This is a genomic window from Thiobacillus denitrificans DSM 12475 (assembly GCF_000376425.1).
Classification (GTDB): Bacteria; Pseudomonadota; Gammaproteobacteria; order Burkholderiales; family Thiobacillaceae; genus Thiobacillus; species Thiobacillus denitrificans.
This window is the reverse complement of the sequence record NZ_AQWL01000012.1, coordinates 1-89,547: the sequence shown is the minus strand read 5'-3', so window position 1 is coordinate 89,547 and position 89,547 is coordinate 1. Positions and strand designations below refer to the sequence as shown.

The following is an 89,547-nucleotide window of genomic DNA, read 5'->3' as shown; positions in this document are numbered from 1 at the left end:
GCCAGTCGGTCATCACGGTGACGATCGGGGTGAAGGTGGTGTCAGCGCCGGCGAAGGCAGAACCGGCAACCAGCAGGGCGGGAACAGCAACAACAACGACTTTTGCAAGCTTTTTCATTTGGATTACTCCTTTATTGACACAGAGATTGAGGATTTCACCTCGGCCCTGCGGTTTGCGGCCCGCCCTGCCTTGGTCTTGTTTGACTCTGCGTAACAGCATTTGCCGCTTACAGAGCCAATCTGAATAAGAGACGGTTCAACCCCGGCTCTCAACAGATACGTTTTGACTGCCTCGGCGCGTTTGCGCGCGAGACGGTCGTTGATCTTTTTGCCACCCACTGCGTCCGTGTAACCGGAAATGCGGATGTCCTGTCCTTCCTTGTGCTGGCCCATGACGAGATCTGCCAGGGTGGATTTTGCGTAGTGGTCGAGCACCGCGCTCCCAAAATCAAAGCGCACGCTGACGTCGATGTCCTTCGCAGGCGCGGCTTTCGTTTCTTCAGCCAGCGCGTCCTTCGCCGCCTTGTCGGCGTTTTCTTCGTGCTTTTCGGTGACGGCTGGCGCCGTTGCGGCCGGCTGGGCCTGAACCACCAGCACAGGCTCCTCATGGCGGTTGTCCAAGGTCTTGATGGTGGCTTCAGCGCACGGGATGGCGCCGCCGCAGATGATGAAACGCGGACGCTTGGTCAGCGAGCGAGCCGGAACGGTGCTTTCCTGGGTTACGCCTTCCGGCTTGCCCATGGTCTGTACCGGAACAAGTTCAGCGTGCGCTTGCAGTGCGAGGCACATGGTTAGCAGCCCGGTAAATTTTCCACGCATACTTGTTTCGCTTCCCTTCAGACTTGGCGTTGTAAGCGCCAATCGCCTTCCAATTCCATCCGTGAGCCCGCACGTTCTGAGCTAGAACCCACGCTCCTATTTGGATCGAGGTACAGGCATCCCAAAGATGCTCGCGCTCGATGCCGTACTTTCTTAGTGTCGGAAGCCAACCGGTATTGATCTGCATCAACCCGATGTCTGCCGATCCATTCGTGTTGACGTTGTATGCCCGTGGGTTGTAGTCACTTTCCACCTTGGCCACCGACCAGAGAAGCCACTCCGGGACTCCGTAACGGTCTGAGGCCGCCTTGAAACACCCCCCCAAATCCGAGGCATTCGACGCCGTTGAAAAACATAATACAGATGCACATACCCATAACGAATACCAAAAAAAAATTTCGCGCCTTGCTTTGGTGTCGCCCTTGTACGGCAGGTTTGGAGACCGGTTTACCATGTGGTTTATGTTATACAAGGGCATAGGTTGGTCAGAAGGGCCAAAACAGAAATTCAGTAATTTTCTAGGTCGGTGTCCCTCAATCCTTAGGTGCAACGTCAAAGCCATCCCGTCGGATGGCGCGTATGCAAGGAGCAGTAACCATGCAAATCATTCAGCACGAGCAACGCAGCCAGCAATGGCTGGACTGGCGTCAAGGCGGCATTGGTGCGTCTGAGGCGGCCGCCACCGTTGGGAAGTCACCTTGGGAAACGTCACAGGAGCTTTGGGAGCGGAAAATGGGTCTGCGTGCAGGCCCCAAAATGAACGCCGCCATGCAACGTGGTGTTGACTTCGAGGACGAGGCACGGGTCTATTTCGAGGAGCGCATCGGGGAGGCATTTACCCCTATGTGTGCCGAGCACGATGAAGCCGGGTTCATCCGCGCCAGTTTTGACGGCGTTCAGATGGATTTCACTTCCGGTCTCGAAATCAAGGTGCCTGGACTCAAGGTGTATCAGATGGCCCTGTCAGGCAAACTGCCCGACTACTACGAAATCCAGATAAATCACCAGATGTTGGTCGGTGAAATGGACTATTTGTGGTACGGAGCCTACTCGCCAGAACTCAAACAGGGGGCCTACTTCAAGGTCTATCGGAATGAGGACTTGATCGAGGAAATCTGGGAAGCCGAGCATGATTTCTGGCAGCACGTCATGGAACGTCGCCCGATGTACAGCCCGGAGTGGGGAGAGGCCGCCGCGATGTGGTTATTGTCGGAGGTTGATCTCGCCGATGCCAAGAAAGCCAAGGAATTGGCTTCCGAACGTATCCGCGCACTCATGCCTCAGGGGTTGAACAAGTTCAAGGCAGCAGGCGTCACCGCTTCTGTCTGGGACAAGTTCACGGGCTATGACTGGACCGCCATCGCCACCGCTCTCGAGTTAGAGAATGTGGAAGCCTTGGACAAGTACCGCCCCATGGTTCCAGGTGCCTACGACGAACAGAAGGTTGCCGAAGCCCTCGGAGTTGACCTCGACGAGTTGTCGAGCAAGTACGGCATGCGCTCCGGCGAGATCTTCACGGTCAAAGCCTCCACCAGGAAGAAAACCGGCGATTAAGCCAAGCTTCTGATTACCTGCTGACAAAGTCAGCCCACAGCCCAGTTCGCCTTTGTGCGTCTGGGCTTTTTTCTTGCCGTCAGCCCGCACCTTGATTTTCAGTATTCGTGCGCAAGGGGTCGATCTGGATAATGGATCGAATGGTTCCTCGCCTCAAAATCCTCTTTGCCGTCCTTGTCACCTGTGTTTGCTTGCCCGCGCACGCCGTCCCTAGCATGCAATACCCGGAACCTGCGGACAATGCCCGGTCGACGCTGCCTTGCTCAACATCAATGGGCATCGTTGGCCTGGGTGCGATTCTTGCCCTCGGTGCTGCCGCCCTGGTGTCATTCCGCGTGGTTCGCCTGAATCACCTCCTGGCCACCGAGATCGAGCAGAGGCAGAAGCTCTATTCGGAGCTGGAAAGCATCGCCAAGACCGACCATCTCACGGGTTTGCCTAACCGCCGTACCTTCATGGACGCGCTGGACAAGGAAATGCATCGCAGTAGCCGCAACAAACGTGACACATGCCTCGCTCTGATTGACCTCGATTTCTTCAAGAGCGTCAACGATCGCTATGGCCATGTCGGTGGCGACGAAGTGCTCACGGTCGTCGCAGATACCGTGAAGGACATGCTGCGCGAACAGGACACACCAGGACGCATCGGCGGCGAGGAGTTTGCCGTATGCCTCCCGGAGACCGATGCCGACCAGGCCTTCCTCGTTGCAGAGCGCATTCGCACAGCGGTTGAGCAAACCCAGATCGAGTTCGACTCCAAGGCCTTCACCGTCACAGCATCAATTGGCGTCGCGCACATGATGCCCGGAGAAACCCGGGACAAATTTATCCACCGGGCAGATACAGCCCTTTATCGAGCGAAGCACGAAGGCCGCAACCGTGTTTGCCTCGCCCCTGAAAGCCTTGCCTGAGATGAACGAGACATCCCCAAATACTGCCATATCCTATGCGGCCTGGTACATATCCAGAAAACGCGACAGCGACCATGAACAACTTCTCAAGCGGTCATTGCGCGACTTTCCAATGAGTTCGGATGACTCGTCGTCTCGAAGCCAGACACTCGAGATCGCCTGTGAAATCTTGGCGCTTCGCGGGTACATCGAAATCGAGAAAGGAGCGCAATCGAGGCGCTATTTCGCGACAGATTCCCTGCCCCCCCCGCCAAAACGCGAAGACGAACACTCGACGATAAACGCCACCCCGTTTCGAAGCCGCTCGGCCGTAAAGGCCATGCCATTCATGGCTGTGGCTGCGATGACGGCGGCCTGCAGCTTCCTCCCGACCCAAACGAACCAAGACTTCCACCAGGAGCCGCCGAAGTTCCGCAAGCTGACGCTGATTGAGCAACTCCAGCCGCCAGTTCCCCACTACATGGAACAGTCTCACCAAACCCAACGCCCAACCACTTGGGTTCGCCTTGGCGGTGAAACTGGCAGTACATTGGAAACGATAAAGCCGCGAGTGGTTGCAACGCCGACCCCGGCACCAGTGCCCGTCATTCACCTCGGGCAGATCGCGGCCGCGGAAGTCCCTGCACCGCAACAAAACGTGCCGGTGGTCGAAAGGCCCGTCGTTGCCGAAGTACCCATCACCAAAAAGACACCATATATCGATGGACCGAACTATTTTGCAAACGCCGTTCCGGTTATCCAGCCAAAGGTAATTGCAAGCCCCCTGAAGCCTGTCCCCACTCTTAATGCCGTTCCTCTTCCAGAATTGGCAAAAGAGCAGGTCTCTCAGGAAAAACCGTCCGACAAACCCGCAAGCGCCCAAACAGTGGTTGAACCTGGCAAACACCATGAATCTGCCAAAGCCATCGCCACAGCTGTCGCGAATGGTGGGATGGACGAAGCTGTCGAGGCCGCGGCCGCCGCAGCGGCAAAGGCGATCATCGACTCACCGCCAGCAGCAGGCAAAGCAGATGAAGCAGGGGCACCTGCAGCACCGAACGTGCGTGACCAAACAACTGAGCCTGTCGTTAAAAGCGCTGCGCCGACGGCAGAACAGGAGCATGTGGCTGATCAGTTTGAGCTGACCGATAAGGACCAGATCGAGGTATTTCTCAAACAATGGGCCAAGGACTGGATTGCTAAGGACGTCAACGCCTCTTTCGCGCACTATGCCAAGAGCTTCGTGCCAGATGGCATGTCCCGGTTGGAATGGGAAGTTTGGCGCCGCAAAGCGCTGGCTCGTGATGGCAACATCGAGCTGACCTACGTCATCAGGAACGTCGACGTGAAGGGTGACCGCGCCACGGTATTGATTTGGCAGTCCTACCTTTCGCCTTACTTTAAATCTCGTATCGGCAAGGAATTCGTCCTTTCCAAGCAAGACGGAAATTGGCTGATTCACCGAGAAATCGTCAGGGAAAGCGCGAGGCTGCACCACGCCTAATATCCCGTAAGCCTCGGTCTTTTGTGGGTCGCATTTGACCGCAAGAAACGGGTCTGGCACGACAACTAGCTGGCACCGTCGTAGTTTGGGAGCGCGGTCCAGTACCAGTCCGCTTTGTCTCTTAGAACGGACTTTTTAGGCAACGCTTCCTGGCGTTTCTCTGAAGTCTCCCGGCATCAATCGCAAGTCGCGGAAGAGCGTAAAGCTGGCGCCGCTCTGGTCTTCTGATTCCGAGGAAAGGTCTCCGAAGCCACGCAACTCCATGTCCATCTCGGCCAAGCGAAAGCCATCGTTGGTCTTTTCAAGCAGTTGCAACCGTTCCATTGTCTCCTCGTCCACCTCGTCCGGCGCGTAGAGGAAGCACCAGCCTTCGCCGCCATGCCGAACGAGGCGACCACGCATCTGATGTAGGGTAGACACGCCGTAGCGCTCCGCGTGGATGACGATCAACAGCTTGAGGTCGCTGATCGTGACCCCGATCTCTATGATCGAGCTGGCGATCAGGATGCGCTTTTCACCTGACTTCACCGAGGCCATGACCCGTTTTTTCTCGTCAGAGGACATCTTCCCGTGCAGGATGGCCACCTGGCCGGGATAAATCCGTTCCCAGTTTGCGCCAGCTTCCTCGACACTGTGCTTGTCGCCTTCCTCCTTTCCGAAAACGCGCGGATAGATGAGCGCAACCTGGCCACCGGCGGCCACAACTTCCTTCACCTTGCCCATCATGCCCTGCTTGTGTGACGCATCCACGACCTGCGTGTGGATGGTCTGCTTGGCGTGTCGCACGCCAACCTGAAGCAGTTCCTTGCCGCCATGGGTGATGAGTGCAACCGTCCGGGGGAGGGCAGTTGCGGTGCATTCAAGGAAGTTCGTGTTCGGGCCGCGCAACTGGTCACGCTGTTTGAGTGAGGTCTTCTGCTGTTCATCCGTAACGAGGAAATCCGGAATCCAGCCTGCCGCCTTGGCGATCGCGAAAACGCCTGTCGTGCCGACCAGGATGGGATTCATGTCCCAATCGATGTCCTTGGCCTTCGTTCCTTCAGTCACCGCAACGACCGGAACGTAAGGGTAGATCTGGGCAAATTCATTGCTCACCTGCTCGACGAGCAGGGAGTTTGGAATCAGGATGCCCACCTTCTTGCCGAGAGCTTGGGCTGCGACGGCCGGGACCATATACAGGACCGTTTTCCCAACACCGACATCGGCGGAAAGCAAAACATCAATGGGGTAGGGCTCCGCCAATGAATGGAAGATGGCCCTGATGGCGCTCTCTTGGGAATTCTTGCCCGTGGTGAGTTGGAAGGGCAGGGCGCGCACCAATCCGTTGACGAGCGCGTCATCGACGCGGATCACGGAACTTGCACGGAACGGGCGGGCGGCGGATTTCTCTGCCTGGTACTGGACATGCGCCACGGCAATGCGGCGGGCGGTCTTTATGCCCCAGGTGGCTTCAGCACTCGTGACTGGCGTGTGAATTGCTCGTAGCACGGCCTCCAGAGTGCCGTCCGTGCCGACTCGACGCATGATTTCCTCTTCCGGCATGCCATCAAACCCCTGACGGATCGACAGGATTGCATCATTGAAACTGTAGGGAGCGGCTATCGCTTCGTGCACGGCGCCGGCGACAGAATCGGCAGACACCCGCCCACTGATGCCGCGATAAACAGGCACGACCTTGCCCCAATGCCGGTACTCGACCAATTCCGGCGAGCTGAGTTGCGGCACGCCGTTGAATTCGGTGATCTTTGCGTAGACCCGTACCGTGTCGCCGACATTCACGTTCTTCCATGGCGACCAGCGCAATGCGCCGAACACCATCATCCGATGAATGGAATTGCCCTCCTTGGCATCCACGATGAAGCGGGTGTGTGATCCATCCTTTCGGGGAGCCTTGAGGATGGCGAGATCCACGCATACCTTCTCGCCGATGTGCAGGCCCCAGCGTTCGCTGGGCACGACACGGGTGTAGTCGAGGTGGCGCCGCGGCATCCACAGCAGCATTTCATGAGGTGCGTGGACTCCAGCCTTGGCCAGCCGGCTCATGGTCGATTCATCCTTCCTCTTGTTGGAGGCTGCCTGAGTCATTTGCGGGACCTTCTTTTCTTCGCGGCGACTTTCAGTGCGTAATCAATCGCGCCCATCTTGGTCGGGATACTCTGCGACACCATGATCCAGCCCAGATTCTCCGCGCCTTCAGGGGAAAGCATGCCGCCAATGGCCACCCCGCCTTCGCGCGCGCGCCGTTCGCGGCTGGTCCGCTGCCGTTCCTTGTCGGGCGTTCGTGGCTTCGCTTTGGCTTCGGGCTTGGAACGTGCATTCATTGGAAATGCCCTGAAAGTGCGTCAAATTCTCCAGCGTGACAAGTCACATTCTATAACTGTGACAAGTCACTTGCAACACCAAATTGACCGTACTTGTAATTCTGTGACGGTGTCTTTCAACTCTATAGGCAAGGTTTTAAGCAGCCCATTCCGGGGTGCGGCCTCTGCAAGGAGACTCAAACATGTCTGACACAGCAAACCCTTCTCCAGATCAAGTTCAGTCGCCTTGCGTCAACGTATGCAAGGTCAGCGAGTCCGGGGTATGCAGCGGCTGTTTCCGCACGCTCGCCGAAATCGCTTCGTGGCGGGATTGGAGTGATGTGGAACGTCAGGCCTGCCTGGATCGAATTTTTGACGGAGTGTTAAACCATGGAACTCAACAAAAAAGTCTTGAGCTTGGACGAGAAGATCAGCATCAAGGGCAAACTGGCGACGCGAGGCGTACTGCCGAGCATACTGGTGAGACTGGATGCCAAAGCCGCCCTGTTTAGCTGGAACCTGTGCTTTCGTCGCTCGATAGCCGGCTACTACAAGATTTCATAAGGAGGAACCTATGTGCTGCACGAATTGTTCAAGGTGTGGTCAGGAATGGCATGAAGACTATGTACCCAAAGTTGTCGTCGAGGCCGGAACACCATCGGAACGGAAGATCGAGGCCTGCGATATCTGTGATACAGATGAGCAACTGGTCGATATCGTTCGCCCTGTGACCATGGAATCCTAGAGTTTCCCCCCGCCCCATGTTGCCGTGTGCAACTGGGGCATTTTTATCATCTGCACACCGAACTTCAGGATGTCATCTGGAAATCCACGCGCGCCGCGTTGCGGAAACTATCATCGAGACGTAAGTAGACCGCGGGCAGACGTCAGCCGCTTACCCGGCCATCCGACCGCCGCCGACCGTCCATGTACTCATACCATTCATCTGGTATTTCCGGGGGATTCCCGCACTCCCCGTACTATGAATACGATGGTTGTGAGAATTGTGCGTCGTGGATACACTGTAACCACTATTTGCTTGCAATATTCGTAAATGGTAATTACAGTGTAATCACGCTTACAACGATGAAACTAAGGCGCATAGGAAATTCTTTGGGGACCACCTTCAGTAAGGAGGTGCTCAATACGGCCGGCTTCAGCGAAGTCGACGAACTGAGTCTGCAGGCGACCCCAGGCGAGATCCGCATCAAGCACGACAGCGGCAAGCTGGTCGTGGATCTGACGGTTAGCGAAGCCAAGGCCTTGGCCGCCGGAAACCTGGAGTCGAAGGCGGGAGCTTCGGCGCTGGCTAAGGTAAAGAGGTTGTTGGAGAACAAATAACGACGGGAGGGTAATGCCATGCGTTTGACTGACTCTCAACGCACGACATTGTTTGACATGATCGAGCACGGGCACGAATTGCCTAGTCTTTGCCTCGAGCCTGGCAACGGTCGTGCAGCCCAATGAACTTTCTTCTTGCCACAATCGGGACCAGCGGTGACGTATACCCGTTCATTGCGATCGGCCAGGAGCTCCAGCGCCGCGGCCACCGCGCCACGCTTGTCGCCAATGAATATTTTGAGCCAGCAGCACAACAGGCTGGACTCCATTTCATCTCCCTCGCCAATCGGCAACGCTATCTGGACACTTTGCAAAAGCCAGAACTTTGGGATCCCAAGAAGGGTGTCCAGGTTCTCGCGGATGCCGTGTTCGCGTCCATGGAGGACACCTACCGGATCATTTCAGAGGCAGACCATCGGGATACGCGAGTGATTGCTTCGGGTCTCATGTTCGGCGCACGAATTGCCCAGGAACGGCTTGGCATTCCCCTTACCACTGTCCATCTCCAGCCTGCCATGCTTTGGAGCTACGAGGCTCCACCCGTAATGGCCGCGTTGCCTTTCCCAAGATGGTTTCCAGCTGTCGCCAAGCGGCCGATTCTGAAACTCGTGGATCGTGCCGTGCTGGACAAGGTGCTTGGCCCCAGGACGAATGCGTTCCGCGCACAACTGGGTCTTCAACCCGTGCGTAGTTTATATAGTCGCTGGTTGCGGTCCCCAGAGCGCGTCATCGGGATCTTCCCGGACTGGTTTGCCGAGCCGCAGAGTGATTGGCCCGCCCAAACCAGCTTGACGGGATTTATCCGGGGGCCTGTCTCCCACCAATCCAACACGCTGCCGGCGGACCTTGAAAGCTTTCTGTCCGACGGGGAAGCGCCTGTCGTGTTCACGGCAGGCACCGGGATGCTCCACGCCAAGGAGTTTTTCGTCGAGTCCATCAAGGCATGCGAACTGGCAGGCCTGCGCGGGGTTCTTGTCACCCCATTCGGTGAACAGCTCCCGAATGATCTACCCAAGTTCATGCACCATTGTGAGCACGCTGCATTCGGAGAACTGTTCCCGCGAGCGGCCGCTGTGGTGCATCACGGTGGCATAGGGACGATCGCGGAAGCCATTGCTGCGGGGAAACCGCAATTGATCAGGCCAACGTCGCACGATCAGCCAGACAACGCAGCCAGACTCGAAAAGCTTGGGTTGTCGGCCACAATTCCGGCGCCGCAATATCAGGCTCAGCACGCGGCGCGTGCGTTGTCTGCACTGTTAGCTGATGCGACCCTTGGCGAACGCTGTCGGCTCTATTCCGGCCGCGTCGATTTTGATCATTCGCTTGCGTCGGTCTGCGATTTGCTCGTGGCAGGATAAAAGGGACAACGCGACTGCCATGCAACCAAAGCGTATCTTTGATACATATCTAAGCGACAGCTGGATGTCGTCGATTTGGTGCGCGCTACAGCTTTTTCTACTATCCGGGGTGGCCGTATTTGCCCTGCTTGCCTTGCCCAATACTGTCCGAGCGGAGAACGATAGTGTCGTAGTCATTGCGAATCGGGCGGCCGCGGTATCACACCTTGATGCCGCTGAGTTACGTACGATTTTCTCCCTCAGACGAAAATACTGGAGCAACGGGGTCCGTATCCAAGCTGTCATTGTTACTTCGAGCACCGACAACATCCATGCATTGTTTTGTCGAGAGGACCTCGAAGTATTTCCCTACATGCTGGACCGGATGTGGTTGCGTCAGATTTCATCCGGCGAAGCGTCAAACGGTATTACCAAATCTAGTGAAAAGGAGGCTATCGATTTCATCGCAAAGACTCCTGGGGCGATCGGCTATGCAAGGGCCGGCACACCCCTCCCCAACAATGTTACGGTCGTGGAGGCGGCGCCTTGAAAGCAATAATTAATCGGCTATGCAGGGCAGCCTGCTGTCTCGCGGTCCTGGCGACGCCAGCGGTCGTTTTCGCGGCCAACGACGCGACCGTAAACACCTCCGTCCTGGACAAGTTCGGTATCTACGGCTTCCTCTCGCAGGGATACTTGCTAAGCGACCACAACAACTACTTCGGCAAAAGCAGCTCAAATCATGGGACATTTGATTTCCGCGAAATAGGGGTTGGCGCTGCAGGCAACGTCACGGATAACCTGCGCCTTTCCGGGCTTCTGCTTTCACGCAAAGCGGGGGAGACCGACAATGGCGACCCGCGAATAGACCACCTGATTTTTGACTATTCGCTTCTGCGGTCAGAGAACAACAACTTGGGCATAGTAGGCGGACGCTTCAAACTTCAGTTCGGATTCTACAACGACACACGCGACGTGCCGGCAGCGCGTCCTAGCATTCTGCTTCCCCAGGCGTTCTACTATGACAATGCCAGGAAGTTTCTTGCGACAGCGGACGGGCTAAGGCTGTATGACGAGCACTATGGAGGAGACAGCGTAACGAAGTATTCGCTCGACATAGGCCGCACAACCTTTATCGACAACCCTGAAACCCGTCTCTTCCTGTTGGGGTCACCCATTTTCAAGGGGCACCTCAACAACGACATCTCGTATGCGGGAAGGATTTATCACTCGATCAATGGCGGCAAAACGCAGTTCGTTGGCGTTCTTTCCAATCAACGTGTTGACTACGAGCCAACCTCTACCGACATCCTGCCAGCGGGCTCGATCTATCTGACCACCCTCTGGCTTTCTGCCCAACAGGAGCTTGGAGAGTTCACGTTTACGAGCGAAGTGTTCATGCCGAAGGCCGACTATCGTGGTTTCGGACCGATCATCAAAGACAAAACGGTTTACCCGCTTGGCTACTACGTTCAAGCAACCTACACCCCCAGCCCCAAGTGGGAAGCGTTTGTGCGCTATGACGTGGCCTATACGGACAAACATGACCGCGATGGCGTCAAGCTCTCGGCATCGAGCGGACGACCGCCCTATGCGTTCTACGCCAAGGACTTCACCTTTGGCGCGCGTTATCGGTTCACGAAGAACCTTGATTTGTCGGGTGAGTTCCACACGATCAAGGGAACCGCGTGGCTGCCTATTGCCGACAACCCATCCGACGCCGACACGGTTCGCGACTGGCACCTCCTGGCACTGCAAATCACCTATCATTTCTAAAGCTTACCGGCGCTGTGCAGATACTGCGCTGGATCGAGCCGCCATTCTTCATGGGGAAACCGTGCGATCGACATCGAGGGACTTGCCCAGGTTGCCAACGGAAAACCTCTTGATGAGTCGAGCTGCTTCAACTGGCGCCACGGCATTCTATTTTTCTCGGCCAATCTGGAGAGGGCCAAGGAGCTCGCCGACGAGGTGTGCGACAAGTTTGTTGTCTTTTCCCCGAACGAGTCGTCTGTATCGGACGGTGCCCGAGGAGTCGGGGTCTGTGAACTTGCCGGTCTCGACCGGTCAAGATGCCCGCTGGCTCTTGGCAAGCCTGGCTGAAGCCCATTTCGGTTAGCGCGAACTGACCCACCCAACCCCAGTTGCCGTGTGCAATGGGGTTTTTTCTTGCCCCGCGTCCGTAAATCCTTCCTGCAAGGTTTTAGATTTCCGCTTTGGAAGTCGCCTATGTGCAGGAGAAACAGTATGTTAACGGCAATTATTTGGTCTGATCCGCAAGTTCAGGCCGCCTTTATCAGCATGTTGGGGTCCGTCATGGGCACCATCATCGCTGCAATTGTTGCGACCATGATCGGCCGCCGCTTCTCCAACCAGAAGAAGCTGCAGCACGAACTCTCAGTCGCTCATCAGGACATTGCATTCCTGCTGGCGGTCGAGCAGATCCATGGCGAAATCCACCAGAAAGATGGCGGAAGCAGCCTCAAACGTGTCGCACGCACCAAAGCGCGCGACATGGGCCACACCTGGTCGGGCATGTTCACACCTGGCCGTGTTGCCAGAAAGATTGCCGAGCAAGGTCCGGCTCAGGGCGAGATCGTCAAGCTCGACGACTTCAAGCTCTAGTTTGGTGAACGCGCTCATTCCGAGTGACGGCCATTTCGAAGGAGGCACTATGTCTTACGATGACGAAGAAGACGATTTTGTCATGGGGGATATCCCATCCACCCTGCAGATCGTGTTTGCAGCTGACCAGGCAGTCAGGGAATCTGCGAGCCTCTGTGCAGTAGTCGAGGAACCTCAAGAAGATCTCTGGATTGCAGCAGAAGACCATTCCCACGAGGATGAGGGGATTCACGACTGGGTTCGGTCATACGAAGCCAGTGAACGAACCTTTGCCCTCGCGTGATGGATCAATCCAACCCATAAGCCCAGCTCGCCTTTGTGCGTCTGGGCTTTTTTCTTGGGCGGCAATAAAAAGGGGTCTGCTCCTTAGGCGTCCCTGCAAGTCATAGGCCTTCGTCTCAGCCAGCCCGTTGCCCCAGGCCTGGGATTTGACCAGGCCATCGGCGCGGTAAGTCCGGCCGGTGAAGACCGTGCTTCCATTGCTGGTGACGGCAGTGATCCGCCCGACTGCGTCCCGTGTGTAGGCCACGGTGCGGCCGGACGGATAGGTGATGCTGGCGAGGTCGTCACCCGGAGTCCAGGTGTAGGCGGGGGCGGTTGAGCCGATAGCCAAAGATGGCGGCAAGAACGCGCTGATCAGAATCGTGATGAAGAAGACGTAGCGATGCATCAAACGCTTCAACTTATAAAGGTGTCCAGTTGCCGAAGCGCGGCGCGCCAAGGGCACACCACCGCCACCTCAGAAATAGGCATCGGTAATCACTTTCGCTATCTCGGAAATAGAACCAGCACATTCGACAAGGGCAACAAGATCCTCGTAATCGTTGCTAGCCTTCCATTCTTGGCCCTGTCTCAGGACGCCGAGAACTCGCCCTCGTACCTCCTCAATAGACATTCGCGTTTGCTCTTCTAGCTCCAAATTAACTTTGATGCGCTGATTAAGAAAAAAGCTGTACCCCCAAAATGGTCCAACGCCGTGGAGCTTTTTAGCTTGTTTGACGAGCATAACTTTGCCCGTCGAATCAACGAGGATCTGCCCAGAAAAAAAGCCCTTTTTCAACGCAACCTTCGAACAGTTAGTAATGTCATCTGCGTTTTTCGCGGCGAACATCATGCCACGGGAAAATCGAAGAACGGGGTACTTTAATTTTGTGAGAGTGATTTCATTTATCACCCCTTTCTCAGCGCTCATTGGTCATTCCTCATTGAATTGACACCTTTTCCTAAACTGTCCGTGACAAGTAACTTCGTCCAGTCCGGCGTTCCATACCAGATACGCTCCGCAGCGTTGAAAGCATCTGGTCCCCAACCATGGACGGAGTCATGAAACGCTCGGCTTTCCATCGGCATCAGATTCCATGGCTGATTCTTAATCCAAGTGGGAGTTTTCTTGCCGAGCCAACTATTCTGTTCAATCAACCAATGGTGAACTGGCGTTCTTTTGGGTAAATTGCGCGTTTTTCCATACCATGCTCTGACACTTCCCCAAGCGGTACTTCCCCCTTTCCAAGCACCCTTGCAGATCGCTTTTCCAGTTGAACCAATGAGAAACACGTCAGAAACCGCTAGGGCGCCATTTATAGTCCCCCAAACGTAGCGCCCACTTTGAAAATCGCTGATTGCTTCTCTTCCAGAACCCCAAATTGGTATAAGGCTTTCTCCGAACCCTGGAGCGCCGACGTCCAATCCCAAAGGATCTACCCATCGCAATGGGTTACTAAGCGTATACGCATAAGTATTGACCCCACCCGCCAGCCCGATCGGATCGCTCTCCAGATATCTTCCAAGCCCAGTGTGATACGTCCGGTTCCAGTTCTGATGCAGCCCTGTCTCGGCGTCGTAATACTGACCAGGGAGGCGCAGGTTGACTGTGACTGAACCTGTCGGTTGGCTCGTGCCAAAGGCGTCACTGTCCCAGGCCCAAACCTGTGCGCCTGCACTGTTCGTCCCGAGACGCGGCGTCCCCAACTGGTCCACATGCAGGTACGTGATGACGCCTGCTTCAATCTGCGCCACCGGCGCCACGCCATCCCAGACATACTCGCGCAGGGTAACGCCGGCAGTGTCCGTTTCAGCAATCAGCCAGCCGTCGAGGTCATAGTGGAAGAAGGTGGTGATGCCGTTGACGGTTTTGCTCGATCGCAGCCCGTCGTGGCGGTAGGTGTAGGACGCTATTTGCCCGCTGGCAATGGCGGAGACCAGTTTGCCGACCTGGTTGTACGTGTAGGACTGTCCGGCGTAGGCGAGAGTGTTCCCCGCCGCATCAAGCGTTACAGACCCCGGCGGCCCGGTCGCCATCCGGTTCGACGCCGGGGTGTAACTGTAGGGGCCTGTGCCGTCCAGGAGCCGGTTGCTGTTGGCGTCATAGGCAAGGATCTGCGACGGTTCTCCAATCAGCCGGTCCAGAGGGTCGTACTGGAAGCTGTTGCTGTCCTTCTGGATCTGGTTCCCGTTTGCATCGTAGGCAAAGGTGCGGTTCAGCAGCGTGCCAACCGTCCACCCCGTCAACCTGCCCTGCAGGTCGTAGCCCTTGGTTTCCGCCAGCCCGTTGCCCCATGTCTGGGCCTTGACCAGGCCGTCAGCACGGTACGTCCGGCCGGAGAGAAGGCTGGATCCGTTGGAGGAAACCGCCGTCACGCGACCGATGGCATCACGTGTGTACGCCACGGTGCGTCCGGAGGGGTAGGTGATGCTGGCGAGATCATCGCCCGGGGTCCAGGTGTAGGACGTGGTCTTGCTCACGCCCCCCCGAACCCAGGTCTCAGAAATCACCCGCCCGAACCCGTCATACGCCCAGCTCCGCGTACCAGACTGATCCGTCACGCTGCAAAGCAGGCCTGCCTGGCAGGTGTCGTAAACCAAGACCACGTTCTCGGCCGCGTTCGGGTAGGAAACCGACGCCACCCGATTCAGCGCATCATAAGTGAACGTGGCGGTGACGCCGCGCGCATCCGTCCGGGTCAGGACGTTGCCAACATTGTCATGGGTGTAGGTGGTGATGCCTCGATCCGGGCTGGTTTCTTTGAGCACGTTGCCCAGATCGTCGACCTCGTAGGTCGTGTTGGCGCCATTGGGCGTGGCCACGTTGTTTGGCTGGCTGGTGACGTCATAGCCGATCGTGGTGATACCGCTCAGTGCATCAATGGTTTGGGTCAGCCGCTTCAGCGCGTCGTACTGGTGGCCAGTTGCGTTCCCGTTCGGATTGGTTTCCTGGGTGAGATTTTCTGCGGCGTCGTACACCAGCTGGGTGATGGATCCGGCTGCGTTAATCTGGCTAAGTTCATCCCGTGCATTGAACACCCGGTCCACCTGCCGCACCACCGTCCCATTCGGGTCTTTGCTGACATCCTGAATCCGGTTATCTCGAGTGTCGTAAGCATAGGTGACTTGATTCCCAAGGCTGTCGGTGACGCTGGTCAGCCGGTCCGCCGCATCGTACGTGTAGGTCAGGGTCCCGGAAAACGATCGCTCTGTATTGCCCCATACAGAGAAAGACAGGACAAGCAAAAGTATGCCGAGAAAAGGCATTTCAAATTATTGTCGAGTTCTTCTCAACACCTGCAACTCGTAATGTGTGTGCCTGCATATGGTGCTGCTGCATGTAGCGCTCCGGCCTCTTCGGAAATTCGATCGAGAAAAGGCGCCCCTTGTGAAGAAATACTTTTGCTTGAAGAGTCTTAAATCCATCAGGCGATTGCAACAAGACTGTTGCCACATGTAAATCCGGATCAGTGGCCTGGAACAACGGTACGTCAAGGCTTTTGCGAAAATAGAAACAGACCTTTGCACCGGCAGCCTGACGCTGTACAAACCGGGCAGCATCAAGTTGAGTGTCGAGTATGAGTCTGCTTTTTTCTGGAATCGACGCTCTCCATCCATCTAGTACGAGACGCTCATAGGGCAGCAATTTCTTATTCGCAAACAAAGAATTCCAGACTTGCGCTATTCTATTGAGGACGAACTCAATCATTGTTGTTCCTTTCTACTGTTTATCTCCAGACTTGCGGCCCCAGCAAGGCCGCCCAAAGCGCCCCCTTTGTAAACATTCGGAATCCGGTCAAGCTGTTGCAACCAAGCTGGCCACTTCGGCCCAAGGTCACGCCACCCTCGTGGATAACGGAACGGATCGTGGTAGTAGTGTCTGGCGGACGTTACGAAGTTGCCATTCCAGTTTGAACGCGGGCCACCCATGCGATTTGGAATCCAGTGTGAAAACTCCTTGCCAGAGCTTTTAACCCCCACCAGCCTCCAGCCGACTGCTCCACCAAGGACGATGCTTTGGCCAATTCCTGCCCATTCGCCTGCGCTATAACTCCTGGAGCACTTATCTACCGCACCGTTGGTGCCCATTTGATTGCGTACCCAGTTGGTTGCGCCAAAAGATAGCGTATCCCCAAATCCAGCCGAGAAGTCCACAATGCCTTGCGGCAGAGGATCGCCCCAGGCCCACAGTCCGTAAGGATCAACGAACCTGAGCGGATTCCCCTCTACATACCCGAAGGTGTTGATGCCGCCAGCCAATCCGATCGGATCCGACTCCAGATACCGCCCTCTGGCCGGATCGAATGTCCGATTCCAGTTCTGATGCAGCCCCGTCTCGGCATCGAAGTATTGGCCGGGGAAGCGAAGGTTGACCGTGACACTGCCCGTAGGCTGGGTGGTGCCGAAGGCATCCGAATCCCAAGCCCAAACCTGAGCGCCGGCGCTGTTCGTCCCGAGCCGCGGCGTGCCAAGCTGGTCGGTGTGAAAGTAGGTGATGACACCAGCCTGAATCTGTGCCACCGGCACAGCGTCATCCCAGACGTACTCACGCAGCGTCGCACCGGCAGCATCGGTTTCAGCGATCAGCCGACCGTCGAGGTCGTAGTGAAAGAAAGTGGTGACGCCGTTGACGGTCTTACTGGCCCGCAAGCCGTCGTGGCGGTAGGTGTAGCTGGCATTGCCGTTGGCGGTGACTAGCCGCCCGGCCTGGTTGTACGTGAAGCTCTTGCCGGCGTAGGCGAGGGTATTTCCGGCCGCATCGAGCACAACGCTCCCCGGCGGACCAGTCGCCATCCGGTTCGATGCCTGGGTGTAGCTGTAGGGCCCGGCGCCATCCGTCAGCCGGTTGCCGTTGCCGTCGTAGGCAAGGATCTGCGACGGTTCCCCGATCAGCCGATCCAGCGGGTCGTACTGAAACTGGCTCGCGTCCTTCTGGATCTGATTCCCGTTGGCATCGTATGCGAACGTGCGATTGAGGACGCTGGCAACTTGCCAGGTGTTGAGCCGGCCCTGCAGGTCATACGCGCGGGTTTCGCTGACGCCGTTGGCCCATGTCTGTGCCTTGACCAGGCCATCGGCGCGGTAAGTCCGGCCGGTGAGCAGGTTCGAGCCATTGGTCGAAACCGCCGTCACGCGACCGGTGGCATCCCGTGTGTAGGCCACGGTGCGCCCGGAAGGATAGGCCACGCTGGCAAGGTCATCGCCCGGGGTCCAGGTATAGGACATGGTCTGGTTCTGGCCGTTATGGCTCCAAGCTTCTGACGCCACCCGCCCTAACCCGTCATAGCTCCAGCTGCGCGTGCCGTTGGCATCCGTCACCGAGCACATCCGGCCGACGCCGCCCGCGCAGGTGTCGTAGCCGAAGATGATGTTCTCACTGGAGTCCGGGTAGGACACCGAAATCACCCGGTTCAGGGCATCATAGGTGAAGCCGGCGGTGATGCCGCGGGCGTCGGTGCGGGTGAGGACATTGCCAACCGCATCGAAGGTTTTGACGACAACCCCGCGATCCGGACTGGATTCCTTGACCTGATTGCCCAGATCGTCCACCTCGTAGGTCGTGGTGGCACTGTTCGGCGTCGTGACGCTGTCCAGGTTTCCGCCGGCGTCGTAATTCCGTTCGGTTGCTCCGCCAATGGCGTCGATCGTACTGGTCAGACGATCAAGCGCATCCACCTGGTGCTGGGTGACGTTGCCGTTCGGATCAGTGTCCTGGGTCAGATTCCCCACGGCGTCGTAGGCCAGCTGGGTGATCGAAGTAGCCGCCGAGATCTGTGAGAGTTCATCCCGTGCATTGAACACCCGATCCACCTGCCGCACCACCGTCCCATTCGGGTCTTTGCTGACATCCTGCGTCCGGTTATCCCGGGTATCGTAAGCGTAGGTGACCTGGTTTCCGAGGCTGTCGGTGACGCTGGTCAGCCGATCTCCATTGTCGTACCCAAAGGTCAGCGTGCCATGGCCGGGCAGGGTGGCTGACGTCATCCGCTCCGCCTTGTCGTAGACGTAGGTCGTTGTCCGTGCCGTCCCTGTCGCCGGTGTTTCGGTGAGGGTCAGGACGTTGCCGCGCGGGTTGTAGGTGTAGGTGGTGATCAGCCCATTCGGCGCGGTTTTCTGGAGCAGGCGGCCGTTGGTGTCGTACTGGTTGAATGTGGTGACGTGCCCCGCGGCATTCGTCAGGCTGGCGAGCTGGCCACAACCAGCTCCGCTTGTGCAGTTGTTGTAGGCAAGCTGAACGCTGTGCCCGTTGGAGTCGGTGACCGATGCAACCTGTCCGCTGGTCCCGTAGGTGAGATCGACTTGTCGGGAGACGGGATCGCCTGAGACCGCATATCCGGTGACCTTCACCTGAGTAACGCGATTCTGGGGGTCATAACTGTACAGAGTCGTTTTGTTGGCACCGGCATGGACGCTTGCGACGGTCTGGGAGGCCAGCTGGCGGCTGTCCGAATCGCGGTAAGCGTAGGCGGTGGCGTGCTCGATCGCCGTCCCGTAGGCCTCGACCTTCTGGGTCAGCCGATTCATCGAATCCCATGAGAACGAAGTGACGTTGCCGAGCTCGTCGGTGCGGGCAATCAGGTTGTTATTGTCATCGAAGGCCTGCTGGAAGGTGGTGTTGTCGCTGGCATGGGTGATCTGGGTGACCAGATTGGCGCCATTGCGCCTTACCATCGTAAAGGCGTCGGTATTTCCGGCGCCATCCGTGACAGCGGCGGTACCGCTTCCATAAGTCACATCGAAGCGGCCCGAGTTATTGAGATGCGTGGTCAAGTTGGCCAGCCCTGCGCCGTCGTAACCAAAGGTAGCGTAGGCGATGCCGAGTTCGTTTGTGATGCCCGTCAGGAGCCCGTTGGAATAGCTGTAGACGCGTGCCGCGGAGCCGCTGGCTACCGGATAACTGGCCTGGGTCAGGTGCTTGCTGCTGTCGTAGGTGAGGTAAATGCGACTCCCGTTGGGCTCGGTCACATAGTTCACGCGATAGGGATCGGCGGTGAGGTAGGTAAACGAAAGCACATGGCCATAAGGCCCGGTCACGGAAGCCAGGCGTCCGCTGGCGTTGTAGCTGAAGCCGGTGGTGCGCCCCAGCGTGTCCGTCTGTGAAAGCGGCCAGCCGGCGGCACTGTAATTCTCGACACGCCCATCCGGCCAGGTCAGTGTGAATCCGATACCGACTTCTTCCACCAGGCTGAACGGAACATCTGCGTCGCCAACATAGACACCATTCGTCTTACGGAGGATCCAGTATTTGCCATCCGGGCGCTGGGCATAGACCACTCCTTCCGCGGGGAACTCGAGGCGGTTCGAATAACTGTGCGACCAGCCGATGCCGATCCCGACATCGTTGCCGATGATGCTGTTGTAGTACCGGATGAACGAAGGAACCCCATCGCCACCAGAGAAATCGGGTTCCACCTGGAATTTGTTGCCATTGGACGCGACGACCGGGTTGCCCCTGTATCCATGCTCTACGCACATCAAGGGGGCCTGTCCAGGCGCATCCTCGGCGCCGCACCCCGGCAGGCCTGCGCTATGCCCGAGGAAATCTGCGTCCCTGACGTTGATGTCTGTCGAAGGTCCGTTGGTCGAGCTGAAATCGAAAGCCACGCAGGAAATTCCCATCGGCCCGACAAAAGTCATACCGCTCGGGCATGAGGTAGCCGGATACCGGAAGAAATAACTCGTGTTGCTGTCCCAGTAGTTGCAGGAAGTCAGCGTCCCGCCCTGGTTCGTGTAGACGTTCTCATTCGACTTGCAGGTCAACACCCCGGGCCCAGCCGTCCCGGTGCACGTGCTGTTGCACTGCCGGTAGGTCATCTGGCCCAGGGTTGTGCAATCACTCGCCGGAGGCGAGTAGTTCATCGAGACGCAGGCAGTGTAGGCTGTCGCCTGATCCGGAAAATCGTAGTAGACGGTGTTGTAGGTGGTGGCAAATGCTGACGCCGATAGCAAGGACATCAGCGCAGACAGGAAATTGACGAGGTTTCGGATCATTTTTGGCTTTGTCGGTGGCTAGGAAACTTGAGTTACTCAATTACTCAAATCACTCCCTTTCACTAGCTTAACAATTCGGCCACTTATTCCGATGCCTGAAAAATGGATGCTCAGGCGACTATTGCTTGATTCCCTTGAGAAGCTCACGCAACTCAGCCGCCGGCATCAACTGCTCAAGCTGATTTCGCAACATCTCGATCAAGCCTTGTTGCTCCTGATGGCGAGTCTCGGAGTCTTTTTTAAGACGGGTGGTGTCTGCCTGGGCGGTTTCCAGACGTGCTGCAAGCTCACCGTTTTTCCGTGACAACACGGTGATCTTGTCGTTTAGCTCGTTCTGCTGCCTGTAGAGTGAGCGCTCGTTGTCTTGCGCCGCGGCAAGTGCCTTTTCGGCCTTCTGAGTAGCCTCTCGAAGTTCAATGGCACGGGTCCGCATGGCATCCATCTCAACCATGTTCTGCTTGCGCATCTCGTTGTATTGGAATTCAGCATCCTTCAGCGATTGCCGCATTGCATCAAGCTGTTTTGTGAAATCAGCGCGTGCTTCCGACAATTCCTTGGCATGCAGGCCGCGCAGCCGTTCCATCTCTACGTTGGTCGCTTCGGCTTTCTGGCGCCATTCCTCCTGACCGGCCAAAGCGGAATCCTTGGCAGCACGCTCGACCGCAAGCGCCTGTTCCGCGCCCTCGCGCAGTTTGGTGGCTTCTTCCGCGGCCTGCTTTTGACGAAGTGCTTCGTCCTCGGCCGCCTGAGCGCGGTCCTCGGCGACCGACACCAGGGTTGTTGCTTGCTGGCGCTGGTCCTCCAGGGAAGCGTTGGCACGCGCCATGCACTCCTCCCACATGGCACCCAGGAGCCTGCCTGCCATGTCGTTGAGGTCCTGCGGCACGGTGGGATTGTTGATCCTCACCATATCCCGCTCTCGCAAGGCGTCCCACCACTTGTTCAATTCGTCGTGGATGGTGGCCATGGAACCCTGACCTGCGTACTGCAGCACCTTTTGCGGGCTCGGCTTCTCGCCGTACTGCCAGAGGAGGGTAGCGATCGCATTGGCCAGCAAGCGTGTGTCCGTATGGACCGATTGCAGCCGTCCTGCCTCGGCATGAAAACTCGCCGGTAGCTTTTTCGCGGCCATGGATCAGGTTTCCTTTCCGGAAAGATTGCTCGCCACCATGCCTTTTTCGAGGAGGCACCCCTTCTTGGCCCGGTGGATCCGGTAGCGCTCCAGGCTTTCTCCTGAGAGCTTGAGGCTGCCGCCGCGCTTGCCCTTGGCGGCTCCTTCCGCAATAAGTGTCTGTCCGTCAAACACGGCGAGTGCGGTCATCCTCTCGTCATCGTCGAGCTTGATCAGCTGCACGCCCTTGCCGCCACTGCCTTCCTTCACCTCCTCGATGGCAAAGACAAGCGCCTTGCCGCTGGAGGCAGCAACCGCAACCCAACCGCCCGTGGTTGGCGCCGGGGGGAGGGGGGTATGGCCATCATCGACCGTAAGGAAAGCCTTGCCGGCGCGCTGCCGCGAAACCATGTCAGCACACTTGGCGATGAACCCATAGCCGACCGTCGTGGACACCAGCCATCGTGATTCAGCGGACGCGGATAGGGCGAAGACCAGCTTTGCCCCCTTGGCCAGTTCGACAAGACTCGTGAAAGGCACGCCATCGCCGCGCCCCGAGGGCAGGTCGGTGATTCGAAGCGTGTAGGTGCGCCCAGCGCTGTCGAGCAGGACAAGCGGGTTTACCGTCCGTGTTTCGATCACGGCCATTTCGCTGTCGCCGGTCTTGTACTGGATGGAAGTCCTGTCGATTCCGTGGCCTTGCCTGGTGCGCAGCCAGCCGTTGCGGGACACGATCACCGTCACCGGCTCGTCGACGATGGATTCCTCGCTTGCAGCAGAGGCGGTGATGGACTGGGATTCCTCGATCAGGGTGCGTCGATCGTCGCCGTACTTCTTCATGTCGGCCCGGATTTCCTCGATCACGAGGGACGTCAGCGCATCCGGGTCGCCCAGGATCTGGTTGAGGTCTTTCCCCTCCGCTTTGAGCTCCTTGAGCTCCTTTTCGATCTTGATGCCTTCGAGCCGGGCCAGCTGGCGCAGACGGATCTCCAGAATATCCTCGGCCTGCACCTCCGTGAGACTGAAGGCGGCCATCAGGTCGGCCTTGGGGTCGTCCGATTCCCGGATCACCCGGATCACCTCGTCAATGTTCAGGAAGACGATCATGCGGCCTTCCAGAATGTGGATACGCCGGTTCACGAGTTCGAGCCGGTACTGGCTGCGCCGGCGCACCGTGTAGACCCGGAAGCCCGCCCATTCGGCAACAAGCGCTACCAGCCCTTTCTGGCCTGGACGGCCGTCGCGTCCGATCACCGTGAGGTTGACCGGCACATTCGTTTCCAGCCCGGTCTGAGCGAGGAAGAAGCGCATGAATGCTTCAGGGTCCTGGTTGCGGGAGTTCGGCTCCATGACCAGGCGCACCGGGTTTTGCTCATCCGATTCGTCGCGCGTGTTTTCCAGCAGCGCAAGGGTCGCCTGCTTGAGGTTCTTCTGTTCCGGCGACAGATCCTTCTTGCCCGCCTTGGGCTGCGGGTTGGCCAGCGCCTCGATCTGGGTCAGCACCTGGGCCGTGGATACCGCCGGCGGCAGTTCGGTGACGACGATTCGCCACTGGCCACGGGCGAGCTGTTCCACCGTCCAGCGCGCACGAACACGCACGCTCCCGCGTCCGGACTCATAGATGGCGCGCAGGTCGGCTGCCGACGTGATGATCTGTCCGCCGCCCGGGAAATCGGGGCCGGGCACATGGGCCAGCACCCCATCCAGTGAAATGCTCGGCTTCTTGAGGATGGCGATCGCGGCCGACCCCAGTTCCCGGAGGTTGTGGGGCGGGACCTCGGTGGCCATCCCCACGGCAATGCCTGATGCGCCGTTCGCCAGCAGCATCGGCAGCCGCGCCGGGAGCAGGGCAGGCTCCTTAAAGGCACCGTCGTAATTGGGCACGAAATCGACCGTGCCCATATCGATTTCGGACAAAAGCAGTTCGGCGATCGGGGTGAGGCGGCTTTCCGTGTAGCGCATGGCCGCCGCACCGTCTCCGTCGCGCGACCCGAAATTGCCCTGGCCATCGATCAAGGGATAGCGCAGAGTGAATCCTTGTGCCATCCGGACCATGGCGTCGTAGACCGACTGGTCGCCGTGGGGATGCAGCTTGCCGATCACATCGCCCACTACCCGGGCAGACTTCACGTGCTTGGTGTTCGAGCCCAGGCCCATCTCGCGCATGGCGTACAGAATCCGGCGCTGCACAGGCTTCATGCCGTCCTCGACATTGGGCAGCGCACGGCCCTTCACCACGCTCATGGCGTAGGCGAGGTAGCAGCGTTCCGCATAGGCCCCCAGGGGGAGGCTGTCCCCTCCACCGAAACCGCCGTCATTCGCTGACGGCGGGGCAGGGGGCTGCCCTGCGCTGTCGTCAGAATCCCCGAAAAGGTCCAGCGTGATCATGTCCTCAGCCTGGATCATTGCCCCTGACCTCCAATCTCGTAACGCACTTTCAGTGCGGAATAGAGCCTGTCCCGGTAGCCATCGCTGACATCGACAATCTCGTCGATCACCTCGACCAGGTGCTCGTTGTCTTCGCGCCCGTCATGCCAGTGCTTGCGGTAGCTTCCGGTCTTGTAGCCGTGGTCCTGCCGGAAGAAATTGAGCACGTTCTTGCCGATGTACTGGCGGTAGAGCTCGTTCCAGTCCATCGAGCAGTCTTCGAGGATGGCGTTGAAAAGCGGGATGCTGATCTTGCGGAACACCGAGAAGCCGATCATGAGTTCCAGCTTGTCGATAAGGCCCAGGCTGTCGAGGCGGTATTCCTTGTCAAAGATCCAAGCCTTGCGGCCGTCTGGACCGTCCAGGGCGGCGATGCGCTTGTCCACCCATTCCGTTGCAGCTTCGATATCCCCACGCGACTCGATGAGGATGGCCGATAGCAGAAAATGCCACGTATCCACCAATTCCATCTGGACCTGGGGCAAATCGGTTTCCTGATGTTTCCACCATTTCCAACCCTGGTGTTCCATGGCCTCGCCGCCTTCTACCACCACGGCGCGCAAGTAGGGATAGCCTGCTTCCAGCCAGGCGCTGTTGACCTTGGCGTTCATCCCGGACTGCAATTCCAGCATGGAAGTAATTTGTTCTCGACTGATTCTCATTGTGTTGAGCCTTTTCTTCGACTGATAGTGGAGCCGGCCAGTGCCTACCGGCGGCTTACGGTTGCTGCCCACATTTTCCGTTCGGTTTCGGTTGCCTTGTCAGGAAGTCCCTGTCTCTGGCGGACCTTGACGATGCGTTTCGTCTGTTCCGGCCCCCACATCGTTTCATCGGGATGAAATCCGAAGGCGACCGGCATGATCTTTCCTTGCGCTTCCTGCAGCAGCGTCAGCGTGCCGTACTTCTTTTCGTGCATTTCGGCATCGCCGTCGGCCAGCGTCTTCCGAATCATTTCAGTAATGGCGTCGCTGATCTCGACGAGTTCGCTCTGGGAAAAATCGATCGATGGCATATTGCTGTTGTCCATTTCAGTTAGTGTGTTGTGCGGGTGGCGCCAATTTGCCTGCCTAAATCCCCGGTCATATGTCAGCCTCGACGAGGTTGCCCTTGGCTTCCATCCACTCGCGGCGCTCACTGGCTGCACCCTTGCCCATCAGCATGTCGAAGAGCTTCAGCGCCTCGCGCATTTCGTCCGGCGTGGCCAGCACGGGCAGCACGCGGCGGGTCGCGGGGTCCATGGCGGTTTCCCGCAATTGAGGCGGGTTCATCTCACCCAAACCCTTGAAGCGACCGACCTCGAGGGCTTCTGGCTTGAATCCGTCCAGCGAGAGACGATCCTTGATCGCAACCAGCTCTCCATCATCGAGTGCGTAGAGCCGTCGAGCCGGTTTTTTGCCCTTCGCCGGCACGTCCACCCGATACAGCGGCGGTTGCGCGACATGGATATGGCCAAGCTCCACGAGTTTCGGGAAGTGCCGGAAGAAGAGCGTGAGCAGCAGGGTGGAGATGTGCGCACCGTCCACGTCTGCATCGGTCATGATCACGACCTTGTGGTAGCGCAGGCCTGAGAGGTCTGGGTTGCTGTCCAGCCCATGCCGTTCCACACCGAGGGCCACCGCGATGTCGTGGATTTCCTTGTTGGCGTAGAGCGCATTGGGGTCGGTTTCCCAGGAATTCATTACCTTGCCGCGCAAGGGCAGGATGGCCTGGGTCTCCCTGTCGCGCGCCTGCTTGGCGCTGCCGCCGGCGGAGTCGCCTTCCACGAGGAACAGCTCGCGGATCGTTGGGTCGTCCGTGGCGGCGTCGGACAGCTTGCCCGGGAGCACGGCCACGCCGGAAGTCTTTTTCTTCTCGGTTTTCTGGGCAGATTTGAGTCGTGCTGCAGCCGCCTTGGCCGCCATCTCTGCTATGGTCCTACCATGCTCGACGTGGGCATTGAGCCAAACCTCGAAGGGGTCTCGGCACATGGTCGACACCAGCTTCACGGCCTCGCGCGAATTCAGCTTCTCCTTCACCTGGCCCTGAAACTGGGGGTCGAGTAGGCGTGCGGAGAGCACGAAGGACATGCGTCCCGTCACATCCTCCTGGCGCAGCTGAACGCCGCGGGGCAACAGGGCGTGATGCTCGGCGAAGGATTTGACCGCCTCGAACACGCCGGCGCGCAGGCCCGCCTCGTGAGTTCCGCCTTGCAGGGTAGGGATCAGGTTCACATAGGACTCAGAAAAAGTGGCGGAATCCGACCAGGTCACCGCCCACGCCGCGCCTTCGCCTTTTGCAAATCCGTTGTTGCCGTCGGCGTAGGCCTCGCCCGCGTACACGGGCACGACGGCATCATCCGGAGGCACCTGCTCCGCCAGGTAGTCGGACAGCCCACCCTGGTAGCAGAAAACCCGCTCGTCGACGCTGTCATGGCGCTCGATTTCCAGCCTGAAAGTCACCCCGGGCAGAAGAACGGCCTTGGCGCGGAGCAGGCGCGCAAGCTCCCGCTCTGGGATCTTGGCTGACTCGAAGAAAGCGGGGTCGGGCCAGACGCGGATCGTCGTGCCGGTTTCCTTCTTGGCGCATTTGCCGATCACCGAGAGCTTTTTGCCAATCTTGCCGCCGTCAACGAACTCGACCTCGTTGATGTGGCCGTCACGCTTGACCGTCACGGCAAGACGAGAGGCGAGGGCATTGGTCACTGACACGCCAACGCCATGCAGGCCGCCAGAGAATGCGTAGGCCCCTTCGCCGGTGGTTTTGTCGAACTTGCCGCCGGCGTGCAGACGGGTCAGCACCACGACAACAGTGGGTTCTTTTTCCTGGGGGTGAGGTTCGACGGGAATGCCGCGGCCATCATCGCTGACGGTGACGGAGCCATCCAGCCACAACCGGACGCCAATTTGCGAAGCGTGCCCAGCGAGGGCTTCGTCCGCCGAGTTGTCGATGACCTCCTGGATGACGTGGAGGGGGTTGTCGGTCCGGGTGTACATGCCGGGCCGGGCCCGGACCGGTTCAAGGCCTTTGAGCACCTTGATCGAGGCTGCGCTGTAGTCCTTTGCCATTTGCTCGCTGTCCTTCCGCTCAATCGTGTTCTTTGTTTGGTGCCAATTTCAATCCGCCAAGTCGCCTGTCATTCCACTCGCTAGCACAGTACCGCCGCTTGCGCGATCATGTATCCCACTCCGGCGATCTTGTGTTGGTGTTTCGGGCCAAATGATTGCAGGTGCGCCCGTACGGTCCGGTTGAGTGCCTCAGGTTCGAAACCGGCTTTCATGTCGATCTGGCACGTAGGCAAGTCCCACCCGAAGAAGATCGCCTCTGCCAGTTTCGTGTAGAGGTTGCCGGTGCGGAATTCAGGTGGGATGTCTTCCCAGACCGGGAGCAGACGATCAGTGCTGAATGCCAATTCCACGTCGGTGATCGACGACATGTCTTCAGGGGTTACTGTGTAGGGCAAAACCATCTCCTTCTCGTCGTCCTTCCGTTACGCAGCCGGACAGCCAGGCTTCTTCCCGGTGATCAGACAACACCATTCTTCAGCCAGAAATCCTTCAATACCGTTCTTCCGCACCTCGCGCACGCGCTTTCGCGTGAGCTGGTTTTTCGCCGCGAGACCGGCAATGGAGACACGGTTTTTGCGCATGAGGCGGCGCACCATGGCACCGGACAGAACTTGATGAGATTTCACCATTTTTAGATCAGTGCATTTATAAGGTGTGGCTCTACCTCCGGCGGCCACACGGCCAACCGGAGTCATTGAACGACCGCTTAAACCACGCGGGTGCGGCTCAGCTTGCGCCAGATCACGTCATGGCCGATGCTGTTTGACCCAAACGGGATGTCGTCGTCCATGTCATCGAACCCGCTGCTGGCAGGACGCCCATTGCCACCACTGCCTTGCGCCTGAGGGCGCTGACCGCCGCCATTGTTTTGGCCCTGATTACGACTGGGCTGGGCCTGACGCGGGGCGTTGCCTCCATCAGCCTGACCACCGCCCTGACGGCTTCCGAGCATCTTCATCTGATCGACGCGAATCTCGGTCGAGTAGCGCTCGATACCTTCCTTGTCGGTGTATTTCCGGGTGCGCAGGCCGCCCTCGATGTAAACCTGGCTGCCTTTCTTGAGATATTGGCCACAGACCTCGGCGGTGCGGCCAAACACCGAACAACGATGCCACTCGGTAGCTTCCTGCTTGTTGCCTTCCTTGTCTTTCCACGTATCCGTGGTAGCGACGGAGAAATTCGCCACCGCATCGCCCGAGGGGAGGTAACGCATCTCGGGGTCTTGGCCCAGGTTACCAACAACGATCACCTTGTTCACGCTTGCCATTTCACATGCTCCTTCAATAAAACCGACCGTCCCGGCCGGCTACGTTGTGCTTCGCCAACCTTGGCTCTGCACGGTCTATACGGAGACACAGCATACAGATCGACTGCTCCGCGCTTGATACCCAAATCGTGCGTTTCGGCGAAATGCCTACGATCCACGCTTGTAATATCTGTTATGTATTATCCATATTTTATTATCATTTGCAAGCCGTAAACGACAATATTGTAATAATGTCATTTAGAAGCTACAATGAGTCCAGAAAAAAGGTAGTGTTGTGCGGCCGCCGTTGGCCTATAATCGGCAAGTCCGTAATAAAGACAAGGACTTACCAGTGACGTACCTGTCTTCTATGAAATAGATAATGGGCGGGTCGGCCGTTTTTTGGAATGCGACGGGTATGAGTCACCACGAATAGCAACCGGGGCCTATCAAATTTAATGTCACAAGACATCAGGAACAGCAACGGAAGTAACGCCAAGGAATTATCGAGGCTCACCCCAGGGGCCTTTCGTCGGCACATAGAGCGTTTCGGCTGGAGGCTCGTTGATGTCGCCTACCGTTGGGGAATCACGGAGAACTACCTGTCCCGACTTATTGCAGACCCGGATCGAGCGGCCCATTGGGACGATGCGGTGCGCGGCCTGCCCAAGGTGTCTGCCGCCGAGCTGAGGCACTTCAGGATGCACCGTCTCGCCAACCCGCTGCCCAAGAAGCCTACAAGGGCCAAAAAGAAGAGGTCCTTGCGCGACTTTTTCCCTGACGACGACACGCCCGAGGAAGGCGGCGGAAACGCGCATAAGGGGTACTTGAGTATTGGCGACGTCATCGCGGTCGTTGACGACATGGCAAAGCACGGGCTTTACACCGGGGACGAAGGCATTGTCCTGAAGATAGACGAGGATGACGAGAACCTAAGTTACAAGATCGACTTCGAAGGTGTCGTGATCTGGCTGGAATTTGACGAGATAAGGCAGCATTGTGCCGAGACCGGGAAGTCCCGTCCCGTACCAAGTGCTGGAATAGGCTAGAAAAATGATTGACCAAGGCAACGGAACAGGAGGGTCACGCACCATGAGCGAAACCGACCAGGCCCTCAAAATGTACCGCGAAAGCCATCAAGCGGTTGCGCGATACACGGTATACCTCAGCACAGGGTTTGGAAGTTCACGCAAAGTCATTGGAACGGGCCTTCCTTGGCTGGAAGCAAAAGCCCAGGCGGACGAGCTCAACGAACAGCGCGAAGCGAGGCGATTTGGCGACCCGATTTACGGCTTGCAGCTTGAGAATCCCGGGGAAGCGCTGGCCAACGTTCGAAGGGTTGCGAGCGGCTACTGGGCAAGCCGGAGCCAAAACCACGCCGAAGAAATGTCGGGGTGCGCGCTATGAGTTACCCATGGATTATCCACGATGCGGGCCGCGCACAATCGAAGCGCCCCCGCCAAAAGGTTGACTGCACGGTTCGCGCCGTCGCCCTGGCACTCGCCATCCCATACGACGAGGCCTACGATCGGCTGGCCACCGCCGGCCGCAAATGCAGCCAACGGTTCGACCTGGCGAAGTGGCTCAATGCGCAGCCCTGCGTCAGCAAGATTGCTTTCCCTGCCGCAAAGGGACAACGGCGAATGAATCCTCAGGCGTTCTGCGAGACGTACCGGTCTGGCCGCTACATCTGTCGGGTCGCCAAGCACGTTTTCGCGGTAATCGATGGTGTGGTGTACGACACCTTCGAGAACCGGCCTGACCGTTGCATCTACACGGCCTGGGAGATCCACCCATGAACGCGATCAATGGGATCAAGGTTCAGATTCTCGACGCGGACGGGCTGGCCAAGACGACGGAACCAGGACTCATCCTTCTCGACATCACGCGCCAGGAAGTCGAGGCCTCTCGCATTAGCAGCGTGCTTGAGCGTCTCCATGTGCTGACAGACTCCGAGGAGAACATGCGCCGGTTCAAAGCATCGCTCATGTTCCAGGTCAGGGGCTACGATAGCGATTCGCGCGAGCTTTGCGAAATTCCTGAAGTCAGGGCGTTCTTTCTCACACTGGTACGGCAGTGGCCGCATTTTCTCTGGTTCCTCCATCGCGGCGTCGGCGCCATTGGCTTGCTGATGGCCCTGCTCTGCGAAGTCATGATCACCCGCAACCCTGATGGCAGTTACGCGACCGAATTTGCCAGCATTGCCGAGATGGAACGCACCCTCCTCGATCTCATTAACCGCGGAGCCGCACTGTTCGTGGCCTTTCAGCTCGACCCCGCTGAAGTCGATGAAATGTTCGGAAGCGTCATTACCGAGTTGGGGCTAGGAGAAAAACAATGAAGCTTGATTTTGGGGGATTGCAGGCGATTGCCTATTTCGACTACGTTCACGCCGGATGGCGAAAACGAGGCATACGCACCATATATTCAAAGAAAATTGGCGAAAACAGCGACCAAGCAGCCGTATTTAGCCAGAAACCAGTAAAAACTGCCTTTGCAATACGATTTTGTCCTACAAAAACACCAATTTGCGCGGTTTTTTTGCGAAAAACAAGCGGCTTTACCAGATTCACCGGGCCATTTCAGGCCACAAATGCGATAAACAGCGGATATGTCACGGTTCTCTCCGTTACAACAGAACGGGGACACTGACATGCCGGCAAAAGAGCCTGTTTTCATTGAAATCGTTTGCGATACCGCGGAGGCGGCTTCGGGCATTCCAGGCATTCTCGGTACTACCCAGAATATCCGCACCAACATGCGAGACCTCGATGCCGGCGACTACCTGATCGGCGAGCGTGCTGTCGTCGAGCGCAAGAGCGCACCGGATTTTATCGCCTCCATCCTTGACCGTAGGCTGTTCGCCCAGGTTGAGATGATGGCGGCCACTTGCGACCTGGCCGTGATTCTTGTGGAAGGGGACATTTTTTCCACGCGCTCCTGCATTGAGCCGGTTGCCCTCGAAGGAGCCCTCTCATGGATCGCTGTCCTGACTGGAGCCCAGCTCATGCATTCGGCCAATGCGAGGCAGTCTGCAGCGATGATTGCAATCATGGCTCGGCATTGCCAGCAAGGCCTGGGCTACGTTCCTTCACTGCGCGCCAACAAACCAACCACCAGCGCCAGCGAGCTCATGACACGCTATGTCCTCGAAGGCCTGCCCGGGGTCGGAGCAACCACTGCCATCGTCCTGGCCAGGCACTTCAAAACCGTCCAGGCTGTCGCCAACGCCTCGCTGGATGACATCAAAGGCATCAAGGGCGTAGGCGACAAGACGGCGCAGAAGATTTATCTAGCCATGAGAGGGATGTAATGCGCATCTCGCCGTGGGCAAGGAAAGCCAAAATCATCAAGCACCCTTCCATTCTCGACACCATCACGCTTGCCTCCAGCCTCCACGCAGACCAGGTGGACAAACTCGGTGTGCCCTACTACTTCCACCCCATGCGAGTGATGGCGCGACTGGGATCGGCATCAACCGAAGCTGAGAAGCATGCCGCCCTGCTTCATGATGTCCTCGAGGACGTTGTACATGCAACAGCAGATTTCCTACGTGAACAAGGATATACGGAAGAGGAAATCGAGATGTGCCAGCTCCTCCGGCGACTGGATGGTGAGACCTATCCAGCATTTATCGACCGCATCATTGATTCCGGGAATGTTGGCGCAATGCGGATAAAGCTGAGCGACCTTTACGACAACACAGATGAGGAGCGTGCTATCGGCGCCTCTAGTGACGTCAGGCGGCAGCTTGTCGACATGGCGGACAATCGATACCGCCCGGCGATTGCCAAGCTGAAACTGGCGCTTGGCCACTTCGCGACAACAGTGACATCAGGGCCGCTTACTTTCGACCACAACGCTGTGAAGCACTGGAAGAAAGAGGCAAGGCGGTTGTCCGAAGGCACACTTCTTTCGCGGTTCCCCATTCGAGTTGTCGAGAAGCACGGTCTGTTCACTCCTTGGTACCTGCCCATGTTCTGGTTTACACGTTCCGGGGTGTTTGCGTTCCCGCCTTTCATCGCGGTAACACGTGATGTTGTGGAAGCTTGCCCGAGGCCGCTGGTTCGCCCGATCCTCGCCCATGAGATTGGACATCTGCATAAACTCCACTCGGTATTTTGGTTTGCATTCATCCTGCTTTTTTTCAAGCTCGGGAAACTGCTCATAGCGTTCGCAGGCAACCACTTCGCGCCATACGGACAGCTTTGGGCCTTTATCGGATTGATTGTCGTGGCAGCCATGGCAACGTTCAGAATCCAGCACTGGTTCGAGCGATCGGCAGACGACTACGCGGTTGAGGTAGCAGGACCGGACCTAACGATCAAGGCCATCAAATGGGCCAAGCAACACATTCACGGCGACCGCAGCATTCCATGGATCGACGGCCGCATCGCACGCCTAGAGGCACGACATGCAACTGACTGACGAACAAGAAGCGATCTGCAGCACCGAGGCCAATACGCTTCTCGTAACCGCCTTTGCGGGCTGCGGAAAGACCAGCGTCCTGGCCGAATACGCCAAGCGAAGGCCGCGCGAGCAATTCCTCTATCTGGCTTTCAACAAGGCAATCAAGCAGGAAGCGGAAACCAAATTTCCGGGCAATGTGAAGTGCCTGACAACGCACGGCCTGGCCTATTCTGGCTTCGGTCGCCACTACACCCACAAACTGGGCAATCCAAAGCCTTACCAGCTGGCCAAAGCCTTGGAGATCGATCTGGTGTCCGCTGGGGTTGTTCTGGATGTCGTGAACGCATATTTCACGTCCACAGATAACGACATCGTCCCGTACCACGCACGCCGCGTGCGCATCGAAGAGCAGCACGTTGGCCGGGTCGTGGACTACGCCAAGAAGGCTTGGGACATGATGCAGGACCGCGGCAACACCGGGGTATCCATGCCTCACGATGGTTATCTCAAGCTTTTCCAGCTTTCCCGGCCCACCATCCGAAAGGGGTGCATCCTTCTCGATGAGGCCCAGGACTCGAACCAGCTTATCTACGCGATTGTGAAGCAGCAGGATTGCCGCAAGATTCTGGTGGGCGACCCATACCAGGGAATCTACGGTTTCCGTGGCGCCGTGAATGCGATGGAGGATTTCAAACACATTGCCGACGAACAGATGTTCCTGACTGCTTCGTTCCGATTTGGCGCAGGCCTTGCCAGCCTGGCCACCATGCTCCTGAAAGACTGGCGCGGCGAGAAACGCCCGCTCAGGGGTATGGGTGCGGCGATAACCCAATGGGGCATCAACGCCGACGCGCCGCACACGGTCATTAGCCGGTCCAACAGCGCCTTGTTCAGCGAGGCGGTGAGCCATGTATTGGCCGGACGGCCGTTTGCTTACTTGGGTGGTGTGGAGAACTACCGCATGTCGTCCATACTGGACGCCTTCTACCTGAGCAACAGAACCTTGGGGCTCATCAAGGACCGCTTTTTTCAGGCCTTCAAGGATTGGGAGGAATTCCGACGCTACGCCGAGAGCCTCGAAGACCGCGAGTCCATCTCGCTCATCAAGATCGTCGACACTTACGGCAGCGCAATTCCCGGGCTGGTCGAGCGCATCCGGAAGGAAACCATGTCGGTGATTACCGGCAAAGAGATCATCCTCACCACCGCGCACAAGGCGAAGGGCCTCGAGTGGGAACACGTGCGCCTGCTGGACGATTACGCCGAGCTTGCCGTGGGGAAGGACAAGAAAACCGGCAAGCCGGAGTACCCGGACCAGGAGGAGATCAACCTCCACTACGTCGCCATGACGCGCGCTCTCAAGGGGCTGCAGGTAGGCGATAAAGTCATCGACTGGCTCCGCGAATTCGACCACCGCCAGCTCCTTTTCCCGATCCTGTCAGGCTTCAAGCGCGACTACGCGCGCCCTGCCCTACCGCAGCAGGAACCGGTAACAGAAGATGAAATCGCCAGGGTGAACGTGCCCGATATCGTTAAGCGCCTGCGATCGGGGGAGCAGCTCAGCAAGAAGGACGCCAACATCGTCGCCTCGATCATCGAATCGTGGTGCGTCTTGGAAGATGAACGCGTATGAGCAGCAAGACAACCCTGATGAAGGCGTCCAAACTGACTCTGACAGGCGATGGCTTGCCAGAGATTTTCAGCCTTCCGATGGCGCCAAAGTTCTGGGTTGGCCAGAATCGTGCGCCGGCGACAGCTCACACTATTATCCGGGCTCGGGATGACCTGTCTGCGATCAATGCATGGCTCGCCGCGTTCAAGATCAAGCCAACGACCCATGCCAACTACCTCAAGGAAGTGCGCCGGCTCGTGCTCTGGGCAGTAACCAACAAGGGAATGCCAATTTCGGAGCTGACCCATGAGGATTTGGTTGAATACCGCGAATTCCTGTTGAATCCGTTTCCAGCAACAACGTGGATAAATCCCACCAAGCGACCGTTTGGGCACCCTGAGTGGAGGCCATTCAATGGCCCGCTCTCCATTGCTTCAGCACGACAGGCCATGATCATCATCAACGTCATGTTTTCCTGGCTAGTGCAAGCCGGCTACTTGAAGGGGAACCCGCTTTCCCTGATGAAGCCCCGCCAAATCAAGGATAAACGCGGCGTCACACGATACCTCGACAAGCCAACCATCGTGTATTTGCTTGAGCATATTGAGCAGATGCCTGAGGGCACGGACGAACAGAAAGCCGAGAAGGCCCGCCGGCGCTGGATTATTGTCGTGCTCTACCAGACGGCTATGCGAATTTCCGAGGTGGCAATCAACAAGATGGGCCAGGTCAGGCGATCCAAGGACGAGCAAGGCAACGACATTTGGGGGTTGGATGTTCTTGGGAAGGGTGACAAATGGCGTTCTGTCCCAATCTCGGAGGAATTTCTGGATGAGTGCGCGCTATATCGTGAGTCCATTGGTCTGTCAGGCAGGCCGCTCCCAGGCGATGAAACGCCATTGTTGTGTTCGAGTCGCTACGCGCAGGGCAGCAGGATTCGCAGGTCTCTGTCCCGCCAGCACATCCACAAGCTCTTGAAGGAGATTCTGGACGGCACGAAGAACGAAATGATGGCAAAGGGGGACACCTATGCCGTTGCGCAGCTCGCCCAGGCTTCAGCGCACTGGTTTAGGCATTCGGCAGCAACCCATCTGGTGGGCAGCGGCGTAGATATGGTAAAGACGCGGGATTACATGGGCCACGAGGACGTTTCCACAACCAGTCAATACTTGCACACCGAATTCGCGAAGATGCACAAGGAAGTCACCGAGACACTGGCCCTCCCCAAAAAAAAGCCCAGGGATTAAACCCGGGCCAAGATCTCTGTGTCAGTGATACTTTGAGTCGGTTCCGACTCCACTTCCTTACAACCTATTTACGGCAGTTTTGCTGTCGTGTTGAGTCGCCAGAAAGTGCTAAGATGAATTTAGTGTAAACGAGTCGTTGACAAGTGTCAACGACTAATTGACAAATTGATCCATGACCCAAAGAAACTGGCCTGAAGAAATCGAATACCTGCTGCAGACGAACCATTTGACGCTAACTGCTCTGGCAGATCGGCTGGGCGTCAAGAAGCAGCAGCTGTCGCTCGCCAAAAACGGCGGCGCCTGCCCGCCCATGCTGAAATTCAAGATTATGGACATGAAGGGCTACACCATGACCAGGGAAGCCTTGCTCGAGCTTCTGCCTGCGGAGGTGGCTGCCGTAATCCGTGAGAAGGACAACGACCGTATCGCGCAGATGAGCACGCATGACAACGATGAAAAGGTCATCGACGCCTGATTGCTACGTCACATCGCCAGCTAGTCTTCACCGCGCTGTTCCAGCCATTCACAAGAATTCTTTAGGTGTCCCAATCGACATTGGGACACCGATTCCGGCCAAAAGAAAAACCACCAATCGGCAAGCGAATTGGTGGTTGGAGAGGGTTACCCGAAAAGGGATTGGCTAGAAGCCTCCTTGGTCAGTCGAACAACTGCGACGGAAACGCCCGTGTCCTCGAATTCGCCTTGAACAGGCGCACTCCATTCGTGGTCGTAACCTTCAATCAGCTGCTTTCTAACCAGGGAACCAGGCATCACCGCCACCAGCACGCCGTCATCCTGTAACAAAGACGCCGCGTGTTGCAGGTGCACGATGGCTCGGCCGTTTGCGAACGGCGGGTTCATCACGATCTTGCCGAACTTCACTCCAGGATTCCAGGCGAGGAAGTCGGTGCAGACCGTATTGAAACCCTTGGCCACCAGCACCTTGCAGTGCAGCTTGCTGATCTCGACGCAGGTGGTTTGATCCACCGGCAGTAGGTCCGCAATGCCACCCAGCCCGGCGCTTGGCTCCAGCACCGTGTCATCAGGCCCAATCTCAGCCATCTCAATCACCCTGCACGCCAGTCCAGGCGGGGTCGGGAAGTATTGATGGCTGACTCGCTCCGGCAGATAGCCCAGACGCAGGATCTCGACACGGACTTCCGTGATGTCGTAGTCAAAAGCCCATCCGAACAGGCCTTCCGGCGTACCTCCGACGTATTCCAGGGCACGGCGTGTCGCCTCTTTCACGGGGGAATGGAACGTCAGGCGCTGTCCATCTGAACTCAGATAGCCGTTCTCCAGCTCGGTGATGACCTCGAATGGAAGGAGGTCCACCCTGAGGTCGAACTCCTTGCGGGGCTTCGAAGGCTTTTTGCGGAACTCGCTGGGGATGGCTGCAGGATGCAGCCAGGCGAGCACCTGGTTAAGCCGCCAGGCCATCTCGGGGTGAATTTCGAGATGCGCCGTGCCCTTCTTGTACAGCCGAATGCGCCAGCTCCCGCCATCGAAGGAATGCCACTCCCCATAGGCTTGTGCCCTATGAATGGCGTCCACATCCTTGTAAGTGAGTCCTCGCGGCACTTCTCCACGTCCCATGAACTTGGCTACGACTGTCCGCAAATCATGCAGATATTCGACGCGACTGTGGTTCACGAAGCCGTAGCTGTCGAGCACCCATCCAATGATCATGCGTTTACCAAACCCCATTGGGCTGTTGGTCACATGCTCATCGCTCAGGTTGTTGAACAGGCCATCGATACGCTCGGCAAAGAACTTCTGGCGCTGGGCCATCAGATCCTGCAGGGTCGCCTTGACGTTTTCTGGTTCGAACGGTGGAGTCTTGTGCCCGCGGATCTGCTCAGACCATTCGTTGCGCCGCTTGGCGTCCATGACCTCGAGGACATCCGTGAGGTTCATGGCCATCGACCAGTAGTAGGCGTCCAGGGAACGGATCGCGTGGTCAGCCTGGAACAGGTTGTTCGCGGAAAGCGAACCATAGCCGTGCTCCACCTGGGCACCGTTCAGAAAATAGGTCATGACATCGGTTTGGCCCGCCACGTAACCGGCAATTTCCACGATTGCAGCCCGCTTCTGGCGATACTCCGCGATAAGCCCGTCCAGCGGCGTGTAGACCGCCACCGACATGGCATCGGGTTCCAATAGATCAAACATTTTATTCTCCTCGCATACGCGCCATCCGAAGGGATGACTACGACGTTGCTTTTAGGATTGAGCGACAGGCCCTGCGAGCCTCCTCCTCCTGCAGCAGGGTCAGTGCATCAGCTTTCCAATTCTTTGTCGATCAGGTCCCGAACCAGCTTTGAGATCGAGACGCCGCGCTCTGCCGCCCGAATCTTGAGCTTGCGGTGAATTTCGACGTCAATCTCTAGATTGAGGCGCATCGGCTTGACCCCCCTCCCCTGCGTGACCGCATCGGCCAGTGCCGCCCCTTGAATGAACTTGTCGACACTTTTCACGCCAGCCCCTGGTGGCACCGGAGCTTTTTCCCGCCCTTTGGTTGATACCTTGAATTTGGACATGGCAACCCTCCTACTCAATTACTCAAATGCATCACTCAAGATCGATGAATTCCTGCGCCAGCAGCTGGATCTCTGCCTTTGCCTGGCCGTGGTCTGTCTCAACGACACCAATTCCGTCTGCCATAGCTCGCTTGTAGATTTGACGGGATCTGATGACCGTATCTGCCAAGTGCATCTCGGAAAACTCCTGCAACAGATCCTGGGCTTCCGTCGTTTCAGACACCAGCGGGTTGGGGGAAGCCATGGAAAGCACCGCAAAGGCCTGCAGATTGGGGTTGTAGACCTTTGCCGTCTTGATGATCTCGTTCACCCTTGGCATGGTCTCAAGGTCCGGCTGTGAAGCCCCTGTCGGGACCAGCATCAGCTGCGCTACTGTCGCGGCAGACCGCATCTCGATGGAATCCCGTCCGCCCGCATCAACGATGACGACTTGATGCTTGGTGTCCAGGTCTCGCAAGGTGTTGGCAACATTCCCGGTGCGCTGGATGCAATGGATGCGTGGCTTGATGCCGGCTTCGTCTCGCCGGTCAACAAATTGCGCACAAGTGCGTTGGGTATCGGTATCCACAAGCACCAGATCCACATCGTTCACGGCGAGATGCACCGCCAGGTTCAAGGCGATGGTCGATTTGCCCACCCCGCCTTTTTCCGCTGCGACCACGAGAATCATTTACTCACCCCTTTTGAGAAATTACTCAATTGATGTGAGTAAATGATAAGCGCAAATGATGCATTACTCAACATCAAATGATCAATTGATATGAGTAAATGAGGAATGGAGTAAAACCTTCTGGGTCTCGGACAACAAAAAAGGCCAGATTGGGGCCCGGTAGCCCTGCTAAACGGGCAATCTATGGCCCGGCCCCTCTAGTGCGCCGTCTTAATGGCGGCCTCGGCCTTGATCAGCGTCAAATGGTGCCTCAGCTGCTCCTCGACCCAGGCGGAACGATTGGGATGGTCAGCCGGCTTGGAATTTGCGAGCTCGTTGAGCAGAAGACGCGCCTGTTTGCTGGTGCCAAGCGTGTCCTCAGTCTTTGAAAGCAGGCTGGCGTGCAGTGAGAGAGAGGTTCTCAGGCCGTCGACAACTACCGGGACACGTTTTCGCTTTTCAGCGCCTGCCCTTCTGGAAGGTGGCGCGAGTTCATGCAGCACCTCTCTAACCGCCTCTTTCATTTGAGCCTTGAGGTCGCTGATGGGCGCCTGTTGTTCGACTAGGCTGCTTTGGACAACTTCGGAATATTCATTAATGAAGTCGGTGATCGCCACGCCAGAGACTCCGGACTGCACGAGCAGCCTGACCGCCTCTCCCAGGAGAAGCTTTCCGCGTGGGTCCTTTATCTCGGCCATGCCCAGTAGTTTACCGACTCACATACCCATGTGCACAGATTTCGTATGCACGCCCTCGTTGATTACCGTACATACCTATTACGTATGCCAATACGCCACTTTTACCACCCACATACGCCTAACGTATGCAAAAAAGCCACCATTCAACCAGAGCGCTGGGGGTTTGAACTGGCTCATTTTGAACTAAACAACAACGACTGTTTGTAGAGTTACGAAACACTCCCAAGAGTTTCAACCCATCATTATTCAATATAAACAATGATTTATAAGCCATGTGGTGGCGTTTCGGCATGGCCACGGTGGCGTATTTGCGCGCCAAAGTGGCTGTTTTGCATGGGCAAGGTGGCGGTTCTGCAGAGTGAGGTGGCAAATCTGCGCAAGGTGGCGTTTTGGCATAACCTCAGTGCTTTGATGGCACACGAAAGACACCTGCTGCCACCATGGCAAGTGCTATGATGGCGTCAAGTTTAGTTGTGATGCCACCACACCGACAGATAAGGCAATGAATCGCGACAAGACAAAACAGCCTAGGACATCGCCGGTACAGTCTACCGAAAACGAGGCCACGACGGATCAGCCAATGCCTGAATTGCTGAAGGTTGTGACCGAAGAAGACGAGTTGCGCGATCATTTCGAGATCTTGGCCGACGAGCCAAAAACCCGCGGCAAGCAAGAAAACCTGTTTCACTCCGACGAACTCCTGTTGCCGGAGGCAATCAATCTCTACCGCAAGCCAGTCGCCGCCATCCATTCCATACCCGAACGACGGGACGTCTCCCTGAAGCTCTCCGCGCGCAAGCTCCTTGAGGCCCTGCCGCTGGCCGTTCAATTGGACCTCCGATCGAGGAGGAAAGAGCAGGCGCAGGCGCTAGTGCGAAAGGTCCGAGAAGACCGTGCAACCCCCCTGTTCGAGATTCGTACCAAGGAATTGGCAAGGCTTGCTGGATTGAGCGCTTCGAACATGGAACGCATTCACGAAACCTTGGCCGAGCTGGTCGGCTTCCGTTTTGCGTGGAACGTGCTCGGCGAAGATGGGACGGTCCAATATGAGTCGGTCGCCCCCTTCCTGATCAGGCGAGACAAGGGTGTGGGTGAGAAGCTTGGCTACACGCGCTTCGCGTTCGAACCTGAAATTCTGCTCTGGTTTCTTGAGCCGAACATGTGGGCAAACCTCTCGTGGACGGTGCTGAGCGGAATTGGGCGCGACAGTGGTCCTGGCCAAGAAGCCGCCTTCGGCCTGTACCAGAACATCTGGCGTTACATAGGCACGTCGGCGAAAGTAACGCCCGCGCTGGACCTGGCGACCTGGATCGACCTCATCATCGGACCGAGCCGATTTGTGCAAGTCGACCAAAAAGGCGCCAAGAAAGTGAGCGACTACAAGGATTTCAAGCGTCGGTATCTGGTACCAGGGCTGGAAATTCTGAACGCGCACCCAGCGCTCAACCACACCGTGGAGTTCAAGGAAGAAAAGTCCGGCCGCCGGGTAGTTCGCCTTCGATTCAAGTTCGTGCCTAAATTGCAGAAAGGGTTTGATTTCCCGCTTGGCTGGCCGCCTGAGTCGCTCAAACTGCTCGAAGACATCGGCTTCCCCGAGCAGGAGATTTCAAATTTGAGCCAGCTGTATCCTTACGACCAGGTCGCCGAAGCGCTAAAACGACTGCCGATAGCGGAGAGCCGTCTACGCAACAAGGGCTCGAGGGTCTATTCGAGGGTAGCGTTCTTCCGTGGCATATTGGCCAACATTGCCAAAGGCGAGGAGCAAAGCGAAGCGGAAGACGCCAGACTTCTCGAGGAGGCGGCAAAGAAGAAGCAGCAGGAGATCGAAGAACAGCGAATGCGAACCCTGCAGGAGAGGTTTGCAGCGCACCAGCGCGGCATTCTCACCCCGGCGATTCAAGCAATGCCCCCGGAGGAGCGTGACAAGCTCATGGAGGACCATCTTGCCGCACGACCGCAGGACCGCATAATGTTCAAGCCGGGAAAGCTGGACGGGATGTATTTCATTCTGTTCTGCCAGTGGCTTGCGGAAGCGCGACCAGAGTTGCATGCCAGTTTCCTTCCGGAAGCCAAGGACAGGGATTTCCAGTCCTGGATGGCATGGCAGCTTCACCAAGTCACTTGATACGCCTCTCGAGCTTTAGCCGTGGGGCGAAGTCACCTGGAGCGTTTGCGGAAGGTCGCGGATGTGCCAACGGACGGATTCAAGGATCGAGCTTCCGCGTGCGGTTTCAGCGAGGATGGCGTCGGCCCCTGCTGTGTGCCGGCGGGTGATGGCGGGAAGGCCGAGAACAGCCGCCGTGACATTTCGTGCCATGGCAGTCTCCTCACGTCAGAAATGCTCAGCCCAGTAGCGCGTCATTTTCACTTGGTTCCGGTACCTGACGCCTTGCTTAGCAGACAATCCATGGCACGGACGGGCAGGAAGCGCTTGATCCACCAGAAGAGGATGGCCGGGAAAGTGACCTGGTAGCGGGGTCGCGGACGACCCGATTCCAGGGCATGGATGACGACCCTCACCACCGCAGAGGCCGGTAGCGTGAACGGTGCAGCCGGGCCGGGCTTGTTCAACCGTGCGAGCTGGGCTTCGTACTGTTTGCTGTGGACGCTGGTTTGCCAGCCGATATGCCGCTTGAATGGGGGCAGGCAATTCTCCCGAAAACGGGAGACGATTGGTCCGGGCTCAACGAGGCTCACGACGATACCTGTGCAGGCCATTTCCTGCCGCAAGGTGTCGCAAATACCCTCCATCGCAAACTTCGAGGCCACATAGGCCCCTCTATAGGGAAAGGCGGCATAGCCCAGCACGGAACTGTTGAAGACGATGCGGCCGTGGCCCTGGCGCCGCATGATGGGAATCACGAGATTGGTGAGTTCGATTGCGCCGAACAGGTTGGTCTCGAACTGCTCGCGCAGCGCGTCGCGCGTGAGATCCTCAACGGCCCCGATTTGGCCGTAACCGGCGTTGTTGAATAGGGCATCGAGCGTGCCACCAGTACGATCCAACACGTCGGCTACCGCATTGCGGATGCTCTCGCTGTCAGCCATGTCGAGCTGCAGGGTCTCGAATGCCGCGTGCGCCAGCTCGTCGACGTCTTTTGCCGAGCGCGCGGTGGCAAACACACGCCAACCGCGGGCGGCAAGCGCCTTGGCCGTTTCCAGACCGATTCCGGAGGAGCAGCCGGTGATGAGGACGCTCTGCTTGACACTGCTCATGCTGCAGCCCGAAGCTTCCCAAGGTGTTCCAGGCGGCTTTGCGCCTCGAAGGAGTAGCGAGCCAGCGGATTGGCACGCAGTCGGTCCAAGCCGATTTCATCTCCCGACTCCTCGCAATAGCCGAATTCGCCTCCTTCAATGCGGCGAAGTGCGGCTTCGATTTCTCGCTTCAAGTTAACCAGACGTTCTATGTTGCGCGCACGGTTCTCGATCTCCATACGCTGGTCGGAGCGGTCTGCATTGTCCGGAGCCGGCGACAGTTCTTCGTTGCCACCCTCATTTGCGTTCTCTATGTCCATCAAGCACTTCTGGCGCATCTGCAAGAGGCTTGCCTTGAATTCCTCCAGATGAGACTCGTTCATGTATTCCTGGACCGCAGTTTTCAAGGCGGTGGGCTTTTTGGCGCGGTTGGCTCGGGTTGCCATTCGTTTACCCTCGTGGTCTAACATTTACTGACTGACAGGTTGCGTAACGGCCGCTGATAACGGTTCAGCCGCAGGGTTTGGCGGATCACTCGAAAAAGGCATGGTTTTTCACGCCGCCTCCTGGCTGTCTTCTTCCAAGGACTCCAGATTGGCCGCTTTTTCGAGCACATCCTCGATAACGAAACCGAACTTCTTGGGTGCAACCGAGAACCGAGCGACCGCGGCGGCTTTGAGCAGCACGGGGTTGACGTTCGGCTCCCCATTCTCGCCACCGTCGACCACGTACCGCTCGACAATCTCCGGGCTGACAAAGAGTTGAGACAAGGCCCCCAGACGTACCAGATAGCCAGTCGGAGCCTTTACGTCGCGTTCAACCAAGGCCGCATACACACCCGCCATTCCGCGATTCAGCGGCGTATCGGGCACCTTCCCGCCCTCCCCGATGCTCCCCACCTGGTCAAGGTTAATTTGGCCCTCGACAGCGCCGTTTGTCCCGGTGGCCTCCCGGAACACATCGAGCATTTCGATGAACACGTCTGGATCCGCCGGGGCGGTGATGTCAGCCAGCAAGCGCTTGGCCTGTTTCAGCTTCGAGAGCTTTTTCATGTTGGGTTCGCAGGTAATGGGACCCTGACAAGATACCAATTCGACCCCTTGATCCGAAGAGTGAAAATCGGCCGCTTTTTGGGCAAAAAATAACCCCTGGCGCACATGGCGACACAGGGGTTGGGGTTACTGCTTAAGGGAAAACTCGGCGACCTCGAACTTGCCATCAATATCAACGGCAATCGTAAAGGTCTTTCCGATCAAGGACGGGTAGTTCTCCAGTTTCCAGTAGTGCTCCGCGATGAGGCCTTGGAGCACTTCAGCAGGCGGCAGACCGCGCAACTCCTGAATCTTCCGGAGAAGTTCAGTATCGTCGGCATCCTGCTTATCTTCGAGGAATTCATCATGCTCATTCTCGAAGTTGGAAGCCTGACGAACCGCCCAGCCAGACGACTTGGCATTCCTGGGGACTAAAAAAACATTGCCGGCGAACATGATTTCGTCATCGATGATCTGCACGTCCAGGCTGTTGCCGTCTTCGTCCTCCGCTTTGAGAACGAAATCCTCGCAGAGCACGACCTCGCTGTAGACATAGGCCCCGCTCATCCGGCCACGGGCGTATTCCCCACGAATCACGGCATCGGTTTTCATTGAAGCAATCCGGAGAACATACGGATTGGCCCAATGGCCGTCATGCAGATACGATGGCACAACAACTGCTTTGCGACGCCAAGCGTAGTTCCAGGCGGAGACGTCATCCTCGATACCGTCTTCGATCCCAACCAAGAGCACCCTGCCACGCTCTACAGCTTCCTTCGTGATGTGTTCCTTGGGATGTCCGGTGAAATCGTCCCAGTCGTGCGTCATGAACGGCATTTCCGTGAAAACTTCCACGTTATGCCGTGACAACAACGGGATGTCGTTGGCAAGTTCCTCCCCGTACATCTGGATGGCCGCATGGTAATGGTCGAGGAACTCCGTCGCCGGCATTTCAACCTTCTTTTGGATGAGCGTTTCGCGCCAGAGCGAGGACAACACTTTCTCGATCTCCTTCACGCGGTCGTGCTGGTCGACTAGCACGTCCCTGTCCGGCATCCGTGCAGCGAATTTCTCCGGGTCGAGGTGGATCACTGTGGGAGATCTGCCGTCGAAATGGCTGGAGCTTGAGTAAATGAAGAACCCCTGCAAGTAGCAAACCGTGCTTTCGTGCGTATAGCCAGTTTCAAGACAAGGCATCGAAACGAGGCCAATCGGTGTTTGCACGAAAATCCGGTCTGCCGCGTCCAAGGCGTAACAACGCTCGACTTCAGCGCCATCCAGAATCACTTGAGCCGGGAATCCCTTTGCAAAGCGCTGGATCGCGCCACGCGCTTCGCCGAGTCCAAGCTTCAGCCCATGAAGAACGAGTCGTGTGCCAGGTTTATTTGCGCTTTCAGCGTGCGGTTCAACGAGGACCGGCTGGAATGCCAGCGCAGCCTGCGAATCGAACGCCGCCTTGAAGCCGCGCGACTCGACCTCGATGGTCTCAGTCGCATAAAGCGCCGCCAGGAAGCCAAGGCCATACGGGGAACGGTGCTGCATGACCTCATCGGACCATCCGCTTACGGCGACCGACAGCAGAAGGCTCAAGTCGTCGATCCCGCAACCATTGTCCTCGATGACCGCAACCATGGTGTTATCGCCATCAGATTCGAGGGCAATACGGATTTCCGAGGCGCCGGCCCTGTCGCCGTTCTGCATCAGCTCTTTGAAAAGCGTGGTGTTCGTGGTGAACGCGAAGCGCAGACTCTTCATGAGGTTTTTTTCGTTTACTTCAAGGGTAATTTCTTTCACTGCTTGCATAGAGATCTCCTAGCAATAGCCGCCGCCCGAATGGGTCAGCTACAAGCCTTGCCCTTTGATTTGACCAACAACCCACAATAAGAGAAGCCCTCAGTGCACATGGCAACCGAGGGCTAGAGAGGATCAACTCAGCCTGCGTCCTTTGCCAGCGTGGGCATCGGGGCAGTTTGGGCGGGAGGCGGCGGATCGGCTTTTGTTACGCCAATGAGCTCTCGTGCTTCGTCAATCAGGTCCATCAGGGTCGTGTGGGAATCCCACGCACCGTCGCCCGGTTCGCCTATCTCAGAATTCGGGTCCAACTGCCCCCACTTCCTCAGGTCGGCGACTCGGACAACGAACTTGGTCGCGGCCACCCCGACGCTTTCCTGCGTTTCGTCCAGTGGTTTGTATAGCTCGCGAGGCAGAGCTTCGGCTTCGGAACCGGCGTCGTTCTTGAGCCGAATCACGGTATCCCTGTTCTCGACGCGGCCGCTGTCGGTGTTGATCCCGACTACCGAGTAGATCCCGGAGGTCTTGCCGGCGTCCGGGTCTCGCCACACAACCTGCGAGCCAGGCTGAAGGTCGTACACCCATCCGGGCATGCCGTACAACATTTCCATGCCGCCCTCGAAAGAACTGGCCCAGGAGCCGAACTGTTCAACTGCATGATCCAAGTCCTCTGCCTGGAAATCGACAAAAAGCACGTCATTTCTGTCCTTTCCGTCGATATACGACACGACAAAGCGGCTCAATAGCAAACCGGCTTCATCAATGGCGTGCTCCAGGCCGGCCGAGCGACAGTCAGCGATGAGATCATCGTCGGAACGGTGCTCGATCCCGGAAAAACCCTGCCTGACTACGTACTCAGCGTAACCCGAGTCGTTGTCCATGCTGTCGAGGTAATCGTTGACCAGAGCATCGACCAGGATCTTGCGCTGCTGCTCATTGAGGTTTTTAGCCATGACTCACCTCGGCACAGTAGCTTGGACGGCCTCGCGCGCGGCTTCGGTCAGTCGGTAGACTGGGGCCGAGATATAGCCGCTACGCTGGTAGTCGCAGACCTCGGACTCGATGATGCCTGCCGAGATCAACGCTTCTTCCATCCCGTCGTTCTCGCTCCAGTTCTTCACCGCGCACATCCCATCTTCCAAGGGATCGACGTTTACCGTCGCGGTACAGACCGGCACTCCGTCCACGGCGTCGAACAGCTGGATCGCCACGTTCATCGTGCTGGTGTAACGGTCAAAGCTGGCAACACAGTCAGCGCCAGCAAATCGCACTTTCATTGGGTTCATTTTTCATCTCCTATCTGCCTGGGTACATCCCGGGCTTCATGTGAAAGCCCCTACGTGCCAAAGGCAACGTAAGAGCTGCTAGTACAAGAGGGAGGCGCGAAAGCCACGCCCCTTTTCTTAGCGTTAGTGGCGCAAGGTAAGCATGTGTCCCTTCGCGATCACCGGTTCGTACCAGAGATCCTGCAAGTTGAGGGCGTGGCAATGGCCGCACTCCCAGCCTTCTTCGCTGGCGTGACGGATCGGTGCAATCTCCCCCTTCTCGTATTGCGAGGACATAGGACTATCTTTCGCGTCAATGTACTCTCGGGATACGCTTGAGCACTCTCCGCAGCCAGGGCATTTCAGCACAAGGCCTTCGTCTACCAGGCTTTTGGTCATGGTGTTCATAAAAAACTCCTTTGCATACGCGCCATCCGAAGGATGACTCCGACGTTGCCATAAGGGTTGATGCACACAGGCCTGTAGGACGCTGCACCTGTCCGACAGCCAGAAGAAATTATTTATGCAAAAAAAAGACCCGCATCACAGGGATGTCGGGTCTCGGTCTTACTTCAGGCGCTCTTTCGAGTTTGTGCCTGTTGAGCTTCTTCCGCAGAAGATCCTTCCAAGGGCAGCCCTTTGATCTGGGACAACTGTTTGTTCAGGTGTCTTTCGATCAGGTACATGGCTGCCGCGCTTGGAGCGAAACGGGTGGTATTCCAGATCCGCGCTCCCGAAATGGAACTCTCATCTTGCAGGTTCGGGATGCGCGCGATGGACTTTTTCAGGGATTCGACCAGTTTCTCGTCGACTTGCCCGATCAGTTCATCATCCGTCATTTCCTCGAAAGGTCTGCCAGATGCGTCGTGCGTCTGATTTTCGGTCGTCCGGGCATTGGCTGCCTGTCCGCTCGAAGCCTGCGCACCTGCACGGGGCTGGTCGCCAGCAAATGCACCCGAGGAGCCTGCCTCGCCGGAACGGATAACTTCGCCGGTTTCCGGATCGATGAACTCCTGGTTGAAGAACTCTGCTACGACGTCCTGCCCATCATCGTCAGTGTCAACGTCAACGAAAGCTGACTGCTCGTAGCCAAGCCGTACCGCTTCCTCAAGTGCCTCACGTTGGAAACCGCCTTCTTGCATCTCCGTGCGCTTTGCCTTGGCATCGGCCATGGCTTTGAGCAATCCACCCCTTGGCTCGAGGTCAAGATAATAGATCGGACGACGCATGGATGCCGACGTGGATTTCGCGCGCATGACCAGGTTGCAGGGCATCCCGGCCATTTGCTTGCCAGAAGCGGCCGCCAGATACTCCAGACGTGCAGTCAGGGCGCGGATGGAATTGAAAGACGTGGTGCGAAACATGAACCCGGACAGCGGATCATTATCCCAACTGTCTTCCAGACAAACGAGCAGGCGCCCGAATGGCTTACAGCGGTTTTGAGCACCGAACTCGCACAGGTCGGAACCAGGGCACGCGCACTCGGTGATGCCAGTTTCGGACTGCGGATCACGGCGACGTGCCTTTTCACCGTTGCCAGAACAAAGCAGCCGCCCTTTTTCGTTGAACGCCGAGTATTCAGCCCGAAAGTTCAGATCAGGCCGGTCAAACATGATGCGGACCGGGATCGAACGGATCTTGTCCTTTTGCTCTTTTGCCAGCTTTTCTGCCACCGGATGCATCATCCAGGCTCCGTCCTTCTGGATGTTGCTGGTGATCTGAATGTAGTCGAGTTTCATGGGCAATTTCTTGCCCTTGTTTTCGACGATGGTGCCGATGGAAATACGGCCAAGAACTACGGGGGTAATTGCAAAACCTTTAAGCATCGCACTCTCCTTTTACAGTGACCCAAGACATTTGGGCCTTCAGCGTTGCGAATAACGTTTAGCGACGCGGAATTAGAAGACTCCTAAATCCCACATGCTGGACCCCTGCTTGAGCGAGGGGGGTACGACCATGTAAAGAGTGATAGTGCTCAATCACTATCAGCCAGTACCCAAAAAACGCAAATACCAGGGCAACAATCACGGACAGTCCGCTAAAAATCACGGTTTCTTCAGCACTGCACGACTGGCAGAAGCGGCCTGGCGCAAAACCCGTGGTGAGAACCAGCAAGGCAACGGCGAACGTGCCAAGGGCAATCAGTTGGACAATGAAACTGCGCCGGACGCGCAACCAACGCTTAAGGACGGTCATTAAAGCCACCGGTACATCCCCAGAATGCTTGTCGCGGTGAAGCCAACTTGCATTGTCACCAATCCCCATGACTTGGACATAACTCCAAAGGCGATCCAAGCGAAATTCGACACCAGAAAAGCAGCAAAACCCCATCCAGAGAAGTCAGCATTAAGCGCCAGCAATCCCGCTCCGAGTAGGCCAGTCAAAGAGCCAAACCACTCGACTATCCGCACCTGGCTAACTCCGCTAAAAAAAAGGGGGGCCGTCAGTAGCGACGGCCCAAATGTACAGAGGAGACTGCTGTGACCAAAATGTTGGGTTTTGCTCACATGGATATGATACAAAATCATACATGCGCACACAATGATAAAACCATGAAATGGCAAAATTATCGCCTGCCATAAACCCTCGCCGTTATTGGCTTCCACGCAGTTTCTTGTCCTTTCGTGACGAGTAGATATTGCGGGTTGACAATGGATGTTGAAGGGGTGTGCCAGGGGCGGTGATATTTTGGGATGGCATGCGAAATTGTAGCTAGCGTTAAGCTTCTGGCGTCCACAGATGACGGCGTACAACGTCCAGGCTTTTGATGTTCTGAGGGGTGGAGTGTGCTGCGTGGTAGGGTGGGGTCCGCGGGCCGGTGGGAGGAACCGTTGAGATTGCCACAAGGGAGATGGCAGTTGCCCGCGGATGAAAGGATATTACCAACTGGATGGTTCAAACGGAACGCTAAAAACCGAAAGATTCGTCGTCAAGGACTGACATTGACGATGCCGTTCTTGTCCCAAAGCACACGGCGATTTCCGATGTTGTTTTTTTGGTCACGCTCGATCTCCCGGTACATCGCACTCGGGACGGCCAGCCCGAGCTCGTCGAGCTTGGCGCGGTAATACCACAAGGACTTGTGGAACGGGCCATCATCGCGAAGATTTGTGTAGATGGGGTCTTCGGTGCCATCCCTCTCTACAACGAGGAAATAGTGCCCGAGCGGCCGGTCGTAGCCCATCATGATCGTGATGCCCGTGCCGCCGGCGTCCTGGGTGGAATAAAAATGTTGGCTCATTTGGATGCTTTTCTCAGGTGGCCACCGAACCTGCGCTCGTCGGCACCACCCCCTCCGCCCTTTCAAAAGCGCCGCTCGCCTTGAGCCAGCCCATGACCTTTTTGGCGATCCGGCTGTCTGCCTCGCGCTTCGTAAGGGATGCACGGAACTCTTCGAATACTGGGCCGATCTTGGCCATCCTTTCCACCTGCGCGCTGCGTGCTTCGTTCTGGACGCCGCTCATCTCGGCGACCACCATGGAGTGTTCATAGGACCGCACGATGAAATCCGGCAAAACAGGTTCCTCCTCCTCTTCCTCGAACTCGATCGGATACAGCGGTTTCTCGACTTCAACGCGTTCCAGGTCCTGGTTCGATTCGGCCACCTTCTTGAGCACCCAGCGCAGTGCATGGGCAGTTTGGCGCTGCTGCGCCGTGGCGACGGGGAAGATGTTGTGGGCTTCGAGGATGGGCTGGGCGAAAGCGCGTACCAGCTGAAGCTTTTCGTCCTTGTCGTCCATCTTGACTCCGATGATGACCACGTGCGGGCCACCGACTGGCGCCCCATCCGGCAGGCGTATCCGGCTCATTTTCCCCTCAATATGCAGGACGGTTCCGCCCTCAAGATAAATGGCCCGGTCAACGATGTTTTCGGCGAGTGTGATCACGTATCCTTGAAGGGGTAGGTTAAGCGGCCATCCACCCTCCCGTAGCTTGTGCAGCGCGCGCGCGGCCCAATCTTTCGTGACCCAGTCGGGATGCGTCCAAAGCACCTGGTCGAGCGTAAAGTCCTTGAGGCCAATGGGTTTGCCCCTGGCCACCAAGCGCATCGCCTCAAGCTGCTCTTTAAGTCCGAAATATTTGGCTGTCATGCGGTTCAGATGTGCCTCCTCCATCAGCTTCTGGAAGATCTGCTGCAGCCGGTCGACGGGTTTGACTCGTTCCACATCGGATATACGGGAACCCCGCGTCCCGGATGAATGCTCCCTGCCAGGCCGAAACAGGATCAGGTCGGGCCACTCGTGGGGTTTTGCCAAATGTGTTCCGTGCTGGCCAAGGGAACCTTCTTCCCAATGGAAGACGCAATCTTCGTGGTGTGCGGCGCGCTCCGGGTTCCTGACCGGCACATAGCGCCCGTTGGCGTCCTGCCGGGGAAACAGGATGGGGGTGTCGTCGTCACGGCAGTCGCACGCGATCCAGAGGTCGGCCGCATGGACTTTATGCAGAATGTAGCTCACATCGCCTGCGATCGAGCGGTCACCCTTCCAGTAGCGCTTGATGGTTTCAGCGTCCTCGGCAGAAAGAGCGTTGCCGGCGGCCTCATAGGCCTGCCCGATGCGGTTTTTCTTTACCAGTCTCATGATCTATCGCACTCCCAGAGCAAAAAAAACCTCCACGGCACAGGGCGCATGGAGGTTTGTGGCATCAGCCATTGGACGTGAATAAGCAGACAACATCCGGACGATGTTGCTTGTCTTGGAGACATTGTCGCTCACTCATCTTGGGCTCAACCGCAGCCCATTTCAGCGCCACACGCATCACAGCGCTTGCAGCCATCCACCTTACGCAACGCGAACGCACCGCATTCGGGGCATTTCGCACCAGTCGGCTGGTAGCTTAGCGACGACGAATAATCCGCCCCGCCAGCAGTGTCCTCCTGGATCGACAAACCGCCCTCCATCGCATCGCGACCCGTGAAACGCGCAGCCAAGGCATGGACAGGAACCTGATTGCCATCCGCATCCAGGAAGCCACGCTTTATCAGCATCTGCTGCAGGCTGTAGCCGATAGCTGCGGTTTCCGAGTCGTGGAACATCGGCACTCGCGTACCATCGTCCTTGACCAGATGACCGCACCGCACGGGGCCGGACGTCCAAACCACCTTGCGCATGTCGTGCAGCGCTTTGGCGATTGGTGCACCGGTCCGCGCAGCCATCGACAGCAGCCGCATCGAGGCCATGGCCCACTGATGGTCCGCAGTATTCTGGCCAGCCGGAAGGAAGAACTCGAACGGGCGCTCGATTTCCACTTCCTCGCCGTTCACAACACCTTTTACGCTCGTGAAGGAGATCGCGACATAAGCCGTTTTCTTGCCTTCCTGGGTCGCGTACTCGACCTTGCGGGTCAATGACTCCAGATCGCCAAGCGGACGACTCTCGAACTGCTTGCGCAGCGGATTGTCTTCCATCATTGCCTCAGGCTTGGGCGCTTCCGGCGTGCTCGGCGTGGTGGACAGAACAGCACCAAGGACCGCGTTCGGACGGTAGGTCGCCAACCCCTTCAGATTTGCTTCCCAGGCCTCAAGGTAGAGGTCCTTGAAGTCCTCGTAAGGGTAGTCCGCCGGGATGTTCACCGTTTTCGAAATTGCCGAATCGACGTACGGCTGGACAACCTTGAGCATCTTCATGTGGTCACTGGCAGACATCTCCAGCGCCGTCACAAAGCTCTCAGGCAGGTTCTCCATGTCACCACCCATGCTCCGGTACAAACGCCAGGCATGGTCAGCGACCTCGTACTCCCTCTTGCTACCGTCGGCCATGCGCTTCTTCCGGATGTAAGTCCAGGAAAACGCAGGCTCAATACCATTGCTGGCATTGTCGGCAAACGCAAGGGAGATGGTCCCGGTGGGCGCGATCGACAGCAGGTGGGAGTTGCGAATGCCGTGCTCCGCGATAGCCAACTTCATGTCTTCGGGAAGACGCGAAGCAAAGCCGCTGCCCAGATACTTCTCCGCGTCAAACAGCGGGAAAGCACCTTTTTCCTTCGCCAGAGCGATGGATGCGTCATACGCAGCGTCGCGCATGTTCATCGCAATTTGCTCGGCGAACTCACGACCTTCGTCCGTGTTGTACTTCAAACCCAACATGATCAAGGCGTCACCCAGACCAAGGAAGCCAAGCCCGATGCGTCGTTTTGCATGGGCCTCTTTTTGCTGCGCTTCCAGCGGCCAGTAAGTGGCGTCCAGAACGTTGTCGAGCATCCTGATGCCGGTTCCTACTGTTTTACGGAAAGTTGCCATGTCAAACGTGGCTTTTTCCGTGAACGGCTGACGAACGAACTTGCTCAGGTTCGTCGAACCGAGACAGCAGCACCCGTACGGGGGCAGCATTTGCTCGGCACAAGGATTGCTAGCCTCGATCACCTCACAGTAGTCGAGGTTGTTGTCCTTGTTGATCCGGTCCAGGAACAGGATGCCGGGCTCTGCGTGGTCATAGGTGGACAGCATGACCAGGTTCCACAGATCCTTGGCCTGCACTTTGCGGTAGACCCATTTGCCGTCGCTTTCGCGCTGATAGGCATCCGGGTATTCCTTCGGGTCCGGCTCGGAGACATGGACCAGCTCCCACTCGGAGTCCGTTTTCACGGCCTCCATGAAGGGGTCCGTCACACCGATGGACAGGTTGAAGTTACGGAAGTCCCCTTCGTCTTTGGCGTGGATAAACGCCTCGATATCAGGGTGATCGCACCGCATGACACCCATCTGAGCGCCACGGCGGGAACCGGCTGACTCCACGGTGGAACAGCTTGCATCGAAGACCTTCATGAAGCTCAACGGTCCGGATGCCCGTGAATGGGTGCCTTTCACCTGTGCGCCGTTGGGACGGATCGAGGAGAAGTCATACCCAACCCCGCCACCGCGACGCATGGTCTCGGCTGCCTGGGCCAGCGCCTCGTAGATCGATGGTTTCCCATCCACGATTTTGGATACTGCATCCCCGACCGGCTGCACGAAGCAGTTGATCAGGGTTGCCTTGATGGCGGTACCAGCTGCGGACGCAATGCGCCCAGCAGGCACGAAACCATCCATCATGGCTTGGTAGAACTCGTTCTTCCAGTGTTCCTGATCCTTCGGTTCCACCGCTGCGAGGGCCTCAGCAACACGCATGAAAATTTCTTCATGCGTGGTTTCGCCACCCTTGCAGTATTTTTCCAGAAGAACCTCGCTAGAGATTTCCTGGGGCTCGTTTGAGACTGACAGCTCATTCATCAACATAGCAACCTCCTAAGTAAATGCTCGAGAACACCCCGAGCTTCAACGTTGCCTGGAGAATTGAGGCACACAGCCCAATACGGCCAGCTTTGTCGCGGGGAAACTCGCTATAGAAATCAACAACATCATAAAAAATTGCCCCCCCCGATCCGAAGCGTCAAAACCAGAGGCCGGTCTGGTCGGATAGAATTTCTCCGCGCAACGCGAACAATGACCATGGCCAATCCACCCAAAGAAGTCCTGATTGACGTCATCAAGGCACTCCAAGAGGAGGTCTCGGACGAGGAACGCGCGGCCGGCGCCGCCAACCTGCCTGCTCGCCGCGGGCTTGCTGCGGCCAAGAAACGTCTCGACAAGCTCGATCAGACCGGTGTCATCACGCCGCCCGAAAGCAAGACGGATTGAGTAATTGAGGGAATGAGCAATTGAGGAGATGAGCAATTGCGCGGATGAGTGAGTGAGGAAAATCACGCTGCACCCCCAAACGCGATCGCTTCATCCACCAGTTCGTAGCCACGAGCCTTGATCTGCTCAAACCAGCTAAGGTTGGTTGGGCAGACCCCGCGCCGGCAGCCCTCGGCATCGTAGAACTCCAGGAACCCATCCGGCGCCGCATCCCGCCTGAATACCCCACCGGTGGCCAGCCGCAACACCTTCCCGGTCATGCCGCTAAGCAGATCCTGCAGCTCGTTGCCAAGGCTTGCAGCCTGCTGCTGATGGGTTGCGTCCTCCCTGGCCTTTCTCGCCACATAGCCATAGTCGTCACCTGAATCGAGCAGCTTCCACAGATAGCCAGGCAGGTTCCTGATCTGGCCTGACTCGATGACATGGCGCTTGACGTCCAGAAGGTCCTGAAGCCGTTGCTTGGCCTGCTTCGCCTTCCACATCACGTTGATGACCTGCCGATCGTTCATCAATCCTTGGTCGACAAGCCATCGCAGGGACTCTGGAAGCCGGTTTTGTCCTGGCTTTTCCAGTGGGCTAGCGTTGCTTATTTTTTGTTTTTGGTAAGGGTTTTTTATCTGGGTATTGTCGATCATGTTGATAGACGGTGATTCCTGCAAAGCCGCGCCCTGAGTGGGTTTCGTGGCTGCAGCACTGGCGCCGCCCGCCGCGGTTTTCTGACTTTCGCCGGTATGCTGTGGAATGCTGTCGGGCTTCACGGGATGTCCGACGATCTCGTAAAACTTTTCAGTAAATTGAATTTCTCCAATTCTGAAAAATCCGCTATCCGGGTTGAATTTTTGTGCGTTACGAAAAATCAATCCATTTTCTTCAATTTCACGAAGTGCACGATATACGGTGGGTTCGCTACATCCAGTATTTCTCGCGATTGTTTCTTTTGTTGCAAAAATCATGGCTTCCCGAGTTTTTGTATCAACCAAAGAAGATAGGTAATACAGGACTTCGCGGGATCGATTGGAAATCCCGTCGAATTTGGAAGACGACGCGACGATACGCATTACGTGTAAAACGTATTTGGGGAAGTTGGGCTTGGCTAGATGTTGCGCCCAGCGCAAATCACGGGACATTTCTGACTCCTGAGTCTCGGGTTCCTTGACACGCGGAGACAGCAGTCCTACTATCCGATCAGCACTACGGATTTGTGAGGACCCCAATCTCCACGATCCACTGAAAGCCCACGATTGCCGTCGTGGGCTTTCTTTTTTTGCTTTGCTAACTGTTGCCGCAGCTGGCAAAGCGCATCAGTCTGGACGCCTACATTTTTATTCTCCAAAAAGAAACAGGGCCGCTTGTGGCGGCCCTGGTCTGTTGTTCGGGTTGGTGTGGTCTTCCTCGGTCGGGCGGCACAACTTGTGCCACTGGTCGTTGGGGGAGGCGGGGTGGCACAACCTGTGCCACCCGATGCCTGACCAAACAATCGCCCCCCGCAATGGCTGGCGGCAGGATGGCACAACTTGTGCCACGGCCTGCCTGCTTGTGCCCTGTATTCCCGACTAAATTAGTCAACATTACCCTTTCGTGCCTCCCAGGCTGGCTATCGCTTTCTCAAAGGCCTCAACCAGAAGCTTTGAGTTTTCTTCGCTGTCCAGGTTGAATGAAACCTTCTTGCTCTTGATAACCATCCGGCCCAGCGGCTTGCCATGCAGGGAATACTGATGGAAGGTCTGCACGGCGTTCTTTGGCTTGGCTTGTTTCTCGATCCAGCTGATAAGCATGTCCCGCTTCAGGCGATCCTTGCTGACCAATTCCAATCCCTGGGCCACCAGATCACCGTGTCCGTTTGTCGCGTAATCGACGAGGTGTTCGATATGGCTCAGCGCCAGGATGTCTTTGTTTGCCGCGATGACCTTGATGGCAGCGGGCGGGAGTTTGAAAATTCCCAGACACCGCTGAATATCCATACGGTTCACGCCGGACAGCACGGCGAGCGCTCGCTGGCTTTTGGCGTGGCCTTCATCGAGCGCACGCTTGTAAGCGGCCGCCTTCTCATACAGCGTCAGATCCTCACGGTTGAGGTTCTCTGCGCAGGCTTCCTTGAACGCAGTGCCATCGTCCATGGCCTTTATCCAGGCTGGAATCTCTGGTGCGCCGTTGATACGGTAAGCACGCACCCGGCGCTCACCGGAAATGAGCTCGAATCGCCCATCGGCCAGCGGCCTTACCTTAATGGGCTCAACGAGGCCGCCAACCTCGCGAATGTTCTCCGCCAGGTCCTCAAGGGACTGTTCATCAAAGTAAAGTCTCGGCTGGAACGGCGAAGTGAGGATTTTTTCTATCGCAATCTGCTCAAGAACCCCCAGCTCGTCCTTCGTGGGCTCGACGTACTCTCTGGTTTCGATCTGCTGCGAATCCTCAACAGGAGATTCAGTGGCGCCTGTGACCTTGGGCTCTTCATCATTTGCCGCCGGGGAAGGCGCGGCATCAGTATCAACGTGGGCTTCAGGAGCGCTTGGCGCGTCTGTGGTGCCAGGCTTGTCGCTCGGGCTTTCTTGCGCCGAAGCATCGCCCAACTCTGCGGGCTGCTTAAAGTCCGGCAGCGGCATCGCGGGGCCTGGTGTGAGTTTTCGTATTTTCATTTGCCACCCCCTTTCGAACCCAGATCGACGATCTTCTTGAACATGAACTCGGCGAACATGCGATATTCGCTGGCTGGCGTCGATGTGGGCTTTTGCAAGGACAGCGGCAGGTAGTTCTCAAGCGATTTCGGGAATTCCTCGCTTGTCGAGATCACGTTGGGTGCCAGCATGTCTCGGTATTTGTTGAGCTGTGACTGCATCCGCCCAATACGAGCCAAATGGGGCGAATAATGCGTCGGCAGGATAACCAGCTGCGGACGCAGCTTATAGGCTTCATCCATCGCAGTAATCTCATTCATGACCTTGGTCAGGCCCTTCACGCTGAAGGCGTCGAGCCGGATCGGGGAAACAACGATATCTGCGGCCGCCATGGCTGCGGTTGACGTGAAAGAAACATTGGGCGGGCAATCAAACAGGATCACGTCGTAATTGGATGCATTGAACCCAGGGACGCTGCCATCCTTCGAGGCTTCGATCATCTGCCGAATGTAGAGCTCCCGCTGTCCCTTGGCGAGTGCCAACCCCTGTTCGAGATCTCCAATGAAGGTGTCGGCTGGGATGAGATGAGGCCCGTGTTCGCCGAACGGTTTCTTGATGACGCCTTCGCCAACTTCGGCACGTAAAGCCAGGCTCCCGCGGCTACGGTCTAGAAACGGCAGCATGATCGAGGCAAAGGTGTCCTGCACGATAGCATCAGCGTTAACCTCATACGCCGTCGCCTCGTCCATCGTTAGATCAGGTTCGTACCCCATGGATTGGGTGGCGTTGCCCTGGATGTCGATATCGATGAGCGCCACGCGCAGGCCCATCATCTGAAGGTGAATGGCTAACTCAACGGCCGTCGTGGTCTTCCCGGTTCCGCCCTTGATTACGTAAATCGCGAGGACGATTGGGCTCCGCGCAAACTGCGGGATCTTGATATATCCCTGCGCTCGCCGCCATTGAGCGAGTTGGAAAAGCGTTTCCGGCAAGAAGACACGTACGGGCGGTGCACCGGGGCTGAAATCGGAGGCGCGCTTGACCTCGATCCCGGCGTTGTCCGAATAAGTCCGAAGCGTATTGTCAGTCACACCAAGCAACGCGCCGGCAGCACGCAACCTGTATTGCAATCCAGACGTTATAGCGAACGTTGATCTAAGAGCCATGACGCGTACAAGCGGAGGAGAATATAAATAACATATACAATAAGCAGAACAATGACAAGTGCGTTGTTAGGCAAAAAGAGTAAATCTCGACTTTTGCCTACTAAACATAACTAATCAACCGACGCAAAATGGCTAATTTAAGTAGGAAAATCAGTATAAGAAAACTGGCTATTGAAAAAGAACAACTAAAACCAAAAACCTACCAAGAGCCGGTCAGAGAAGCGAAAAACACCGAATTTTCATAGTGTTTGCCTAACAAATGGGCGGGTACCAACGAAACCGAGCATCTCTGGACGGATCTTCATCGACCTGTCACATATCCACAACGTTACCCACGGGAACTGTGGATAACTTTGCTACCCAGCCATATGCTCCCGCAGTCGGCGCTCCTCCACCCGCCGCCGATGCTCGCGTTGGCCCGCCCTGGAGGTGTCCCGCTTGGACTCGATCGTGTTCAAGGCATGTGCCTGTGCAGAAGACACGATGGCCTTGTGTTTGAACTGCCGGATGTACTTCTTCAGGTCACCCACCTGGATCACGTTCGAAGGCATCGCGTTGGCAAATGTCGCGTTCGTGAAAACGACCAGGCTGTAGATCGGGTACTCGGTGCCAAGCAGCTCCTTCAGAACGCTGACGTGGCGTGCGTTCTGTTCAATCGGAGATTCGAACTCCATGCTGTGGTCGGTGGACGGCGCCTGAATCCAGGGCATGTTTTCGCCCTGATTGAAAATCCGTCCGGACATGCCCTTGGTTTCAACGACAAATACTCCCGCGTGGTTGATCAGGATATGGTCGATTTCGCAGGAATACAGCTCGCTTTGGAGCAGGACATTGTGGATCACATGCCCGGTCTTGCCCGCGATGCGCTTGAGCGTGCTCTTGACGCGCATATCGGCGAGCGCCCCACGGATCATGCTTGAAACCATGGCCCCGTCCAGAAAAGCGATCATTCCCGTCACGAACAGCATGCCGGTAGCCAGGACAAGGTATTGGGCGTTATCCATGTTGAACAGCCACAGGATAGCGAACAGGGCGACCACGCCCATGCCGGTCACCGTGAAGAACGATTTGGCTCCCGCATAGGCGGCTGAGAGCAGCACCATGAACAGTACGCCGGGCACTGCCGCCGCTACCAAGACCGCCCAATGGCTCTGTATGCCGCCCACGACCAGAAAAATTCCGACCAGTAGGCAGCCAAAAGCGGCCCGTACGAGAAAGGTTTCCTGGCGTCCTCCCATCAGGGCGCGGGTGACGTCCACCGAGAATTTCATCAGGCGATTCAGTAAATGGCTCATGGCTACAAAGATCTCCTCGATCAGGTGCATCCAATTCCCTCAATGGCGTGCGTTAGAAAAAAAAAGCCGGGTGTTGCGCACCCGGCTCTGGGCTGGACTCGGTCAGAAGCAGTAGACCGAGGAATACACCAGCGGACTCACGGCGTTGGCCGCTAGGTGTGCCAGCGCGACGAGTCCGGCCCCCCAGGCGCCGAGGTTGGTCAGCGCGTTGACGATGTCATCCATTTCGTGGCTCCTTTCTAGGTTGGGTTAATAAATCTGTCCGGGCTCGACTTCGGCATAGACACCGGACTTGAAGTCCAGGCCATTTGCCGACAGGCTGAACCCGCCGAAGAATTTTTTGCTCAATTCAGCGAAGAAGTCCTTCTTGTTCATGTCTTTCAATGCCTCGACGCCAAAGTTGTCTTGCAGCACCTTTGGCAGGTCGGCGACAGCATCGATCAGGCCGTATTCCTGGGCTTCAGTCCCGGTCCAGTACCCGCCAGTGAAGAGGAAGTCGTCGTCCTTCTTCAGGCGGTTTCCGCGGCCAGCCTTCACCTTGGCGATGAACTGCTGGTGGATCTTGTCCAGCATTTCCTTGGTCTTTGCGACGTCCTCCGCTTTTTCCGGGCTGAACGGGTCCATGGTGTTCTTGTTCTTGCCGGCCGCGTACACGCGGCGCTCGACCCCATAGCGCTGTAAGACGTTGGACAGGCCGAAGCCGCGAATGACCACCCCGACGGAGCCCACCAGGGACGCCTCGTTGGCGTAAATCTTGTCTGCGGCCACCGCGACCATGTAGGCACCGCTGGTCATCATGTCGCGGCCCATCGCGATGACAGGCTTGTGGTACTTCTGTTTGAGCTCGAGGATGCGGTCGTGAATTACGCCCGCCTGAACGGGTGTGCCGCCGGGAGAATTGATCAGCAGCACGACGCCCTTGGCCTTTTCATCTTTGAACGCCGATTCCAGCGCCGGCATGATTGCCAGGGCGGAGGCCTCTTTGCCGTCCGCGATCTCACCATCGATCTTGACCAGCGCCGCATATTCCTTGGGGTTTTGCTCCTGGTTCTTGTTCAGGAATGCAGAAGTTGCCACGGCGTATATGAGGGAGGGCAGGATGATTGCACCAACCAGCAGGTAGAAGCGAATGGCTCGAGAACGGTGTTCCTTTTCAAGAATGGTCACCATCCGGTCCAGCAGCGTTTCAGGCACGGAAACGTTCCGACGCTCTTCTCCTCGATTGCTTTCGGTCATCTTATGTCCTTTGGATTGCTGAAAGTTATACACGCGCATGACATTGTATCGAAAGGAGGGCGCAAACCAACGCCCGAAAAAACGATTCGGCAACATATAAAGCCTTGTTCATCAACTCTTACTCGCAAGGCTGAAGGCTCGACTGTTTCGAGTCATATTCAAGGAGTTGCCATGTACCAGCAGCAAACAATCGGTAGGTCCCTACCCATCATCGCCAAGGTTGTCGCAGGGCAGATGGGTATCGATGTGCGGTTCGATGACAAGATGGGCGCTCATGTGAACCATACGACGCGCGTGATTCATCTTCCTTCCCTCAAGGCTATTGGCTCTGAAGAGGACGCCACTGTCATCGAGGGGCTCCTGGATCACGAGGCTGCGCATTTGCGCTTCTCGGATCCGGAATACACCCTGCTCGGGCATCAAATGGGCGTGGTGTTCAACGGATTTAGGAACCTCATCGAGGACATCCGGATCGAGCGGGCCATCGGCCAGGTCTTTCCGGGTTCCAAGAAGAACCTGAACCGTACGGCGGGGCTTATGCGAAAGCTTGGGTTTTTCACCGAGCCGGAAGCCGATGCGCATCCGGCGAACAAGCTGATGGCCTTGCTTCTCTATGCCTTGCGCTACGAGGAGTTGGGTCATAGCTTTTGCCAGGATTGGGTCGATCCCGCCAAGGACTACGCCCGCCAAGACTTCGGTGATGTGGCTGACCAGGTGCTGGAATGTGCCAGGGCAGCGACAAAACTGGGTCAAACGGCAGCGGATGTCCACCGTGCAGTAGAAACGATCATGGCCGTGCTCAAGGCCTCTTCACAGGAACAGCCTCAACCCCGGCAAGGCTCGCAGCAGCAAGGCGAGCAGGGAGAACAGGACGATTCCCAGAAGGCTGAAGGGCAGTCAGGTTCAGGCAAGGGTGAGTCCGGTGAAAACCAGGATGAGTCCGACCAAGAGCAGGACGTTCAGGATCAAGCCGCCAAAGGTGAAGAAACCGATAGCGACAGTCAGGGTCAAGCTGGCAAGGGCGAAGAAACCGATGGCAAGGGGAACGACAGCGATGCTGCCGCTTCCGGATCCAAAGGTGACGATGCTGATAACAGCAAGGATGGCTCGGCCGGAGGGAAATCGGAGGCTGAGGAAGGACCGCAAGGTTCTGACAGTGCTTCAGGTTCTTCGGAATCAGGTGAATCCAAGTCCCAGACCCAATCCCATGCGAATGCTCAGGAAGGTGCCGGGGGTTCTGGAGCTGGACAGTGCGATCCGTCCACTGCCCAGGCTGTTCTGGATGCTGAGGACTCCGATCTGGGGAGCTTGGCGAAAGGACTGGAGGAGTTGATCCGGGAATCCGGTCTTCTCGAAGGTGACCACAGGGAAGCAACTGAAGTCGAACAGGTGAGCGCATACCCACTTCACCCTAACGACGCCGTGTACCGTCAGCGCATCACAGACGCCCGTAAGGCGACCACCAGGATCGCGCTCAAACTCGACCAACTGCTCCAGGCCAGGAAGGATGTGGACCGTCATCTTGCGTATTCGGGCAGGATCGACACCAGCCGACTGGCACGGACTCGGATCGGGGATGTGCGTATTTTCCAGAAAAGCGACGAAAACGAAGCGATCAATACCGCTGTTTACATGGTACTGGATCGCTCTGGAAGCATGTCAGGCACGATCGATACGGTCTACCTCGCTGCCGCCTCCATGGGGGAAGTGATGAGCCGCTTTGATGTGAAAGTGGCTGCCGCGTTGTTCGATGACGTCATCGATCCACTGGGAACCTTCGACGAGCCCTGGCGCAAATTCGTGGCCCGGATGTCTCTCCAACCAAGAGGGGGAACACAGATGGGTGCAGCGACGACGTTTGCGGTTGGACAGCTCGCGAAGCGGACTGAGGAACGCAAGATCCTCATGTACGTGACGGATGGAGCGCCGAACAGCTTTGAGGCACTGGAAGCAGCGGTGTCGGAAAGCCGGCGTTATGGCATTGAAGCGACTGCGGTATTGATTGGGGTCGCGGATTGTCACCTTCGCCAGTTCGAAAAAATCATGCCCACAGGCGTGGCGGCCAACGATGCAGAAATCCCGGCTGCCGTGTTCAGGGCGTTACGCAACTTGCTTTGAAGGAGAAGAGCATGGTCATTTGGCCTGATATTACCTTCGGTCCCGTCAACCTCTGGACTGTGATTTCGGCTGAGATGTTCTATGAGTCTCCTGAAAATCAGTGGCAGAGGGTCTGGAAGGATCCGAAAGCCTTCGAGATCGCGCCAGCTCCTCAGGGTCATCGACATGTTTACCGCATGCCGGAGATCATGAGAAGAGCTTTCGCTTCGAGATAGGCGTTATGCAACCCAACCCGGATAGTCCTTGTGACTGCCGGGTTTTTTTATGGGTAAGTAGGTCGGACATGACCGGACAGTTCCGCTATCTCATTTTCCAGTCGAGTATCAAGCATAAACACCTCCTGATAGAGCCCTTCTCCTCGCGTGGCTAGAGCCTTCAGCACGGGATGTTCTGATTCGATTTCCCAAACAACCTTTTTCTTCTGTGCCATGCCCGACTCCACGTATTCGCTGGCAAAGGAAGGGATGTACAAGGCTATTTTCCGGCCAGATACAATGGCGATCTGTTCGACGATCTCCAGTCCTTCAGGATCTATGTCACCGAAATGCACCCATTTCGATGTAGGGAGTTTGGCCAATAACTCAATTGCTATTTCCGTATGCTTACCAGGCGAAAACACCGCAAGCGCGTTTTCGGGCAGCGGCAGATCGATGTAGGCCCCAAGGTTCTCGCAGGTGATCACCGCGGCCGGCGGGGTGCCTGCGAATTCCCGCAGATTCAGCCACTGACGCTGGGGGATCGGGCACTCTGTCCAGCTCTGGGCCATCTCCCACAAATCGGTCGAACCATCTTCCCATTTGGCGAGCAGGCCTTTGTTCGGGCGCAAACGCATCACCCAGTCGCTGGTCAGCATGGCCTCGGTCTTCAGCATGCTTTTTCGTTTGGGCCCAAGACCTGCGGCACTCTTCCAGTTGCGTCTGTTGATCTTCCCTTCGGCCACGGCAGGCCTGCGAAGCGCTGGCAGGGCCTCAATGTCCTGAGGCTTTCGGGGGTCAAGCCCATGCGCCCGCAACAGTTTGAAATCCGCCTCCCAGCCCGGCAGCAGTTTCGCCAGACGAGATCGTATAAGCAGCCTGGCTTCGTCGCGGACAAGCCATTCGTTGCGCCGGCTCGATGGCATCAGCCAGCCAGCGGTCTCATAGCGCCTGATCAGGGCGCGATTACGAGTGCTCTCGGGGCTGGTGCCGTGCTCAATGAGCCTGGCTAGCAGGGCAATCTCAAGGGCATCAGGCGGCATGGGGCAGCTTCTTCTCCTGACCCCGGATGATGAGCCGTTCTTCAGGATCGTATATGCGCTCAAGCGTATAGAGCGTGCATTCAAAGTTCGGCTTCAGGGCCTGGGCTGTGACATAGACCTGGAAGCCCTCGCGCTTGGCGAAGTCAACGATCATGCCCTGGCCCTTTGGATCGAGCCGGTGCAGTTCGTCGATGACGAAAAGGGGGGTGATCTGTTCAGGCTTGATTTCGCCTCGGGATGCCATCGATCTCGACAGCATCAGGGCTATGGCCAAGCCGCCACCGATCGATTCGCCGCCGGACAGGGAGGAGGCGGTTTCCCATTCCTTATTTTTACGCCGTGCCTCGATTCTGAGGTCCATGTAATTCCGGTAGTCCAGCAGTTCCTCCCCCGTGAACTTGTACTTCTCGCTGGCCGCCGCGAAGAATTCCCGGAGGGACTGGTCGACTGGCTTGGTATTGTCCTGGAACAGCGACATCTGATCGGCGAATCCCTCCAGCATGGACAGCATTTCCTGGCGGGTATCGACGACGATGCGGATGCCGACGATGTTGCCGAAGTGGATGTCTTCACCGAGCTTGCTGAGCGCCCGGATTCGGTTCCGCTGGGAAGACACGGATGACTGGATCGCGCTATGCAGCGAGCGGGCCTGAATTCTGACTTCGTTTTCCTGTAGCCCCAGCTGGTCATTCAGGTTGTTCCGTCTCTTCCGCATTTCGCTGAGTAAATCGGCGCCGTCCATATCGGCCAGATCGAGCACGATCCGGTCGCGCAAGATTTCGAGCAGCATAGGCCAGAGCCGGATGCAACTCGACGTGTCTGTCGGCGAGGCAGCTTGAATCAACTCCAGTCTTGAGGGCGATTCACTTTCAAGCGCGTTTCTCAGATTGATGATTCGTCGTGTCTGTTCGATGTTATAGATGTCCGGCAGCGGTGATTCCATCCCTCGGGCATCGGACAGGAAGGATTCGCCTTGTTGCCCAAGAGTTTCGATCATCGACGCCATGGAATCGCGCTGCTTCCGGAGCTGATCTTGATTTTCTTTCAGCGAATCCTGTTTGCCTGGAAGACGTTTACTGATTTCATCCAGTGTTCGTTCCGCCTTGGTTTTCTTGTTGTTTAGCTCTTTGAGATTTTCCTGGTGGGGCTCGCCAACCTTGAGCAACTTATTTCTAAGATCATTCACCTTGAACTGAGATTCACCGTGAAGGCGGCTGGCATCTTCATGAGCCTTTTTGGCGGTTTCTGCGTTCTGCTCGATGGCAATGGCATTGCCTCGATTTTCAATGAAGAAGGCGATCGCCTCGTGGTTCATTTGCAGTGAACTGAGGCGGCCCTTGAGTCCGCCTTTGCCGTCCTCGCCTTCTTTCTCGATGCGATAGGTTTTTTGCTTGTCGAGCAGGATTTTGATGTTTTTATCAATCTCCGTTATCCGGTTCTCGCGGGCCTGCCTGCCGAAAACGGGATGTCTGCGCTTGCTCGACACGATGTAGCCGCCGGCGCCGGCCGATACGTTCCATTGTCCGACGGTTCTGACCGTTGCTTCACTGGGAGAGCGTTCGCCAAGCCAGAAGATGTCCGGCAAATCCTGGCTGGATTCCAGGTTGACCAGAACATCCGGCGTGACCCCTACAACGCCATCTACCAGGCCGCAAAGTCCCATTTCCAATGCGACGGCTTGTTGATCGCCTGATTCATCAAAAACCTCTTCCAGCGTCTGGCCGCCGACAGACTTTGCGAGGGTAGCTGTTTTCGTATTGACTGTACCGACAACTAGGGCGGCGCGGCTCGCCTGAAGCCCCTCTATTTCCAATCCTTTCCTGGCAATGTCGTTACCGCGATTTTCAATTTCATTATCCAGCCAATCTGCCAACCAAGTTGGATCGCGATCGGCGTGTATGCCGGCCGCAGCCTTCCACGCTTTCTCGCCTTTCTTGAACTGACGCAGTTGGCCCTTGGCAGCGTCATGTGCAGTTTCTTTGGTCTGTACCTCTTTACCCCGGACATCCATCAAACCTTCTTCAGTTCTAAGTTCAGTTTGGGTGCTCTGCTGAAGGGTTTGAATAGTCTCCTCGGTCGTCCGGATGTCTTTTGACAGCAGATCGACCTCTTGAGTCTTGCTGGACAGCGTCTCCATGTCCGCGGTGACCTCGCGTTCCAGTCTTTCAATCTCCAGTTCGACGACATGCTGCACATCGATCTCATGCCGGAGGGCGTTCAACACAATTTCCTTACCGGTGCCGTAAGTAGCCTGGAGCAGGTTGAGCTGTCGATCTGCGTCGCCCAGCGTACGTCGGGTACTGAAGACCTGACTGGTACATTCCTGAATTTTGGAGACCATCTCAGGGACCTTCCGGTCCTCGGGCAGGAGGTAGTCCTTGAGTTTGCTCGCTACATCTGCGGAAATGCCGCCCCGGTATGTTGCCTCGATGAGCTTGCTGTAGAGCGACCGGTCCGAGAAATCGGCGAGATTGGTCGGCAGCACGCCAGCTTCATAAAGCACCTGTCCGTAATCCTGCACCTGCCGGCAGATATGGAGGTCGTACCCTCTGGCGGCCAGACTGCGTTTCAGATCAGGCAGATCGGGGTAATGCTGGGTATCACCTTCACTGATCCGTAAGGCGTCCTGCAGCGGGGCCCCTTCCGGGTAGTTGTCGATGTAGAAGCGGGTAAGGTTTCCGCGGCCGTCCTCGCCTTGAGCATGGATGCCGGCGATCAGACGCTTGCCGTGCCGGGTCAGGATATCCAGCACGACATAAGCGTACCCATAGTTCGGACTGATCCGGCCGAGCAGACTGTCCTTCCCGGCGTTATGGGGGTCCTGCAGGTCAGAAATGGGACTAATGTCCAGTACCCGGCGGTCAGGCAGCTGGGCGTAGGCCAGGCACATTGTCAGGGTCGACTTACCGGCTCCGCTTGGCCCGATCAGGCCGGTGAAGGCCCCCTTGTCCAGCGTGATGGCTTCATAGTCGATGCCGAGCCAACCGATATAGGCAATCTGTTCAATCCTTCCCTTCATTTTCATCCCTATCATCGTCAGCTTCTTCTTCGCTCTCTTCACCGAAGGCCTGGAAGGCCACGCCTTTGTGCTCCGTCAGCACCAAACGACTGATCTCATCCGGGTTATTGTCGTGCCGTGCGAGTTCGGCGAAACGGTGAATGGCTTCCAGCGGCTTGATGGCATCTCCGTGCATCTCGATGAAACGCAAGTCGACAAGAGTCTTCAATGCTTTCTTGATCTCGTCGGCGATTCGGTTGTCGGACGAGGATTCCCGTTGTTTGGGCGCATAGACCTGCTGCAGCGTCTCGCGGGGAACAGAGGTCTCAATTGACTGCATTAGATTGGGCAGGCTGATCCGGCCGGACGAGCGGGTGATTTCCGGATCCCGTGTTTTCAGGGCAATGAACATGCCCAGATGGACACAAGGCTTCGGCAGGATTCTGCTCGGAATGAGCCCTCCCTTCGACATCAGGAAGAAGAAACCATCTGAGTGCTGGACCAGTTCGCACTGGTAGCCTTGGTAGAAGGCCTTGAGGTCATCGAAGTGGTCGATGAGGAACTGATAGAGAGAGAGGTTCGACCGGTTGATATGGCCGCCTCGGCGCAGAATCAGGTCCGCATCGACAAAATGCCTGTCGAGGTAATTCATGGTGCAGTTATCCTTAGTTCTTCCATGCGCATGCCGCTGGCCACCGGCACCCAGTTTCGCTCTCCGGCATCGATCTTGCCTGACCTCACCATTTCACCCATGAGCCAGGACAAGTGAGCGAATACATTGTCTGGGTCAGCGCCTTCTGTGATCGCGGCAGTGACAATCTCGCTCCATCGGGCCTCGCCTTCAGCTAGCTTCTGGTCGAGCAGGGCCCTGAGGCGACCCGGCAATTCATCTTCGACGTGCGGCACCTTCTCCTGCGCATAATCGCGGCGAGGCAGTCTGGGCGCAGACCTCGTCCGGCTCTGCTGCCGGACATCCTCGCGCATCCTGATCAGTCGGGGTTCCAGGCTGATCCTGAGCGACCAGTCCGGAGGGATTGCGATAGCGTGTTTGAGCGCTTCAGTGAGACGTCGCTGGCGATCGATGCGAATAACGCTCCGAAGAAAATCGTGCACAACGCCGTGATGCTCAACCCAGTCTGTGGCCCGCTGCGCGGTCCACTGCACGATGGAATGCATGCGCCGCGTGATGTCCTGACAGACGGGGCCTACTCCTTCGATCTTCTTGTTCTCGCCGGCGATTTCGATCTGATAGAGCAGTTCGAACGCCTTGCTGGATGAGGAGAGCGTAACTTCCTGAAGGTCGTCGATGGTGCGGATGACCTGTGTCAGTTGCTGCTCGCACTGGTCAATGGAGGCTTCGCTGTTTTCCGTCAGAAGCGTGGGGATGAAAGCACGCAGCGCTTCATGTTGACGGTCCAGCTCTCGCTGGTGACGCTGGACGTTCACGAGCATGTCCTTCAGGACCACCTGCATCGGCAACAGGATGTCCCTCCGCCAATCCTCATCCCCTTCGAGGTTCAGCGCTTTGGCATGCAGATCGACGATCTGGCCATTGAACACCTGCAGAATGGCGGCCATCGGTTCCCCGCTGAAGCGGGTGTGCTCGATATGCCAGGAGGCAATGCTTTCGCCGAGGGATGTGAGCTGGTATTCCGTGTCTTCGATATTGCGCAGGCGCGAGAGGTCTGCGCGGGCCAGACAGTTGGCCCGGATCAGCCTGTTTATGCTTTCAGTCAGACGTTTCTCGGTACCCGACGAATCCTTGACCTCCAGCCCATCCACCTTTGCCGCCAGGGAACGCAATTCGCCGCCCTCCATGGCGAAGGAAAACCCCGTTCCGGAATTCATTTTTTTCTGGATGAGAACCAAAAGGGCGACATCGCGAGGCCAAAGATCCAGCGATAACCCGTCGTCAAGGACGGTCTGGATAATTTCGTTGACGCCGGTCTGACCTTGTCCGTTCATGAAAGGATGCGGATGAAGACCGGGTTCAGTTTGTAGTGATAGGAAAGGGCAATCTTGGCGCCGCGCACCAGAAAGCCAATTTCGCAAAGACGTTTTATAGTCGGACTCAAACGCTCTCTCGGAACCTTGAGAGTTTCAGCCAAGCTTGCTAGCGAAATGACGTCACCGCCGGCGGGCAGGTTGGCCACGAACCACCAAAGGGCAATGGATTCTGCCTTGGTTAGGGGTTTGTTCAGGAAAGCACGTATCGCGGCGTCCGTCAGGATCACAGAGTTATTTTGCATTCCACGCTTCGCGTAACAATATTGTTAATATAAACGAAAATGTTACGTGTCGCGGAAGCCCGCGTCAATACAGCGTTTGCGAGGCGTCGTCACCAAAAAAACGAAGCCGCCACTGCCTATCGACTTCCCTCGATGAAAAACGGCGCGGTCCCGATCGGTATCGAATCCTTCCAGTACGAGTTGTCGGGTTGCCGTACCCAGACCATCTTCGGCGGCTGCGGGGGTGCTGGCTCAGGGGTGACTTTGGCGCTGGCGTCGTCTGCAACGACCTGAGCGTCATCCAATGCCTCATCAGTCACTTCGTCAACTTTCGGGCGCTTCAATGCTGGTTTGGCGGCCACTTTCGCTCGTGGTTTGCGCGCAGCTTCTGCGGACACATCGACCAACGGAGCGGTTTTTACACCTCCCAGAGATGGGGCAGGGGGGATTGTCGGTTCGGCCATCTTCGCAGGCGGCTGGGATGCCTTCTTCGTTACCGATTTGGCCTGTTGGAACTCGCGTTTTACCGTTGCCGGAATGACGGAAGCGAAGAAGGCTGCGCCAACCGCAATGGACAAGAGCAGTCCGGCAATCGCGTACGAAGGCCTTACCTTGCTCCAGATCGAGGTGGGGCTCTTATCCTCTGCTTCAGACTCCGCGGGTACATCGAGGTTGACGAGCTTGGGCGGCCAGTCCGGGAGCTTCGAGGTCGCCAAAAGCTGGTCGTCGAGGATATCGTTGCGCTCAACGTCCCGGATTGTTTTCCAGGTCTCTGAGGTGTCGCCCATGGGGACGCCCCAGGCGGAAAGTGTTTTGATGACGATGGCGTGGGCGTGTTCCAACCTGGACGTTGCCACGGCATTGCTCACGCAGACGGCTTCGGCGATCTCCTCTATCGTCAGGCCTTCCTCCGACAAAAGAAAAGCTTCTTTCATCGGCGCCGGCAGTGCGCTGATCGCTTCCATCAATCCTTGCTCGAAGCGCGAGCGGAAGTGGAGTTCATGCAAATTGTGGCTGGAGATTTCGACGGCCGCGTCTTCAACCTCCATGATTTTTTCCATCCTGCGCGCCGTCAGATTTTCCATCAGCTGTCCGTGGGCGATGCCAAATAGCCACGGCTTGAAGCGGCTATTCTCCGTGTATTCTGCACGACGCTCGATGAATTTCAGCCAGGTTGCCTGGTAGACCGCTTCTGCGTCCTCACGAACCAGATGGTAGAGGTAGCGGTAGACGGCATGCCGCCAGTTGTCGAAAAGAACCTGGAAGCGTTGAAGTTCGCCAGCTCCGTATAAGAGCATCAGGGTCTCATCGTTGTGCTGTTCCATTTATAGGTTCCAGGGAAATGTATGCGGATTAGGCGGGCATGGGTGATTCTTCGGCCTGAGGATGCGCTGCCTTGCACGCGCTTGCAGCCTCGAATACCTGACGACGGAATTCGGTCGGGTCGATCACATAGGGCACGGGAAAGACCTCCGTACCGACGCCCCTCACCTGTACCGTGCCGTAGTTCAGGATGCGGCCGAGCAGGCTCTGGTTAACCTCCACGCCCTCGACCCTGGAGAGGTACAGAACCGCGCTTTTCTGCCAGAGCCAGCCTGTTTTGATAATCACGCGTTGGTTGGTGACGGCGAGTTCGTTTGCATCGCGGAGCACCTTAAGAAGGATAATGTTGCCAACTGACAGCGAGAGCAGCACGACAGGCACAAAAATTGGCAAGTACCAGTTGGTATGAAGAAACCAAGCGACAACCGCTATTACCAACGAGACCATCGCATAGTTGATGTAGGCCCAGTACGACACCGTACTGAAGTAGAGGACGTCTTCGCTGTCAACGAGGTTGTCTAAGACATAGGAACTCATGATTGATTTTCTCGCCGAGGGTCGACATATGGAATGCCCATTCCGGACATCCTACAAAATCAACCTGCTTGGAAACGACACCGAAAATAAAATTCCCAGACTTGCCTGGCGCCGATCGGAAGGCTAATTCATCATGGCTGACCCGGAAACCACCTTCTAAAGGTATTCCGTGCACTATTCGTCCAAGCTCAGAAAGGCGGACTTCTCACTTCAGAAGGTGTCAATCGTTCAACTTTTCGATCAGCCGCAGACATGCTGCGACCTTTTTTTCTTCGCGGATTGCAGCATGGTGAAGCACGAGACCCACCAGGTCCTCGGCCAGAACCCTCGCCGCCGGCGCGCGCGTCAGGTTGATAGCGCTTGCGTCAACCTTCAGTTCGACGTTTTTCCCGGCGATCCTGCTCATCACCTCCAGCACGCACCACTCGCGCGCTGCAGTCTCGAACCAGTGCGGAATGGGCTTCCCGCCGGCCGCAATCTCCGAAATTCGCTTTGAAATCTGCTGCCTCGTATTCGCTTCGCTGCTCTTCCCCTCGATCTGAGGCACGAGCGAGCGCCCAGTCATGGCCTCGATCTCTTCCGCAACCTGGATGTTCACCCCGGCGTCATTGCCGATTAGATGCCGCATCAGACCGATCACGTTCTGCATGGGGCGCTCGATGACAGGACGGCCAGCGCCAGGTTTCTTTGAAGCTTGAGTCATTTTCAATTGGGTCGTAAGAGGAGCAATGCAGTCATGCCGGGATCCGAAATATCCAGCCCGGCCTTGCGCTGGATATCCAGGGATGCGTATCCAACGATCCTGCTGTTGGTGGTGATCCCATACTGGCTGACCGGTTCTTCGGCGAGAACGGTTCTTACGGGTGTCCTCGCGCACAGGTACCCAGTTCCCGAGATATAGAAATCACCGACGTCGAATGGCACCGGAATCACAAAGTAGTTGTCGACCTGGGCGAACATTTATTTTCTCACCGGCGGGAAAAGCCACACATCCACGGCCCCCTGGGGTATGGCGGAAAATGCTTCCTCGATCGCTCGCTTCACAAGGGCCCACGACAGGCCGCCCAGCCCACAGCCAAGTGCAGGGATCGCAATGGATTCGATGGCGTTCAAGCGTACGAACTCCACGAGTGGCGGCAGCCCGGCCTCGATGTAAGCCATTTTCGACGGGCTGCGCCAAAGCGTCTTGGTCGGGAAATGCACGATGCGGCGTCCGTCTTCCAACCAGTAGTCGTGGATCAGGCCAGGCTCGAGTTCCTTCCGCATGCACGCCAGGCGGTAGGACTCGTAGGCTTCCGGGAAGCGCCGCTTGAACTCAAGCGCAAGTCCCTTGCCCATGATTCCCTCGGTATTGCATGGATTCACCAGTGCGCGGACCGGGGCGTCGAAAATGCTGCCTTGTCGTTCATCAAGCATGGTAGATGGCTCCTCTCACTGTTCGAGAGTCTCGTTTTCATCTGGTCTGTTCACTGATGCCGCCCACGCAAAGAACAGGCCCAAACACATCAGAAAAAGACTCGCATACAGCACCCATGGCTCCGCAATGCTTTGCGCCGCCGAGGTATCAGGTGCGACCTTGATAAAGCTTCTGGCAAACATCCAGTCCGCTAAACCAAGAACTCCAAACATCGCGCAGACCATCGAAAACAACCTCATCGTATTTCCTCCAGGTACATCAGCAAGCGTTCCCCGGCGTCGCCTCGGGCGAAATTGAACACTGGCACGCCCCAGCGGCTCGCCAATGCGATCGCCTGGCCGGTGCCGCCCGTCGCGGCGTTGCGCTGGGCCTCGCTCTCTGCCCCGTCAGCTGTAAAACAGACCACGAAATCCGCCGGGGCCTTGAGATCCGCACCAAGGATCTGGTGCGAATTCCTGGCCATCAGCTTCCTGGCCGCCGGCGACAGCTTTTCCCAAGCAGGGTGCACGCAGGCTGCCACCTCGTAGGCATCACGTGCCGGCTCCACGAACGACGAGACGCTGCCGTTAAAAGCCCGCCAGGGCAGGTAGATTTCCTTTGCTGTGCCAGCACCAGCCTCGAAGGCGGAGTCCGCGCCAGGCGCAGCACCAGAGCGCAAGGTGTAACCCATGGCGGCAAGCCGTGCTGCAGCCCGGGTCATACGCTGGAGTTGGTCGGCGGGTGTCACGCGGGACCCGATCCCTGCGTAGGCCATGCTACGCCGGCGGGACGGCAGCCCGGTCTCTTTCAGCCGCTTCCAGGCTGCCTCGATCTCGGATGCGTGGCAGCGAGCCGGTGCGCATGAACAGATTAAGCGGGAGTCATCCTTGAGCCCCAGAAGCGCGGTCAGGATCACCGGATCTCCTTGCTGGATACGGTAAGCCATCCGATCGGCATACTGGTCACATACCGCGTCGCGATTGCCGTGCTCGCCAATGACGTAAGGATTGCCTAGCGGTGTACCACGGCCGATGTAGACCGCGTCAGGAGGCCATGCACCGAGGTGGTGGCGGTTCAGGATCTGCATGCGCTTCTACAACCAGATTTCCCAGCGCCGTTTGGGCGTAACGGGATGACATTCAGCTTCTCGCGCACGGCTCGGTCGGCTCCAGCTGCCGCCGCGACTTTGTCCGGCCTCCAGGAAGCCTACGGCCCGCAGACTGGCGCCGGGTTCGTCCTCCAGGGTATAGGTGATCACGCGCGCGAACCCGCGTCTCCTGGCCTCCCGAACGGCCCAACCCATCGCTTTCGAGCAGCTGTTGCGCGTGCCATCGGAGACGACACGCGTAAGCTCGACGGTCTTGCCGTCATCGAGGTTCCTCGCCACTGGTCGCCTCGCAATCACGGCGCCGCACAGCACGTCGCCATCGAATACGCCCCCTGAAAACAGGTGACCAATCGGCGAGGCGTGGTGGCGGTGGTGCATGTTGACCAGTGCGCCGGCGTCACGGAAGGGGAGCTCCCGGGCTGCCAACTTGCCGTTTCGGCCCGGGATGTCCGCCGGACCGGCGGGTGGCCGGCAGAGCGCAAGGCGACAATCGGTCGACAAAGTGCGGACTGAACGGTTGGCCCGCGCCACTGCCACGGGATCCATACGTCCCATGCGAATGCGAGAGTCGATGAACTCGAAAAGGCTCACGATGTTGACCCTTGATTGGCCGGGTAACCGTCATGCTGCATGCCATCGAGCAGGCGACCGGCGGCTCTCTTGCCAACACGGATGCACATGCTTTCAGTCAAACCACGCGCGTCGTAGTCTTCCTGGACCTCGCTCGGAAAATCTTCTGCGTCCGCCCACTCTCCCCACTGCTTGAAAAGGAATGGCACGCCGGCCGCGGCGCACTGATCGCGCAAACCTTTTGCCCAATCAGGATGCATCGGGCGGGCGTTCGGGCCGCTCTCGCCGCCGACGACGACCCAATCCAGCGACGGCCTACGTTCAATCCGCACGGAATGACCAACGTCCCCTCCGCGCAAAGCATCGAAGTCTCCGCCGGCTAGCCTGATGGATGTCAGATCAACTCGCTCCAGTAGGGGCTCCGCACTGACCCACCGCACGGCGGCTGGCGATTGCAGCAGCAACGGGATACGCTCATCGGCGGCTACCTGGTCTTCGACGCTGACGCCGAGCCAGATCCGCGGGTGCGGACCTTCCGCATCCATCACCTGGTCGTAGATGCCATCCGGATCCATGCCGCCACCATGGCTCACAGCGGCGTGAGCCCAATGTTCACGCCGATCCTGCGATAAGTAATCGCGCATTCGCTGGGGACGCTTGGTCAGCACCTGGAAAATGTGGCCAGGTTGCTCGTCGCGGCCCCAGAGGCATGCCCACATAACGCCAAAGACGCTGTCGATGAACTCGTCCGGTACGTCTTCATGAAAGAGGTCGGACATACTGTTCACGAAAATTCTGCGCTGCCTCGTCCAACGCACTGGCTGAACAAGACGTTCCGCGTGGCAACGCACGTCCTCGAACTCACGGCTGGTGTAAACGGTATTCTGCATCGAAGACAAGCGAGGCCAAGCCTGATGTTTGGCATAGCAGTGTTTGCACCCTGATGACACTTTGGTGCATCCGGTCACTGGGTTCCAAGTTTCATCCGTCCATTCAATTCCGGTTGGCATTCATGCTCCTTTACTGGTTGTCAGCCGGTGTCTGTTCCCTGTGTAAAAGGGAAACAACGATAAGTCCGGTAAGTACAGTAGGGGTGACCACCCAAAGAGCGTTTCCGAACGTCAACACATGGACCCATGATGATTGCAGGACAACCTGCACCCCGTACCATGTCATGCAACCATCCAGTAGCGTCAACAATCCAAGCCGAACGAGAATGGCGGCATTTCTTAGCAATTGAGGATTACTGAGCAAGTTAACCACCGCACCGATTGTTACGACCATCAGCACCCCTGAAATCATCAGCACCGGGACCGTCAGGAAATTGGTCACGACCCACTCGCTATAGCCTTGCGCTTCATGCGGCATCAGCATTTTCTTCCTCCTGTTTATCGACAACGATCCACCGGTTCAGTGCATCCAAGTGCTTTCCGGTCACAGCATTCATCGGAATATCGATCAGCTTGCGCCAGATCATTTCACCAACGATGTCCCCGAGCAGGCTTGCATCGCGGCTCAAGCTGCACTCGATGCCTTCAGGCGGCTGGGCCGCCATGCATCGCTCGAGCGACGCCTGAATTGCGCGATAAGAAATAATTTCACTCATGTCCGTCAGTCCGTTGGATTTGCTGTTGATGCTCCCAGTTGGTGATTACTCGCCCTTGGCGCGGGCAAAATGCTGCAGGTAGATTCCGTACAGCACGGCAACCGGCCACAGAGCGCCAATTGCAAGAGCCATGACGACGTTTGCCCAGTGCTCGTGTTTTTTCCCGTGCATCACGCCCAGCACGTAAGCCGCGTACACACTGCCCAGAATCACGTAGTAGGTCATGGTCATGGGGTTGCCCCTTTCAATAGCGCCCAGCCAGTGCTGCTTTTATGCATGCGTCTGACGGACAATGTCGTGGTGTTGTCGCTCGTCCAGCCACTATTCGGATTGGTGCGCGATACCTTGGCCTTGCCGTCTGCCACGGAAACGACACGGACGTGCCGGCCATTCATGCGCTTGTCGAGGTCAAGCCAAATCTGCCCTTGCTCAACCCTGATGCCCTCAAGCGTGGTGTTCGCGTCCCGTGAATTTTTCATTTGCACGTCATTCATTTTCATCATCCGCATGCGAAGTCATCGGGCATCATTGCAGCGTACTCAGCTTCGCGCTCCGGCGCGTAGAAGCCAAAGCCGCTGACTTCCTCGTAGATCTGGCGCATCGTGCGGAGCGTCGATTCGAGACGCTTCTGATGGTTGTCGCCCTCAAAGCGAGGAAAGTTGTCGTAATAGCCCGGACACCCAAGACCGTGGTCGTAGCGGATCGCCATACTCATCAACAGGCCAGGCGGCGGATCCTTTGGCAGTTCGCTCCTCATGCTCGTCCTCTCCTATGCGGCCTTGGTCGCGTACTGACCGAACGAGCCATCCGCCGGGACAGCCTCGTCGAACAGATTAACCAGCCCCGGCTTCCGGTGCGGCGCGGTGAGCACCTCAGTTCGCGTCATCACCTGGGCCATCGTGAGATGGCCCTCCTCCTTCATCCCCGTCTGGCCGAAAACGGCCCCCGTATCGAGCGCATAGACGTTGCCAGCTCTCGTAAGGTTGCCCCATTGCGGTGTGTGACCGACAAAAAGTCTGCCTACACCGTGGACCCCGGTCATGTCCCCCAGGCGAAGCCGGTCTCGTCCCCAGAGACAGGTCTTGATGACGGCGGGATCGCCAACATTCAGCATCCCGAGAAATTCGCACCATGCCATGCCGAGTGGCACGTCGGCATGGATCACGCCGACCGTACCCCGATCCGTTTCGATTTCGATGGCCAGGGGCAGCTTCCTGATGGCGGCCAGGATCTCCTGCCGCTCAGTCTCAGGCAAATCGAGCCACCAATTGAAGCCGTTATAGCGGGCGGCGACCCGCAGTACTTCCGGAGAGGGCGTTCCCTCCGCATACAGATCGATGAGCATGTCTTCGTGATTGCCCCGTACCGAGTGGACGTAGGGTTTGGCCAGAAATGCCGCACAGCGATGCGATCCGTTCCCGCGATCAATAAGATCTCCGACACTGAAGAGTCGGTCGATTTCCGGGTTGAATCCGGCTTGTTCCATCGCGGCAAGCACCAGGTCGAAAGTGCCGTGGATGTCTCCGATCACAAAGTCGCGGCCCCTCTTGTTTCTGCTGAATCTGACAACTCGTTCTGCCTGTTCGGCTTTGCTGTCGTTTCCGGATACGAACCGGCGTTGATTAGCGTTCACTCAAAGTCTCCATTCAATAACGGGTCATTCGTGAACGTATGGTTTATCCGCAACTCCTTACGGGTAAGGAGGCATTTCACGACGGCCAAAAGAAATCTTGCGTTCACGCTCACACGGATCTGAACCTTGTAAACAATTCCCGGCGGCCGGAAATGTTCACGAGCGTCGATTATCCTGGCGTCAGCAATGGGATGTGACATGCTCTTCTCCTTGACTATGCAGCCTTCCTGAGCAGGCTCTTCTTTTCTGGAGCCGGCTGATAGCCGAGGCGGGCTCGGTTGTCGGTATTCTCAATCTGTCGTTCACGGAGAACGTACGCTCTTGAAGCCGCAAAGGTATCCACACCTACAGCGATCACAATTGCTGCTGCAGCAACAGCGGCAGCCACAGTTGCAAGTGCAACTGCATCACCGCCGAGCGACCAGGCCTTCCACAAAACGACTACCACTCCCAGCCCGGTGATCCCCAGCGCCCATAAAATTGCTACACATCGCCTCTTCCGTAACACCATTTTCTGTAAGTTGCCAGACGCATCCGGAGCTTTTGCTAGTGCGTTAGCCGTCAACGGAGTCTTCGCCAGGTCACATTCGATCATTTCGTGCTCTCCTCTTTTTTCATCGCGTCCATTCAGCGACTCGACGCTACAAAGTGCTCGCCCTGAACAATGTGCAGCGGTATTTAAACGTCCAATTCTCATTGCCTGCACGGCCAAAGCACCGGATCATCCGGATCAATGCCGTTGGCCACGGCCATGGCGCGGTAGCTTTCATGTAGCTCGTAGCCACCGTCGCAAACATCGTTCTTGATCCGACCAGTGATAAGGCCGAGGCGCACGGACATGTTGTGTGTAGCGCCGCGCAGCATGAAACCCGCACAGATTGATGGTTTTCGAGTGCCGGATTGATGACACGCGAATGTCTCGCGCGCCATATCATAGGCAGTTCCCGCTGAGTGACGGAACGCCTCGGCCGGAAACTCGCCAACAGCATCGATCCGCCACGGGCAATCACTGCATGGTTTGCGCCGGTAAGCGCCTCGTCCGCCCTCTACGGTGACGACCTGATGATCCTTGCCAGCCTGGCGCACCCTGACTACCGTCGGCTGCTTCCGCTTTCCGGTCATGCACTCCCCTCAACCAAATACCAGCGCTCCGCGCCTTCGGGTGCCGCAGGTGCATCGGGTAGCTCAGCGGCAAGGACGGCCTTGAGGGCCGCGCCGTTCACGTGAAATATCTTTCCCTTGATGAACTCACGTGCCTCTTCGGGAGAGGCAAGATGGTGGGTCTGTGCGGTCCATATGAACGACCCCGTTGGTCCCAACCCTTCTACGAGCCGCTTTGATTCGTCTGCCATGGATGGTGTGGATGGCCACCAGCTGTTACCTGAACTGCGTGGGGTTTCTTCACCCTTACAGATGTCGAACCAATGAGCAAACTTCGCCGACTCCACGCCTTCGTTTGGTCGCAGCGTGATCTCCACAACCCGCACCGGGTCGAGACCAGCGGGCGGCTTGATGCCCAGCAGGTCATCAAGCACCAGCTTGCCGTTTTCATCGACTGCGCCATCCGCGATCCACACGCGGCCATATTTCTCGATCCCGACCCTCCATCTCTCGAACCAGGTGGAAAGCGATGGATCGAAACGCTTCTTGCCATCGATTTCATGCTCGGAACCGCAGTAAACACCGTGATTCGACTGGAATGCCGTGATCGAGACCTCCATCAACGACCAGATCGACCCGCTTTCGACCGCTCGGGCAAGGTCCTCACGCGCCTTGTCCTTCCTGGCATACGGCTTGACGAAGCTATCGCGGAGGCTCGCGCGGGCAGCGTCATCGGGTGCAAGCTGGTAAAGCAGGGCGTGCGGTTTGTGAGAGCCAACGCACAGGTAACGCAGTTCTTTGCTGTTGGGGTAGTACACCACACCGATCGGCACGGCTATTGACGGGTTCACAACATACTTGGATCCGCGCATCATGCTTTCGCGGAACCACGCCCAGTCCTCCAGCTGCAACGAGTGTGTTGCGGTGCTCATCGTCGCGGTGAACGGTCTTAGCCTGGCAGAAAAATGGGCGGCTTCCTCCAGGATCTCCTGCTTGCGCTCATACGAGGGGAAAGCGGATTCGCGTCCAGACCACTGATCGGCACTCTCCCATTGATGCAGGGTTGTCTCGGACGCGGCCGACTTGGGCAGTACCGCCCAGCGGCGAGACTTTTCGATGTACTTGGTCTTGCCATGTTCTACCGTGATTCGATGCACCCAGGCATGGCGATCGATCCGGTCATCGCATTCCTCTCTGCGTGGTGCGCCATAGACCACCAGCTTCGCACCGCCTGACAGGACGAGCCGCAGGGGGTCGTAGCCGAGATCACGGACGAAGGCCTCGATCTCGACCGTTCGACGCTGGCCTTCGCCGGCCAGCATGTACATCTGGTCGAGCAGCGATTTCCAGGCGTGGGGGGCGGCGCCGTCGGCAAGCTCTGGCAATGGCTTGCCCCGGTTCGCCGCACGCCAGGCGATCACCGCCTGGTTGATGATCTCTTCCGCCTCCGTGCCGCTGGCGATTCTCCCGTCCGCCAGCGCCTCAGTCAGGCGTTTGCGGGTTTCACCTTCGCCGACCAGCTCTGCCTGGATATGCTTCAGCGCGTGCTTGAAGAAGCGAATGTAGGCGAGGTGATTCTGACGCTCCCCCCGATTGTGGATATACCAGTGCAATTCCTCTGGGCGCACGGCATCCAGGCAGAGGAATGGCTGGTCGGTGTAGTCCCAGTGCCCATTCTTGAACTTGGACAGGTTGACCTTGCAATTGAAGTTTCGATTGCCGTGGATGCTGTACGAGTAGCCAGACACTTCCACATCGACACAAATGGATTCACCATCGCGATAGGCGATCGTGACATCCATTCGGTTCTTTGGCGAGTAGCGGCGGTCGAATCCGCTACTCCGCCCACGTTCTTCCTTGCAGGCCCCTGGCGCGGTATCCGGGTTCATTACTTCACGCCAATTGCACAGCACGCGCGAGCCTGAGCGGAGGTAGCTGTTCTTTTCCGCGATCCACTCCTTGAGTGGCAAACGATTCTCGCCGCTGGGCAGCAGGCCGGATCCGTCGTCGTCATGCAGGAAGCGACAATGCTTCTCCTGGAAATCCATCGAGACGAAGTGAAACGATTGCGGACCCTCGTAGAAGTCACCGAAAAGCTTGAGGCGGTGATCGAGTCCGCATACCAGCAGCAGGAAGCGTTTGTAGTGCAGCGCGAATTTCTCGTGCGCGGCCAGCTTGTCTGTATAGGCCACATCCTCGAACTTGATTTGGCTCCCGTCCATGCCGCGGAATATTCGGTCCTGGTCATTCTTGGACGGAAACAGGCGTGCGGCTCCGAGGTGGCTTTCCACCGGGGAAAACACCCGATACACATTCATCCCGTCGCGTACAAGTAGGAAAACTTTCTTGTTTTCCGCATTCTTGGCTGCGCTCTCATAGGGGTTGCCGTAATCGATCTCACGGCGGGTAACGGCCATAACCAGCACACAGCGCTCTGTCGGGAAAATCTGGTTCACCAGGGAATCATGCTCGCGTACCGCATCGAAGAACTTGTCCTCCTTGCTGAAATCGAACCATTCGTCGATGTCGGCCCAGACCGCCAGCTCTTCGTCCATCAAGAGCTTCTTCTGGACGAAGGTGAGTGGCGTGCCCTTCGGCGCGGCATCGCCTGTGCGGATGGTCTCGACTTCAACATCCTTGCCGACGTACAGGTCGAGAGATTCGATTCCCCGCATCAGCTTCGCCACATAGCTGCGAACGTCCTCGGTTTGCGCAAGCGCCGCCGCTGCCTGCTCTGAATAAAAGGGCGTCATGGCCCTGATCGTTTCGGCGATCTCGGTCGTCTTGCCCTGGATCCATTCAGCCTTGATGGTGGCGACCTGGTGCTCTCGTTTGGCCGCTTCCTTGAGCGATGCGATACCCTCAACGGTAATGCCGGTGCCGAGGGCGTCAACCACAGTTCCGGTGGCGAGCGAAACAAGATCGCTGCCGGGCACTGCCGGCAACGGCATACCATGTTTGGTCTCACTCTTCTCGTCGGTGACAGCAGCCGCGACTTTCTGTAGTTCCTGCTCGCGCAGGCCTGTCTCAACTACACCTGCAAGCAATGCCGGGTTGCTTTGGGCTTCGATCAGTTCGCCTTGCAGCGAATTGATCTTGCCTTGAATCTGACGAAGTTCTTCGCCCCGGACGGCCTGGTAGTTCGGCTCGAACTCGAACTGCGCGAGGAAATCCTTGAGCAAGAAGCGGTGCTCATCGAAACGAAACCATGTCTTCCTGAAGGTGCCGTCCTCTTGAGGAACCTGCAAATAGGTGTCCGTTCCGATCTTCGACGGATGGGGACGGAGAATGATCGTATGGGGGGCATCGTCCACCCAGCGAATTGACTGGATGAGCAGCATTGTGCCCTCGTCGATTCCTTCCTCGACGACGTCCAGCAAGGCTCGCCAATACTGCCCGGCTTGGAGAGACTGAAAACGATCTAGTCGTTCAAGGTCTGCTTCCGGAGGTGTCCCAACAAAACTGGTGTCGGTTTTAAGTTTCATGAAAGTAAATATACACCAAATAAGGGGTATATCAAGACTTTGGATTACTGAATTCACTCCCCGAAGAGGCCGTTTAAAATGCCAGCAAGCCTATGTCCAGCCTTGGATAGTTGCCCTCTCAGAATGGCTCGCGCATGTTCGTCATAAGCCTGATCCACGGTGAGATATTCCTGATTCGCTGAACAACTGAATCCGCCGGCTTCGCCATACGCGACCTGTTGCGCAAGTGTGTGTGACTCCATTAACCAGGCGCTGACCATGTTGGTGTCCAGCTTGGTTGAAGGCTCTGGCCTTGAGCCTGAAAGCGACGCCGCGTAGTCTTCCTCGCGCCAGCCCCTCAGATCTTCCTTAATGAAGTCGCTGTCCCACGCCTGGTGCAGAGACCGCTCATGCCTGCCGTAAGGAAGTTGGACCCGAATATCATTGCCACCACGGTCATGGTTGTCAGCGGCATGCAGGGGCTGATGGATGTCACCGACCAGATGCACGAGGAAAGCCAGCGTCTCCTTACGTCCATCCGGGCTAAGGTCGGGCCTTTCAAGGAGTTCATACATATGCATGATCTGTGCGGACACGCAGTTTCCGCGATAGCACCCCATCTCGGGGCGAGCTGCGCTGCACACCGGAAGGTTCTGGTAATGCCATTCGGCGATCGTTTTTCCCAGGGATCTTCTTTCCTCATCCATGAAGGTCGAAAGATCGGCCAGGCTTTCACCGCCTGTGATGTGATTGATCCGAACGCGCGCCTTGGCATTCAGCAAGTGGTCGGCCACGTCCGCGACAATCCGGTGGCCCTGGCTTCCAAACGCTAAGGCTTCCCCGTTCACCAAGACGACCAACATCGCGGTGGCCAGGAACTTCAAAATCGACAAGTAACGTTTCATCGCCGTTATCAACTCACGGACGCCGGTTTTTGAGCAGTCGGATGAAGCCGGGTAGTTGGATAGCGATGAAGTACCACGACATTGCGATAATCGTTGCGTTCATGGGCGCTGCAAATCCGACCTTGACTGCATTCGGCCCGGGTATCTGCGCCATGATGCCGGAGGCGCTGAGCCACCAGGCACCGGCCATGAAAACGGCCACCGCCACCCATCCCGCTCCAACCAGGTTGATGTACCAGCGGAGCGCAAAGCGATGCTTACCGATGTGGAACGTCCAGACCGACAGCACGACGGCCAGGATCACGAACAGGTAGAAATAGGCGTCAAACGTCATCATTAACGGGCTCCGGTTGTGTGGTGACATTGAGGTCGGCATTGGCAAGTACACGCTCGATCAGTGCGGGCAGGCTTATGCTCCTCAACCTTCGTTTTGTGTGCTGGTAGCAAACCTCTGTGGGCGGATCACGGAACATGTAGCAATGCCCGCCATCGGGGCGGTGAATGTGGTCGCAGGTCTCGCAGTTGTTTGGGTTTTCCATAGCCTAAATTCACGTTGCCGTTCAGCCATCCTTCCGTCGTTCTGTCGTAACGGAGAAACCGGCGCTTGTAGTGTCGTTATGTCGAATGCCCAGTCAGCATGCCGGATTGCACCCCCGAATCGGAATAGGCAAAACGCCTTCGCCGTCAAAACTGCACGCCTACGCTGCCTTTTTCTTGCGACCCGGCTTGCCCTTCACGACATAACCGAAGCGTTTCCATGCATCCTTGTCGCATGGCAGGGGAGTCATGCGGCTGGTTCGCAGATTTAGGAAGCCTCCGTGATGGTCGATTCGACCGTACCGAAACAGCCTCCAGAGCAGATTCATGGCGGCATCGGCCACGCAGCGGTTCGTGAAAAGCTCCTGCCTTTCCAGCGCCTCTGCCATCGAACAGGATGGCGTGTCGTCTTCGGCTATGCTCTCGTCGAGGATGTCGGGAAACAGGTCGGTGATGGTGGGCAGACGATTGGGCCGGTCCCACGCCTTTTGCCAACGGCTGAGAGGTTCCCCGAGAATGAACTGCGCGGTATCTGCCGTGTTGCCAAGGTCGAGCCAGTAATTCACCTGCGTTCCTTGCACATACTCGTGGATGGCTCGGCGGGAGGCACGAGAATCGACGGCCCCGATGACGATGTCGAAGCGCGTCCGAACGATTCTCTTACCAAACCGCTGGCAGACGGCATCCCAATTCAGGCCAAAGGCGAGGTTGACGCGATGCATCAGCACAGTCGCCTTGGGAAGGCCGACATCAGCCATGTAGAACGCCTGCCTGCCCACGTTCGCCTCGGAAACGAGATCGTCTTCGAACACGGTGACACGGATGCCTGGATGTCCAAGGGCGGTCATGGCGGCGTTGAATTCGGCTAGTCCGGTCAGCAAGCGCGAACCCGTGCCGCCGCACCCGACAAGTGCAATCGTCACTTCGTCGCCGAGCAGATCGGAAGGCAGGGTGTGTACGTTGGGGCTGATGGGCGTGACGTTCATGGTGTCTCCGTGATTCAGGATTGGTGCGTTTTGGTTGCCTTGACGAGTTTGGCAAGCGTCATGTCGGACGGGGCGAGCATGTTCAGCGGGAAACGGCTCCAGCGTTCCTTCACGATGTCGTGCCAGAGTCCGGTCAGGCTATTGCGATGAAGCGTCAATTTGCGGGTGACCGGATTGGGGTGGGTGAACACGCTGTCGAAGAACATCGACTCCCATTTCGGGATTGCATCTGGAGCGAGGTTTTTGGGCAGACGCGCGTTGCCTCGGCATAATTTTCCCGAATCCCATAAGTTGTAAAAGGGAGCCATCCAAAGGTCGGTGCCAGGTATCGGCCTTTCGTTCTTTTTCAGCGCATACACGAACAACTGTTGGCCACGGACGGCAAACACCAAGGGTGGCAGGTTCACTCGAACCGTACTCACGCCAATGGGGTCGTCGGATGACGTTTTGAAAAACAGGGTGCGAGGACCGGCGGGGCACCACCAGACCATCCAGTTTTTCCCGAGGCCAAGGAGTTCCGGTGGGAGGTAGTCGTAGCTCGACTTCGGGATCAGCTTGGCGACCAACTCGCCGAGCGTGTCGTTTGTCATGGCCCGTCCGGGCAGGAAGGTGGCGCGGCCCGCTTCGTTGACCTCGATGCCGTGGACGGTGGCGAATGCTTCGCCGCCGCCCTGTGATTCGTACAAAACGATTCCCTTCACGGCGCGGAGGCTGCTTTCCTCCCTGCCGGACGCGAACTGGACTCTTGATTCGGTACTCATACTTTCTTGACCTCCTCGCTAATCAGGTCGATCAGGCTGTCCTGCAACGATGCAAGTTTTAGCCAGGTGCGTTTGCCCTCGACCCACGACTTGAACCCTTCCGGCGTGGCCTCGAACAGGTCAACTCCGAAGGCTTCAGTAGACTCCCCACCCTGCATGGCTTGGTTGTAGTGGTCGTCCCAGACCCGCTGCATGATGCAACCCGGTTCATGGCCCCACCACAACGCCATCGCCAAGCCACACCAGTTTTCGTCATACATCCCGCCGCGCTGGGAGGGGGCATCTTGCGCGAGATAGCGGAAAATTTCGCGGCACAAGGCGGCGATCCGGCGGACTTCCGGTGAGCTGGAATTGTCCTTGGCGATGCTGGCGAGCTTCTTGGGGCCGAGCTTCCTGCCCGGACACCAAGCCCATTCCGGCGCGAGTTCGAGGAAATCCTGCTTTTTGACGAGTCCGAATGAATCTGGGTCTTCGCCCATCGACGCGATTTCCTCAAGCGCCATCGTTTCATCAGACTCCCCATACCAGTAGGTCATAGAGGCCAGATACATCGCGTGAGCGGGGTCTAGGACATTGACCGTGCGATACGACGCGGCACCGATAGCCGCGAGGGCAGTTTCTCCAAGTCCGGGGCAGGCCGACTCGACGGACACGATGCGCTCCCCAATAACCCGATCCTCAAAGCCATTCGGGAAAATCGTCACGGCGATGTGCGGTACGCCAGGATTCAGGCCGCGCTCACGTGCCATATCCTCGAAACTGCTCACGTACTCGAACGTGTGGTCGTCCGCTTCGTCAAAGACGAATGAACAACCAAGATGCTTCATCTGCACGAATTGCGATGACCAAGCGACAAGTGCCGATACCGCGAGTGATTGCGCGTCCTTCGCCTGCCTCCAGTCACTTTCCCTGACGATGCCAGCTTCATCGCACCACAGCGCGATGTTGGCCCAAAACACTGATTCGGGACGGAGGACGATTTCGCCTGGAATCCCATCCAATGAGGGGATCAGCGCAGGTGCGGGAGCGAGGGGTGCGAGGCAAGTGGTCATGGCGATCAGATCAAAATGGGCAGGGCGTTTGACGGAACGGCGACGGGCGTGGGGTCGGCATTCAGCCGCAAAGCATGACCCAAATGCTTTGCCGTGCTGGTATGCGCTTGCAGTTCCTTGATGGCTGATTCGCATGGGCCATTGCTGGCAATCCCGGTCAGGTGTTGCCGCAAGGTTTCCCGCGTCATGTCTTGGAACGGACGCTTGCTTTGCATGGTTCAGCCCTTCGTCCCGACAGCGCGTTTGAAGGTGTAAACCATTTTCGTACCCACGGTTTCAGGCCCTTCGATGGAGGCGCTGGTGAGTTCGGGATAGGTCGCGGCGAACACATCCTTGACCTCCTCCACGCTCAGTTGGGCACCGGGGTCGGGGAGGGTGATGCCGGAATAGGAAAAACTGCGAACCAGTTGCTGGACGTTCATCTTGGCTCCTTACTCGAAAAGGTTTTCTGCTTGGGCGGCGGGGGCTTCGGCCTGAGCCGGGGTTTCTTCCTGCGGGGAGGCGCCGGCGGGGGGAGTTGCAGGTGCCGTCGCGGACTGCTGCTTATCCGAGGCCTTCTTCATCGCCTTGGTCGCTTTGCTCGTGGCTTCATCCTTGGCGGCGGCCATCACGTCTTCCGCGTCCTTGAGCGCATCCGCAAGCGTTTTGCGCGAGGCGGAGAAGCTGCCGAGGGCATTAGCGAAATCGGCGTCCAGTTCCTCCGGGGTGGCCTCGAAGGAAAGGGGCGTGGAGAGAACGGGATTGGCCTTGTCAGACAGTGCCTTCGGAATCACGGTGACCGTCAGGGTGCCTTCTTTCTTATTGGCGACAAAGGTCATGGACAGGGCGGCGTTCTCGGCCAGTTCGTAAATTTGGGTAAAAAGGGACATATCAATCTCCAGTTAGGCGGAACAGCAGGTTGCGGCGGATTCGTCCTCTTCTTCGGAACCCACGGTGTCAACCGAGGCCAGGACGGCTTGGGTTTCTTTCGCGTAGCGCATCACGGCGGGAACGGTTCCCGAATAGTCGAAGTTATCGACCTTCAGCAGGCCCGAGATGACTTCGTCCTTCTTGCCGGACAGCGTCTTCTTGAAGTTCTCGCCCATCGCGGCCTTGAGGCCGACTTCCTCTGCGAGGGACTCGATCTCGCTCTTGGTAAGCAGGGCCAGGAAATCCTTGTTGAGGCTCCAATGCTCGGACAGATTGGCTTCCATCGCGGCAAGCAGCTTGCACACATCGCTCTCGGACAGTTCCTCCACGGCGGCGACAGGCAGTTTTGCCAACAGCCCGGACAGTTCGCCGCTCGGCTTCTCGGTGATTTTCTTGAACACTTCGCCGATCTGGCCGACGCCCTTGAACTCGTCCGCATCCTTGACGCGCGTTGAAGCGATGCAACGTGCGTTGCCGGACAGGGCGATGGCGGCAAGGGCGGCACCCGCACGGTAGATGCTCTTGCCCATCTCGGCACGGAGCGCCTCTTTCCACACCTTCAAGCGGTAGTCCTTGAGCTTCGTGGGCGTGGCGTTGGGGTTGGCGGAGGCCTTCGGCTTGGAGTCCTTCTTCGCGCCGGGGGAGGCCTTGGTTTCCTTGCCAGCCTCGGTGGATTGGCTCTGGAGCGACTTCATGTAGGCCGAGACCTTGCCGGTATGGCAGGCGCCGTCGAAGCAGACATTCGACTCAATGGTTCCCTCGGTTCCGGGCAAGGCAGACACGGTGCATCCGAAGTTGCCGCAACCGTGGCAAGCGGAAAACTGTTCCTGGCCCACCCCGAGCTTGCCTTCCGCCAGCAGGGGCGTGGCCTCGATGGTAGAACCGGCCTTGAGGATTTCGATACGGGGATAGTTCTCGCCCTGTTCGGCGGCGATGCCCTCGATACGCGCATTGGTCTTCTCGTTGAAGCAAGCGGGGTTAGTGCAGTGACCAACCGCCAATGCTTCCGTGAACATCTGTCCCTGAAGCGTTGAATTGTGGACGCAACCGCCGCAATCACTCTTGTCGAAGATAGCGGCTTCAAGGTTGTGGGAGATGGCTCCCAACTGCTGTTTGAGCACCGCAACCGGAATGCTGTTGGCGATTACCCGTTCCAGCACCTTGTCCTGCTTGTCCTTGGGCGCGGCGGCGAGCAACTCGGCATGACCGAGCGAGATTTTGCGTTGAGTGAGCGCATCCCGCACGGCATGTGTGGCCTCCAACAGGGCGAGGCGGCGGTTGAGCTTGCTCAGTGGCCAGCCAAGTTCCGCGGCGACCTGTTCGCGATCACCGTTGAACTTGCCTACCAAAGCACTAGCCGCTTCAGCCTCCTCGGCCACAGACATATCGGAACGGAGGGTATTCTCGACCAGTGCGGCAACCTCGGCTGCGGCATCGTCCAGTTCGCGCACCACGACGCAGATGGTTCCTTCCTCACCGAACACCGTTCTGGCGGCGCGGTAGCGGCGCTCACCTGCCACGATCTCGTAGTTGTCCTCGCCGACCGGACGAACAAGGATGGGCTGAAGCACACCGTTAGCGCGAATCGAATCTTCGAGTTCGCGCATGGATTCGGGGTCAAAATATTTGCGCGGATTGTTTCCGGGCCGAATTGCGGAAAGCGGTAATTGCATGACTTAAATCTCCTTCTTCGCATAAGCCGCACCCGGAATGGATGCGATCAACTTTGCTGTGTCGCTTGATAGTGATTCAAGCGGATGGATAAATACTACCTAATTCAGGAGAGTAATTCAATATGGATTAGCGATTCGATTGCAAAAATAACGAACTGTCAGTTGGCAAATTTGAGTATCGGTAATTGCGGGAAAACTCGCTGTATAAAGAATTCAAAGGACAGTGCAATTTGGACCTTAAATTGCCTGTTATTTGTCGCAGGCTGACAAATTGCAATTACCAACCATCATTTCATTGCGCGAGTTCAAATTCGAAGTGCAACTCTGATTAACAGGTTGGGTGGGCAAGATGTGAGAGCATCCGAGCCCCTCGACCGCCAAGTCAAAGTTGCCTGGAATGAAATACGCACATCTCACCCGAGACGAACGATACCAAATTGCCATCCTTCTGAAAGCCGGACATAAGCAGCGCGACATCGCCCGCATCATGAACCGCCATCCCTCCACGATCAGCCGCGAGCTTCGCCGAAACCGGGGCCAACGCGGCTATCGGCCTAAACAGGCGCATGAATTCTCGCAGGCACGT

The 89,547-nt window shown here is 57.2% G+C and carries 97 protein-coding genes and 1 pseudogene; 26 read left to right on the top strand and 72 right to left on the bottom strand.

The window, feature by feature from the left end:
- Window positions 1–123: 123 nt before the first annotated feature.
- The gene (locus tag B059_RS20035) at window positions 124–819 is read right to left on the bottom strand and encodes an OmpA family protein (protein WP_081601660.1); all 696 of its coding nucleotides are present in this window, start codon (window positions 817–819) and stop codon (window positions 124–126) included.
- Window positions 761–1,273, bottom strand: a complete 513-nt coding sequence (locus tag B059_RS21790) for a lytic transglycosylase domain-containing protein (RefSeq protein ID WP_081601663.1) — start codon at window positions 1,271–1,273, stop codon at window positions 761–763. Before B059_RS21790 ends, B059_RS20035 begins: the two co-directional genes overlap by 59 nt.
- 143 nt (window positions 1,274–1,416) lie before the next feature.
- On the opposite strand from B059_RS21790, the gene B059_RS0115710 reads away from it, so the two are divergent.
- From B059_RS0115710 to B059_RS0115700, 3 genes are all read left to right on the top strand, one after another.
- Entirely contained in the window at window positions 1,417–2,373 is a 957-nt protein-coding gene (locus tag B059_RS0115710) for a lambda-exonuclease family protein (RefSeq protein WP_018079207.1), read from the top strand.
- Window positions 2,374–2,588: 215 nt separating this feature from the next.
- Entirely contained in the window at window positions 2,589–3,284 is a 696-nt protein-coding gene (locus tag B059_RS19410; RefSeq protein WP_157273758.1) for a GGDEF domain-containing protein, read from the top strand.
- Window positions 3,253–4,767, top strand: coding sequence for a L,D-transpeptidase Cds6 family protein (locus tag B059_RS0115700; protein ID WP_157273757.1), 1,515 nt, complete (start codon window positions 3,253–3,255; stop codon window positions 4,765–4,767). The genes B059_RS19410 and B059_RS0115700 overlap by 32 nt, the downstream gene beginning before the upstream one ends.
- Before the next feature lie 135 nt (window positions 4,768–4,902).
- Here B059_RS0115700 and B059_RS0115695 read toward each other — a convergent pair whose 3' ends face one another.
- Both B059_RS0115695 and B059_RS0115690 read right to left on the bottom strand, forming a co-directional pair.
- Window positions 4,903–6,810 (bottom strand): helicase-related protein, encoded by a 1,908-nt coding sequence (locus B059_RS0115695; RefSeq protein ID WP_026177586.1) that lies wholly within the window; start codon window positions 6,808–6,810, stop codon window positions 4,903–4,905.
- Window positions 6,811–6,848: 38 nt separating this feature from the next.
- Window positions 6,849–7,088 (bottom strand): hypothetical protein, encoded by a 240-nt coding sequence (locus tag B059_RS0115690; RefSeq protein ID WP_018079203.1) that lies wholly within the window; start codon window positions 7,086–7,088, stop codon window positions 6,849–6,851.
- Window positions 7,089–7,270: 182 nt separating this feature from the next.
- On the opposite strand from B059_RS0115690, the pseudogene B059_RS21525 reads away from it, so the two are divergent.
- From B059_RS21525 to B059_RS20920, 8 genes and pseudogenes are all read left to right on the top strand, one after another.
- A pseudogene (locus B059_RS21525) lies at window positions 7,271–7,426 on the top strand (DUF1289 domain-containing protein); the annotation flags it as partial.
- Window positions 7,427–7,457: 31 nt separating this feature from the next.
- Window positions 7,458–7,631, top strand: coding sequence for a hypothetical protein (locus B059_RS21520; RefSeq protein WP_018079202.1), 174 nt, complete (start codon window positions 7,458–7,460; stop codon window positions 7,629–7,631).
- Between the two features lie 549 nt (window positions 7,632–8,180).
- Window positions 8,181–8,408 (top strand): hypothetical protein, encoded by a 228-nt coding sequence (locus B059_RS0115680; protein ID WP_018079201.1) that lies wholly within the window; start codon window positions 8,181–8,183, stop codon window positions 8,406–8,408.
- 122 nt (window positions 8,409–8,530) lie between these two features.
- The gene (locus B059_RS19405) at window positions 8,531–9,769 is read left to right on the top strand and encodes a glycosyltransferase (RefSeq protein WP_018079200.1); all 1,239 of its coding nucleotides are present in this window, start codon (window positions 8,531–8,533) and stop codon (window positions 9,767–9,769) included.
- Between the two features lie 19 nt (window positions 9,770–9,788).
- Window positions 9,789–10,298 (top strand): type 2 periplasmic-binding domain-containing protein, encoded by a 510-nt coding sequence (locus tag B059_RS19400; protein ID WP_018079199.1) that lies wholly within the window; start codon window positions 9,789–9,791, stop codon window positions 10,296–10,298.
- On the top strand, window positions 10,295–11,524 hold the full coding sequence (locus B059_RS19395; protein WP_018079198.1) for a hypothetical protein: 1,230 nt from the start codon (window positions 10,295–10,297) through the stop codon (window positions 11,522–11,524). Before B059_RS19400 ends, B059_RS19395 begins: the two co-directional genes overlap by 4 nt.
- Before the next feature lie 471 nt (window positions 11,525–11,995).
- On the top strand, window positions 11,996–12,373 hold the full coding sequence (locus B059_RS0115660; protein WP_026177585.1) for a hypothetical protein: 378 nt from the start codon (window positions 11,996–11,998) through the stop codon (window positions 12,371–12,373).
- A 49-nt stretch (window positions 12,374–12,422) separates the two neighbouring features.
- A complete protein-coding gene (locus B059_RS20920) occupies window positions 12,423–12,656 on the top strand; it encodes a hypothetical protein (RefSeq protein WP_157273756.1) in 234 nt (77 codons plus the stop codon).
- On the opposite strand, the gene B059_RS0115650 is transcribed toward B059_RS20920, so the two are convergent.
- The 13 genes from B059_RS0115650 to B059_RS19390 all read right to left on the bottom strand — a co-directional run bounded on the left by B059_RS0115650 (window position 12,618) and on the right by B059_RS19390 (window position 28,475).
- Window positions 12,618–13,043: an RHS repeat domain-containing protein gene (locus B059_RS0115650; protein ID WP_018079196.1), complete on the bottom strand. Its 426-nt coding sequence runs from the start codon at window positions 13,041–13,043 to the stop codon at window positions 12,618–12,620. The two genes, B059_RS20920 and B059_RS0115650, sit on opposite strands and share 39 nt — an antisense overlap.
- 69 nt (window positions 13,044–13,112) lie before the next feature.
- Window positions 13,113–13,565, bottom strand: a complete 453-nt coding sequence (locus B059_RS0115645; protein ID WP_018079195.1) for a hypothetical protein — start codon at window positions 13,563–13,565, stop codon at window positions 13,113–13,115.
- Entirely contained in the window at window positions 13,562–15,901 is a 2,340-nt protein-coding gene (locus tag B059_RS0115640; RefSeq protein WP_018079194.1) for an RHS repeat-associated core domain-containing protein, read from the bottom strand. The genes B059_RS0115645 and B059_RS0115640 overlap by 4 nt, the downstream gene beginning before the upstream one ends.
- A gap of 1 nt (window position 15,902) precedes the next feature.
- Complete coding sequence (locus B059_RS0115635) at window positions 15,903–16,343, bottom strand: hypothetical protein (protein WP_018079193.1); 441 nt, start codon at window positions 16,341–16,343, stop codon at window positions 15,903–15,905.
- Complete coding sequence (locus B059_RS0115630; protein WP_018079192.1) at window positions 16,340–20,626, bottom strand: RHS repeat-associated core domain-containing protein; 4,287 nt, start codon at window positions 20,624–20,626, stop codon at window positions 16,340–16,342. Before B059_RS0115630 ends, B059_RS0115635 begins: the two co-directional genes overlap by 4 nt.
- Before the next feature lie 118 nt (window positions 20,627–20,744).
- On the bottom strand, window positions 20,745–21,758 hold the full coding sequence (locus B059_RS0115625) for a DNA-binding protein (protein ID WP_018079191.1): 1,014 nt from the start codon (window positions 21,756–21,758) through the stop codon (window positions 20,745–20,747).
- A gap of 3 nt (window positions 21,759–21,761) precedes the next feature.
- The gene (parC, locus tag B059_RS0115620; protein ID WP_038059073.1) at window positions 21,762–24,125 is read right to left on the bottom strand and encodes a DNA topoisomerase IV subunit A; all 2,364 of its coding nucleotides are present in this window, start codon (window positions 24,123–24,125) and stop codon (window positions 21,762–21,764) included.
- Between the two features lie 14 nt (window positions 24,126–24,139).
- Complete coding sequence (locus B059_RS0115615) at window positions 24,140–24,826, bottom strand: dUTP diphosphatase (RefSeq protein ID WP_038059022.1); 687 nt, start codon at window positions 24,824–24,826, stop codon at window positions 24,140–24,142.
- A 44-nt stretch (window positions 24,827–24,870) separates the two neighbouring features.
- Window positions 24,871–25,191: a hypothetical protein gene (locus B059_RS0115610; RefSeq protein WP_018079188.1), complete on the bottom strand. Its 321-nt coding sequence runs from the start codon at window positions 25,189–25,191 to the stop codon at window positions 24,871–24,873.
- 52 nt (window positions 25,192–25,243) lie between these two features.
- Window positions 25,244–27,208, bottom strand: a complete 1,965-nt coding sequence (locus tag B059_RS0115605) for a DNA topoisomerase IV subunit B (protein WP_018079187.1) — start codon at window positions 27,206–27,208, stop codon at window positions 25,244–25,246.
- 80 nt (window positions 27,209–27,288) lie between these two features.
- Window positions 27,289–27,603, bottom strand: coding sequence for a hypothetical protein (locus tag B059_RS0115600; protein WP_026177583.1), 315 nt, complete (start codon window positions 27,601–27,603; stop codon window positions 27,289–27,291).
- Window positions 27,604–27,630: 27 nt separating this feature from the next.
- Window positions 27,631–27,837 (bottom strand): hypothetical protein, encoded by a 207-nt coding sequence (locus B059_RS0115595; RefSeq protein ID WP_018079185.1) that lies wholly within the window; start codon window positions 27,835–27,837, stop codon window positions 27,631–27,633.
- Between the two features lie 77 nt (window positions 27,838–27,914).
- Window positions 27,915–28,475, bottom strand: a complete 561-nt coding sequence (locus B059_RS19390; protein ID WP_018079184.1) for a single-stranded DNA-binding protein — start codon at window positions 28,473–28,475, stop codon at window positions 27,915–27,917.
- 437 nt (window positions 28,476–28,912) lie between these two features.
- Here B059_RS19390 and B059_RS21265 point away from each other — a divergent pair, with 437 nt between their 5' ends.
- The 10 genes from B059_RS21265 (at window position 28,913) to B059_RS0115545 (ending at window position 36,198) form a co-directional block, all read left to right on the top strand.
- Window positions 28,913–29,503, top strand: coding sequence for a hypothetical protein (locus B059_RS21265; protein WP_018079183.1), 591 nt, complete (start codon window positions 28,913–28,915; stop codon window positions 29,501–29,503).
- Between the two features lie 43 nt (window positions 29,504–29,546).
- Window positions 29,547–29,861: a hypothetical protein gene (locus tag B059_RS0115580; protein WP_018079182.1), complete on the top strand. Its 315-nt coding sequence runs from the start codon at window positions 29,547–29,549 to the stop codon at window positions 29,859–29,861.
- Window positions 29,858–30,253, top strand: coding sequence for a hypothetical protein (locus tag B059_RS0115575; RefSeq protein WP_018079181.1), 396 nt, complete (start codon window positions 29,858–29,860; stop codon window positions 30,251–30,253). Before B059_RS0115580 ends, B059_RS0115575 begins: the two co-directional genes overlap by 4 nt.
- Window positions 30,250–30,795 (top strand): chlororespiratory reduction 6 domain-containing protein, encoded by a 546-nt coding sequence (locus B059_RS0115570; RefSeq protein WP_018079180.1) that lies wholly within the window; start codon window positions 30,250–30,252, stop codon window positions 30,793–30,795. The genes B059_RS0115575 and B059_RS0115570 overlap by 4 nt, the downstream gene beginning before the upstream one ends.
- A complete protein-coding gene (locus B059_RS21130) occupies window positions 30,792–31,106 on the top strand; it encodes a hypothetical protein (protein WP_169333088.1) in 315 nt (104 codons plus the stop codon). Before B059_RS0115570 ends, B059_RS21130 begins: the two co-directional genes overlap by 4 nt.
- Before the next feature lies 1 nt (window position 31,107).
- Window positions 31,108–31,767: an ERCC4 domain-containing protein gene (locus B059_RS19380; protein WP_169333087.1), complete on the top strand. Its 660-nt coding sequence runs from the start codon at window positions 31,108–31,110 to the stop codon at window positions 31,765–31,767.
- Window positions 31,767–32,882: a M48 family metalloprotease gene (locus B059_RS20025; RefSeq protein ID WP_018079178.1), complete on the top strand. Its 1,116-nt coding sequence runs from the start codon at window positions 31,767–31,769 to the stop codon at window positions 32,880–32,882. The genes B059_RS19380 and B059_RS20025 overlap by 1 nt, the downstream gene beginning before the upstream one ends.
- Window positions 32,869–34,497, top strand: a complete 1,629-nt coding sequence (locus B059_RS19370) for a UvrD-helicase domain-containing protein (RefSeq protein WP_018079177.1) — start codon at window positions 32,869–32,871, stop codon at window positions 34,495–34,497. Before B059_RS20025 ends, B059_RS19370 begins: the two co-directional genes overlap by 14 nt.
- Entirely contained in the window at window positions 34,494–35,723 is a 1,230-nt protein-coding gene (locus B059_RS19365; protein ID WP_018079176.1) for a tyrosine-type recombinase/integrase, read from the top strand. Before B059_RS19370 ends, B059_RS19365 begins: the two co-directional genes overlap by 4 nt.
- 172 nt (window positions 35,724–35,895) lie before the next feature.
- On the top strand, window positions 35,896–36,198 hold the full coding sequence (locus B059_RS0115545) for a hypothetical protein (protein ID WP_018079175.1): 303 nt from the start codon (window positions 35,896–35,898) through the stop codon (window positions 36,196–36,198).
- Between the two features lie 146 nt (window positions 36,199–36,344).
- Here the strand turns inward: B059_RS0115545 and B059_RS19360 are convergent, their stop codons facing one another.
- The 4 genes from B059_RS19360 to B059_RS0115525 form a co-directional block, all read right to left on the bottom strand.
- Window positions 36,345–37,895, bottom strand: coding sequence for a DUF4942 domain-containing protein (locus tag B059_RS19360; protein ID WP_018079174.1), 1,551 nt, complete (start codon window positions 37,893–37,895; stop codon window positions 36,345–36,347).
- A 107-nt stretch (window positions 37,896–38,002) separates the two neighbouring features.
- Window positions 38,003–38,263: a plasmid partition protein ParG gene (locus tag B059_RS0115535; RefSeq protein WP_018079173.1), complete on the bottom strand. Its 261-nt coding sequence runs from the start codon at window positions 38,261–38,263 to the stop codon at window positions 38,003–38,005.
- A 31-nt stretch (window positions 38,264–38,294) separates the two neighbouring features.
- Window positions 38,295–38,933, bottom strand: coding sequence for a division plane positioning ATPase MipZ (locus B059_RS0115530; protein ID WP_018079172.1), 639 nt, complete (start codon window positions 38,931–38,933; stop codon window positions 38,295–38,297).
- A 197-nt stretch (window positions 38,934–39,130) separates the two neighbouring features.
- The gene (locus B059_RS0115525; protein ID WP_157273754.1) at window positions 39,131–39,529 is read right to left on the bottom strand and encodes a hypothetical protein; all 399 of its coding nucleotides are present in this window, start codon (window positions 39,527–39,529) and stop codon (window positions 39,131–39,133) included.
- A 661-nt stretch (window positions 39,530–40,190) separates the two neighbouring features.
- Between B059_RS0115525 and B059_RS0115520 the strand changes: the two genes are divergently transcribed.
- The gene (locus tag B059_RS0115520) at window positions 40,191–41,735 is read left to right on the top strand and encodes a replication initiation protein (protein ID WP_018079170.1); all 1,545 of its coding nucleotides are present in this window, start codon (window positions 40,191–40,193) and stop codon (window positions 41,733–41,735) included.
- 15 nt (window positions 41,736–41,750) lie between these two features.
- Here the strand turns inward: B059_RS0115520 and B059_RS20910 are convergent, their stop codons facing one another.
- The 9 genes from B059_RS20910 to B059_RS20020 all read right to left on the bottom strand — a co-directional run bounded on the left by B059_RS20910 (window position 41,751) and on the right by B059_RS20020 (window position 48,718).
- Complete coding sequence (locus B059_RS20910) at window positions 41,751–41,927, bottom strand: hypothetical protein (protein WP_157273753.1); 177 nt, start codon at window positions 41,925–41,927, stop codon at window positions 41,751–41,753.
- 47 nt (window positions 41,928–41,974) lie between these two features.
- The gene (locus B059_RS0115515; RefSeq protein ID WP_018079169.1) at window positions 41,975–42,826 is read right to left on the bottom strand and encodes an SDR family NAD(P)-dependent oxidoreductase; all 852 of its coding nucleotides are present in this window, start codon (window positions 42,824–42,826) and stop codon (window positions 41,975–41,977) included.
- A complete protein-coding gene (locus B059_RS0115510; protein WP_018079168.1) occupies window positions 42,823–43,251 on the bottom strand; it encodes a TraR/DksA family transcriptional regulator in 429 nt (142 codons plus the stop codon). The genes B059_RS0115515 and B059_RS0115510 overlap by 4 nt, the downstream gene beginning before the upstream one ends.
- Window positions 43,252–43,359: 108 nt before the next feature.
- Window positions 43,360–43,857: a hypothetical protein gene (locus B059_RS0115505; RefSeq protein WP_018079167.1), complete on the bottom strand. Its 498-nt coding sequence runs from the start codon at window positions 43,855–43,857 to the stop codon at window positions 43,360–43,362.
- A gap of 126 nt (window positions 43,858–43,983) precedes the next feature.
- Window positions 43,984–45,639 (bottom strand): ATP-binding protein, encoded by a 1,656-nt coding sequence (locus B059_RS0115500; RefSeq protein WP_018079166.1) that lies wholly within the window; start codon window positions 45,637–45,639, stop codon window positions 43,984–43,986.
- A 128-nt stretch (window positions 45,640–45,767) separates the two neighbouring features.
- Window positions 45,768–46,580: a hypothetical protein gene (locus B059_RS0115495; RefSeq protein WP_018079165.1), complete on the bottom strand. Its 813-nt coding sequence runs from the start codon at window positions 46,578–46,580 to the stop codon at window positions 45,768–45,770.
- Between the two features lie 3 nt (window positions 46,581–46,583).
- Window positions 46,584–46,913: a hypothetical protein gene (locus B059_RS19355; protein WP_157273752.1), complete on the bottom strand. Its 330-nt coding sequence runs from the start codon at window positions 46,911–46,913 to the stop codon at window positions 46,584–46,586.
- Between the two features lie 123 nt (window positions 46,914–47,036).
- Window positions 47,037–47,300, bottom strand: coding sequence for a hypothetical protein (locus tag B059_RS0115485; protein WP_018079163.1), 264 nt, complete (start codon window positions 47,298–47,300; stop codon window positions 47,037–47,039).
- 164 nt (window positions 47,301–47,464) lie between these two features.
- The gene (locus B059_RS20020; RefSeq protein ID WP_018079162.1) at window positions 47,465–48,718 is read right to left on the bottom strand and encodes a recombination directionality factor; all 1,254 of its coding nucleotides are present in this window, start codon (window positions 48,716–48,718) and stop codon (window positions 47,465–47,467) included.
- Window positions 48,719–48,863: 145 nt separating this feature from the next.
- Between B059_RS20020 and B059_RS0115475 the strand changes: the two genes are divergently transcribed.
- A complete protein-coding gene (locus B059_RS0115475; protein WP_018079161.1) occupies window positions 48,864–49,091 on the top strand; it encodes a hypothetical protein in 228 nt (75 codons plus the stop codon).
- Here the strand turns inward: B059_RS0115475 and B059_RS21515 are convergent.
- The 4 genes from B059_RS21515 to B059_RS0115460 form a co-directional block, all read right to left on the bottom strand.
- On the bottom strand, window positions 49,088–49,498 hold the full coding sequence (locus tag B059_RS21515) for a hypothetical protein (RefSeq protein WP_245538816.1): 411 nt from the start codon (window positions 49,496–49,498) through the stop codon (window positions 49,088–49,090). The genes B059_RS0115475 and B059_RS21515 overlap by 4 nt on opposite strands.
- Window positions 49,499–49,821: 323 nt before the next feature.
- Window positions 49,822–50,133: a hypothetical protein gene (locus tag B059_RS19345; protein ID WP_018079160.1), complete on the bottom strand. Its 312-nt coding sequence runs from the start codon at window positions 50,131–50,133 to the stop codon at window positions 49,822–49,824.
- A gap of 13 nt (window positions 50,134–50,146) precedes the next feature.
- Entirely contained in the window at window positions 50,147–51,472 is a 1,326-nt protein-coding gene (locus B059_RS0115465; protein ID WP_018079159.1) for a hypothetical protein, read from the bottom strand.
- Window positions 51,473–51,618: 146 nt separating this feature from the next.
- Window positions 51,619–54,105 carry an adenosylcobalamin-dependent ribonucleoside-diphosphate reductase gene (locus B059_RS0115460; RefSeq protein WP_018079158.1) on the bottom strand — a complete coding sequence of 829 codons (2,487 nt, stop codon included), beginning with the start codon at window positions 54,103–54,105 and terminating at the stop codon, window positions 51,619–51,621.
- 213 nt (window positions 54,106–54,318) lie between these two features.
- On the opposite strand from B059_RS0115460, the gene B059_RS0115455 reads away from it, so the two are divergent.
- The gene (locus B059_RS0115455) at window positions 54,319–54,507 is read left to right on the top strand and encodes a hypothetical protein (RefSeq protein ID WP_157273751.1); all 189 of its coding nucleotides are present in this window, start codon (window positions 54,319–54,321) and stop codon (window positions 54,505–54,507) included.
- 62 nt (window positions 54,508–54,569) lie between these two features.
- On the opposite strand, the gene B059_RS0115450 is transcribed toward B059_RS0115455, so the two are convergent.
- From B059_RS0115450 to B059_RS19335, 6 genes are all read right to left on the bottom strand, one after another.
- A complete protein-coding gene (locus B059_RS0115450) occupies window positions 54,570–55,634 on the bottom strand; it encodes a helix-turn-helix domain-containing protein (protein ID WP_157273750.1) in 1,065 nt (354 codons plus the stop codon).
- 441 nt (window positions 55,635–56,075) lie between these two features.
- Window positions 56,076–57,143, bottom strand: a complete 1,068-nt coding sequence (locus tag B059_RS20015) for a ParB/RepB/Spo0J family partition protein (protein ID WP_081601654.1) — start codon at window positions 57,141–57,143, stop codon at window positions 56,076–56,078.
- Window positions 57,140–58,240 (bottom strand): ParA family protein, encoded by a 1,101-nt coding sequence (locus B059_RS0115440; RefSeq protein ID WP_211206926.1) that lies wholly within the window; start codon window positions 58,238–58,240, stop codon window positions 57,140–57,142. The genes B059_RS20015 and B059_RS0115440 overlap by 4 nt, the downstream gene beginning before the upstream one ends.
- A gap of 404 nt (window positions 58,241–58,644) precedes the next feature.
- Window positions 58,645–59,613, bottom strand: coding sequence for an NERD domain-containing protein (locus tag B059_RS0115435; RefSeq protein ID WP_018079153.1), 969 nt, complete (start codon window positions 59,611–59,613; stop codon window positions 58,645–58,647).
- A 72-nt stretch (window positions 59,614–59,685) separates the two neighbouring features.
- Entirely contained in the window at window positions 59,686–59,808 is a 123-nt protein-coding gene (locus tag B059_RS21695; protein ID WP_018079152.1) for a hypothetical protein, read from the bottom strand.
- A gap of 24 nt (window positions 59,809–59,832) precedes the next feature.
- Window positions 59,833–60,819 carry a S49 family peptidase gene (locus B059_RS19335; protein ID WP_157273749.1) on the bottom strand — a complete coding sequence of 329 codons (987 nt, stop codon included), beginning with the start codon at window positions 60,817–60,819 and terminating at the stop codon, window positions 59,833–59,835.
- Window positions 60,820–60,990: 171 nt separating this feature from the next.
- Here B059_RS19335 and B059_RS20905 point away from each other — a divergent pair, with 171 nt between their 5' ends.
- A complete protein-coding gene (locus B059_RS20905; RefSeq protein WP_018079150.1) occupies window positions 60,991–62,937 on the top strand; it encodes a VWA domain-containing protein in 1,947 nt (648 codons plus the stop codon).
- A gap of 262 nt (window positions 62,938–63,199) precedes the next feature.
- On the opposite strand, the gene B059_RS0115410 is transcribed toward B059_RS20905, so the two are convergent.
- The 32 genes from B059_RS0115410 to B059_RS19300 all read right to left on the bottom strand — a co-directional run bounded on the left by B059_RS0115410 (window position 63,200) and on the right by B059_RS19300 (window position 88,961).
- Complete coding sequence (locus B059_RS0115410) at window positions 63,200–64,174, bottom strand: Wadjet anti-phage system protein JetD domain-containing protein (protein ID WP_018079148.1); 975 nt, start codon at window positions 64,172–64,174, stop codon at window positions 63,200–63,202.
- Window positions 64,164–67,199, bottom strand: coding sequence for a hypothetical protein (locus B059_RS0115405; RefSeq protein WP_169333086.1), 3,036 nt, complete (start codon window positions 67,197–67,199; stop codon window positions 64,164–64,166). Before B059_RS0115405 ends, B059_RS0115410 begins: the two co-directional genes overlap by 11 nt.
- Window positions 67,177–67,824 carry a chromosome partition protein MukE gene (locus tag B059_RS0115400; protein WP_018079146.1) on the bottom strand — a complete coding sequence of 216 codons (648 nt, stop codon included), beginning with the start codon at window positions 67,822–67,824 and terminating at the stop codon, window positions 67,177–67,179. Before B059_RS0115400 ends, B059_RS0115405 begins: the two co-directional genes overlap by 23 nt.
- Window positions 67,821–69,137, bottom strand: coding sequence for a hypothetical protein (locus B059_RS0115395; RefSeq protein ID WP_018079145.1), 1,317 nt, complete (start codon window positions 69,135–69,137; stop codon window positions 67,821–67,823). The genes B059_RS0115400 and B059_RS0115395 overlap by 4 nt, the downstream gene beginning before the upstream one ends.
- Entirely contained in the window at window positions 69,134–69,421 is a 288-nt protein-coding gene (locus B059_RS0115390; RefSeq protein WP_038059018.1) for a hypothetical protein, read from the bottom strand. Before B059_RS0115390 ends, B059_RS0115395 begins: the two co-directional genes overlap by 4 nt.
- Before the next feature lie 116 nt (window positions 69,422–69,537).
- Complete coding sequence (locus B059_RS0115385) at window positions 69,538–70,725, bottom strand: RNA polymerase sigma factor (RefSeq protein WP_018079143.1); 1,188 nt, start codon at window positions 70,723–70,725, stop codon at window positions 69,538–69,540.
- A gap of 28 nt (window positions 70,726–70,753) precedes the next feature.
- Window positions 70,754–71,260, bottom strand: a complete 507-nt coding sequence (locus tag B059_RS20010; RefSeq protein ID WP_018079142.1) for a PH domain-containing protein — start codon at window positions 71,258–71,260, stop codon at window positions 70,754–70,756.
- Between the two features lie 220 nt (window positions 71,261–71,480).
- Window positions 71,481–71,909: a hypothetical protein gene (locus B059_RS0115375; RefSeq protein ID WP_018079141.1), complete on the bottom strand. Its 429-nt coding sequence runs from the start codon at window positions 71,907–71,909 to the stop codon at window positions 71,481–71,483.
- 56 nt (window positions 71,910–71,965) lie between these two features.
- On the bottom strand, window positions 71,966–72,220 hold the full coding sequence (locus B059_RS0115370) for a hypothetical protein (RefSeq protein ID WP_018079140.1): 255 nt from the start codon (window positions 72,218–72,220) through the stop codon (window positions 71,966–71,968).
- On the bottom strand, window positions 72,221–72,676 hold the full coding sequence (locus B059_RS0115365; protein WP_018079139.1) for a macro domain-containing protein: 456 nt from the start codon (window positions 72,674–72,676) through the stop codon (window positions 72,221–72,223). It lies immediately after the preceding gene.
- Between the two features lie 15 nt (window positions 72,677–72,691).
- A complete protein-coding gene (locus B059_RS0115360) occupies window positions 72,692–72,916 on the bottom strand; it encodes a hypothetical protein (RefSeq protein ID WP_018079138.1) in 225 nt (74 codons plus the stop codon).
- Window positions 72,913–73,743 carry a DUF4326 domain-containing protein gene (locus B059_RS20450; RefSeq protein WP_018079137.1) on the bottom strand — a complete coding sequence of 277 codons (831 nt, stop codon included), beginning with the start codon at window positions 73,741–73,743 and terminating at the stop codon, window positions 72,913–72,915. The genes B059_RS0115360 and B059_RS20450 overlap by 4 nt, the downstream gene beginning before the upstream one ends.
- Before the next feature lie 6 nt (window positions 73,744–73,749).
- Window positions 73,750–74,355, bottom strand: coding sequence for an XF1762 family protein (locus B059_RS21510; RefSeq protein ID WP_018079136.1), 606 nt, complete (start codon window positions 74,353–74,355; stop codon window positions 73,750–73,752).
- The gene (locus B059_RS0115340) at window positions 74,352–75,344 is read right to left on the bottom strand and encodes a phage Gp37/Gp68 family protein (protein ID WP_018079135.1); all 993 of its coding nucleotides are present in this window, start codon (window positions 75,342–75,344) and stop codon (window positions 74,352–74,354) included. The genes B059_RS21510 and B059_RS0115340 overlap by 4 nt, the downstream gene beginning before the upstream one ends.
- 10 nt (window positions 75,345–75,354) lie before the next feature.
- Window positions 75,355–75,708, bottom strand: a complete 354-nt coding sequence (locus B059_RS0115335; RefSeq protein ID WP_018079134.1) for a hypothetical protein — start codon at window positions 75,706–75,708, stop codon at window positions 75,355–75,357.
- The gene (locus tag B059_RS0115330) at window positions 75,692–75,940 is read right to left on the bottom strand and encodes a hypothetical protein (RefSeq protein WP_157273747.1); all 249 of its coding nucleotides are present in this window, start codon (window positions 75,938–75,940) and stop codon (window positions 75,692–75,694) included. Before B059_RS0115330 ends, B059_RS0115335 begins: the two co-directional genes overlap by 17 nt.
- A gap of 45 nt (window positions 75,941–75,985) precedes the next feature.
- Complete coding sequence (locus tag B059_RS0115325) at window positions 75,986–76,171, bottom strand: hypothetical protein (protein ID WP_018079132.1); 186 nt, start codon at window positions 76,169–76,171, stop codon at window positions 75,986–75,988.
- Window positions 76,168–76,434 (bottom strand): DUF6354 family protein, encoded by a 267-nt coding sequence (locus B059_RS0115320; RefSeq protein WP_157273746.1) that lies wholly within the window; start codon window positions 76,432–76,434, stop codon window positions 76,168–76,170. Before B059_RS0115320 ends, B059_RS0115325 begins: the two co-directional genes overlap by 4 nt.
- Before the next feature lie 5 nt (window positions 76,435–76,439).
- Window positions 76,440–76,697, bottom strand: a complete 258-nt coding sequence (locus tag B059_RS0115315; RefSeq protein WP_026177580.1) for a hypothetical protein — start codon at window positions 76,695–76,697, stop codon at window positions 76,440–76,442.
- Window positions 76,698–76,709: 12 nt separating this feature from the next.
- A complete protein-coding gene (locus B059_RS0115310; protein WP_018079129.1) occupies window positions 76,710–77,573 on the bottom strand; it encodes a metallophosphoesterase in 864 nt (287 codons plus the stop codon).
- A gap of 214 nt (window positions 77,574–77,787) precedes the next feature.
- Window positions 77,788–78,168, bottom strand: coding sequence for a hypothetical protein (locus tag B059_RS20900; RefSeq protein ID WP_157273745.1), 381 nt, complete (start codon window positions 78,166–78,168; stop codon window positions 77,788–77,790).
- 98 nt (window positions 78,169–78,266) lie between these two features.
- Window positions 78,267–78,695 (bottom strand): DUF6283 family protein, encoded by a 429-nt coding sequence (locus B059_RS0115300; protein ID WP_026177579.1) that lies wholly within the window; start codon window positions 78,693–78,695, stop codon window positions 78,267–78,269.
- Window positions 78,692–82,159 (bottom strand): hypothetical protein, encoded by a 3,468-nt coding sequence (locus tag B059_RS19320; protein WP_051068537.1) that lies wholly within the window; start codon window positions 82,157–82,159, stop codon window positions 78,692–78,694. Before B059_RS19320 ends, B059_RS0115300 begins: the two co-directional genes overlap by 4 nt.
- Window positions 82,160–82,212: 53 nt before the next feature.
- The gene (locus B059_RS20005; RefSeq protein ID WP_018079125.1) at window positions 82,213–83,043 is read right to left on the bottom strand and encodes a S1/P1 nuclease; all 831 of its coding nucleotides are present in this window, start codon (window positions 83,041–83,043) and stop codon (window positions 82,213–82,215) included.
- A 13-nt stretch (window positions 83,044–83,056) separates the two neighbouring features.
- A complete protein-coding gene (locus B059_RS0115285; protein WP_018079124.1) occupies window positions 83,057–83,380 on the bottom strand; it encodes a hypothetical protein in 324 nt (107 codons plus the stop codon).
- Window positions 83,381–83,741: 361 nt separating this feature from the next.
- The gene (locus tag B059_RS0115280; protein ID WP_018079123.1) at window positions 83,742–84,566 is read right to left on the bottom strand and encodes a PRTRC system ThiF family protein; all 825 of its coding nucleotides are present in this window, start codon (window positions 84,564–84,566) and stop codon (window positions 83,742–83,744) included.
- A gap of 14 nt (window positions 84,567–84,580) precedes the next feature.
- Complete coding sequence (locus tag B059_RS20000) at window positions 84,581–85,327, bottom strand: PRTRC system protein B (RefSeq protein ID WP_018079122.1); 747 nt, start codon at window positions 85,325–85,327, stop codon at window positions 84,581–84,583.
- Window positions 85,324–86,379 carry a PRTRC system protein F gene (locus tag B059_RS0115270; RefSeq protein WP_018079121.1) on the bottom strand — a complete coding sequence of 352 codons (1,056 nt, stop codon included), beginning with the start codon at window positions 86,377–86,379 and terminating at the stop codon, window positions 85,324–85,326. The genes B059_RS20000 and B059_RS0115270 overlap by 4 nt, the downstream gene beginning before the upstream one ends.
- Before the next feature lie 5 nt (window positions 86,380–86,384).
- Window positions 86,385–86,594 (bottom strand): hypothetical protein, encoded by a 210-nt coding sequence (locus tag B059_RS20895; protein ID WP_026177577.1) that lies wholly within the window; start codon window positions 86,592–86,594, stop codon window positions 86,385–86,387.
- 3 nt (window positions 86,595–86,597) lie between these two features.
- Window positions 86,598–86,801 (bottom strand): PRTRC system protein C, encoded by a 204-nt coding sequence (locus B059_RS0115260; protein ID WP_018079119.1) that lies wholly within the window; start codon window positions 86,799–86,801, stop codon window positions 86,598–86,600.
- Window positions 86,802–86,810: 9 nt separating this feature from the next.
- Complete coding sequence (locus B059_RS19305; RefSeq protein ID WP_018079118.1) at window positions 86,811–87,248, bottom strand: PRTRC system protein E; 438 nt, start codon at window positions 87,246–87,248, stop codon at window positions 86,811–86,813.
- 12 nt (window positions 87,249–87,260) lie between these two features.
- Window positions 87,261–88,961 (bottom strand): PRTRC system ParB family protein, encoded by a 1,701-nt coding sequence (locus B059_RS19300; RefSeq protein WP_018079117.1) that lies wholly within the window; start codon window positions 88,959–88,961, stop codon window positions 87,261–87,263.
- A gap of 397 nt (window positions 88,962–89,358) precedes the next feature.
- On the opposite strand from B059_RS19300, the gene B059_RS21690 reads away from it, so the two are divergent.
- The coding region (locus B059_RS21690) for a helix-turn-helix domain-containing protein (protein ID WP_272867471.1) at window positions 89,359–89,547 on the top strand (189 nt) is incomplete at its 3' end.

Bases quoted from the DNA above. Each gene is read 5' to 3' on its own strand.
- B059_RS20035 (WP_081601660.1), bottom strand. From the start codon at position 819: ATGCGTGGAAAATTTACCGGGCTGCTAACCATGTGCCTCGCACTGCAA.
- B059_RS21790 (WP_081601663.1), bottom strand. From the start codon at position 1,273: ATGGTAAACCGGTCTCCAAACCTGCCGTACAAGGGCGACACCAAAGCA.
- B059_RS0115710 (WP_018079207.1), top strand. From the start codon at position 1,417: ATGCAAATCATTCAGCACGAGCAACGCAGCCAGCAATGGCTGGACTGG.
- B059_RS19410 (WP_157273758.1), top strand. From the start codon at position 2,589: ATGCAATACCCGGAACCTGCGGACAATGCCCGGTCGACGCTGCCTTGC.
- B059_RS0115695 (WP_026177586.1), bottom strand. From the start codon at position 6,810: ATGAGCCGGCTGGCCAAGGCTGGAGTCCACGCACCTCATGAAATGCTG.
- B059_RS0115690 (WP_018079203.1), bottom strand. From the start codon at position 7,088: ATGAATGCACGTTCCAAGCCCGAAGCCAAAGCGAAGCCACGAACGCCC.
- B059_RS21520 (WP_018079202.1), top strand. From the start codon at position 7,458: ATGGAACTCAACAAAAAAGTCTTGAGCTTGGACGAGAAGATCAGCATC.
- B059_RS19405 (WP_018079200.1), top strand. From the start codon at position 8,531: ATGAACTTTCTTCTTGCCACAATCGGGACCAGCGGTGACGTATACCCG.
- B059_RS19400 (WP_018079199.1), top strand. From the start codon at position 9,789: ATGCAACCAAAGCGTATCTTTGATACATATCTAAGCGACAGCTGGATG.
- B059_RS0115660 (WP_026177585.1), top strand. From the start codon at position 11,996: ATGTTAACGGCAATTATTTGGTCTGATCCGCAAGTTCAGGCCGCCTTT.
- B059_RS20920 (WP_157273756.1), top strand. From the start codon at position 12,423: ATGTCTTACGATGACGAAGAAGACGATTTTGTCATGGGGGATATCCCA.
- B059_RS0115650 (WP_018079196.1), bottom strand. From the start codon at position 13,043: ATGCATCGCTACGTCTTCTTCATCACGATTCTGATCAGCGCGTTCTTG.
- B059_RS0115645 (WP_018079195.1), bottom strand. From the start codon at position 13,565: ATGAGCGCTGAGAAAGGGGTGATAAATGAAATCACTCTCACAAAATTA.
- B059_RS0115640 (WP_018079194.1), bottom strand. From the start codon at position 15,901: ATGCCTTTTCTCGGCATACTTTTGCTTGTCCTGTCTTTCTCTGTATGG.
- B059_RS0115635 (WP_018079193.1), bottom strand. From the start codon at position 16,343: ATGATTGAGTTCGTCCTCAATAGAATAGCGCAAGTCTGGAATTCTTTG.
- B059_RS0115630 (WP_018079192.1), bottom strand. From the start codon at position 20,626: ATGATCCGAAACCTCGTCAATTTCCTGTCTGCGCTGATGTCCTTGCTA.
- B059_RS0115625 (WP_018079191.1), bottom strand. From the start codon at position 21,758: ATGGCCGCGAAAAAGCTACCGGCGAGTTTTCATGCCGAGGCAGGACGG.
- parC (WP_038059073.1), bottom strand. From the start codon at position 24,125: ATGATCACGCTGGACCTTTTCGGGGATTCTGACGACAGCGCAGGGCAG.
- B059_RS0115615 (WP_038059022.1), bottom strand. From the start codon at position 24,826: ATGAGAATCAGTCGAGAACAAATTACTTCCATGCTGGAATTGCAGTCC.
- B059_RS0115610 (WP_018079188.1), bottom strand. From the start codon at position 25,191: ATGGACAACAGCAATATGCCATCGATCGATTTTTCCCAGAGCGAACTC.
- B059_RS0115605 (WP_018079187.1), bottom strand. From the start codon at position 27,208: ATGGCAAAGGACTACAGCGCAGCCTCGATCAAGGTGCTCAAAGGCCTT.
- B059_RS0115595 (WP_018079185.1), bottom strand. From the start codon at position 27,837: ATGGTGAAATCTCATCAAGTTCTGTCCGGTGCCATGGTGCGCCGCCTC.
- B059_RS19390 (WP_018079184.1), bottom strand. From the start codon at position 28,475: ATGGCAAGCGTGAACAAGGTGATCGTTGTTGGTAACCTGGGCCAAGAC.
- B059_RS21265 (WP_018079183.1), top strand. From the start codon at position 28,913: ATGTCACAAGACATCAGGAACAGCAACGGAAGTAACGCCAAGGAATTA.
- B059_RS0115580 (WP_018079182.1), top strand. From the start codon at position 29,547: ATGAGCGAAACCGACCAGGCCCTCAAAATGTACCGCGAAAGCCATCAA.
- B059_RS0115575 (WP_018079181.1), top strand. From the start codon at position 29,858: ATGAGTTACCCATGGATTATCCACGATGCGGGCCGCGCACAATCGAAG.
- B059_RS0115570 (WP_018079180.1), top strand. From the start codon at position 30,250: ATGAACGCGATCAATGGGATCAAGGTTCAGATTCTCGACGCGGACGGG.
- B059_RS21130 (WP_169333088.1), top strand. From the start codon at position 30,792: ATGAAGCTTGATTTTGGGGGATTGCAGGCGATTGCCTATTTCGACTAC.
- B059_RS19380 (WP_169333087.1), top strand. From the start codon at position 31,108: ATGCCGGCAAAAGAGCCTGTTTTCATTGAAATCGTTTGCGATACCGCG.
- B059_RS20025 (WP_018079178.1), top strand. From the start codon at position 31,767: ATGCGCATCTCGCCGTGGGCAAGGAAAGCCAAAATCATCAAGCACCCT.
- B059_RS19370 (WP_018079177.1), top strand. From the start codon at position 32,869: ATGCAACTGACTGACGAACAAGAAGCGATCTGCAGCACCGAGGCCAAT.
- B059_RS19365 (WP_018079176.1), top strand. From the start codon at position 34,494: ATGAGCAGCAAGACAACCCTGATGAAGGCGTCCAAACTGACTCTGACA.
- B059_RS0115545 (WP_018079175.1), top strand. From the start codon at position 35,896: ATGACCCAAAGAAACTGGCCTGAAGAAATCGAATACCTGCTGCAGACG.
- B059_RS19360 (WP_018079174.1), bottom strand. From the start codon at position 37,895: ATGTTTGATCTATTGGAACCCGATGCCATGTCGGTGGCGGTCTACACG.
- B059_RS0115535 (WP_018079173.1), bottom strand. From the start codon at position 38,263: ATGTCCAAATTCAAGGTATCAACCAAAGGGCGGGAAAAAGCTCCGGTG.
- B059_RS0115530 (WP_018079172.1), bottom strand. From the start codon at position 38,933: ATGATTCTCGTGGTCGCAGCGGAAAAAGGCGGGGTGGGCAAATCGACC.
- B059_RS0115520 (WP_018079170.1), top strand. From the start codon at position 40,191: ATGCCTGAATTGCTGAAGGTTGTGACCGAAGAAGACGAGTTGCGCGAT.
- B059_RS20910 (WP_157273753.1), bottom strand. From the start codon at position 41,927: ATGGCACGAAATGTCACGGCGGCTGTTCTCGGCCTTCCCGCCATCACC.
- B059_RS0115515 (WP_018079169.1), bottom strand. From the start codon at position 42,826: ATGAGCAGTGTCAAGCAGAGCGTCCTCATCACCGGCTGCTCCTCCGGA.
- B059_RS0115510 (WP_018079168.1), bottom strand. From the start codon at position 43,251: ATGGCAACCCGAGCCAACCGCGCCAAAAAGCCCACCGCCTTGAAAACT.
- B059_RS0115505 (WP_018079167.1), bottom strand. From the start codon at position 43,857: ATGAAAAAGCTCTCGAAGCTGAAACAGGCCAAGCGCTTGCTGGCTGAC.
- B059_RS0115500 (WP_018079166.1), bottom strand. From the start codon at position 45,639: ATGCAAGCAGTGAAAGAAATTACCCTTGAAGTAAACGAAAAAAACCTC.
- B059_RS0115495 (WP_018079165.1), bottom strand. From the start codon at position 46,580: ATGGCTAAAAACCTCAATGAGCAGCAGCGCAAGATCCTGGTCGATGCT.
- B059_RS19355 (WP_157273752.1), bottom strand. From the start codon at position 46,913: ATGAACCCAATGAAAGTGCGATTTGCTGGCGCTGACTGTGTTGCCAGC.
- B059_RS0115485 (WP_018079163.1), bottom strand. From the start codon at position 47,300: ATGAACACCATGACCAAAAGCCTGGTAGACGAAGGCCTTGTGCTGAAA.
- B059_RS20020 (WP_018079162.1), bottom strand. From the start codon at position 48,718: ATGCTTAAAGGTTTTGCAATTACCCCCGTAGTTCTTGGCCGTATTTCC.
- B059_RS19345 (WP_018079160.1), bottom strand. From the start codon at position 50,133: ATGAGCCAACATTTTTATTCCACCCAGGACGCCGGCGGCACGGGCATC.
- B059_RS0115465 (WP_018079159.1), bottom strand. From the start codon at position 51,472: ATGAGACTGGTAAAGAAAAACCGCATCGGGCAGGCCTATGAGGCCGCC.
- B059_RS0115460 (WP_018079158.1), bottom strand. From the start codon at position 54,105: ATGTTGATGAATGAGCTGTCAGTCTCAAACGAGCCCCAGGAAATCTCT.
- B059_RS0115455 (WP_157273751.1), top strand. From the start codon at position 54,319: ATGGCCAATCCACCCAAAGAAGTCCTGATTGACGTCATCAAGGCACTC.
- B059_RS0115450 (WP_157273750.1), bottom strand. From the start codon at position 55,634: ATGTCCCGTGATTTGCGCTGGGCGCAACATCTAGCCAAGCCCAACTTC.
- B059_RS20015 (WP_081601654.1), bottom strand. From the start codon at position 57,143: ATGAAAATACGAAAACTCACACCAGGCCCCGCGATGCCGCTGCCGGAC.
- B059_RS0115435 (WP_018079153.1), bottom strand. From the start codon at position 59,613: ATGCACCTGATCGAGGAGATCTTTGTAGCCATGAGCCATTTACTGAAT.
- B059_RS21695 (WP_018079152.1), bottom strand. From the start codon at position 59,808: ATGGATGACATCGTCAACGCGCTGACCAACCTCGGCGCCTGGGGGGCC.
- B059_RS19335 (WP_157273749.1), bottom strand. From the start codon at position 60,819: ATGACCGAAAGCAATCGAGGAGAAGAGCGTCGGAACGTTTCCGTGCCT.
- B059_RS20905 (WP_018079150.1), top strand. From the start codon at position 60,991: ATGTACCAGCAGCAAACAATCGGTAGGTCCCTACCCATCATCGCCAAG.
- B059_RS0115410 (WP_018079148.1), bottom strand. From the start codon at position 64,174: ATGCCGCCTGATGCCCTTGAGATTGCCCTGCTAGCCAGGCTCATTGAG.
- B059_RS0115405 (WP_169333086.1), bottom strand. From the start codon at position 67,199: ATGAAAATGAAGGGAAGGATTGAACAGATTGCCTATATCGGTTGGCTC.
- B059_RS0115400 (WP_018079146.1), bottom strand. From the start codon at position 67,824: ATGAATTACCTCGACAGGCATTTTGTCGATGCGGACCTGATTCTGCGC.
- B059_RS0115395 (WP_018079145.1), bottom strand. From the start codon at position 69,137: ATGAACGGACAAGGTCAGACCGGCGTCAACGAAATTATCCAGACCGTC.
- B059_RS0115390 (WP_038059018.1), bottom strand. From the start codon at position 69,421: ATGCAAAATAACTCTGTGATCCTGACGGACGCCGCGATACGTGCTTTC.
- B059_RS0115385 (WP_018079143.1), bottom strand. From the start codon at position 70,725: ATGGAACAGCACAACGATGAGACCCTGATGCTCTTATACGGAGCTGGC.
- B059_RS20010 (WP_018079142.1), bottom strand. From the start codon at position 71,260: ATGAGTTCCTATGTCTTAGACAACCTCGTTGACAGCGAAGACGTCCTC.
- B059_RS0115375 (WP_018079141.1), bottom strand. From the start codon at position 71,909: ATGCAGAACGTGATCGGTCTGATGCGGCATCTAATCGGCAATGACGCC.
- B059_RS0115370 (WP_018079140.1), bottom strand. From the start codon at position 72,220: ATGTTCGCCCAGGTCGACAACTACTTTGTGATTCCGGTGCCATTCGAC.
- B059_RS0115365 (WP_018079139.1), bottom strand. From the start codon at position 72,676: ATGCTTGATGAACGACAAGGCAGCATTTTCGACGCCCCGGTCCGCGCA.
- B059_RS0115360 (WP_018079138.1), bottom strand. From the start codon at position 72,916: ATGAGGTTGTTTTCGATGGTCTGCGCGATGTTTGGAGTTCTTGGTTTA.
- B059_RS20450 (WP_018079137.1), bottom strand. From the start codon at position 73,743: ATGCAGATCCTGAACCGCCACCACCTCGGTGCATGGCCTCCTGACGCG.
- B059_RS0115340 (WP_018079135.1), bottom strand. From the start codon at position 75,344: ATGCCAACCGGAATTGAATGGACGGATGAAACTTGGAACCCAGTGACC.
- B059_RS0115335 (WP_018079134.1), bottom strand. From the start codon at position 75,708: ATGCTGATGCCGCATGAAGCGCAAGGCTATAGCGAGTGGGTCGTGACC.
- B059_RS0115330 (WP_157273747.1), bottom strand. From the start codon at position 75,940: ATGAGTGAAATTATTTCTTATCGCGCAATTCAGGCGTCGCTCGAGCGA.
- B059_RS0115325 (WP_018079132.1), bottom strand. From the start codon at position 76,171: ATGACCATGACCTACTACGTGATTCTGGGCAGTGTGTACGCGGCTTAC.
- B059_RS0115320 (WP_157273746.1), bottom strand. From the start codon at position 76,434: ATGAATGACGTGCAAATGAAAAATTCACGGGACGCGAACACCACGCTT.
- B059_RS0115315 (WP_026177580.1), bottom strand. From the start codon at position 76,697: ATGAGGAGCGAACTGCCAAAGGATCCGCCGCCTGGCCTGTTGATGAGT.
- B059_RS20900 (WP_157273745.1), bottom strand. From the start codon at position 78,168: ATGATCGAATGTGACCTGGCGAAGACTCCGTTGACGGCTAACGCACTA.
- B059_RS0115300 (WP_026177579.1), bottom strand. From the start codon at position 78,695: ATGACCGGAAAGCGGAAGCAGCCGACGGTAGTCAGGGTGCGCCAGGCT.
- B059_RS19320 (WP_051068537.1), bottom strand. From the start codon at position 82,159: ATGAAACTTAAAACCGACACCAGTTTTGTTGGGACACCTCCGGAAGCA.
- B059_RS20005 (WP_018079125.1), bottom strand. From the start codon at position 83,043: ATGAAACGTTACTTGTCGATTTTGAAGTTCCTGGCCACCGCGATGTTG.
- B059_RS0115285 (WP_018079124.1), bottom strand. From the start codon at position 83,380: ATGATGACGTTTGACGCCTATTTCTACCTGTTCGTGATCCTGGCCGTC.
- B059_RS0115280 (WP_018079123.1), bottom strand. From the start codon at position 84,566: ATGAACGTCACGCCCATCAGCCCCAACGTACACACCCTGCCTTCCGAT.
- B059_RS20000 (WP_018079122.1), bottom strand. From the start codon at position 85,327: ATGAGTACCGAATCAAGAGTCCAGTTCGCGTCCGGCAGGGAGGAAAGC.
- B059_RS0115270 (WP_018079121.1), bottom strand. From the start codon at position 86,379: ATGACCACTTGCCTCGCACCCCTCGCTCCCGCACCTGCGCTGATCCCC.
- B059_RS20895 (WP_026177577.1), bottom strand. From the start codon at position 86,594: ATGCAAAGCAAGCGTCCGTTCCAAGACATGACGCGGGAAACCTTGCGG.
- B059_RS0115260 (WP_018079119.1), bottom strand. From the start codon at position 86,801: ATGAACGTCCAGCAACTGGTTCGCAGTTTTTCCTATTCCGGCATCACC.
- B059_RS19305 (WP_018079118.1), bottom strand. From the start codon at position 87,248: ATGTCCCTTTTTACCCAAATTTACGAACTGGCCGAGAACGCCGCCCTG.
- B059_RS19300 (WP_018079117.1), bottom strand. From the start codon at position 88,961: ATGCAATTACCGCTTTCCGCAATTCGGCCCGGAAACAATCCGCGCAAA.